Annotated in this window: 101 protein-coding genes and 1 pseudogene (1 of these 102 cut by a window edge); 46 read left to right on the top strand and 56 right to left on the bottom strand. The window is 44.2% G+C overall.

Going from position 1 to position 115,343, the window contains the following annotated elements; genetic code table 11:
- The 4 genes from C1S74_RS22785 to C1S74_RS22770 form a co-directional block, all read left to right on the top strand.
- Positions 1–324: the 3' portion of an efflux RND transporter periplasmic adaptor subunit gene (locus tag C1S74_RS22785; protein ID WP_042602810.1), read on the top strand. 750 nt of this gene lie to the left of the window's left edge; only the last 324 of its 1,074 coding nucleotides appear in the window; its start codon lies beyond the left edge, outside the window; its stop codon occupies positions 322–324.
- The gene (locus tag C1S74_RS22780; RefSeq protein WP_045401949.1) at positions 324–1,385 is read left to right on the top strand and encodes an efflux RND transporter periplasmic adaptor subunit; all 1,062 of its coding nucleotides are present in this window, start codon (positions 324–326) and stop codon (positions 1,383–1,385) included. Before C1S74_RS22785 ends, C1S74_RS22780 begins: the two co-directional genes overlap by 1 nt.
- Complete coding sequence (locus C1S74_RS22775) at positions 1,385–4,444, top strand: efflux RND transporter permease subunit (RefSeq protein ID WP_045401948.1); 3,060 nt, start codon at positions 1,385–1,387, stop codon at positions 4,442–4,444. Before C1S74_RS22780 ends, C1S74_RS22775 begins: the two co-directional genes overlap by 1 nt.
- A 275-nt stretch (positions 4,445–4,719) precedes the next feature.
- Positions 4,720–5,433, top strand: a complete 714-nt coding sequence (locus tag C1S74_RS22770; RefSeq protein ID WP_045401947.1) for a hypothetical protein — start codon at positions 4,720–4,722, stop codon at positions 5,431–5,433.
- 85 nt (positions 5,434–5,518) lie between these two features.
- On the opposite strand, the gene C1S74_RS22765 is transcribed toward C1S74_RS22770, so the two are convergent.
- Positions 5,519–6,082 carry a porin family protein gene (locus C1S74_RS22765; protein ID WP_039976789.1) on the bottom strand — a complete coding sequence of 188 codons (564 nt, stop codon included), beginning with the start codon at positions 6,080–6,082 and terminating at the stop codon, positions 5,519–5,521.
- 306 nt (positions 6,083–6,388) lie between these two features.
- On the opposite strand from C1S74_RS22765, the gene C1S74_RS22760 reads away from it, so the two are divergent.
- Together C1S74_RS22760 and C1S74_RS22755 are read left to right on the top strand one after the other, a co-directional pair.
- Positions 6,389–7,222, top strand: a complete 834-nt coding sequence (locus C1S74_RS22760; protein WP_045401946.1) for a transcriptional regulator — start codon at positions 6,389–6,391, stop codon at positions 7,220–7,222.
- Entirely contained in the window at positions 7,213–7,707 is a 495-nt protein-coding gene (locus C1S74_RS22755) for a hypothetical protein (RefSeq protein WP_045401945.1), read from the top strand. Before C1S74_RS22760 ends, C1S74_RS22755 begins: the two co-directional genes overlap by 10 nt.
- 125 nt (positions 7,708–7,832) lie before the next feature.
- Here the strand turns inward: C1S74_RS22755 and fruA are convergent, their stop codons facing one another.
- Genes fruA through fruB form a run of 3 tightly spaced genes read right to left on the bottom strand, consistent with a single transcriptional unit; the run spans position 7,833 to position 11,717 of the window.
- Positions 7,833–9,578: a PTS fructose transporter subunit IIBC gene (gene fruA / locus C1S74_RS22750; protein ID WP_045401944.1), complete on the bottom strand. Its 1,746-nt coding sequence runs from the start codon at positions 9,576–9,578 to the stop codon at positions 7,833–7,835.
- A gap of 19 nt (positions 9,579–9,597) precedes the next feature.
- Positions 9,598–10,572, bottom strand: coding sequence for a 1-phosphofructokinase (gene pfkB / locus C1S74_RS22745; RefSeq protein WP_045401943.1), 975 nt, complete (start codon positions 10,570–10,572; stop codon positions 9,598–9,600).
- 11 nt (positions 10,573–10,583) lie between these two features.
- Complete coding sequence (gene fruB / locus C1S74_RS22740; protein WP_042602795.1) at positions 10,584–11,717, bottom strand: fused PTS fructose transporter subunit IIA/HPr protein; 1,134 nt, start codon at positions 11,715–11,717, stop codon at positions 10,584–10,586.
- Positions 11,718–12,142: 425 nt separating this feature from the next.
- Here fruB and cra point away from each other — a divergent pair, with 425 nt between their 5' ends.
- On the top strand, positions 12,143–13,138 hold the full coding sequence (gene cra / locus C1S74_RS22735; protein WP_045401941.1) for a catabolite repressor/activator: 996 nt from the start codon (positions 12,143–12,145) through the stop codon (positions 13,136–13,138).
- Here cra and C1S74_RS22730 read toward each other — a convergent pair.
- The gene (locus C1S74_RS22730; protein WP_045401938.1) at positions 13,128–14,081 is read right to left on the bottom strand and encodes an endonuclease/exonuclease/phosphatase family protein; all 954 of its coding nucleotides are present in this window, start codon (positions 14,079–14,081) and stop codon (positions 13,128–13,130) included. The two genes, cra and C1S74_RS22730, sit on opposite strands and share 11 nt — an antisense overlap.
- Positions 14,082–14,207: 126 nt before the next feature.
- On the opposite strand from C1S74_RS22730, the gene C1S74_RS22725 reads away from it, so the two are divergent.
- A complete protein-coding gene (locus tag C1S74_RS22725; RefSeq protein WP_045401935.1) occupies positions 14,208–14,747 on the top strand; it encodes an RNA-binding S4 domain-containing protein in 540 nt (179 codons plus the stop codon).
- A gap of 107 nt (positions 14,748–14,854) precedes the next feature.
- On the opposite strand, the gene C1S74_RS22720 is transcribed toward C1S74_RS22725, so the two are convergent.
- The 7 genes from C1S74_RS22720 to C1S74_RS22690 form a co-directional block, all read right to left on the bottom strand.
- Complete coding sequence (locus tag C1S74_RS22720; RefSeq protein WP_038870838.1) at positions 14,855–15,673, bottom strand: EAL domain-containing protein; 819 nt, start codon at positions 15,671–15,673, stop codon at positions 14,855–14,857.
- Between the two features lie 93 nt (positions 15,674–15,766).
- Positions 15,767–16,687 (bottom strand): amino acid ABC transporter permease, encoded by a 921-nt coding sequence (locus tag C1S74_RS22715; protein ID WP_045401933.1) that lies wholly within the window; start codon positions 16,685–16,687, stop codon positions 15,767–15,769.
- 77 nt (positions 16,688–16,764) lie between these two features.
- Positions 16,765–17,583 (bottom strand): transporter substrate-binding domain-containing protein, encoded by an 819-nt coding sequence (locus C1S74_RS22710; RefSeq protein WP_038870832.1) that lies wholly within the window; start codon positions 17,581–17,583, stop codon positions 16,765–16,767.
- Positions 17,584–17,592: 9 nt separating this feature from the next.
- Complete coding sequence (locus C1S74_RS22705) at positions 17,593–18,390, bottom strand: amino acid ABC transporter permease (RefSeq protein ID WP_038877954.1); 798 nt, start codon at positions 18,388–18,390, stop codon at positions 17,593–17,595.
- 4 nt (positions 18,391–18,394) lie between these two features.
- Complete coding sequence (locus tag C1S74_RS22700) at positions 18,395–19,129, bottom strand: amino acid ABC transporter ATP-binding protein (RefSeq protein WP_038870914.1); 735 nt, start codon at positions 19,127–19,129, stop codon at positions 18,395–18,397.
- A gap of 135 nt (positions 19,130–19,264) precedes the next feature.
- Positions 19,265–19,903: a lysoplasmalogenase gene (locus C1S74_RS22695; RefSeq protein ID WP_045401927.1), complete on the bottom strand. Its 639-nt coding sequence runs from the start codon at positions 19,901–19,903 to the stop codon at positions 19,265–19,267.
- Positions 19,904–20,168: 265 nt separating this feature from the next.
- Positions 20,169–21,317 carry an iron-containing alcohol dehydrogenase gene (locus C1S74_RS22690; protein WP_045401924.1) on the bottom strand — a complete coding sequence of 383 codons (1,149 nt, stop codon included), beginning with the start codon at positions 21,315–21,317 and terminating at the stop codon, positions 20,169–20,171.
- Positions 21,318–21,498: 181 nt separating this feature from the next.
- Between C1S74_RS22690 and C1S74_RS22685 the strand changes: the two genes are divergently transcribed.
- Together C1S74_RS22685 and C1S74_RS22680 are read left to right on the top strand one after the other, a co-directional pair.
- A complete protein-coding gene (locus tag C1S74_RS22685; protein WP_045401922.1) occupies positions 21,499–22,380 on the top strand; it encodes an AraC family transcriptional regulator in 882 nt (293 codons plus the stop codon).
- 278 nt (positions 22,381–22,658) lie between these two features.
- Positions 22,659–25,817, top strand: a complete 3,159-nt coding sequence (locus C1S74_RS22680; protein ID WP_045401920.1) for a chitinase C-terminal domain-containing protein — start codon at positions 22,659–22,661, stop codon at positions 25,815–25,817.
- 89 nt (positions 25,818–25,906) lie between these two features.
- On the opposite strand, the gene glgC is transcribed toward C1S74_RS22680, so the two are convergent.
- The 4 genes from glgC to C1S74_RS22660 form a co-directional block, all read right to left on the bottom strand.
- Complete coding sequence (gene glgC, locus C1S74_RS22675; RefSeq protein ID WP_103415373.1) at positions 25,907–27,163, bottom strand: glucose-1-phosphate adenylyltransferase; 1,257 nt, start codon at positions 27,161–27,163, stop codon at positions 25,907–25,909.
- 313 nt (positions 27,164–27,476) lie between these two features.
- Entirely contained in the window at positions 27,477–29,225 is a 1,749-nt protein-coding gene (locus tag C1S74_RS22670; RefSeq protein WP_045401913.1) for a formate--tetrahydrofolate ligase, read from the bottom strand.
- Between the two features lie 237 nt (positions 29,226–29,462).
- Positions 29,463–30,767: an inosine/guanosine kinase gene (locus C1S74_RS22665; protein WP_038870810.1), complete on the bottom strand. Its 1,305-nt coding sequence runs from the start codon at positions 30,765–30,767 to the stop codon at positions 29,463–29,465.
- 130 nt (positions 30,768–30,897) lie between these two features.
- Positions 30,898–31,371, bottom strand: a complete 474-nt coding sequence (locus C1S74_RS22660) for a CreA family protein (protein WP_038870808.1) — start codon at positions 31,369–31,371, stop codon at positions 30,898–30,900.
- A 211-nt stretch (positions 31,372–31,582) separates the two neighbouring features.
- On the opposite strand from C1S74_RS22660, the gene C1S74_RS22655 reads away from it, so the two are divergent.
- The 3 genes from C1S74_RS22655 (at position 31,583) to C1S74_RS22645 (ending at position 35,120) form a co-directional block, all read left to right on the top strand.
- The gene (locus tag C1S74_RS22655; protein ID WP_045401910.1) at positions 31,583–32,092 is read left to right on the top strand and encodes a hypothetical protein; all 510 of its coding nucleotides are present in this window, start codon (positions 31,583–31,585) and stop codon (positions 32,090–32,092) included.
- Positions 32,093–32,163: 71 nt separating this feature from the next.
- Positions 32,164–33,918 carry an HD domain-containing phosphohydrolase gene (locus C1S74_RS22650; RefSeq protein WP_045401907.1) on the top strand — a complete coding sequence of 585 codons (1,755 nt, stop codon included), beginning with the start codon at positions 32,164–32,166 and terminating at the stop codon, positions 33,916–33,918.
- Between the two features lie 533 nt (positions 33,919–34,451).
- Positions 34,452–35,120 (top strand): HAD-IA family hydrolase, encoded by a 669-nt coding sequence (locus tag C1S74_RS22645; RefSeq protein WP_039976773.1) that lies wholly within the window; start codon positions 34,452–34,454, stop codon positions 35,118–35,120.
- 482 nt (positions 35,121–35,602) lie between these two features.
- Here C1S74_RS22645 and C1S74_RS22635 read toward each other — a convergent pair whose 3' ends face one another.
- Positions 35,603–37,033 carry a methyl-accepting chemotaxis protein gene (locus C1S74_RS22635; protein ID WP_045401904.1) on the bottom strand — a complete coding sequence of 477 codons (1,431 nt, stop codon included), beginning with the start codon at positions 37,031–37,033 and terminating at the stop codon, positions 35,603–35,605.
- Positions 37,034–37,638: 605 nt separating this feature from the next.
- Between C1S74_RS22635 and C1S74_RS22625 the strand changes: the two genes are divergently transcribed.
- Both C1S74_RS22625 and C1S74_RS22620 read left to right on the top strand, forming a co-directional pair.
- Positions 37,639–38,235, top strand: a complete 597-nt coding sequence (locus C1S74_RS22625) for an acyl carrier protein phosphodiesterase (protein ID WP_045401901.1) — start codon at positions 37,639–37,641, stop codon at positions 38,233–38,235.
- A gap of 75 nt (positions 38,236–38,310) precedes the next feature.
- Positions 38,311–39,567 (top strand): DEAD/DEAH box helicase, encoded by a 1,257-nt coding sequence (locus C1S74_RS22620; protein ID WP_045401898.1) that lies wholly within the window; start codon positions 38,311–38,313, stop codon positions 39,565–39,567.
- A gap of 31 nt (positions 39,568–39,598) precedes the next feature.
- Here the strand turns inward: C1S74_RS22620 and C1S74_RS22615 are convergent, their stop codons facing one another.
- Together C1S74_RS22615 and C1S74_RS22610 are read right to left on the bottom strand one after the other, a co-directional pair.
- Positions 39,599–40,387: an EAL domain-containing protein gene (locus C1S74_RS22615; RefSeq protein ID WP_045401895.1), complete on the bottom strand. Its 789-nt coding sequence runs from the start codon at positions 40,385–40,387 to the stop codon at positions 39,599–39,601.
- Between the two features lie 194 nt (positions 40,388–40,581).
- Positions 40,582–41,214: a hypothetical protein gene (locus C1S74_RS22610; protein WP_045401892.1), complete on the bottom strand. Its 633-nt coding sequence runs from the start codon at positions 41,212–41,214 to the stop codon at positions 40,582–40,584.
- Between the two features lie 130 nt (positions 41,215–41,344).
- Here C1S74_RS22610 and C1S74_RS22605 point away from each other — a divergent pair, with 130 nt between their 5' ends.
- The 3 genes from C1S74_RS22605 (at position 41,345) to C1S74_RS22595 (ending at position 42,866) form a co-directional block, all read left to right on the top strand.
- Complete coding sequence (locus tag C1S74_RS22605) at positions 41,345–41,587, top strand: DUF2164 domain-containing protein (RefSeq protein WP_038870792.1); 243 nt, start codon at positions 41,345–41,347, stop codon at positions 41,585–41,587.
- Positions 41,588–41,760: 173 nt separating this feature from the next.
- The gene (locus tag C1S74_RS22600; RefSeq protein WP_038870791.1) at positions 41,761–42,300 is read left to right on the top strand and encodes a cytochrome b; all 540 of its coding nucleotides are present in this window, start codon (positions 41,761–41,763) and stop codon (positions 42,298–42,300) included.
- Positions 42,297–42,866, top strand: a complete 570-nt coding sequence (locus C1S74_RS22595) for a YceI family protein (RefSeq protein WP_038870789.1) — start codon at positions 42,297–42,299, stop codon at positions 42,864–42,866. Before C1S74_RS22600 ends, C1S74_RS22595 begins: the two co-directional genes overlap by 4 nt.
- Positions 42,867–42,965: 99 nt before the next feature.
- Here C1S74_RS22595 and focA read toward each other — a convergent pair whose 3' ends face one another.
- A complete protein-coding gene (focA, locus tag C1S74_RS22590; RefSeq protein WP_045401889.1) occupies positions 42,966–44,417 on the bottom strand; it encodes a formate transporter FocA in 1,452 nt (483 codons plus the stop codon).
- A gap of 287 nt (positions 44,418–44,704) precedes the next feature.
- On the opposite strand from focA, the gene C1S74_RS22580 reads away from it, so the two are divergent.
- Together C1S74_RS22580 and C1S74_RS22575 are read left to right on the top strand one after the other, a co-directional pair.
- Positions 44,705–45,610: a LysR substrate-binding domain-containing protein gene (locus tag C1S74_RS22580; RefSeq protein WP_045401886.1), complete on the top strand. Its 906-nt coding sequence runs from the start codon at positions 44,705–44,707 to the stop codon at positions 45,608–45,610.
- 286 nt (positions 45,611–45,896) lie between these two features.
- The gene (locus tag C1S74_RS22575) at positions 45,897–46,376 is read left to right on the top strand and encodes a DUF1097 domain-containing protein (protein WP_045401884.1); all 480 of its coding nucleotides are present in this window, start codon (positions 45,897–45,899) and stop codon (positions 46,374–46,376) included.
- 162 nt (positions 46,377–46,538) lie between these two features.
- On the opposite strand, the gene C1S74_RS22570 is transcribed toward C1S74_RS22575, so the two are convergent.
- A complete protein-coding gene (locus C1S74_RS22570) occupies positions 46,539–48,170 on the bottom strand; it encodes an ATP-dependent endonuclease (protein WP_045401881.1) in 1,632 nt (543 codons plus the stop codon).
- Positions 48,171–48,443: 273 nt separating this feature from the next.
- On the opposite strand from C1S74_RS22570, the gene C1S74_RS22565 reads away from it, so the two are divergent.
- From C1S74_RS22565 to C1S74_RS22550, 4 genes are all read left to right on the top strand, one after another.
- Positions 48,444–50,186, top strand: coding sequence for a bifunctional metallophosphatase/5'-nucleotidase (locus C1S74_RS22565; protein WP_045401879.1), 1,743 nt, complete (start codon positions 48,444–48,446; stop codon positions 50,184–50,186).
- A gap of 526 nt (positions 50,187–50,712) precedes the next feature.
- A complete protein-coding gene (locus C1S74_RS22560) occupies positions 50,713–51,732 on the top strand; it encodes a TerC family protein (protein ID WP_042604192.1) in 1,020 nt (339 codons plus the stop codon).
- 279 nt (positions 51,733–52,011) lie between these two features.
- Positions 52,012–52,203, top strand: a complete 192-nt coding sequence (locus C1S74_RS22555; RefSeq protein ID WP_005424996.1) for a hypothetical protein — start codon at positions 52,012–52,014, stop codon at positions 52,201–52,203.
- 138 nt (positions 52,204–52,341) lie between these two features.
- Positions 52,342–53,040, top strand: coding sequence for a DUF1223 domain-containing protein (locus tag C1S74_RS22550; RefSeq protein WP_045401876.1), 699 nt, complete (start codon positions 52,342–52,344; stop codon positions 53,038–53,040).
- A gap of 5 nt (positions 53,041–53,045) precedes the next feature.
- Here C1S74_RS22550 and C1S74_RS22545 read toward each other — a convergent pair whose 3' ends face one another.
- From C1S74_RS22545 to C1S74_RS22515, 8 genes and pseudogenes are all read right to left on the bottom strand, one after another.
- The gene (locus C1S74_RS22545; protein WP_230677755.1) at positions 53,046–53,948 is read right to left on the bottom strand and encodes a homocysteine S-methyltransferase family protein; all 903 of its coding nucleotides are present in this window, start codon (positions 53,946–53,948) and stop codon (positions 53,046–53,048) included.
- A gap of 167 nt (positions 53,949–54,115) precedes the next feature.
- Complete coding sequence (locus C1S74_RS22540) at positions 54,116–54,673, bottom strand: PhnA domain-containing protein (RefSeq protein ID WP_038870769.1); 558 nt, start codon at positions 54,671–54,673, stop codon at positions 54,116–54,118.
- 280 nt (positions 54,674–54,953) lie between these two features.
- Positions 54,954–55,163 carry a YgdI/YgdR family lipoprotein gene (locus C1S74_RS22535; RefSeq protein WP_005435119.1) on the bottom strand — a complete coding sequence of 70 codons (210 nt, stop codon included), beginning with the start codon at positions 55,161–55,163 and terminating at the stop codon, positions 54,954–54,956.
- A gap of 140 nt (positions 55,164–55,303) precedes the next feature.
- Positions 55,304–56,134, bottom strand: coding sequence for an IS3 family transposase (locus tag C1S74_RS22530; protein WP_231578923.1), 831 nt, complete (start codon positions 56,132–56,134; stop codon positions 55,304–55,306).
- Positions 56,037–56,306, bottom strand: coding sequence for a hypothetical protein (locus tag C1S74_RS26940; RefSeq protein WP_231578925.1), 270 nt, complete (start codon positions 56,304–56,306; stop codon positions 56,037–56,039). The genes C1S74_RS22530 and C1S74_RS26940 overlap by 98 nt, the downstream gene beginning before the upstream one ends.
- Positions 56,307–56,369: 63 nt before the next feature.
- Positions 56,370–56,447, bottom strand: a pseudogene (locus C1S74_RS26935) (helix-turn-helix domain-containing protein); the annotation flags it as partial.
- 281 nt (positions 56,448–56,728) lie between these two features.
- Positions 56,729–59,137, bottom strand: coding sequence for a VolA/Pla-1 family phospholipase (locus C1S74_RS22520; protein WP_045401869.1), 2,409 nt, complete (start codon positions 59,135–59,137; stop codon positions 56,729–56,731).
- Positions 59,138–59,159: 22 nt separating this feature from the next.
- Positions 59,160–60,401, bottom strand: a complete 1,242-nt coding sequence (locus tag C1S74_RS22515) for an outer membrane protein transport protein (RefSeq protein ID WP_038870765.1) — start codon at positions 60,399–60,401, stop codon at positions 59,160–59,162.
- A 411-nt stretch (positions 60,402–60,812) separates the two neighbouring features.
- Between C1S74_RS22515 and C1S74_RS22510 the strand changes: the two genes are divergently transcribed.
- Positions 60,813–61,841: a site-2 protease family protein gene (locus tag C1S74_RS22510; RefSeq protein WP_042604196.1), complete on the top strand. Its 1,029-nt coding sequence runs from the start codon at positions 60,813–60,815 to the stop codon at positions 61,839–61,841.
- 156 nt (positions 61,842–61,997) lie between these two features.
- On the opposite strand, the gene C1S74_RS22505 is transcribed toward C1S74_RS22510, so the two are convergent.
- Entirely contained in the window at positions 61,998–62,783 is a 786-nt protein-coding gene (locus C1S74_RS22505) for a M48 family metallopeptidase (RefSeq protein ID WP_045401865.1), read from the bottom strand.
- 457 nt (positions 62,784–63,240) lie between these two features.
- On the opposite strand from C1S74_RS22505, the gene C1S74_RS22500 reads away from it, so the two are divergent.
- The 5 genes from C1S74_RS22500 to cutA all read left to right on the top strand — a co-directional run bounded on the left by C1S74_RS22500 (position 63,241) and on the right by cutA (position 66,289).
- Positions 63,241–63,675 (top strand): hotdog fold thioesterase, encoded by a 435-nt coding sequence (locus C1S74_RS22500; protein WP_038870760.1) that lies wholly within the window; start codon positions 63,241–63,243, stop codon positions 63,673–63,675.
- 17 nt (positions 63,676–63,692) lie between these two features.
- The gene (locus C1S74_RS22495; RefSeq protein ID WP_045401863.1) at positions 63,693–63,926 is read left to right on the top strand and encodes a DUF3389 domain-containing protein; all 234 of its coding nucleotides are present in this window, start codon (positions 63,693–63,695) and stop codon (positions 63,924–63,926) included.
- A gap of 79 nt (positions 63,927–64,005) precedes the next feature.
- Complete coding sequence (locus tag C1S74_RS22490; protein WP_038870755.1) at positions 64,006–65,712, top strand: SgrR family transcriptional regulator; 1,707 nt, start codon at positions 64,006–64,008, stop codon at positions 65,710–65,712.
- On the top strand, positions 65,696–65,947 hold the full coding sequence (locus C1S74_RS22485; RefSeq protein WP_038870753.1) for a hypothetical protein: 252 nt from the start codon (positions 65,696–65,698) through the stop codon (positions 65,945–65,947). Before C1S74_RS22490 ends, C1S74_RS22485 begins: the two co-directional genes overlap by 17 nt.
- Positions 65,948–65,956: 9 nt before the next feature.
- Positions 65,957–66,289 (top strand): divalent-cation tolerance protein CutA, encoded by a 333-nt coding sequence (gene cutA / locus C1S74_RS22480; RefSeq protein ID WP_038877912.1) that lies wholly within the window; start codon positions 65,957–65,959, stop codon positions 66,287–66,289.
- On the opposite strand, the gene C1S74_RS22475 is transcribed toward cutA, so the two are convergent.
- Positions 66,251–66,847, bottom strand: a complete 597-nt coding sequence (locus C1S74_RS22475; protein ID WP_038870750.1) for a DUF2238 domain-containing protein — start codon at positions 66,845–66,847, stop codon at positions 66,251–66,253. The two genes, cutA and C1S74_RS22475, sit on opposite strands and share 39 nt — an antisense overlap.
- A gap of 222 nt (positions 66,848–67,069) precedes the next feature.
- On the opposite strand from C1S74_RS22475, the gene C1S74_RS22470 reads away from it, so the two are divergent.
- Positions 67,070–67,909 carry an isopenicillin N synthase family dioxygenase gene (locus tag C1S74_RS22470; protein WP_038870749.1) on the top strand — a complete coding sequence of 280 codons (840 nt, stop codon included), beginning with the start codon at positions 67,070–67,072 and terminating at the stop codon, positions 67,907–67,909.
- A 112-nt stretch (positions 67,910–68,021) separates the two neighbouring features.
- Positions 68,022–68,642 (top strand): DNA-J related domain-containing protein, encoded by a 621-nt coding sequence (locus C1S74_RS22465; RefSeq protein WP_045401861.1) that lies wholly within the window; start codon positions 68,022–68,024, stop codon positions 68,640–68,642.
- An 84-nt stretch (positions 68,643–68,726) separates the two neighbouring features.
- Here C1S74_RS22465 and C1S74_RS22460 read toward each other — a convergent pair whose 3' ends face one another.
- The 4 genes from C1S74_RS22460 to tesA form a co-directional block, all read right to left on the bottom strand.
- Positions 68,727–70,382 (bottom strand): ABC-ATPase domain-containing protein, encoded by a 1,656-nt coding sequence (locus C1S74_RS22460; RefSeq protein WP_045401858.1) that lies wholly within the window; start codon positions 70,380–70,382, stop codon positions 68,727–68,729.
- Between the two features lie 72 nt (positions 70,383–70,454).
- Positions 70,455–72,365 (bottom strand): bifunctional diguanylate cyclase/phosphodiesterase, encoded by a 1,911-nt coding sequence (locus C1S74_RS22455; RefSeq protein WP_045401855.1) that lies wholly within the window; start codon positions 72,363–72,365, stop codon positions 70,455–70,457.
- A 191-nt stretch (positions 72,366–72,556) separates the two neighbouring features.
- Complete coding sequence (fabV, locus tag C1S74_RS22450; protein ID WP_045401853.1) at positions 72,557–73,756, bottom strand: enoyl-ACP reductase FabV; 1,200 nt, start codon at positions 73,754–73,756, stop codon at positions 72,557–72,559.
- An 83-nt stretch (positions 73,757–73,839) separates the two neighbouring features.
- Positions 73,840–74,442, bottom strand: a complete 603-nt coding sequence (gene tesA / locus C1S74_RS22445; RefSeq protein WP_038877902.1) for a multifunctional acyl-CoA thioesterase I/protease I/lysophospholipase L1 — start codon at positions 74,440–74,442, stop codon at positions 73,840–73,842.
- Between tesA and C1S74_RS22440 the strand changes: the two genes are divergently transcribed.
- From C1S74_RS22440 to C1S74_RS22430, 3 genes are all read left to right on the top strand, one after another.
- Positions 74,441–75,142: an ABC transporter ATP-binding protein gene (locus tag C1S74_RS22440; RefSeq protein ID WP_038870743.1), complete on the top strand. Its 702-nt coding sequence runs from the start codon at positions 74,441–74,443 to the stop codon at positions 75,140–75,142. The two genes, tesA and C1S74_RS22440, sit on opposite strands and share 2 nt — an antisense overlap.
- Positions 75,133–77,589: an ABC transporter permease gene (locus C1S74_RS22435; RefSeq protein ID WP_045401850.1), complete on the top strand. Its 2,457-nt coding sequence runs from the start codon at positions 75,133–75,135 to the stop codon at positions 77,587–77,589. Before C1S74_RS22440 ends, C1S74_RS22435 begins: the two co-directional genes overlap by 10 nt.
- A gap of 354 nt (positions 77,590–77,943) precedes the next feature.
- On the top strand, positions 77,944–79,377 hold the full coding sequence (locus tag C1S74_RS22430) for an FAD-dependent oxidoreductase (RefSeq protein ID WP_045401847.1): 1,434 nt from the start codon (positions 77,944–77,946) through the stop codon (positions 79,375–79,377).
- A 52-nt stretch (positions 79,378–79,429) separates the two neighbouring features.
- Here the strand turns inward: C1S74_RS22430 and C1S74_RS22425 are convergent, their stop codons facing one another.
- From C1S74_RS22425 to C1S74_RS22415, 3 genes are read right to left on the bottom strand one after another with little or no spacing between them, the layout of a single operon-like run.
- Positions 79,430–80,365: a 5-oxoprolinase subunit C family protein gene (locus C1S74_RS22425; RefSeq protein ID WP_045401845.1), complete on the bottom strand. Its 936-nt coding sequence runs from the start codon at positions 80,363–80,365 to the stop codon at positions 79,430–79,432.
- On the bottom strand, positions 80,362–81,045 hold the full coding sequence (locus C1S74_RS22420; protein ID WP_045401842.1) for a 5-oxoprolinase subunit B family protein: 684 nt from the start codon (positions 81,043–81,045) through the stop codon (positions 80,362–80,364). The genes C1S74_RS22425 and C1S74_RS22420 overlap by 4 nt, the downstream gene beginning before the upstream one ends.
- Complete coding sequence (locus C1S74_RS22415; protein ID WP_045401840.1) at positions 81,045–81,800, bottom strand: 5-oxoprolinase subunit PxpA; 756 nt, start codon at positions 81,798–81,800, stop codon at positions 81,045–81,047. The genes C1S74_RS22420 and C1S74_RS22415 overlap by 1 nt, the downstream gene beginning before the upstream one ends.
- Before the next feature lie 291 nt (positions 81,801–82,091).
- On the opposite strand from C1S74_RS22415, the gene C1S74_RS22410 reads away from it, so the two are divergent.
- Positions 82,092–84,050 carry a diguanylate cyclase domain-containing protein gene (locus tag C1S74_RS22410; protein WP_045401837.1) on the top strand — a complete coding sequence of 653 codons (1,959 nt, stop codon included), beginning with the start codon at positions 82,092–82,094 and terminating at the stop codon, positions 84,048–84,050.
- 54 nt (positions 84,051–84,104) lie between these two features.
- Positions 84,105–85,121, top strand: a complete 1,017-nt coding sequence (gene galE / locus C1S74_RS22405; protein WP_038870736.1) for a UDP-glucose 4-epimerase GalE — start codon at positions 84,105–84,107, stop codon at positions 85,119–85,121.
- Between the two features lie 474 nt (positions 85,122–85,595).
- On the opposite strand, the gene C1S74_RS22395 is transcribed toward galE, so the two are convergent.
- Positions 85,596–87,767, bottom strand: a complete 2,172-nt coding sequence (locus tag C1S74_RS22395) for a TonB-dependent hemoglobin/transferrin/lactoferrin family receptor (protein WP_045401835.1) — start codon at positions 87,765–87,767, stop codon at positions 85,596–85,598.
- Between the two features lie 235 nt (positions 87,768–88,002).
- On the opposite strand from C1S74_RS22395, the gene C1S74_RS22390 reads away from it, so the two are divergent.
- Positions 88,003–88,890: a LysR substrate-binding domain-containing protein gene (locus C1S74_RS22390; protein ID WP_045401832.1), complete on the top strand. Its 888-nt coding sequence runs from the start codon at positions 88,003–88,005 to the stop codon at positions 88,888–88,890.
- Positions 88,891–89,046: 156 nt separating this feature from the next.
- Here C1S74_RS22390 and C1S74_RS22385 read toward each other — a convergent pair whose 3' ends face one another.
- On the bottom strand, positions 89,047–91,680 hold the full coding sequence (locus C1S74_RS22385) for a bifunctional acetate--CoA ligase family protein/GNAT family N-acetyltransferase (protein ID WP_045401829.1): 2,634 nt from the start codon (positions 91,678–91,680) through the stop codon (positions 89,047–89,049).
- 236 nt (positions 91,681–91,916) lie between these two features.
- Here C1S74_RS22385 and C1S74_RS22380 point away from each other — a divergent pair, with 236 nt between their 5' ends.
- The 4 genes from C1S74_RS22380 to yciH all read left to right on the top strand — a co-directional run bounded on the left by C1S74_RS22380 (position 91,917) and on the right by yciH (position 94,455).
- Positions 91,917–92,486 carry an SPOR domain-containing protein gene (locus tag C1S74_RS22380; protein WP_045401827.1) on the top strand — a complete coding sequence of 190 codons (570 nt, stop codon included), beginning with the start codon at positions 91,917–91,919 and terminating at the stop codon, positions 92,484–92,486.
- Positions 92,487–92,637: 151 nt separating this feature from the next.
- On the top strand, positions 92,638–93,627 hold the full coding sequence (locus C1S74_RS22375; protein WP_045401824.1) for a D-alanine--D-alanine ligase: 990 nt from the start codon (positions 92,638–92,640) through the stop codon (positions 93,625–93,627).
- 128 nt (positions 93,628–93,755) lie between these two features.
- Positions 93,756–94,139, top strand: a complete 384-nt coding sequence (locus tag C1S74_RS22370) for a DUF3319 domain-containing protein (RefSeq protein ID WP_045401822.1) — start codon at positions 93,756–93,758, stop codon at positions 94,137–94,139.
- A 4-nt stretch (positions 94,140–94,143) separates the two neighbouring features.
- On the top strand, positions 94,144–94,455 hold the full coding sequence (gene yciH, locus C1S74_RS22365; protein WP_045401820.1) for a stress response translation initiation inhibitor YciH: 312 nt from the start codon (positions 94,144–94,146) through the stop codon (positions 94,453–94,455).
- Between the two features lie 1,531 nt (positions 94,456–95,986).
- Here the strand turns inward: yciH and C1S74_RS22360 are convergent.
- From C1S74_RS22360 to C1S74_RS22320, 9 genes are all read right to left on the bottom strand, one after another.
- The gene (locus tag C1S74_RS22360) at positions 95,987–96,142 is read right to left on the bottom strand and encodes a YoaH family protein (RefSeq protein ID WP_080774323.1); all 156 of its coding nucleotides are present in this window, start codon (positions 96,140–96,142) and stop codon (positions 95,987–95,989) included.
- 42 nt (positions 96,143–96,184) lie between these two features.
- Positions 96,185–97,306 carry a conjugal transfer protein TraF gene (locus C1S74_RS22355; RefSeq protein ID WP_045401817.1) on the bottom strand — a complete coding sequence of 374 codons (1,122 nt, stop codon included), beginning with the start codon at positions 97,304–97,306 and terminating at the stop codon, positions 96,185–96,187.
- A gap of 59 nt (positions 97,307–97,365) precedes the next feature.
- Positions 97,366–98,247, bottom strand: a complete 882-nt coding sequence (locus C1S74_RS22350; protein ID WP_038870714.1) for a DUF2861 family protein — start codon at positions 98,245–98,247, stop codon at positions 97,366–97,368.
- Between the two features lie 9 nt (positions 98,248–98,256).
- Positions 98,257–98,919 carry a response regulator transcription factor VxrB gene (vxrB, locus tag C1S74_RS22345; protein WP_038870712.1) on the bottom strand — a complete coding sequence of 221 codons (663 nt, stop codon included), beginning with the start codon at positions 98,917–98,919 and terminating at the stop codon, positions 98,257–98,259.
- Positions 98,894–100,315 carry a sensor histidine kinase VxrA gene (vxrA, locus tag C1S74_RS22340; protein WP_161625078.1) on the bottom strand — a complete coding sequence of 474 codons (1,422 nt, stop codon included), beginning with the start codon at positions 100,313–100,315 and terminating at the stop codon, positions 98,894–98,896. The genes vxrB and vxrA overlap by 26 nt, the downstream gene beginning before the upstream one ends.
- A 220-nt stretch (positions 100,316–100,535) precedes the next feature.
- Complete coding sequence (gene pntB / locus C1S74_RS22335) at positions 100,536–101,930, bottom strand: Re/Si-specific NAD(P)(+) transhydrogenase subunit beta (RefSeq protein ID WP_038877385.1); 1,395 nt, start codon at positions 101,928–101,930, stop codon at positions 100,536–100,538.
- Positions 101,931–101,942: 12 nt separating this feature from the next.
- Complete coding sequence (locus tag C1S74_RS22330; protein WP_045401814.1) at positions 101,943–103,499, bottom strand: Re/Si-specific NAD(P)(+) transhydrogenase subunit alpha; 1,557 nt, start codon at positions 103,497–103,499, stop codon at positions 101,943–101,945.
- Between the two features lie 435 nt (positions 103,500–103,934).
- Positions 103,935–104,216 (bottom strand): HlyU family transcriptional regulator, encoded by a 282-nt coding sequence (locus tag C1S74_RS22325; RefSeq protein ID WP_045401812.1) that lies wholly within the window; start codon positions 104,214–104,216, stop codon positions 103,935–103,937.
- Between the two features lie 50 nt (positions 104,217–104,266).
- Entirely contained in the window at positions 104,267–104,635 is a 369-nt protein-coding gene (locus C1S74_RS22320; RefSeq protein ID WP_038870703.1) for a late competence development ComFB family protein, read from the bottom strand.
- Positions 104,636–104,890: 255 nt separating this feature from the next.
- Here C1S74_RS22320 and C1S74_RS22315 point away from each other — a divergent pair, with 255 nt between their 5' ends.
- Positions 104,891–106,135, top strand: a complete 1,245-nt coding sequence (locus C1S74_RS22315) for a GGDEF domain-containing protein (RefSeq protein ID WP_045401809.1) — start codon at positions 104,891–104,893, stop codon at positions 106,133–106,135.
- 45 nt (positions 106,136–106,180) lie between these two features.
- Here C1S74_RS22315 and C1S74_RS22310 read toward each other — a convergent pair whose 3' ends face one another.
- The 3 genes from C1S74_RS22310 to C1S74_RS22300 form a co-directional block, all read right to left on the bottom strand.
- Complete coding sequence (locus C1S74_RS22310; RefSeq protein ID WP_052437314.1) at positions 106,181–107,155, bottom strand: Solitary outer membrane autotransporter beta-barrel domain; 975 nt, start codon at positions 107,153–107,155, stop codon at positions 106,181–106,183.
- A 129-nt stretch (positions 107,156–107,284) separates the two neighbouring features.
- On the bottom strand, positions 107,285–108,253 hold the full coding sequence (locus tag C1S74_RS22305) for a Solitary outer membrane autotransporter beta-barrel domain (RefSeq protein ID WP_052437316.1): 969 nt from the start codon (positions 108,251–108,253) through the stop codon (positions 107,285–107,287).
- Between the two features lie 17 nt (positions 108,254–108,270).
- Positions 108,271–109,230, bottom strand: coding sequence for a diguanylate cyclase (locus C1S74_RS22300; RefSeq protein WP_045401804.1), 960 nt, complete (start codon positions 109,228–109,230; stop codon positions 108,271–108,273).
- 184 nt (positions 109,231–109,414) lie between these two features.
- Between C1S74_RS22300 and C1S74_RS22295 the strand changes: the two genes are divergently transcribed.
- Positions 109,415–109,852, top strand: a complete 438-nt coding sequence (locus C1S74_RS22295) for a DUF3069 domain-containing protein (protein WP_045401801.1) — start codon at positions 109,415–109,417, stop codon at positions 109,850–109,852.
- Positions 109,853–109,922: 70 nt separating this feature from the next.
- On the opposite strand, the gene modC is transcribed toward C1S74_RS22295, so the two are convergent.
- The 4 genes from modC to C1S74_RS22275 form a co-directional block, all read right to left on the bottom strand.
- Positions 109,923–111,029: a molybdenum ABC transporter ATP-binding protein ModC gene (modC, locus tag C1S74_RS22290; protein ID WP_045401799.1), complete on the bottom strand. Its 1,107-nt coding sequence runs from the start codon at positions 111,027–111,029 to the stop codon at positions 109,923–109,925.
- On the bottom strand, positions 111,026–111,715 hold the full coding sequence (gene modB, locus C1S74_RS22285) for a molybdate ABC transporter permease subunit (protein WP_082039080.1): 690 nt from the start codon (positions 111,713–111,715) through the stop codon (positions 111,026–111,028). The genes modC and modB overlap by 4 nt, the downstream gene beginning before the upstream one ends.
- Positions 111,716–111,727: 12 nt before the next feature.
- A complete protein-coding gene (gene modA / locus C1S74_RS22280) occupies positions 111,728–112,480 on the bottom strand; it encodes a molybdate ABC transporter substrate-binding protein (protein WP_045401796.1) in 753 nt (250 codons plus the stop codon).
- A 90-nt stretch (positions 112,481–112,570) separates the two neighbouring features.
- On the bottom strand, positions 112,571–114,022 hold the full coding sequence (locus tag C1S74_RS22275) for a cobyric acid synthase (RefSeq protein ID WP_045401793.1): 1,452 nt from the start codon (positions 114,020–114,022) through the stop codon (positions 112,571–112,573).
- A gap of 163 nt (positions 114,023–114,185) precedes the next feature.
- On the opposite strand from C1S74_RS22275, the gene C1S74_RS22270 reads away from it, so the two are divergent.
- Positions 114,186–114,557 (top strand): YgiW/YdeI family stress tolerance OB fold protein, encoded by a 372-nt coding sequence (locus tag C1S74_RS22270; protein ID WP_045401790.1) that lies wholly within the window; start codon positions 114,186–114,188, stop codon positions 114,555–114,557.
- 166 nt (positions 114,558–114,723) lie between these two features.
- On the top strand, positions 114,724–115,254 hold the full coding sequence (locus C1S74_RS22265; RefSeq protein ID WP_045401787.1) for a hypothetical protein: 531 nt from the start codon (positions 114,724–114,726) through the stop codon (positions 115,252–115,254).
- Positions 115,255–115,343: the final 89 nt, after the last annotated feature.

Below are 115,343 nucleotides of genomic sequence, written 5' to 3'. Positions count from 1 at the left end.
TACGAAGCGATCGTGACGATTATTCGTCCTTCTGATCGTAACTTGCTAACGGGCATGACAGGCCAAGTACATATTGCGAAGCAAAACGTATCGAACGCGATGATGCTGCCAAATGCGGCTTGGGTGTCGAAAGATGCCGCTCATGGTGAGGTTTGGGTAATGGACAGCGATACACAGCAAGTGAACAAAGTGACCTTGTCACTAAGTGCGAACGGTGCTGTGGAGTCGGGTCTGGACAAGAATGATTACGTTGTTATTGCAGGTGTTGAACGCCTAGTAGAAGGCCAAGTGGTGAAAGCTTGGGTTCGTGAGGAAGGTATCTAATGAAACGTTCATTATTCACAGTATCGGCTATCGCATTGGCCGTACTAACCGGTTGTAACAGCACAGACGAAGTCACCGCAGAGCAGCCTTTGTATGTTTCTACGGTTGCTGTTGATGTTCCAGTAAAAAGCCAATACCGCACATTCAAAGGCCAAGTCGTGCCTGCGGAACAAACGCCAATTGCATTCCGTCGCGCAGGCGAAGTTCAGCATGTGCTCGTTAAAGCGGGTGACACGGTTAAAGAAGGCCAGATGATCGCTAAGTTAGACGACAGCAAAGAAAAGCAAGCGGTAAACGATGCAGAAGCACAATACACACTCGCGATTCGTCAACTGAAACGTGGTGAAGAACTGCATCGCCGCCAAATGATTTCTAAAGCGGAGTTGGATGAGCTAACGGCAAATAAAGAGCTGGCGGAAGCAAACTTCTACAACGCGACAAACCAACTGAACTACACACGTTTATTTGCCCCGTTTGCGGGCAAGGTTTCGGATGTATTCAAAGAGCGTTTTGAGCGTGTTGCGATTGGTGAGCCGGTTCTAAACCTTTATCAAAGCGACAAAGTGTACGTTCGCATCGAGCTGTCAGACAACGTGCTTGCGATGGTAAACCCAAATACACAAAGCATGAGCTACCAACCTCAAGCAACGTTCTCGGGTGACGCGAAATCTTATGCGTTGGATTACTTGGAGCACACCAGTGAGCCAAACGCGCAGACACAAACATACCAAATGTATTTAACCATGCCACAACCTGATGAAGAGATTTTGCCGGGTACTAGTGTAAGCGTTGCAGTAGACATGGTGGCAGCAGGTATAACGTCAATTGATGGCTACAACATTCCAATGACTGCGCTTCAAGCGGGTAACAAGGATGGTGAGTTCTTTGTGTGGAAATTAAACAGTGACGCGGTCACAAAGGTGGCGGTGACGATTGATCAAATTAACGGTGAAGGCGCGATTGTGTCATCAGGCGTTACACAAGGCGATGTATTAGTGAATTCCAGCTTACGTAAGTTACGCGAAGGTAAGTCAGTGGATGTGGTGGAGAAACAACAATAATGAGCATTGCTGAATACTCAATTAAGAACAAAGTCATCAGCTGGCTGTTCATCGTTATTCTCGCGGTTGGCGGGGTAATGTCATTCCTAGAGTTGGGCCGATTGGAAGATCCGGCATTTACTATCAAAGATGCGATGGTGGTGGCGACTTATCCCGGCGCGACTTCTAAAGAAGTAGAAGAAGAGCTGACGTATCCGCTTGAGAAAGAGATTCGTAAGCTGCCTTATATCGATAAGATTACGTCGACGTCCTCAAGTGGTATGTCACAGATTATGGTGAGCATGAAGATGGACTACGGTCCGGATGAATTGCCGCAAATCTGGGATGAAATGCGCCGTAAAATCAACGATCTGCAACCAACTTTGCCGCAAGGCGTTCAATCTCTGCAAATCATTGATGATTTTGGTGACGTGTACGGCGTAATGCTGATGTTAACGGGTGACGACTACGATTACGTAGAACTGAAACGTTACGCAGACCAGCTCACGCGTGAACTCGAACTGATCGATGGCGTGGGTAAAGTCGACATTGCAGGCGACCAACAAGAAATGCTGTTTGTTGAGATTTCATTGGATCGCTTAGCGGCTCTGAACCTCGACATGAACGTGATTTCTGGCTTGCTGAACCAACAGAACAATGTGGTTTCTGCGGGCGAGGTGATGGTAAACGGCGAGAGCCTTATTATTCGCCCAAGCGGTACATTAAACACCGTAGAAGCACTAGAAAACCTGATCATTCACGGTCGTGACACCGGTAACCTGATTCGCTTGAAAGACGTTGCAACCATCAGCCGTGGCATTCAAGAAAAGCCGGGCAATGTGCTGCTGTATAACGGTAAGAAAGCAATCAACATTGGTATTTCGTTTGCGTCTGGCGTAAACGTAGTAGAAGTCGGTCAACGTATTGAAGCTGAACTGGAGAATCTTGAGACCATCAAGCCCGCTGGTTTGGATATGAACTACTTCTACAACCAATCGCAAGAAGTAGACGATTCAGTTAAAGCGTTTGTTATTAGCTTGGCAGAAGCCGTGGCTATCGTAATCATCGTACTGCTGTTCACTATGGGCTTACGCAGTGGCGTGATCATCGGTTTGGTTCTGTTGTTGACGGTATTCGGTACCTTCATTTTGATGAACTACAACAATATCGAACTGCACCGTATCTCGCTTGGTGCGTTGATCATTGCGCTCGGTATGCTGGTGGATAATGCCATCGTGGTGGTCGAGGGGATATTGGTTGGCCTTAAGAAGGGGCGAACCAAAGTTCAAGCTGCAACAGATATCGTAAAACAAACTCAGTGGCCGCTGCTTGGTGCGACAGTCATTGCTATTACCGCGTTTGCGCCTATCGGTCTGTCTCAAGATGCGACTGGTGAGTTCATGGGCTCTCTGTTCTGGGTACTGTGTTTCTCGCTATTTCTAAGCTGGGTAACTGCGATTACGTTAACGCCATTCCTTGCAGACCTTCTACTAAAAGAAGAAGACAAAAATACACAAGCAGAAGACGAAGATCCGTACAAAGGTTGGTTGTTCGTCACGTTTGGTGCGTCTCTTAAATTTGCGTTGCGTTTCCGTTGGTTAACGGTAGCAGGCATGGTGGCATTGCTCGTTGGTGCTGTGGTTGCGTTTGGTAGTGTGAAGCAACAGTTCTTCCCGCCATCAAACACGCCGATGTTCTACGTTGATATGTGGATGCCAGAAGGCACAGACATTCGCGAGACCATCAAGAAAGCGGAAGAAGTAGAAAGCTACATTCGTTCACAAGATGATGTCGATTTTGTTTCAGCTTCGATTGGTCAAGGCTTGCAGCGTTTCGCTCTGACTTACCAACCAGAGAAAAGCTACGAAGCTTACGCGCAGTTCCAAGTTCGTACGACAGATCGTGAGAACATGTTTGAACTGCTGCATAAGTTGGATGACAACCTAGCGAAGACGTTTGATAAACCCACGTTCCAGTTCAAGTTGATGGAATTCGGCCCGTCGCCGGCGTCTAAGATTGAAGCGCGTATTACTGGCCCAGATCCACAAGTGCTTCGTGATCTCGCGGTGCAAGTAGAAGACATTCTTCATACTGACCCGGGTGCTCGTAACATTCGTCATGACTGGCGTGAGCGAACGAAAGAGCTAGTGCCTGTATTTAACGAATCAAAAGCGCGTCGTTTGGGTATCTCGAAAGAAGATCTTTCAAGCACGTTACAAATGGCGTTTGGGGGTAGCACGCTTGGTTTCCTTCGTGATGGTACAGATACACTACCTATCATGACGCGTTTACCAGAAGAAGAGCGTGTAGATTTCGAATCACTGCAAAACGTGAATATTTGGAGTCCATCGTTACAATCTTATATCCCAGTTGATCAAGTGATCGATGGTGTGAAGCTGGCTTGGGATGAGCCGTTGATTCAACGTCGTGACCGTAAACGTACGCTAACGGTATTAGCTGACCACGATGTGCTTAGTGACGATACTCCCGCAAGTTTATTCTCTCGCATTGAGCCTAAAGTGATGGCTTTGCACCTTCCTGAAGGCTATGAAATCACGTGGGGCGGCGAATACGAATCATCGAAAGATGCACAAGAAGGTCTGTTTGGCTCATTGCCAATGGGTTATTTGTTGATGTTCATCATTACGATGCTTCTGTTTAACTCACTGAAGAAGCCGTTGGTTATTTGGTTCACGGTACCGCTGTCTATCATTGGTGTGGCATTTGGTCTTCTGACGACAAACATGCCTTTTAGCTTTACTGCGTTCCTAGGCTTATTGAGCTTGAGCGGTATGATTCTGAAAAACGGTATCGTACTTCTTGACCAGATTAACCTAGAGCTAGCATCAGGTAAGGATCCTTACTTAGCGATTGTCGACAGTGCGATCAGCCGTGTTCGTCCAGTGAGTATGGCGGCATTGACGACGATTCTGGGAATGATTCCTCTGGTATCAGATGCGTTCTTCGGCTCAATGGCGATTACGATTATGGCAGGCCTTGGTTTCGCTACAGTTTTGACTCTGATTGTTGTACCAGTCATGTTTGCAATTCTGTTTAAGATCAAACCAACCACTGCATAAGGGACTTCCTGGCTTTTATTATTGTCAGATTCCTGCCTAGCCCTGGGGACTTTCCTCAGGGCTTTTTTGATCGGGGAGAGTCAAGATACGAGAGGGAAAAGAGAATAGAAGTGAGAAGCAAAAGAGAGAAGAAGAGAGGCTGGAGAAAAAGATAAGGGCGAAAAGGAAGGCTGGTGGTTTGGTGTACACCTTACTGATTTTTATGATTTTCTTACAAGCGATTGATAAATCTTGCGTATACTAAGGAAACATCATCAATAAAAGAGCGAACGCAAATGAACAATCGCGGATTACATGGACTCTTCCTTTTAGGTTCACTAACGCTAATTGGCTGTTCTTCCACAGACGGCATTTCTACTGATAATACAGATTCTCAAGTCCCTGTAGAGATAAAAAGTGCAGATGCAGCGACCATCGCAACGTGGATTGACCAAAGTATTCTGATGCCACAGGGGCTTTCTTTAGAAACGGACAAAATTCGTTATGTTACAGGATCTGCTGATTTGAACAGTGATGGTACAGCAGAACATTTGGTGTTGTTCCAAGATCGTTACTTCTGCGGCAGTGGTGGCTGTACTGGGTACATATTCGATAACAGCGGCAAAGTGCTTAGCCGCATGTCAGTAACCAGAACACCGATTGCACTAATAGACAGCTACAGCAACGGTTGGCAAGACTTTGTTGTGTGGAGTAATGGTGCTTATCGTCAGATGAGTTACAACGGTGAATCTTATCCAAGTAACCCTTCAGTAGAACCTAAAATCGACCACAACACTCAAGTTCAGACAGCGACAGCGTATGTGATGGCGACAGAGTTATACCAGCAAGATGGTTACGATATTATGCCCGTCGATGACAAAGAGATTTGGACGCCGGCCAACGTGTATCACTTCACCTTTAAACACCATGGTGATCCGCAAAATGTTTACAACGCGACGGTGAACTTGAACAGCGGTGACGTGGATATCGAATCTGAACCGATGCAATAAATCGGCACGTTATACAAAAAAGGGCGAACGCTTATCGTAAGCGTTCGCCCTTTGTACTTTCTATGTGTCCGCGTTTGTTTTTTTATTAAAACTTATAAGTTGCACCCGCATAGAAAGAGCCGACCTGAATGTTGGTGTCCCAGTTTGAACCTTTCGAGCCGACATTGAAGTGGTCCATCTCATACGCTGCTCGGAAAGTGATGTTGTTAAACTGATGCGGCGTGTATTCAAGACCGGCCCCTACGCGAAGTAGCAACTCGTTTTCGTCTTCACCGAGAAATTCAGGAACATCCACCGAAATGTAGCCCAAACCTAGCGTCGCGAATGGTCGTAACCCATTGTCGAATGTGTAGCCAATGTTTGCAGCAACAGACGCACTATTTACGTTGAGATCAAAAGGCGTGTTCTTCACTTTGATATCACCGTAGTCAGTGTATTGAGCTTCTATACCGACGATACGATTGAATTGATAACCGCCAATAATTTTAAAAGTTGTGCCATCAGCATCCAAATGTGTAAACGGACTATCATCACTGTATGTGGTGTTACCCATACCCCCGCCCAGATAAAACCCTGATACATCCTGTGAGCTATTTGCATGAGCCTGAATGCTAACAAGTACGGCGATAAGGGTGGCTGCTTTTTTCATTGTTATTTACCTCTGTATTACTGTCTGTATTGTTGTGTTTAAAACAGTGTTCATTATCTAAATGAGGTGCTGAAAAACTAAACAAAAAGTAAACAAAAACCAAATAATTTCTATTGATTTAGTGACTTAGGCAATTGTGTGTTTTTTGTGCGCTCGGAAGGTATGCAGAGTTAAAAATTGATGTTTGAATCCTTCATTACTAAAAACTGAGTGCTGCATTGTGGTGTGATGAAGATGACTTGGTTTTTAGAATGGTTCTGCAAACCTGACCTATAATTCAAGGAGTTGAGAAAGCAGTGAGCCTGTATGCATAGAATCTATTTCGCCAATTTGGTCCTCGATCCGACGACAAGGACATTGTCCAATTCACACGGTAATGATGTTCCTCTAAGGCCACTTCCATACCAAGTGCTGAACTTGATGCTTGAAAAGCAGGGCGTACATGTAACTCGCGAAGAGTTGTTCGAAACCTGTTGGGATGGTTCAGTCGTGACCGATCAAGCATTGACCAATGTCATTTCCGGTTTAAGAAAGAAACTTGTTCAGTTGAACGCACAAGGCGTACAGATAAAAACGGTAAGTAAAATTGGCTATTTACTGGAAGTTGATGCGGATGTGAAACCCATCAAACAGAAAGTTGAGATACCGGAACTCCAAACGCTCGAAATTGATGATGTTGAGCATCAAGTCAAAGCAGCGCCCAAGCAAGAAGCTGAATCGCGAGACAAGGCATTTAGCTTAACCCCAATACTGATGACGGCTTTCTTGCTTTTTGCGGTTGTCTTTGTGCTTTATTTTCGTCCGTTTGTGCCACATCCTGATTTTCTTGATGATTCGGATTACCAACACTTTTCTGTGTCAGAAACGGACTTCTACTTTTACGATCAAAATCATGACGAGTTAGATCTTTCGGCTTTGGCAAAGAGCCTCAACGATGAGGTATTTCCGGTGTGTCCGGCCATCGTATATTTGCGTGTGTCTGAATCGGCTTATCAAGAAGGAGCGCATATTTTGCGTGCATTTGCTTTCGCCAAAAACAGCAATAAGAACGTCAACTACATTAAGTTTTCTCTCGATATCGACACCTTGAAAGAAACGGTCTTAGAGAGCATGAGCAGGGCGGATGCAATATGCAGATAAACAAACTACTCGTACTCAATATTGCGTTGGCAATTGGCCTAGTGGGCGTGGTCGTTCACCAAAAGTATTTCCAATCCGATGAAATTACTGGTTCGCGCTGGGCGTGTGCAACGTTTGAAGAAGACTTTATTACCAGAGGTTACCGACGTTATGAAAACATCAGTGATCGTTCTGTCGTGGTGTTTAACTCGGATAGAGACATGTACATTTTCCAGAAAGGCTCCTTGCTAACGAAAAAGGGCGAAAGCAAAGAATATGAACTGGTTTACAACGGCAAGTATCAAGTGGATGGACATGCGCTGACAGTGGATTATCAGAAAGTCAGTTGGAATGAACAGCCAACGGAGAGTGAGGTCTTCGTAAGAGACATGAACTCATACGTGGGCACAAAAACGGACTTCATTTACAAAGTGGAGGACGAGCAACTGTTCTTTTTCAATCAGAGCGAAACAGAAGAGAGTAACTTTATCTGCTATCGGATTTAGCGCCCGTTAGACTCCGATTATCGCTCAATAAAAAACACCTCCCAATGCCGAGGCTAGAGGGAGGTGTCGAATGCCAAATCGAGGGAGGCATTGTAATTAGATACGCATACGCGTTTCAGCCATGATTAAGCGGCTGCTTGTTGTTTCGCTTCTGCTTTGTTCTTTAGGAACGCGTAAGTGAAACCTGTTACCGCTGTACCTGCTGCGATTGCTACCAAGTACATTAGCACTGGTGAGATTGCGTTAGGGATAAGCAGTACGAACAAACCACCGTGTGGTGCCATCAGTTTTGCACCGAACAGCATAGATAGAGCACCAGTTAGTGCGCCACCCGCCATACATGATGGGATAACACGCATTGGATCTTTCGCTGCGAATGGGATTGCACCTTCAGAGATAAAGCACAGACCAAGCACGAATGAGGCTTTACCTGCTTCACGCTCGCTTTGCTCGAACTTGTTCTTAGCAATGAACGTCGCAAGGCCCATACCTAGTGCAGGAACCATACCCGCGGCCATGATTGCAGCCATTGGTGCGTAAGTTTGCGAAGCCAATAGACCTACACCGAATGCATAAGCAGCTTTGTTTACCGGACCACCTAAGTCGAAACACATCATTGCGCCAAGGATAATACCCAGTAGAACTGCACTGTCTGAACCCATGTTGTTTAGGAAATCAGTTAGGCCGTTCATGATGCCAGATACTGGACCGCCCACGATGTAAATCATCACTAGACCCGTGAACAGTGTCGCCACGAACGGGATGATAAGGATCGGTTTAAGCGCTTCCATTGATTGTGGCAGTCTTACTTTGTCGGCAAGGAACTTAGCAGCGTAACCTGCGATGAAACCTGCTGCGATACCACCAAGGAAACCTGCACCTGTTGAACTAGCAAGCATACCGCCAACTAGACCTGGAGCCAGACCCGGACGGTCAGCAATAGAGAAGGCGATGTAACCAGCAAGAACTGGGATCATCAAGGCGAATGCAGAGCCACCACCAATGTTCATTAGCGCTGCTGCTAGCGTACCTTCTTCTTTAAACGCTTCGATACCAAATACGAAGGATAGGGCGATGATCAAACCACCGGCTACCACAACTGGCAGCATGTGTGATACACCTGTCATTAAGTGTTTGTACGCGCCTTTCTTCTCTTCTGTCGCTGATGATGCGCTAGAAGAACCAGAGTGTTGGTATACGCTTGCTTGTTCAAACGCTTTGTCCATTTCTTCCGCTGTTTTCTTCAGAGCTGGACCTGTTTTAGTGCGGTACATCTTTTTGCCGTTAAAGCGGTCAAGAGGTACTTCGATGTCTGCTGCGATGATGACCAAATCTGCGTCTGCGATTTCTTGGTCAGTCAGTTGGTTTTTCGCACCTACTGAGCCACGCGTTTCCACTTTAATTTGGTGACCACGACGTTTGCCTTCCTCTTCTAGCGCTTCTGCTGCCATGAAGGTGTGTGCCACGCCGGTTGGACATGCTGTGATAGCAACAATCTTCTTAGTTGCAGATGCGCTTTCTGCTGGTGCTGCTACTTGTGCCGCAACTGTAGTTACTTGCTCTAGTGTCACTGCACCTTCAACAGCCGTTTGTAGGAAAGCGGATGCGTCTTTCGCTACAGTGCTGATATCTGCTTGGTAGACTTTTTTACCTACGAAACGAGAAGTATCAACTGGAGTGTTAGCCGCAATTACGATCGCTTCTGCTTGTTCAATGTCAGCGTCTGTCAGCAGTGTTGGTTCAACCACGCTTGATTGGCATTCAATCTTTGCGTTCCAACCCAGCTTCGCCGCTGCTTGTTCTAGTAGACCTGCCGCAATGATGCTGTTCGCAACACCACTTGGACAAGCTGTAATAATGGCAATATTCATACTGATAACCTTCTGTTCCTTAGTTTTTGTCTAAGTTCGTATTAGGGTAAAGCTCGGTTACTTGCGTTTGGAGCTTGATGTTCTCCAGTTCTTCCTGACTGGTTAGGCCAACGCCAACTTGGCTTACTGCTAGGGCAGAAAGCGCGGTAGCGAAGCGCAGTAAATCGTTTTTCGGCATCGCTTGCATGTGACCCCAGCACAAGCCAGCAACAAGCGTATCGCCAGCGCCAACAGTGCTTACTACATTCATTCTTGGTGGTTGAGCACGTAACCATTCGCCTTGGTTAAGCCACATCACGCCGTCTGCTCCCATAGAAACTACGATGTTCTCAATGCCTTTATCGCTTACCGTTTGCGCTGCTTCTTGGCATTGTTCTGGCGTTGAAAGGTGCTCGCCGACAAAGTCACTTAGCTCTTCATCGTTTGGTTTGATCAACCAAGGGTGAGCGTCGATGCCTGCACGTAGTGCCGCTTTGCTGCTATCGAACAAGACTTTCTTGCCTTTCTGATGCAGCTTCTCAATCCATGCCGCGCATTGCTCTGCAGTAACACCGCCCGGTAGGCTGCCTGCCAATACAAAGTAATCGTGTGTTTCTGCAAGGCGGAATAGGGTTTCTTCAAAGCGCGCGATTTCTTCTGCCGTAACTTGAACGCCAGGGAAGTTGATGTCGCTCACTTGGCCATCTGCTTCAACCAATTTCACGTTGATGCGAGTTGCGCCTTCGACTTCGACGAACTCGTTTTTAACCTTGATATCGCTAAATAGCTGGTGGAAGAGCTCTGGGTTGTCTTTGCCAAGAAAGCCCGTCACGGTTACGTCTGCACCTAGGTCACTAAGCACTTTCGCTACGTTTACGCCTTTACCGGCCGCGTGTAGGTTGCTCTTTTCAACTAGGCTGACAGAACCCACTTTAATTGAGTCCAGCGAACCTGTTAGGTCAAGGGCAGGGTTAAGCGTGATGGTAACGACTTTGTTTGTTTTCAATCCTGTCATTCTCTCGCCCCTTAACCTTCGCCAAGACCAGATGCGATTGCTTTGCCGATTGACTCAAGTGCTTGTGCAGCATCTGGACCTTCAGCAGAGAATTGAAGCTGGTGACCGTGTTTCACACCCAGCGCGATAACTTTCATTAGGCTCTTCGCGTTCACTGCTTTGCCGTCGCCATCTAGGTTTGCCACACGAATGGTAGATTCGAACTTCTTCGCTTCTGCTACTAGCATTGCGCCTGGACGAGCGTGTAGGCCGTGGGCGTTTTTGATTTTGAAGATTGCCGTGTTGCCATCTTCAGCCGCTTCAGTTGCCATTTCTTCGCCTTTGAACAGTGCAAGGATCTGTTCAGCAGAAGCATCAAGTAACTTGTTGTGTTCGTTGTTAAACACAAGCTTTGAAATCGTGCTTAGGATAGATTGGTGAGCGTTGTTGCAAGCTGCAAATGCAACTAGAGCACGCACTTTCTCACCTTCGAATTCACAATCATTTGCTGTTGATACAAAAGAAACACCAGTGCGAGTTACTTGTTTATCACTACCAACAAGCCATAGACCTTGACCAAGGTGCGTTGGTGTTTTTGTTACTAGGTCTGCAACGAACTCTGTACCTGCACAACCTGTGTTTTTAAGTAGGCCGCCAGCAACCGCGCTCATTTGAATCATGTCGCTTGCTGGGAATAGCAGTTGAATGAGAGAAGCATCGAAATCCGCTTCTAGCTGAACGTCGCCATGAAGCAGGGCAATAATGTCGTCTTCGTTTTTCGCATCACGCAGACGCTCTTCAACGCCATCCGCACCCAGTACTTTTGTTAGCTGCTTAAGAATGCCCAAGTGCTCGTCTGATTTCGCAGCAATACCAATAGCAACGTAAACTGTGTTGCCATCACCCCATTCAACGCCTTCTGGGAAGTGGTGAACAGCAACGCCGGTGGTTTTCACCATTGAGCGCGTGTCAGTCGTGCCGTGTGGAATCGCGATACCGTTACCTAGAAACGTAGAGTTCTGGTTTTCACGGTTTAGCATGCCTTCTACATAGCCTTGTTCAACCAGACCTTTGTCTGTCAGGCTTTTCGCGATGCTTTTGATCGCTTCAAACTTATCTGTAGCGGATTGAGATAGGGTAATGTCGTTCTTACTTAGCTTAAGCATGGTGCTTCTCCAGCCTTAAGGTATCTATTTCTAATTCATCTTGGCTACGCAGTACTTTGTTTGCGTAACGCCGTTTATCTATGGTTGCTGAACGTGTCTTTGTTCGTCATTTCTCTATGTGAGACGGTTTTGCTTAACAACAATTTACTGAACAAAAGAAACTGAATCGATTCAGCTTTTGGTCAAATTTTTTAAAACACTCAGCGAAACTGTTTCTAAAATCGAAACTTAACCACTCATGGCTTTATGCTTTTAAAGCCTAGCAAAGGGAGCCTGTATTGCGTGATTTTGGTGACTCTCGTCAATTTTTGAGTTTTGCTGAATCCTTTCAGCTTTTATACTGAATCGGTTCAGCATATAATTCAACTTATCGAAGGATCGTTGATGTATTAATATGATCCCGCGCACAGAACAGGGCTTAGAATATGACACTGGATGAAATAGCAAAATTAGCTGGGGTTTCGAAGACCACAGCAAGCTATGTGATTAACGGAAAAGCGCAGAAATACCGCATCAGCGAAAAGACTCAAAAGAAAGTCATGGCGGTGGTTGAGCAGTACAATTACAAACCGGATCACGCAGCATCTTCTTTAAGAGCGGGCAACTCACGTTCGTTTGGTTTGATCATTCCAGATTTAGAGAACACCAGTTACGCACGTTTAGCAAAACTGATTGAGCAGAACTCGCGTAAAGCGGGCTATCAAATTTTGATTGGTTGTTCTGATGATGATCCGCAAACGGAGCAAAAGGTTGCAGAGGCGCTCGTGAGTCGTCGTATTGATGCGCTATTCGTCGCGAGCAGTATGCCAGCAGCGAGCGAGTATTACCTCAAACTACAAAACTCCGGTACGCCAGTTATTGCGCTTGACCGCCCTATGGATGATGAGCACTTCTGTTGTGTGATCAGTGAAGATTTCGATGCGGCGTTTGAGCTAACCGAATCGGTCTTGTCTTCAGAGATTGATTCGATTGGTTTGATTGGTGCGTTAGAAGAACTGCAAGTCTCTAAAGAGCGTGAACTTGGTTTCCGTTCGGCTTGTCAGCAAGGTAGCACTGGTGTTTTGGTTGGCTATGGTCAGCACTTCTCCCGTGAAGAAGGCAAGAAGGTGCTCGAAGGTTGGATCGAAAAGGGCAAGCTGCCAGATGCGGTGGTGACCATGTCTTACACCTTATTAGAAGGCGTGTTGGATGTGATGTTAGAAAAGCCAGAGTTGATGGGCAAAGTACGTTTGGCCACCTTCGGTGATAACCGCTTGCTCGACTTTCTTGCAATCAAAATCAACTCACTTCCACAGCAGTTTGAGCTGATTGCCGACAGCGCAATGGAGTTGGCGCTTAATGCCTCAGCTAAACGCTATAAAGCAGGTGTAGAGTTGATTCCGCGTAAGATTGTAAAGCGCCACACCGACGCTAAAGCTTAATTTCAACCGTCAGCGCCACAAATGCGTGGTCGCTGGCGTTTTTATCTCTCTCAAAAGACGGATTGATTAAGTGCGCATCCAGCACTTGGTAGTTCGTGACTTCTGCTATTGATATATCGGCGTGCGCATCAAACTCTTGCGACAACAAGATGTAATCCAACACGTTTCCTTTCGCAAAGTGGTAGTGCGTTGCTGGCCGTGAATCTAGTGAGGGCGTTACGTGCAATTCCCATCCGTCATTGAGCTGTAAATCAGTGACGCTATCACCATATTGTTCAACCAACGCCTTGTTCACACTGGCATCAGTGATGGGTTGGTTCATGTCGCCCATTAATACCGTTGGCATCGGGCTACTCGCATAGTGCTTTTGCATGGCATCACGCAACATTGCCGCTTCCCAGCCACGTTGTTGAGTTGAGAGCCAACGGGCTATTGGTCTGCTTGCCTGTTCGGGGGCTTCTGTGTCCGCAGGGCGTTGAGATTTTAAATGCGTCACATAAACCGTAATGTGGCCGATAACGGGATGCACAATGCTCGCTCTAACCGGTTTTCGACTGAAAGGGGGCGCGGTGAGGTCGCCAAAGGCAGCGAGTGTTTCTTTGTCGAACGTAACTGCTTCATAATGTTCAATCGGAAAACGCGAAGCGACGGCGACAACAGGACGCGAGTAGATATAATCGCCTTCGACATGTGGCGTATCGACACAGGCAAAGTGTTCGTAACCGATCTCAGCAAAGAAGTTTTTGGTTTCTTCAATGCTGAACACTTCTTGCAAGCCGATGATGTCAGGATTGAGCTGTTCGATTTGTGATTTTGTCCAAGCGAGCTTGTCTTGCCATTGTTCTGTCGAGTAGATGTTCTCGAAATCATAATAGGCATTGGGTGGGGCGATAAAGTTAAATAGATTCGCGGTTGCGAAGGTGATTTGGCTCGTTTTAGACAAAATGACGCTCGTTCAAGGAGTTATTGGGTGAGTATATACCCAAATAGCAGAGATGAGTGAAGATCACGTTTCTATTTGTACGCATTCCGTTTAAACTCCGTTCATCAAGATTAATGAGTACCGAACATGACCCAAGATTACGAAAACGAAGAGTATTTAGAAGGCGAAGAAATTGAAATCGAAGCGATTGGCATCGACGTCGACGCGCACCCAATTGAACTGTATAAGCTTTTTAAAATCGCAAACTTGGTGAGTGGCGGTGGTGAAGCAAAACACATCATCGAAGAAGGTTACGTTGCGGTAAATGGTGAATTAGAAACGCGCAAGCGTCGCAAAATGTACGATGGTGATTTTTTCGAGTTCAACCAAGAATATTATGTTGTTGTCTGTGACGCGCCAGTAACTGAACCTGAATCTGCTGAAGAAAAAGCAGAGAAAAAGGCGAAGAAAGAAGCACAAGCGGCTCGCAAAGAAAAGTCTCGTGCGAAAAAGAACGACAAAGCGAACGTTAAAGGGCCGAAATCAACAGGCCGTAAAGCCGCGCACAAAGAGCGTAAAGCACAGAAAGAAGCCTTATCTCAATCGGCTAAGAAAGGCAAAAAAGAAGATAAGCCTAAAGCGACTCGCGATCCGAACAGCGGCCGTAACTCAATCGACTTCTTTTAATTGATGTTGGTTTGATTCGATAGATTCGAATAACTAAAAAGCGCCGACTTAGTGTGACTAAGTCGGCGCTTTTTATTTGTAGAGTGGGCGAGGATGCTCGTATGAGCTCAATGCAGAAGCTTATTACTATTAACCTGATTCGTCCAATGGTGGATTGCGTTAGGCTTGCCGAGGTAAAAACCTTGGTAATAATCTAAGTCTAATCGTTGCATGGCGGAAAGCTGAATGTTTTCCTCTACACCTTCTATCACGACTTTCGCATTCATCTCTTCAGCCAGTTCTACTGCGTTTGCAATCGCCAGCGTATCACCTGAACAATAATCGAGAAGGTAAGAACGGTCTATCTTGATGATGTCGGGGCAAAGATGTTTAACGCGAGACATGTTTGAATGGTGAGAGCCAAAGTCGTCAATAGCGAACAAGAAGCCATTCGCCCTCATCAATTGGACGGCTTCTATCAAAAGCTCAGTGTCACCACAAGATTCTTCAACTACTTCAAATACGACGTCAGAGGGGTGCATTCCAAGCTCTTCTAAGCGTTTGTACAGAAGGCCGTTATCTTTGAAACCCATATCTTTAGTTAGGGTAAGCAGCGTTTGAGGCATGACATTAAGAAATAACTTAATTGTTGAACCTGCGAAGTGCTTGGCAAAGTTACGAATATGAATAGCACGAGATAAAAACTCGATACATAGACGAAAGTAGGTATCAATACTTGCATCAGCAAAGAACAGGTCTGGCCGAATGTTAGCGCCGTCTACACCACGAATGCGGAGTAGGGCTTCCATACCTATTATGTTTCTATGCTTATCGAAGATAGGTTGATAAACACTGTAAAACGTATATTGGTTGAGCACGACATAGTATTCACCAAGACTGTCCTGTCTTATGTACTGCTCGTAGTCGGACTGCTGCTTTAACTCCATGAAAAACGCCAAAAAACTAGCATGGCAATGACTGTAACAGGATGGAGTTCCGATTTGAAGGCTTACAAAGTCTTAAATATGAGGGCTTTTAAGTTAATTTGAAATAGATTCCGATTTTTTCTCTATGTATCTAAAAATCATTGATAGACCGAAACAAATCAGAAAGTAAACGAAGCCGACGATTAACCAAATTTCGAAAATGTAGCCTGATGAATTGGCCATCTCTGTGCCGACAAAGGTCATTTCTTGAATCGAGATCAGCGAAACGATAGAAGTGTCTTTAACCAGTGAAATGGTTTGTCCGGCGAGGGCAGGTGTAATTGCTTTGAGTACTTGTGGGGCAATTACAAAACGGTATTTGACCCAGCGAGATAAGCCGAGTGAATCTGCAGCTTCCCACTGGCCTTTATCCACGCTTTGCAAACCAGCGCGAACCACTTCAGCAATATAAGCCGAAGACAGTAAGCCGACACAAAGCACACCAGAGGCCAAGTTTTCCCATAGGTTTGGTGGACCAAATAAGAAGTTCTGCAGTGCATTTATATCTCCGCGATAGTTGCGCAGAAGATCTTCTAACCCAAGTAATGGGATCAACTGGTTCGAGATGAAAAAATAGAAGATGAATACGAATACCAAAGGTGGAATGTTTCGTACCAATTGAATAAAAGCGTTGGCAGGTGTGCGCAACCAAGCTGAGCCTGAGAAACGAGCTAAACCAAGTAGCGTGCCCAATACGAGAGCAAAGGTGATGCCCCAAAGGCTTAAGCGCAGCGTTGAGATTAGGCCTTGGAAGAAATACGGCAAGCCGCCGTCTGCTCTTGGGGTGAATAAGAGGTCAATGGCTTCTTTCCAATGCCAGATGTAGTTTACGCCAACGGTAGAACGATGATAGAGCCAAACCCCAGCCAACGCGCAGATGGCAAGCAGTACCCAATCGAGTAGGTTAAAACGACTTAAGAAAAAGCCTGATTTTGCTTTGGTTGGTGCAACGCGAGTGGTGGTTTGTCCGCTCAAAGTTTGACTCCCGATAGTAGAGAAGAACACCGACTCGCAGTACGAGTCGGTGTTGTTAATTCGTGCGATGATTAAGGTTATTGACCTTGTGCCACCTGGTCTTGCCAATCTAGCGTTGAGAACCAGTATTCGTAGCGCTCATCTAACCAACCATCTTGTGTGCGAGCTTCAATCCACTTGTTAAAGAAGGCTTTTTTGTCTTCTTCTCCTAGGCGAACCGCAAAGGCTTCGTTACCTTTTGATAAGCGCTCAGTAAATGGAATAAACAGCTTATCTGCGTGTTTGATCGCTTCATGCTCCGGTTTCGGGCTTGATGCAATGACTGCGTGTGCGTTGCCGTTTAGTACTTCTTGGAATGCTTGAGCATCGTCATCAAACTGAAGGATCTTCGCTTTAGGGAACGTCTCACGCGCTACTTGCACTGTGAACGCGCCACGACGAGCGGCAATTTTTATACGGCGAGAGTCAAAGTCTGAAAACTCACTAAAGCCAGCAGCTAGCTCTTTGTTTGCTGCTACTTGAACGCCTGAGTGAGAATACGGTTCTGTGAACAATACGCTCTTTGAACGTTCTGGCGTAATCGACATGCCACCAATGATTACATCAAACTTCTTAGCAAGAAGAGCTGGGATGATGCCGTCCCACGCTGTCGGTACGAATTCAACTTGTAAGCCTGAATCTGCGGCTAGGCGTTTCGCTACATCGATTTCAAAACCAATTAACTCACCTTGTTTGTTACGCATTGCCCAAGGCACAAATGTTGACATACCAACGCGAAGCGTGCCGCGGTCTTTGATTTGATCAACATTTGGGGTCGCGGCTTCTTCTTTTGCAAGCGAAGGCAAAGCAATCGCAAGCCCCAATAATGCAGTAATGGTCGCTTTGAATAACTTCATGTTATCTCCTTATAATTTGCGCCAACTGGCTCCTAGTTTGTGTTCTAGCCAAGCGGATAGGCCAGAAAGTGATAGTGTAAGAGCAAGGTAGATTGCTGCTACGCTAAACCAGATTTCAAACGGCATGGCCGTTTCCGATACGATGTTTCTCGCTTCGGTCGTTAAGTCAAAGATTGCCATGACGCTGACAATTGAAGAGTTTTTAATAAGAGAAACCACTTCATTCGTCAAAGGTGGCAAGGTGCGTTGCAACACTTGCGGAAGTATGACGTCTTTGTAGGCGAAGAAAGGCGATAAACCTAATGTCTTCGCAGCTTCAAACTGACCTTTTGGAATGCTGTTTAAGCCAGCACGGAAGATCTCGGCGGTATAGGCTCCTTGGAATAAAGACAATGCGAGGACTGCGGTGCTGAATCTATCCAAGCCAATGACAGGACCAAAGACGAAGTAGAGTAGATAAATCTGTACCAGTAGCGGCGTATTACGAATAAGTTCGACATACGTCGTTCCAATCGCATTACCAACTTTGGAATCGCTAAGCCTTAAAAGCGCAGTCACCAATCCAATCACTAAAGTGAAGAATAGACTAATCGCAGAAATCTTTAGCGTGACGATAAGTCCTTCGATTAATTCTGCCGGCCACCACTCACCATCTTCGTAGAAGGCGATATAGTCAGGTACACGTTCCCACTGCCATTGATACCCCATTGCTTGAGCACCAGAATCTAATACCCATGCGATAGCGATGAGAAGGACAGTGATTTGTAGTAACGCTTGAAGGACAGGTTTGAAGATTCTATAGACCATGTATTTAGTAGCTCAGAATCTGATTTAAGAATGCCTGCGTCCGAGGGTGCTGCGGTGTCTCAAAAAGTGCCACAGGGGAGTTCATCTCGATGATTTCACCTTCATCCATAAAGACCACTCGATTGGCGACCTTTTTGGCGAATCCCATTTCGTGCGTTACACAAATCATGGTCATGCCACTTTGTGCTAACTCCACCATCACGTCCAACACTTCGTTGATCATTTCAGGATCGAGCGCCGAAGTCGGCTCGTCAAATAGCAGTAAATCTGGTTCCATACAGAGCGAGCGTGCGATAGCCACACGCTGCTGCTGACCACCAGACAGTTGAATTGGGTATTTGTTGGCTTGTTCTTCGATGTTAACGCGCTTGAGATAATGAATTGCACGTTTTTCCGCTTCTTGTTTAGAAAGCTTTAGCGTGCGGATAGGGGCAAGAGTGAGGTTTTCTAACACCGTGAGATGTGGAAACAGGTGAAAGTGCTGAAATACCATGCCGACTTTACCCGGTTTTTGTGCTTTAGAATTGGCAGGGTGTTCGAAGACGCTGAGCTCACCTTCTTGGATGGATTCTAAGTGGTTGATGCAACGGATTAGCGTGGATTTTCCTGAGCCAGAAGGGCCGCAAACAACAACGATTTCACCGGTATGTACTGAAAAATTAATGTCTTTGAGGGCGTGATATTCACCATACCACTTGTTTACGCCGCTGAACTCAACAACGATATTTTTCTCTTTCAAGGCTGCCAACTTTTAGAATAAATTTCTTTCTACAATAACAAGTTATTAACCGTATTGCACCTGTTAATCAAGCATAAACTGTCCAACTGGTGAGCAAATAACTCGTGATAAAACTAATCAATAATATAGTCAGTTTTAGAGAAAACGGATCACAATTGCGAAGACAGACATAGTGATAAGAAACTGTGCAGAGTAGTAGGTTGTCATCACCACTTGGCGCGAAAATACCGATGTACTGCCAAATCGTTCGAAGGCAAGGACAACTCCGGACATAGTGAAGATGAAACTGCCGAGAACCGCGAAGGCCGATGATTGGGTCTTTCCACTGGCGTAGTACTCCATCGCCATCCATAGCATTGTCATCAAAACAAAGATATAGCTAGCTACCGACCACTTTTCTTTCCCCAAATCGGGTTTAAAGAAGAAATAGGCACAGACGCCTACGCCAAATACGGCAAATGGCAACCAAGGTGTGAAGTGCCATGCTGCCATATTGATGAAGCCCAAAGCGTAACTAATTTGGGCAAGACAAAACAGTTTAATGCCCGCAACAAATTTGTCTTTTGGGTGCATTAAGATTAGGTCACCCATGAGTGACAATGAGAGACCGCCAATGATCCAGTGGGTGTAGGGGAGGTGGCTTGCCGGAGACAGCATTAGCATCCCAATCATTGCTGTGATGGGTAACGGTTTGGTCAAAAAGAATAACCACTTAGGGCCAGTCTTGATACTGATGATATGCATGAGCGCGCAAGCTACGACAATCAGCCACATACGATTAACTCTTGAATAGACGACTAAACGCTCATTTTTATGAGCAAGCAAAAAATGGACACATCGACTAGTAAGCACTTGGTTTGTTTTTGGTCATCGGCTTACATAACAACATCGAACTATCGCCTATTTGTTATTTTTTTAGCAGAAAAGTTCAATTTATATCGATTTGTCAGTGTGCGGCTAAATTACCATAAAAAAACGGTATTGTGTCTGCGCGGACACAATACCGTTAAAAAAGGCAGAAATTTGATAGATCAGGTCGTTATGCTACGGCGAGATCTAGGATCTTACGACTGTTTTCTAGGTCAATCGCTTGGTTCTCGCCAAGAACGGTCATGCCGTGCTTTGATAGCTGTGCAATTACTGAGTCAATAGCGGCTTCACGATCATCACCGTAACCTTCAAGTTGAGTTGCTACGTCTAGCTGATGATAGAAAGCTTCGATGGCTTGAATCGTGCGTTCTGCCAAATCTTCACTTTCTGATAAGCCAAATACGTTACGACCCATTTGCTCAAGCTTAGGGCGTTTGAACTGCATTTGGTTACGAAGTAGCGATGGTTGGATGATCGCTAGTGAGCGTGCGTGGTCTACGTGCCAAAGCGCAGTTAGTTCGTGACCAATCATGTGAGTCGCCCAGTCTTGTGGAACGCCACTACCAATAAGGCCGTTCAATGCTTGGTTTGCTGTCCACATTAGGTTCGCACGCCATTGGTCGTTATCACGTTCTGCGAACTGATCGCCGAGTACTTTTAGGTTTTTAAGTAGCGCTTCTGCATAGCCGTCTTGAACCATTGCGCCTGTTGGTAATGTTAGGTATTGCTCACAAACGTGAACCCATGCATCCACAAGACCGTTGATAAGCTGACGCTCTGGCAGGGTCTTCATTACGTCTGGGTCAAGAACTGCAAACTTCGGTTGAACTACAGGTGCTAAGAACGCCAATTTATCTTGCGTTTCTTTCTTCGTGATTACCGCGCCCATATTTGACTCGGAACCTGTTGCAGGCAGTGTCAAAATAGCTGCGAGTGGTGTTGCTTCTGTTACTTGGTGTTTACCTACCATGATGTCCCAGCCATCACCATCGTACTTAGCCGCAGCTGCAACGTATTTAGAACCATCAATTACTGAGCCACCACCAACAGCAAGAATAAAATCAACATTCTGCTCTTTAACGGTCGCTACCGCTTTATCCAAGGTTTCTTTCGTTGGGTTTGGCTCTACGCCTGAGAATTCAAGCCACTCGCGACCTTCAAGTGCTTGTGCAACTTGGTCATACACGCCGTTCTTTTTAATAGAACCGCCACCGTAGATCACCAGTACTTTTTGGTCTGCAGGGATTGCATCTTTGATTGCGGCAATTTGGCCTTGGCCAAAGAAGATTTGAGTAGGGTTGACGTATGAAAAGTTCATTATTAGACCTCTTGCTTCCAATGTGAGGATGGTTAATACATGCATATTAGTATGCGTTAACGGCGCTGAGTAGACCGATTTCTGCAAATTTATTGCCTATTTCTACAAATATACCGTTCTTGTGCTGGAACTGTAATCGGAACTCCAAGTATAGTGCGTGCATAACTATTGGAGTGACAAGATGAAGACACTTGCTGAGATCATGCAGCAGTACGCGACTAAATATGGTTTAGATGATTTAGAAGGCATTAAAGAAACCGCCATTGATGGTGTGTGGTTTTATCGCAGTAGCAAAGGCAATAATCGTCAACCTTTTGTTTATCAATCAGGGATTATTGTTTTAGGGCAAGGTTACAAGAATATTCATATTGGCCAAACGCCAGTACGTTATGGCCCTGACGATTATTTGGTTGTAGGCGTGCCTATGCCACTTGAGTGCGAAGCAATTTCTGTTAACGACGAGCCTTTGTTGGGTATTTCCATTGATATTTCTCCCGCCATGCTTCAAAAGTTGGTCAAAAAACTGGAGTCGCAACACTTCAGTAATACTTGTGAGGACACTGCTCGTTGTGGGTTGAAATCGGTTCGTATGAACGATCAGATGCTGGATGCGTGCAAACGCCTAATGAAGGCATTGTGTAACGATCTTGAAGTCGCGATGCTTGGCGACATGCTTCTAGAAGAGATCGTCTACCGTACTTTGGTGAGTGAATCCGGCCATGTTCTTTTTGAGCTCGCACATCAAGAGGGGTCGTATGCGAGGGTTGCAAAAGCATTAAACCGCGTTCATCAGGAATACCACGAACAACTCAATGTACAAACCTTGGCGGAAGAAGCGAACATGAGTGTCTCTGCATTCCACCAAGCGTTTAGAAGTGTGACTCTAGAATCGCCTTTGCAATACATCAAAAAGGTGCGTTTAAACAAAGCTCGTGAATTGATTCAGCTTGAAGGAAGAAGAGTGAATGACGCCGCGAGACAAGTGGGCTATAGCAGTCCTTCTCAGTTTAGTCGTGAGTACAAGCGGCACTTTAACGAAACGCCAAGATCAACAAAGGCTTAGTGATCTTTATTTCAAAATTAGGACTTTTTTTGTGTTTTTTAATTATTTGCGATCGATATATTTATTTGAGTAATAAAATTAGTTATCGGTGCAAAATAAGATGTCATTCGTTGCAAAGTTTTAGTGGATTCTTGAGAGGTGTTGCTGAAAATCTATAAATTCTTAGTGTGAAACTCTGTACTTGTACTTAAGTTATTTTACGTCGAAACAAAAGTAATGATGCGCAGTATTTAAAGCGTATTTTGTATTGTACTAACAATAACTTAAGGAAGAGCAATATGCACCTTAGAAACGGGAAAGCAGTAAAGAGTGTATTTACACTCAGTACGTTAACTGCATCTTGTCTAATGGCCTTCAACAGCTATGCAGCCGTTGATTGTACGCCGTTAGCGGCTTGGGATTCGTCAAAGGTTTACAATGGCGGTGACCAAGTTCAACACGAAAACAGCGCATACAAAGCGCGCTACTGGACGCAAAACAACAACCCTGCACAGTCCGGTCAATGGGGGGAGTGGGAAAACCTTGGCGCTTGTGATGGTGGCCCAATTGACCCACCAGTGAATGAAGTTCCGACAGTTTCATTAACTTCACCTTCTGCGTCGGCTTCAATTACAGCAGGTGATGTTGTTACTCTTGCTGCGGATGCGGCAGATACGGATGGAACCATCAGTAAAGTTGAATTCTTTGTTGATGGCGCTCTAGTGGGTACGTCAACTGCAGCACCTTTCACAGCATCATGGACGGCGACTGAAGGCGCGCATGAATTCTCAACGAAAGCTTACGATGATAAAAACGCAGTGAGTGCGGCAAGTGCTGTAACCCTTACTGTTAACGCCGGTCAGCCTGGTAATGAAGCACCAACCGTTGACGTAGCGCTCTCTGCAACGACTGTGGATCTTGGTGGTACGGTAACGGTGACTGCAAATGCAGCTGATGCTGACGGTGCGGTTGCGAAAGTGGAATTCTTCGCAGCAGGTACGCTGATTGGTACAGCAACTGCTGCTCCTTATTCGGTTGACTTTACTGCAGCAACGGCAGGCAACGTCTCAATTTACGCGAAAGCGACAGACGATGCTGGTGCGACAACAGACTCTTCTCTTGTATCGTTAGTGATTAATGGCGGTGCGGCTACTTCAAACTGTCGTCCAGATGGTCTGTATCAAACGGCAGGTGTCGACGTTCCTTACTGTACTATTTACGATGAAGATGGTCGTGAACTAATGGGTACAGATCACCCGCGTCGTGTTATCGGTTACTTCACAAGCTGGCGTAGTGGGGATGACCCGCAAGCTGCATACTTAGTGAAAGACATTCCTTGGGATCAGCTAACACACATTAATTACGCGTTCGTGAGCATTGGCTCAGACGGTAAAGTGAATGTGGGCGATGTAACAGATCCAACTAACCCAGCAACAGGTAAAACATGGCCAGGTGTTGAAGTTGACCCAGCACTGGGCTTTAAAGGTCACTTCGGCGCACTTGCAACTTATAAGCAAAAACACGATGTTAAGACGCTAATTTCAATTGGTGGTTGGGCTGAAACCGGCGGTCACTTCGGTGCTGATGGTAATCGTGTTGCTGACGGTGGTTTCTACACCATGACGACCAATGCTGATGGCTCTATCAACCATGCTGGTATCGAGAAGTTTGCAACGTCTGCCGTTGAAATGATGCGTACCTACAAGTTTGATGGTCTAGATATCGACTACGAGTACCCAACGTCAATGGCGGGTGCTGGTAACCCTTACGATAAAGACTTCATGGAACCACGTCGTGCTTACTTATGGGCATCTTACCAAGAGCTGATGAAAGTTCTACGTGAGAAATTAGATGCGGCTTCTTCGCAAGACGGCATCCACTACATGCTAACAATCGCGGCGCCTTCTTCTGGTTACTTACTGCGTGGTATGGAAACGTTCGACGTTACTAAGTACCTCGATTACGTAAACATCATGACCTACGACTTGCACGGTGCTTGGAATGATCACGTTGGTCACAACGCTGCCTTGTACGACACTGGTAAAGATTCTGAGTTGGCACAGTGGAACGTATACGGCACGGCGGCATACGGTGGTATCGGCTACTTGAATACTGACTGGGCGTATCACTACTTCCGTGGTTCTATGCCAGCAGGTCGAATTAACATCGGTGTTCCTTACTACACTCGTGGTTGGCAAGGTGTAACAGGTGGTGATAATGGCCTATGGGGCCGAGCAGCACTTCCTAACCAATCTGAATGTGCTCCTGGCACTGGTGAGGGTGAGAAGAACAATTGTGGTCACGGCGCTATCGGTATCGATAACATGTGGCATGACACTGACCCTAAAGGCAACGAAATGGGTGCAGGTTCAAACCCAATGTGGCATGCGAAGAACCTAGAGAAAGGTATTTGGGGTTCTTACGCTCAAGCTTACGGCCTAGACCCTGTGAACGATCCAACGGACAAGTTTGTTGGTTCTTACACTCGTCACTATGATGATGTTGCGGTTGCACCATGGCTATGGAATGCTGAGAAGAGCGTTTTCCTATCGACAGAAGATAAAGCGTCTGTACAAGTGAAAGCGGACTACGTTATCGACAAAGAAATCGGTGGCATTATGTTCTGGGAACTGGCAGGTGACTACAACTGTTATGTACTAGACGCAAATGGCAACCGTACTGCAATCGATGCTACAGAACAGGCTTGTGCGGCGGGCAATGGTGAGTACCACATGGGTAACACTATGACTAAAGCGATTTACGACAAGTTTAAGTCTGCAACGCCTTACGGTAACAAGATCGCGACAGGTGCTCTCCCAACGGAAGCTGTAGATATTGCAGTCAGTGTCGGTGGTTTCAAAGTTGGTGACCAGAACTACCCAATTAACCCTAAGATCACGTTCACAAACAACACTGGTCAAGCTATCCCTGGTGGTACAGAATTCCAGTTCGATATTCCTGTATCTGCACCAGATAATGCGAAAGATCAGTCTGGCGGCGGTCTAAGTGTGATTGCTTCTGGTCATACTCGTGCAAACAACATCGGCGGTTTGGATGGCGTAATGCACCGCGTATCCTTCTCTCTACCAGCATGGAAAGATCTACCAGCGGGCGGCACTTACGAGCTTGATATGGTTTACTACCTACCAATCTCTGGCCCTGCTAATTACACGGTGATTTCTGGCGGTAAAGAGTTCGCGTTTAAGTTCGAGCAACCAGACCTACCAATTGGTGACCTAAACTCTGGCACTGGCGGTGGTGGTACTGAGCCGGGTACTTGTGACACTGCGGGTCTAGTTACTTACCCAGATCTTCCACAAACAGATTGGCAAGGTAACCCAAGCCACGCAAACCAAGGTGATAAAGTGATTCACAATGGTGTGGTGTACCAAGCAAATTGGTGGACAGCATCTGAGCCAGGTAGCGATGGTAGCTGGGCGACAGTATGTAACATCTAATCCGTTTTAATCGGTTATGGGGAAGCGCGCGATGTAAATCGCGCGCTTTTTATTATGGGAGATTAATAGTGTTACCAATGGCGAGTCAGTTAGAATTCATACCCCTCAGGGATAACCACGATGCCTTTTTCCGATACGTGGAATCGCTTTGCATCCTCGATCTTGTTCATACCGATTTGAGTGTGTGGTGGGATGCAAACATGTTTATCGATAATACAGTTCACGAGTTGGCAGCCTTCGCCTACTTCAACATCATCAAAAATAATGCTGTCCACGACCGTTGCGCTGTCTTGAATACGCACGTTAGATGCAATAACAGAATGCTGAACAGAGCCACCAGAGTTTATGACGCCATTAGCAATGATTGAGTTAATGAAAATACCCTCATTGCCAGTAGCAGAAGAAACGGTTCGTGCTGGTGGAAATTGGGCTTCATAGGTTCGAATGGCCCAATTGGGTTGGTACAAGTTCATCGGTGGAACGGGTTCTAACAAATCCATATTTGCTTCATAGAAAGAGTCAATCGTACCCACATCGCGCCAATAGCAGTCTTTGTCAACCCGGCCTTTGCTGCCACAAAATTTGTACGCGTAAACCGACTCGGTATCAATGAGCTTAGGAATGATATCTTTACCAAAATCGTGGCTCGACTCTTCGAGTTGCGAGTCTTGTTCGAGAGCCTCTTGCAATACATCCATATTGAAGATGTAAATTCCCATCGATGCGAGACTCTGTGTCGGATCATCAGGCAGAGTAGGTGGGCTTTCTGGTTTCTCGATGAAAGACTGCACCAAACCACTTTCATTTGTTCCCATCACACCAAAAGCGGTTGCTTCTTCTACAGGAACATCCATACAAGCTACAGTTAGTTTTGCTCCGTTCGATTTATGCTCTTCGAGCATTGCCGCGTAGTCCATTCGATAGATATGGTCGCCGGATAGAACGACGACGTACTTGGCATCATTACGGTCGAGAAGCCACATGTTGTGGTAAATAGCGTCCGCAGTGCCTTCGTACCATGCACCACCTTTGCGCATTTGGGGTGGGACAGCGGTAATGTACTCACCAAGTTCGGGATTAAAAACGGACCACCCATCTCTTAAGTGTTTTTGTAATGAATGGGATTTGTATTGAGTGAGAACTAATATCTTTCTTAAACCTGAATGAAGACAATTAGTTAGCGTAAAGTCGATGATTCGGTATTTTCCTCCAAAGGGGACCGCAGGCTTTGCCCTATCATCGGTCAATGGACTGAGTCGAGACCCCATTCCTCCAGCTAAAATTACGGCGAGTGCATCTTGCATAATATTCCCTTTCCCTTGTTCTTCGTGTCCTGAAGCAGCGATAAGCCTGAGGAGTTAGCCAACTGCTCGCGTGCTTATATTTGACGTTATGTAATGCTACATAACGCATTACAAGATTCGAGCCACAGAATTTTTCTAATAGAATCAATGCGCTTTGAACAAAATGGAAGGTTGGTTGCACTATATTAGGGAGTTAAGGAATATACCGTGCACTATATTGGTGAAAGGGAGGTGTGGAAGTAGTACCTTGGTGTTGGTTTACACTGTAAAGCTATTTAAAAACAGAGGATTAAGAGGAATAAATGGAAAAATAGGAGTGTTGAACACTCCCATTATATTTTTAAATTCGCATACCTTAAGAAAGGCCGATAATATTGCCTTGATCATCAAGGTCCAAATTCATAAATGCTGGTTTATCTGGTAAGCCTGGCATGGTCATAACATTACCTGAAAGCGCGTAAACAAAGCCAGCCCCTGCGCACAAACGCAGTTCTCGAATTGGCACGCTGAAGCCACTTGGTGCCGCTTTAATGGCAGAGTCGGTTGTGATCGACAATGGTGTCTTAGCAATACAGACCGCTAGGTTATCAAAGCCGAGTGCTTCAAAGTGTGCTAATTGTTTCTTGGCTTGCTCGCTCATGTCGATGGTTGACGCCCCATAACCCGCTTCACACACTACCATCAATTTTTCTTTTAGGGGCTGTTCTGGCGTGTAAAGGGGACGGAATGATGAGGGTTGCTCACAGGCTTCAACAACATGTTGCGCCAACTCAATCGTGCCTTCACCCCCTTGGCCAAATGCCGTGCTCACGGCCACTTTTACATCCGGATTGAAACGCTTAACCAATGATTTCAACTCACTAAGTTCTTCTAACGAATCTTGAGGGAATTGGTTAATGGCGACGACCGCAGGAATACCATATTTGTGGACATTGTTAATATGCCATTTTAGGTTTTCAAATCCTGCTTCCAATGCGGCTTGGTCAGGGTTAAAGATTGAATCCGGAATCGCCATGCCTGGGCGAAGATCATAATGACCCGAATTGGCTTTTAAGCCCCGGAGTGTTGCTACGATCACCACACAGTCCGGGGCTCGATTCGCAGCCGAAGCTTTAATATTGCATGCTTTCTCGAAACCCATATCAGAACCAAAACCTGCTTCAGTGACAACGTAACTAGAAAGTTTTAGTGCAATTTGATCGGCAATGATAGAGGAATTGCCATGGGCTATGTTGGCAAAAGGGCCAGCGTGAATTAACGTAGGTACACCTTCCAACGTTTGCATGAGTGTTGGGGCAATGGTGTCTTTTAATGTGACAGCCATAGCTCCTGCGACTTGTAGGTCTTCCGTTGTAATCGGTTTGCCTTCTAAGTTGTAAGCGACAACAATCCGACCTATACGCTGGCGTAAGTCGTTTAAATCTTTTGCAAGCGCGAGTATCGCCATCAGCTCGGAAGCGGCAGAGATATCAAACCCTTCATCACGCTCAAAACCGTTAATGGTTTTACCTTCTTCGTTCAGACCAATTTTCACCATACGCAGTGCGCGATCGTTATGGTCCATAACACGTTTCCACGTGATACGCTCAACGTCGATTTTAAGCGCAGTTAAACCCGTTCGTGCTTCAAATGCCTCATAGCCTTCTCGTTGTTCATGGTAAAGACGTGCATCCAATGCTGCAGAAGCAAGGTTGTGTGCTGCGGTAACAGCATGAATATCGCCTGTGAGATGAAGATTTAGTTCGTCCATAGGGGCGACTTGAGAGTAACCACCGCCAGCTGCACCACCTTTGACTCCAAAGACTGGCCCCATTGAAGGTTGGCGAATGCATGCCATGACCGATTGGTTAATCTTGGAAAGGCCTTGCGATAAACCAATAGTGGTGACTGTTTTACCTTCACCAAGAGGGGTGGGCGTGATTGCTGTAACCAATACCAATTTACCGTCTTGATTTGTATGAAGGCGTTGAAGGCACTGGGGGTGAACTTTGGCTTTATATTTTCCGTGTGTATCAAATTCGTGCGGTAAAAGGCCTGCGTTTGCGGCAACGGTAGCGATGGAAGATAACGGTGTGTTTCGGCAAATTTCAATATCAGACTGCATGGATACTCCAAAAAAATGGCTAACACGTAGCGAGCAACATTAGCCATCTGAGCTGCGGCCTTGTTGTTGCGCAAACGTTTGCGCGAGAATAATACTGGTAAAAAATAAGGTGTAAAGCAGTTCGTGCGCCTTAGCGTGCTACATCATAACAAAAACCACTAATTACTGCGCTAGATCAAAACAAAAAGGCCACCAAATGGTGACCTTCGCATATTTATTGCTCTAAGTACTTGGTTCTTATCGATCCCAGTAGGTCTCTTCTAGACTATCTTCGCGCTCTGGTAGCGCACGTGATAGACGAGGTGAGTGCTGTGTCAGTACTTCGTAGCTTACGCGGTTTGCGTATTTACAAATTTGCGATAGAGAAGAGTAGGTTAGGCAACGTACTTCGTGTTTCTCTGAGTTTGGCACTTCTTTATTGTGAAATGAGTTAGCTGCCATGTCGTGCAACAGTGCAGAGAGCGCAGCGTCGCCAGCACCATTCGTGTTTTTAATCTCAAGTGGGCCGCCAAGGTATGGACCAATATGAGAGTACACTTTCATTGGATTTTGGCAGTCGTCTTTACGCATTGCACGGCTAAACTCAAACTTGTTGAAGTCTTCAATTGAGCCTTCAAGAATATCGTGAGTGGTTTCACGCTTCACTTTTTCATCCGTGTAGCCAGCCATGTAAAGGCCATCTGGACCAGCAGTGCAAAGAACAAGGTCCACCCATTCCAGAGCTTTGTTTGCAGCAGCAAGCGGATCATTCTCACCTGTTAACGCTGCTCCTTCTTCCTCATTCATTGCGACAACTGATACGTTCTCGCGAATGTACTCTTGCCACCATTTAGCGTTACCTTCGATAACGTATTTAGTGCCTAAAGTCAGTACCACAGGGACTTCGTGTTTCTTTGCAAACTCGATAGCGCGTTGAACGGCTTGCGGCATCTGGTCTTCTTCTTTACCCCGCATTAGGTAAGAAGAAACCACAAGAGCAGAAGCTTTGGTAAATACTTCTTCCGGGATGCTCTCTGGAGAGAGCTTGTTCATATGACCTTCATTGATTGCGAACGTACGTTCACCATCTTGAGTGATCAGTGTGTAACAGCGACCAATCGGACCATCTACGGTTTGTAGGTGGTTCAAGTTCATACGAGAAGAGGTGCGGCATAAGTAGCGGTATGCGAATGAACCTACTTGGATGTTTTTAGACATCACACCAAGAAGTACGGATTTACTGTCTGCAAGTACCGAGTAGTTGTGAAGCGTGTTGCCGATTGTGTCACCAGGGTATTGGTGCGTAATCAGGCCTTGTTCAACGAGCTCTTCGTACAGTGCATCAGCTTTACTCTCTTCAAGAACGAGAGAGTGACCTTTACTTAGGTTGTATTTTTCTAAAAACGCATCATCTACACGCGCTTCGATATCTACGATGGTTTGACCAACACCGACAACCGTTGGGCGGTACAATTTAGGTGCTTGTCGAATTTGGTTTACTAATGGATCTCGAGCGTGAGTTGGGAAGTAGTGTTTAGATTTTCGCTGACCAGGAAACTTCATGCTTGTTCTTGAGTGAGAAAAAAAGAGGCGGGATTGTATCACAAAATTTTGAAAATCGTTCCGTTTTATTGCAAAGAAATTTGCCCGCTGAAAAATTCAACGGGCTGCTGTTTTTACAAACAATTTAGACTTAATTTGTTGGATTTACCGTCGGTTCTACGTACGCTTTTGTTCCATAAAGAGGGACAGTAGACAGGCTGTGTTTGAAGCTGCCTTCCGTTTCTTTGGTCGTGTAAGACAAGTAAAGCAATGTTTGGTTTTCTGGATCGTAGATACGACGTACTTTCATGGTTTTGAAGAAGATACTTTTTGACTTCTTAAAGACCACCTCGCCCGATTTACTCTTGTCAATTTTTGCGATCATCTCTGGTGTGATATCACCCGTTTGACGACATGAGATGGAGCTGTCACTTGGATCAGACAAGCTTAGGTTTGCTTCAATAGAGGCAATATGACAAGTCACACCGGTAACGACCTCATCTTGAAGATGACCGATTTTGATGTCTTTCATTGTGAACATACCCAGTGAAACATCCCCAACTTCGTTATCGCTACATCCAGCTAATACCGTCACCAAACCCAAAGCAAGCAAGCTTTTTTTCATTTTTCATCCCTTAAATAGGCAAATTGATCGAATCAATTTATCAGACGTACGCAGTTAAAACAAAATTTGGCGTTCCCTCAGGAGTTTAGCTAGGTTTGTAAGAGGCTTCATGCTAATGTACCGCTCCATAACGGGTGACGCCTATATTTCTAATCAAAGTCCCGTCTTTACTCGCTGCCAATGAATAGCGTGTAGCTCTGAAGGTAATAAAATGAACGAACAACAGTTAGAAAGTATTCAACGTAAAAATGCATGGCTACATGACTTGGTGGAGGTCGAGTTTCCAACTAAGGAAAGCTTAGAAGGACGAGCGACTTACTTTCGTGGTCTTGAGACGCAAGAATACCAAGTTATGGGCAAATCAGGGTTACTCGATAGTTACAACGCGTTAGGCAAAGACGATATTTTCCTTGTTGATTTTCATCGCCTTACTGTGATGTTTTCTATCCTTCAGTCACAGCGTTGGGCGGATAAGCACGACCAAGAAATGATCATTGAGTACCTGACTCAAATCATTTTGACCCCAGACTTTGAGTTATATGTTGGCTTTAAAGAAGGGGAAGCGGTTGGTGCTGCCATTGTTAGCCTGCACCAAGAAAACACGCTGATCTCTGATGTCGCCGTTTCTCAAAGTTTGGATAAATCGCAGTTTGTTGCTGATTTAGCAAAAAAATTGAACGACGATCAAAAATTATGTGAAACAATAGTCTTAGAAATTTGATCAATGTCGGACCCTTCGAGGGATTCGACATTTAATATGTGCAACAACATTTTTTCTCGGCTGGGTAACACATGGTTAAGCGTTTGACGCGTTTATTGGCTCTATTTTTGTGCCTAGGGACGGCCGCAGTCAATGCTGACGAATCTGATTGGGAAATCAAACGAGTACTGGTTCTGCATTCGTATGAACCTTCATATCAATGGACCAATGATATTCAAAATGGTATCGAAGAAGGTTTCGAACAAGCCAACAGTGAAGTTAAGCTGTCTATAGAATATCTCGATGCCAAGCGTGTTCATTCTGATGGCTATTTTCAAAGGATGGCCAACTACTTGCAGCTCAAATACCAAGACTACAGGTTTGATGGCGTTATCATCTCCGATGACGCAGCACTTCAATTTGCAAAGCGTTATTTACCCAATGGCGAGCGTTCCACACCTTTAGTTGCGGTTGGCATCAACAACACGCGAGCAACGTTAGATACCTTAAGCACTTTCGGTAGCATCTTATTCGAACAAGATAAAGTTATCGAAAACATCAGACTCATCATTAAATTACGACCGCAGATAAAGAATTTGTATTATCTAGCGGACAGAAGCATGACGTCTGAATTGGTACATACTCGCGTTGTTGAGGAGATGAGTAAGTTTCCGCAAATCAATCTAGTCGAACTTCGCGATGAGACATTGGCAGACGCCGCACAACAACTCGCACATGTTAGCCCAAATGATGCAGTACTTCTCACGCACTTCAATACGGAAGCCGCTCAGGGGCACTATCACTCTTATCAAGAAGTGGCACATGTTATTGGCGCTAAAAGTGTTGCGCCTGTATTTGTCTTGTGGGAAATGTACCTAGAAGAACCGGGTATCTTGGGTGGTTTCTTAAATCGCTCGAAGCAATATGGTCACGAAGCCGCAGAGCTAATGGCTGCAAAGTTGGGTCTATCGATGACCAAAACCGAGAACGAATTGATTTCAGAAGCCGTATTAGATTTCGTGGCCATTCAAAAATATGGTATCAGTCGTTATGATATTCCCAAATCCGCACATATCATCAATGCGCCAGCACCTGCAGTAAAGGTGAATATCAAGCTGTTGCTGTTTGCGTGCGCATTGATTGTGTTGCTTTCTTTAGTTATCGTCAGCCAGTTTATGACTATACGCCAACGGAAAGAGATTGACCGTAAGAACCGCAAGATAGTGACCTTACAAAAGCGTACCTTAAGCGTTCAAAAAGAAATGATTCACGTGCTTGGTGAAGCGATTGAATCCCGCTCGGGTGAGACAGGGCAGCACGTAAAGCGCGTCGCGAGACTGTCAGCGACACTGGCTGAGTTCTGCGGTTTGAGCCATCGTGAAGTCGAGATGATTGAAATTATAAGCCCAATGCACGATGTGGGTAAGATTGCGGTGCCTGAATCCATTTTAGATAAACAGGGCAAATTATCCCCCCAAGAATGGGAGGTGATGAAGCGACATACTGTGAAAGGTTATGAGCTGCTAAATAACCGCGAAGGTGAACTGACTAAACTTGCCGCCATCATCGCCTATGAGCACCATGAACGGTGGGATGGCACTGGCTACCCAAATGGATTGAAAGGTGAGGACATCCATCTATTTGCACGTATCGTTACTATCGCAGATGTGTTCGATGCATTGCTGAGTGAACGTTGTTACAAGCGCGCTTGGACAATCGATGAGGTGGTAGAGTTATTTAAACGTGAGCAAGGTAAGCACTTTGACCCTGCGTTGTGTCAGTTAGTTCTCGATAATCTTGACGACTTTATAGAGGTTCGTTACTTATTCCCAGATAACGAGGTGTAAGTCATATATACCCAAGTGACTTCAAGTTGCCGGATTCAGAGCATTGTCACTGATTCCCTGTTTACCGAAAGCAAGCAAGGAAAACAACGAAGCGGAATAGCTAGCTCTTTCCAAGTTGTTTGACGTAGCTATTTAGTTAGCAAAGAACGTGCTTCAGTGACATGCTCCCGGAGGGCGAGTTGCCTTGGTTCGCATGCTTCGTTAACAATTTTTGATTTAGAACCACTAGATCTTCAAATCGTTGCCTCGCCTTCAAACCAAGTCATTCTCGCTGAACCAAGCATCTCGAGGTTACTTGGGTATAAACCTATCGAGTGAAGTTTCATATTTCTTCAATTTGGAGCTTCATTCGGTGATCTTGCTTAGAAAATCGCTAATTCCTCTTTCTCATTTCCACGAAATGCCAACTCAGTCGTTTAAACATTTTTAAACTTATCTATCATGAAGAAACATATTTAGTACCAATAAATAAGTCAATAAGATCAAATAAATTGGTTATTAGTGTTTTTTATTATTTAGCGTCGGGGGAAGTCATGGCTATTAACAATATTAAGTGTGTCATTTTTGATTGCGATGGCACGCTCGTGGACAGTGAGCGTCTGTGTTGCCAAGCCTTGGTTAATGTTTTTAGCCAGTATGGGGCAGAGATGACTTTTGACGAGTGTGTTGAACATTTTAAGGGCGGTAAACTGGCCGATATTCTACGCGATGCTAAGGTTTTGATGAATATTAACGTGTCGATTGATGTGTTAGAGCCACAATATCGTGCTGAGTTGCAAAAACTGTTTGTTCGTCACCTACAACCAATGGATGGCGCTAAAAAACTGATTCAGTTTCTCGATGAGCACAATATTGAGTATTGCGTTGCTTCAAATGGCCCGAAAGATAAGATTGAGTACGCCTTAGAGCTCACAGGGTTGTTGGGGGCATTTAAGGGGAAAGTCTTCTCCGCTTTTGATGCAAACAGTTGGAAGCCAGAACCTGATTTGATCATGTACAGCGCAATGAGCATGGGATTTTTACCAAGTGATTGTTTGTACATCGACGACACACCAAAAGGCGTTGAAGCCGGATTGAATGCGGGTATCAAGACCGTTCAGTTGTACAACGGTGCTGCTGTAAATCTCGTCGATGATGAGCGAGTCATTCGTATTCAGCACCTTGATGAACTAAAAGAGCAGCTCTTAGGCTGCTCCGTTTAGTGACATACGTTACTCAAACTGTGGATATGCTTGAATTTAGTTTGTAATAGTGGTGTTTGATGTAAGCATTGGATGGAAGAGAAGTTTTTAGTGTGAAACCCGCAAGAAGCACATGTGAATTTCTCACCATCTGATGAAATCATATATTCATCGCATTGGCAGAGCGGACACTGAAGATCTTCAGCGTTGTGAGCTTTGTTGTAATTATTCATATTATTCACCAGCAGCAAAATTGATTGGCAAGATCTAGAATAGCTGAACGCCTATCCTTTGAACATTCTTTCATCAAATACAGAAGATTATTTCGATTCACTTCAAACTAAATTATATCGGTGCTTTCTTTAAACTCAATTTAATTAAGTTCTCCCACTTTTGATACGAAAAAGAAATGACGAAACTTAGTGGTAATAATGAATAGATAACGTAAAAAACAAGAAAAAGGGCTTCCAATTGGAAGCCCTTGCCGTAGGAAGCGGTTTGCTCTAAGCGGTACGATAACGCTTTAGTATTTCACCTAAAGAGTTTGATGCTTTGGTCAGATTGGTGACTCCCGATGTTGATTGCTCGGCGACTTCTCTGATGGTGTTTGATTGGGAGCGGATATCGGCCAGCTCGGAGGCAATGTCATTCGCGACAGCACTTTGCTCTTCCGCTGAAGTCGATATTTGAATACTCATGTCCATTAATGAGCGGGCCGAACTCGCAATCGAAGCTACATCGCCACCTATCTCATCAATCAAATGACTGCTTGTTTGTGCTTGTTGAACGGTACGGTTGGTGATCGAGGCAATGTTTTGGCTTTCCGTTTGTAGTTTTTCAATCATCGATTGAATCTCAACGGTGGCTTGTTGTGTTCGACTGGCAAGCGTACGTACTTCATCGGCTACCACTGCAAAACCACGGCCTTGTTCACCAGCACGAGCAGCTTCAATTGCAGCGTTTAAAGCGAGTAGGTTGGTTTGTTCAGAAATGGCATTGATTGTGGTAATCACTTCGTTAATTTGAGTGGTGTTTTCATTGAGGCTTCCAACTGAAGCAGACGCCTGCTCAATATAGTTCGATAATGTCTCAATTTCAGATATGACACTCTGAACACGGATACGGCTCGTCTCAATTTGATGTGTATCTTGATCGGACTGCATCATCGCTTGTTGAGAGATATTCGATACTTCTTTTGCGGATGCTGTCATTTCTTCCATTGCAGTCGCAACAGAATCAAGCGTTTGATATTGGTGCGTAATTTGTGTCTCACTCCGACGCATGTCCTTTTCGAAGGCCGTTGAAGTCTCGCTCAATGTGTGTGCGTTGTTTTTTACGTTGTTGACTAGGTCAGTCAACGTATCCATCGATTTATCAAGTGCGCAGCCGATTGTGCCAAACTCGTCTCGGCCAGGATGAAAACCAAGACGTGAAGTTAGGTCGCCATCGCCGATTTTCTCAGTCGTGGTATACAGTACCCACAGTGCGCCGCCGATAAAGGTTGCGACCCAATACGAAAACAAACCAAATGGGACAACCCATAACATGCTAAGAAGGAAAGTAGTTAAAGCGTCTGTTTTAGCTTGTTTATATTGGTTAGATAAGTTTTGCGTTAACTGAATCGCTTGTCCGGATTCGAGTTGAGAGTATACCGTTACCGTACCATTATTGAATTTTGGGTTGTTTTGAGCGCTGACGTTTACCAACCCGTCTATATTACGCAAATTTTCGGGTTGGGCTTGCACCACACCAGAAATTGTCGCTTGTGCAGAAGCAATCGAGCCTTGCTCAAATGCCTGTATGTCATTGAAATAACGGCTTCCTGCCACTGAAGTTAGAGCTCCCAGAAATAGGAGGAAAATGGCCCACATTTTGTCGTTGATAGACATTTTAATGAATAGCTTATCTATCGTTCTAAACTCTACTTCTCTCATTTGTTACTCCATTTGAGATGAAAAGGATGGTGTACAAGTTATGCGACTATCGAAACAAAATATGAGATAGGAATCAGCAAAATATGTAACAGTTAGTTGATGTATTTCAAAATATGAGATCTAAATTCACAATAAACGGTTTGTCGTATCTTTTAATGACAGAAATATTGATTAACCATGACAATAAATTGTTGTGTTTGTGGTGCTAGTTGAGCGGAGGGGTTTATAGAAGAGGAGAGCCGATGCAAACGTTTACTTATGATTCCTGTCATAGCTTTCTAAATCTTTACTTCTCGCTGTCATGAATGTGTCATATAAAGTGTATAAAAAGGAGTTGCTGTCATCGATGAAGAAAAGAAATGACAGTGAAGATTGAAGCGGGTTGCTTCAGGAGATGTAAAACAAAGGAGGTCACAATGAGCGACCAATACCAAAACGACGAATGCCTAGAGTTGCTAGATGCACTTGAAATCGGTATTAACTTGTCGGAATACGTAGGCTCAGAAGACGAAGCCGAATAAGTACAATTAGTACTCTCACCGCGTCACAACAGACGTTATAATAGGTTCATGTAAGACGAGCCAAAAGGCCACTCACAGCGTCTAATGAACTTTCTAGCCCACCTGCATATTGCACAACATTGTAATAGCCATTTAATGGGAAACTTGCTTGGAGATTTCGTAAAGGGAGATCCAAGCAAGCAGTATCAAACTGACATTTCCAATGGCATCAAACTCCATCGCTTTGTTGACCGCATCACAGATCATCACCCTATAGTAGAAGAATGTAAGCCGCACTTTACTGGTGTCGCCCGTCGTTTTGCGCCTATTGCGCTTGATATGTTTTGGGATCATTGTTTGACCAAACATTGGGACAGTTTTTCTTCTGAATCGTTAGATTCGTTTGTCCACAAAGCTTTCAAACAAGTCGATAACCAAATCACAGATTCATTGCCATCAAGGTTTTTACTGATACATAACCGAATGTGGAGTGTTGGGTGGTTACAATCTTATCGCCAATTGGAAAACATAGAGTTTGCGTTACACCGCATGTCTCAACGTACGCCTCGTATGGCGGATCTCACCACAACGTTTGAAGTATTGGATAAAGAGTATTCAACGTTAGAAGCAAAGTTTCCTGCGCTTTATCAAGATGTTCTGAGTGAATCACGAGAATTCTACCAACAACTGATCAATTCATAGATTGGCAGAGTCTAAAGGTAGTCGGACTATCAAGGCTCTGGTAAACTCTGCGCTCCAAAAATTATGAGGTTTATCATGTCCGTTAATTTCGCTGATCTTGGCATTGAACAACATTTGGTGGAGACGTTAACTGGTTTAAATATCGTTACTCCAACACCTGTGCAGGAAAAATCTATCCCGCATGTCTTGGCCGGAAAAGATCTACTTGCTGCAGCTCAAACAGGCACAGGTAAAACCGCCGCATTTGGTTTGCCAATTATCCAAGCCGTGCAGCAAAAGAAACTGAACGGAACACCTCAAGCTCTGATTTTGGTGCCGACGCGTGAACTTGCGCAACAGGTTTTCGATAATCTAACGCAATACGCTACCAACACTGAGCTTCGCATCGTTTGTGTCTATGGTGGCACAAGCATTGGCGTACAAAAGAATAAGCTTGAAGAAGGAGCTGATATTCTTATCGCGACTCCTGGACGCTTACTTGACCACTTGTTTAACGGCAATGTAAACATTTCAAAAACGGGAATACTTGTCCTTGATGAAGCCGATCGCATGCTAGACATGGGCTTCTGGCCAGATCTGCAACGTATTCTTCGTCGCTTATCTGAGAGCAAACAGTTCATGCTATTCTCTGCGACATTTGAAAAACGCATTAAAACCATTGCTTATAAATTGATGGATGAACCTGTTGAAGTCGAAGTGTCTCCACCAAATACGACAGCCGAAACGGTAAAGCAAATGGTGTATCCAGTTGATAAGAAGCGCAAGCGTGAACTATTGGCGTATTTGATTGGATCTCGTAACTGGCAACAAGTGTTGGTATTCACTAAAACCAAACAAGGTAGTGACGAACTGGCGAAAGAGCTTAAGTTGGATGGTATCAAAGCTGTGTCGATTAATGGTGACAAGTCGCAAGGTGCTCGTCAGCGTGCACTTGATGAGTTTAAATCGGGTAAAGTTCGCGCTTTGATTGCAACTGACGTCGCCGCGCGTGGCTTGGATATCCAGCAACTAGAACAAGTAGTGAACTTTGATATGCCTTTCAAAGCTGAAGATTATGTTCACCGAATTGGTCGTACTGGCCGAGCTGGTAAATCTGGTTTAGCTGTGTCTTTGATGAGCCGAGATGAAGAGTATTTGTTGCACGCTATTGAGAATTTGCTCGATCAACGTTTACCACAAGAATGGTTAGAAGGTTTCGAGCCGAGTCTAGTTGAAGAAGTGGAACCTGAAAACAATAATGGTGGTGGCCGACGTAAGAGCCGTTCATCAGAAAAACGTAAACTAAAAGCGAAATTAGCGATTCATAAAAATCGTGGTAAAAACCGCCGATAGAAAAGGTGATGGCGTCTATCAGTAACTCTGATTACGCCGTCTTAGCTTCTTGGTAGGCTTCAAGGGGTTGAGGCATCGCCAATAAGTAACCTTGATACATATCGAAACCGAGTTTTTTCATTAAGTTAAGTTGATGCTCGGTTTCAATTCCTTCAATAACGGTTTTTGAACGAATATCTTTTGCGAGATTGAGTGCTTCCATCAAGCAAGAAAAATCCCCATTTTCATATCTGAGTAAAAGTGACCGGTCAATTTTAATAATATTCGGTTTTACGCATCGAACTCGCTCAATGGTTGAAGCGTCAATTCCGTAATCATCAATCGCCAGAAGATAACCATTGTTGCTCAACTCCTTCGTGGCTTTATATAAGAAAGCTTCATCACTGGCGTCTAATTCCACCAATTCCATGACGATCTGCTCCCGCCTTAAATCAGCTTCAATAATCGCTTGTTTGAGTAGATTGCTGTACGAAACATCTTTTGCCAACATTTCCGCGGCTTTAGGCAGAACATTCAAAAACAGCTTCTTATTACTAAACTTTGATTGACCAAAGTTACTGATGTGAATGAGACGGCTGAGACGTTCAACATTGATTTGGTCTTGGACGGGGATAGTGTTTGAATGGAAGAACTGATCAGGTCTGATCATTAAGCCTTCTTGGTTACTAATTCTAACCAACGCTTCGAGGCCGATGATGGAAAGATCTTGTTTATAGATAGGCTGAAACACACTACGCAACGTGAGTTGATTATATTGTGCTATGTACTGCCCATCGGGTTGCTTCGATATGCAGCCAAGCAGCTGCGAAATACTCATCATTATTGTAGTAACCTAGACCAATGCTCTTTACTGATGCTTAACTGATTGTTGTGCATCTAGTTTTACTTCAGTAGTTTGAATCTAAGCGGGGCCTTGCTCCAAGGCAAGAGAGTTAGCACTCGATAAACAGAAATATCGACCAGCATCAAACAAATGGATGAACAGGCTGATAATCTACCCGTTGCAATTTGATACTACCACTGTAATACCGCATAAAGTTGGAGGTATTTTCTGACCAATTGTTGTTTGTTTGAACGACGCAAAGGGTGGCCAAATTTAATGTAGCAAGGGCTAATCCCAAACCTACCATCCAAAGAATTGCTCAACTGCGATTCACTCGTAAAGAGCGTGATTCCTTGCTCGGTATATTCATTAATAGGCTCAGGAAGTCCACCCATCCACCAGTGTAAAAGTTCTCGACTGGTTTTACTGCGGCTAATCCAATGGTCACTGACCAAAAACAACAAATCATTGGGTTGTAGCGCATACCCATATTCACTTTGCCATTCGGTAATAGAGGAGAGCAGGTTCTCTCGGCAAGAATTTCCTGCGCTCACCATATGGTGGCTTAGTACCCAAACCGTACCCATTTCAGAAGAAATACGATAATGATGAGGTAAATCTGGTGCATCGAGCACTTCGATTGGTTTAATGACACTGCTATAGCCAAAATGGCGGAAGGTGTGTTCCATACGTCTTGCAAACGCGAGTCCAAGGTGATGTTCACTCATGCCTTGGTTATGCACCGCAGGATAATGCTTCTCACAGAGTTTGAGACAATCGTCCTGAAAATCATTGACACTTTGGATGACTAAGTCGAGTAGCAAAGAATATCCCTTAACGGTTAACAAAATGAACGGCGAAAGGTTAGCATAGTCCTTTTAGGATAGACTAATTTGGATAGGCAACTTCTTGATCTAAACATCAATTTTGAGAATGGAACAGTATAGGTAGAACATGATTAAACTAGAAAGAGCACAAAAAGAAGCGTTAGCTCGCGCAATTCAAGATTATATGCAGGATGAATTGAGTGTGGAAATCGGCCAATTCGACAGTGAGTTTTTAATCGACTTCGTAACAGAAAAGCTTGCTCCGATTTATTACAACAAAGGAATTGAGGATGCGAAGTCAGTGATTGAAAGACGCATGCTAGAAATGACCGATGAGTTGTATGAAATTGAGCAAGAAGTTGATATCTAAGTGTCAGTTTTTTAAATGATTTGAAGTTCCTTCTAATTTTTCGAACAACTTGTTTAAAAAGGTGTTATTGGTTAGATGTAAAGGATGGTAAATAATCTGTTGCATACAAGGTAAATAAGTTAATGTTGTGTTTCTTGCTCAACATCAACTTAGGAATATATCTAGGACGTGAGATGGATACACTGGTAAAGAATTACAACCTAACTGCACGATTTATGCATTGGCTATCTGCGCTTTGCATAATCGGTTTATTTGCTGTGGGTTTGTGGATGGTCGACCTTAGCTACTACAGCGAATGGTATCGCACTGCACCACATTATCACCGCTCTGTGGGCATTTTATTAGCAACCCTCACTTTGGTACGCATCGTATGGAAGCATGTGACGGCGTCACCAAAAGTGGAAGGGAAACCTTATGAAGTAGTTGCAGCGAAAGCCGCACACGGTGTGATGTATCTATTGCTCATCACCATCTTTATTTCAGGTTACCTCATCTCAACATCTGATGGTCGCGGTATCGAAGTATTTAATTGGTTTACGGTGCCAGGGGCGGGGGAATTGTTTCCCGGTCAGTCGGATATTGCAGGTGAAATTCACTTCTATGCAGCTTGGGCAGTAATCCTTATGGCAGGTTTACACGCAGCAGCTGCACTCAAACATCACTTTATCGATAAAGACAACACATTAAGAAAAATGTTAGGAGCTTCAAAATGAAAAAGTCACTTTTCGCTACAGGATTAGCAATCGCTATGGCACTACCTTTTGGTGCTAACGCTGCAGATTACGTTATCGATACGAAAGGTGCTCACGCATCAGTTAACTTTAAAGTTAGCCACTTAGGTTACAGTTTCATCAAAGGTCGTTTTAATACATTTTCTGGTGACTTTTCTTTTGATGAAAACAACATCGCAGATTCGAAAGTAAATGTAGTGGTTGATACAACAAGCCTTGATTCAAACCATGCAGAGCGCGACAAACACATCCGTAGCGGTGATTTTATTGATGCCGGTAAGTTTGGCGAAGCCACATTTAAGAGCACCAAAGTTGTCGACAAAGGCGACGGTAAGTTAGATGTAATAGGTGACCTAACGCTACATGGTGTTACTAAACCAATTACGATTACTGCTGAATTTGTTGGTGCAGGGAACGACCCATGGGGTGGTGAGCGTGCGGGCTTTATTGGTCAAACTCGTCTAGAACTTGCTGACTTCGAAATCCCAGTAATGGGGTCTTCTAGCTACGTGGATATGGAACTGCACGTAGAAGGTATCAAAAAGTAACCTTCTTGCAGTACAACAGAGTTTCCAAATGATGAAAGCGCTCTTAATTAGAGCGCTTTTTTATTGGTGCCAACCGTATATTGTCAGTATTTATATTGTTTATGCGGTTTCTAGAACGTTATCTTCAACAAGGTTTAAGCGTTCGCCGTAAACTGGGCGCAGAGCTTTAAGCACTTCATTACGTGTTACTACGCCAACCATCAAGCCATTTTCTAGAACAGGAAGTACCTGAGGTTTGCTTACTTTAATGCTTTTCGCTCGCTCTTCTAGAGAAAGAGACGTTAAGCGTGTAGCCATCCCCATACTTGTTGTCGGGTACAGTTGTTCTTTATCAATGCAAAGGAATTCAACGACATCAACTAGGCGGTCATTGGCATCAATTGCCACGACATTACGACTCATCAAATCTACGACTTTCTGCTCGTTAGCAGGAATGTAGTCTTGGCACCACAATTCAACCATCACATCATGAGCAGAAAGGAAGCCAACAAGACGGTTTTGAACATCAACAACAGGTGCACTGATTAGATTGTTATCCAATAGGGTATCAAGTGCAGTTGCTACTGGCATTTCTACGCTTAGCGTAACTGGCGTTGGGTTCATGATTTCTTTAACGATAGATGCATTTTTCATAGTGCTTTCCTTAACTGACGTGAGTGTTGTAGTGTTTGTAATTGATGCAACTTTTGCTGCTTTTAATTCTGGGCGACGGTAAATACACCAGTTAGCCAAGCCAACTAAGACGGCACCACCGACGATGTTGCCAAGTGTCACTGGAATTAAGTTTGCAGTAATAAAGTGACCGACATTTAAATCTGCGTATTGAGAAGCCGGTACGCCGACCGCAGTCCAGAACGATTCCGGTGCGAAGTTTGCGATAACGATACCCAGCGGTACCATGAACATGTTTGCAACACAGTGTTCAAAACCACTGCTGACGAACATGGCAACTGGCATGATGGTCATTGCGGCTTTAGTCATTGCATTTGCAGAGCTGAATGTCAGCCAAATAGCTAAACAAACAAGTAAGTTACAAAGAATGCCCAGTGCGAATGCTTGTACTAAGGTGTGGTGCAATTTATGTTGTGCGATGTTCAGTGCATTTAAGCCCCACTGACCCGCGTCCATTGTGTACAAGCCTGCCGCACTAACGAGAGCCAGTAAGAACATGGCACCAATAAAGTTACCAACGTAAACTTTGCCCCAAATCGAAAGCATTTTGCCGAATGAAATTTGTCTGTTTGCCCAAGAGATGCTCGAAAGCACAGAACTGGTAAACAACTCACCGCCGCAAATCACGATGAGAATTAAGCCCATACTGAACGCTAAACCACCAGCAAGACGACTAAGACCCCAACCCGCGTCAGCACTGCCTGTTGTTACTGTGATGTAGAACAGGAAAGCCAATCCGATAAATGCGCCTGCCATGATGGCCAAACCCAGTGTCATACCGCTGGTTTTATTTGCCTTACTTAGCGCAAACTTCTCAGCTTCAGCCATCATTTCTTTTGGAGAAAAGTATTGATGATTTTCAGAGTTGCTCACCGCCATGTTGACTCCTTAGTTTGTGGTTCCATAGAAACTCCTTAGTTAATGAAATCGAGGTATTTAATGCGCTCGAAAATGAAGGTGTTAATTGTGTTTTGTTGCGGTGTTCCCGAACCGCATATCCAGATTAAGCACTCAGGACGTACAGGTAAAATTGATAATATTTAGAATCCTCATCAAATTATTTGATAAGTTTTGTAGGGTAGGTAAAATGAACCTCATTGCGTATTTACGCATGGATTTTGGGGTCGCGAGAGTATGAGGAATACTCGCCAATTAGGGAGACAACTTTGCGCTACTCACTTAAGCAATTAGCGGTTTTTGACGCAGTTGCAGACACCGGCAGTGTAAGCCAGGCCGCAGATAAACTGGCTTTAACACAATCAGCGACAAGTATGTCGCTTGCGCAATTAGAAAAAATGCTTGGCAGGCCTTTGTTTGAAAGGCAAGGCAAGCAAATGGCACTAACGCATTGGGGGATGTGGTTAAGGCCAAAAGCGAAGCGTTTATTACAAGACGCGCTGCAAATAGAAATGGGATTTTATGAGCAGCATTTGCTGAGTGGGCACATTCGATTAGGTGCCAGTCAAACGCCGGCAGAACACTTGGTTCCTGACCTTATCAGTATCATTGATAACGACTTTCCAGAGATGCGAATCTCACTTGGTGTACAAAGTACGCAAGCCGTTATTGATGGAGTGTTGGATTACAAATACGATTTGGGCGTGATTGAAGGCCGTTGTGACGATAACCGTTTGCACCAAGAAATTTGGTGTCGTGATCATCTTACTGTAGTCGCAGCGTCTCACCATCCGTTTGCTCGTAACGATTCGGTTAGTCTTGCTCAGTTGGAACATGCAAAATGGGTTTTACGTGAGCATGGTTCTGGTACTCGCAAGATTTTTGATAGCTCCATTCACCATCTCATTGAAGATCTCGATGTTTGGCGTGAATATGAACACGTCCCAGTGCTACGCAGCTTAGTAGCGAACGGTCAATATCTTACTTGTTTACCTTACCTTGATGTAGAACGATACATGGAAGCGGGTGAACTGGTGGCACTAAACGTACCTGAACTAAAAATGGATCGAACGTTGTCGTTTATCTGGCGTGCGGATATGGCGGAAAACCCATTGGTTGATTGCATCAAGCGTGAAGGTCTACGCATGATGAAAGGCAAACCTTCGGTGCTTTAAGCGATATCTGATATAAATTGACCGAATTTTTCAAAAGGCTCTGCATTAGACAGGGCCTTTTTTGTTATTTTTGATCAATTCATTGTGATTTTGTTATTTTCGAAATCTGTTGATTTATCGGTTGCGTCAAATTTAATGTGTAAAAAATGAAACGAAATGAAGTTTAATGTGATCACAATCACCGAAGTGTTCGTGCTATATGCCTAGTATTGACTGCCTGATTTCAATGTATGAAGGCAGTTCTCTAACCAATTCGGTACGAGACTAGCAAGCGGGTAAGAATACCATGACAACACTTTTAGCAATCTCTATTACTACTGGCATTCTCTCTGGCGTGTGGGGCTGGATCGCGATCTCCCTAGGCCTATTATCTTGGGCTGGCTTTCTTGGCTGTACAAGTTACTTTGCATCCCCGACAAGTGGCTTAAAAGGCTTAGGAATTAGCTTAATTACCAACTTGAGTGGTGTTTTTTGGGCAATGGTGATCATCTACGGTTCTAGTTATGCAGGGCTAGAGATTCTTGGCTACGTAATTACTGCTGTTGTTGCGTTTTTCATGTGTATTCAAGCCAAGCAAGCTTGGTTAGCGTACATTCCTGGTACTTTCATTGGCTCATGCGCGACCTTCGCTGCTGATGGTAACTGGCAACTTGTCGTTCCATCACTGATCTTAGGTGGTGTGTTTGGCTACCTGATGAAAGCGACGGGACTTTGGTTACATGCGAAATCAGCCGCTACTTCTTCGCTTGCTGAGCAAGTACAGTAGTGAACCCCCGATCTTATTTGTATCCGCTGTGTATTGAGACTTATCCCGCTCAATACAGTTAATCAAAATTATTGATTCTTGATACAAGCACACCAAATTGGTGTGCTTTTTTTATGTTTGTATTTCCGTTCCGCTTATCTGCAACACAAGTCATGGGTACGATCAGGTGTTGCCGTTCGCCATCGTTACTACTCGTTTTAGGGTCCAACGAAGCAAGACAGGGATGCATTCGACACCTCGTTCTTCGCAATGGGCAACGATAGCAAGGGCTAAATCTGGCTTTGCTTGTTTCTTCAAAACACGATTAACAACTTTTTTCGCAGGGATCGGGTGGTCATGAGGGATCTTAACAATGTCTTTAAAGAACAATTCGAACCCGTTGTTATACAAGAAGTGTTCAATGTCTCGATCTGGCAATTCGGTTAAGCGATGGCGTTCCTGATCATTATCTAAGTGCGCTCGAACCGTATGTGCGTATTTTTTTCCCGCAGGGTCTCCATCGGTAACAACGTGCCAATCAATTCCAAACTCTTTGGCCACTTTGATGAGTGACTTCAAACCAGACTGTGCAAACTCGACAATTTGAACACCCTCCGCCGCTAAATCGTATCCGCATTGGCGGGCGAGTTCGTTAAATAGCCATACTTCAGTTTCTCCCTCAACCAATAACCAACAGCGAGCAAAGAGTGCACCTGCACGGTGGAAGCGAATATGGAAGCCAATCCGTCTCAATTGATCGACACTAAAGCGGTTAGTATTGAGTGACTTTGCAACGGTCTTGTCTGATAAACGAACTAAACGTCGGATAGAGGCCAATGGAACAGAACCGAGCAAACGGGCACTGTTGGTGGTCAGAATCTTCTGCATTGGTAATAGCTGCAACAAACTCCAAGCACGCGATAAGTGGGTAGGGTGTAAACGACCTTCTGGATCTTCAATGATCAAAATAGGGCGAGCGCAGCGCCTCAAGTCGGTTGGACCTTTTGCTTGCAAATACGCGTTTAGTAAGCCCATTAAAAGCAATCGACTTTGTTTGTTGTTGGTTTCTTTAAGAAACTGCGCAAGGCCTTTTTCAGAGGAGGGGCTCGCATAGAACAATCCGTCGCGTGGCTTTCTTGGGTTGCCTTTTTTAACACTTCGGAAAGCAAAGTAGTGTTCAACCAAAGTTTGCATGGAGCCTAGACTACTTCGTACCTCACCTTTGTTGACGTGGCCGGGCATGGCAACTAAACGACGACAAGTGTTGTTAATCCGTTTTTCAATACGTGCATTTTTGCTGTCTCCATTGGTGGGAGGAGCAGGGAAACGACGTGAGTCGCGTAAACGAATCACTGGATGTAGCGTCATGAGTTCAACCGCGAGCTTTTCTGAATGGTGCAGCTGTTTTGGTTCGCCGTCACAATCTAGAAAGGCGTACTTTGTCGTTGTGTTATGGCCGTCTCGCGTGGCACTTATACGGTAATAAATGACGTGTTCATCGTCTGCATTGATACACCATGTCGGCTTTATACGACGATACCGACCAGCATTCACTTCTTGTTTATCTTGTGCCTTAAAACACAGGATAATTTGTAAATGCTGCGATTGCGGATGGGCGATGGCGTAGTCAACGTGGAAATCAGTCATCTCAAACTGATAAAGAGAACCGTCAGCAGGAAGGGCAAGCGAAAGCGCATCAAGTAATGATGATTTGCCCCAAGTATTTTCACCAATCAAGGTGGTGAGTTCGTCAAAAGAGAGTGAAAGGCGTTTGATGCCTCTAAACCCAGAGATTTCGATGCGTTCTAGTCTCATCTCACTCCTCCTTGCAATTATTTGAATTATAGAGAGTTCTTTTGCTTCTCCTAAGCATATATGAAATTGGTCTAATCGAGTTAAGCTCAGTTCACAAAATTAAGAGCATTCACCCTAGGAATGCAGACCGTTTAGGCGTAAAGTCGCTTTCATAATTGTACGCAAGATGAATCTTGATCACGTTAAAATGAAATGACGATTTCTCTGTTTCATAAAATTCATGATTCTGTCATGATTCAATTCTAATAATTAAAAGGAATGAAAAGAGAGAAGATGACAATGAATAAAAATCATAAGCCAGTCAGAATCAAACTGGCGCACATCAATGACACACATTCCTACTTTGAACCAACGTCATTACAGCTAAAACTCAATATCGATAACGAACGTACACTGGAGCCTTACGTGAGCGCTGGTGGTTTTTCGCGTATTGCAACGCGCGTAGAACAGCTTCGCGATGATGCTCAACGCCAAGGTCAGGGCATGTTGTTCCTTCATGCTGGTGATTGTTTTCAAGGCACGTTGTATTTTTCCCTATTTAAAGGCAAAGCAAACGCTGATCTGTTAAATGCTCTAAACATCGATGCCATGGCTTTAGGCAATCATGAATTGGATATGGGGAATGAGCCAGTCGCGTTGTTTTGTCAACGTACTCACTTTCCACTGCTTGCGGGCAATTGGGATTTGTCGAATGAGTTATCGAGCAAAGATCACCGTATGAGTGATTGTGACAATGTACTAAGCTTCGATACTGCAACTCAAAGCGCGCAATATTTGATCAAAGAATTTGATGGCGAGAGAGTTGCCATTTTCGGTTTGTCTATTGATAAGATGAGCGACATTGCAAACCCAGATGCGGATACACCATTCATATCTGCAATTGAAACCGCAAAGCATACGGTTGAACAGATTCACCAAGCGGGTATCAAAAATATCATTCTTTTAAGCCACTTAGGTTACGAAGGCGATCTTGAATTAGCATCCAAAGTAGAAGGTGTTGGCATTATTGTCGGCGGTCACAGTCATAGGTTACAGGGTGACTTTACCGCTATTGGTCTAGGTCAAGACGACCCTTATGGCATTAAAGTTAATGACACTTACGTTGTGCAAGCTGGTTATCATGCGTTGACGATGGGGCATTGTGTGCTTGAGTTTGATGAAAGCGGCAAAGCGACCATGCTAAATGGCCAAAATGAGTTGTTACTTGGACGTCGAATCTTTTGGGACTCAACGTTAAACGAGCAGCTCGATCAAGGTGTGTTTGAAGAAGCGTGTGACTTTATTCATGGTCAGCCAAATGTGGTTGTGTGTAAGAAGCACCCTGAAACACAGGCAATTTTGAGTGATAAATACATTCCGCGAGTGCGCAAGTTGCAAGCACAAGTCATTGCAAACGTAGTGCAGAAAAAGCGTCATGTTCGAGTGCCCGATGAATTCGGTGGTAGCGAGCTTGCGCCATCCGTTGCGCACTCCTTTCTTTATAGTTTGAACAAACGTGGTCATCAGGTTCAATTTGCAATTCATAATGCGGGTGGGGTGCGCACTTCTCTCAATCCGGGAAAGATCACCGTGGCAGATGTTGCCGGACGATTGTTGCCATTTGCCGTGCCAATCGGCTGTTATGATGTGCAAGGTAAAGCGATTCGTCTAGCATTGGAAGGCGCAATCAATAATGCACTCAACAATGGCGTTGAAGGCACTGGTTCTGGTAGCTACCCATATACGCATAACTTGAGCTTTGAATACGATGCGGATGCAGCCAAAGGACAACGCATTAAAAATTTAGAAATTTTTGATGGGGATCGTTGGTCACCGATTCAAGAAGAAGAGTGGTATCGCGGGGCATCTTCGGCCTACACAATGAAAGGTAAAGAAGGCTATGAAGCCTTGTTAAACATGAAAGGTGAAGGGTTTGTGAGTAACCTTTCTATGGCCGATTGTTTCATTGAATTACTGACCGATGAACCAAACTGTTTGAACGAAAATCACAAAGTTTATTCCCAAAAGAGCCAGTAAAGCTTATTGGTATCCTTTTTGCTCTCTTTCTATTGCACATGCGATTAAGAGGGAAGAGAGTATGTGGAAAAAAGATTGGGCTGATGCAGCGGTCGTCGTTGCGTGGGTCGCGGTTTGGTCAACACTGGTTTATTTTGTACCATTAACTGGTTTGTAAACCGATAAGTCATCAAAAAGGAGCACAGCAGTGCTCCTTTTTTGTATTTATCGTCCAGTAGATAGGTGCTGCTGATAACTGTTCTTCACAAAATACTTTGTTTTTATCGATAAGTAATTTTTGTTGGAGATCGCAGCAGGCAGGGGTATGATGGCGGCGTTTGGGGAGTAGTTAGCGCAAGTTTATTTATCGTCATCTCGTTAAGCATCAGCTTATCCGGTAAATAAAGGTGATACTTGATTCATCAAGTCGTCACTTCAACGAGACCAACGCATTCATTGATTAGCAGACACATGGGTAATGTGACTGCTGGTTTGTATTGTTTGCGGAAGGTCAGCCCGAATAATGTCCTTCCGCACGGGAGGAAGCATGTCTCTTATCGAAAATACCACCCAATTATCCCAGTCTGTTCCACTGCAAGAATCACTGACAATGTACGGTGTATTCGGCCTATTTACTTTGGTTTTAGTCGCTCTCGATATCTATCAGACTCGTGGCGGCGTGATTACCATGAAAAAAGCGATTGGTTGGAGCGTATTCTGGTTCTTATTAGCGTTTGTCTTCGCAGGTTCTATCTATTTCTTTTGGGATTATTACGCGCCTCATAGCGTTTATACTCACGAAAAGGCGACCATATCATTCTTAACGGGTTACTTGCTTGAGAAATCGTTAAGTGTCGACAACTTGTTTGTTTTTGCGATTATCTTTGCGCAATACAAGGTGCCAGAACATTTACGTCCTCGTGCTTTACTGTGGGGTGTCATTGGTGCGTTAGTGCTACGTGCAATCATGATTGCTGTTGGTGCACAGTTGTTGGCTCAATACCACTGGGTGCTTTACCTATTCGCGGCATTCCTAATTTGGACTGGTATCAAGCTAGCGCGAGATAAAGGCGAAGAAGAAGAGGTGAACCCTTATCCTGAGCAATTCATACGCAAGTTCTTACCAGTGACAGACGAGTATCAAGGCAACCACTTGATCTTAAAACAAGCAGGTAAGTGGGTTGCAACGCCAATGTTGATCGTTGTTGGTGTGATTGCGGTGATGGACGTTATGTTCGCTTTGGATTCTATCCCTGCGATCTTCGCTGTCACACGCGAACCGTTCCTAGTTTTAGCGGCAAACGTATTTGCTCTACTTGGCTTACGTTCATTGTACTTTGTACTTCAAGCGATGTTGGATAAGTTTGTTTACCTAAAACCAGCGTTGTCAGTCATCATGATCTTTATCGGTATCAAGATGCTACTAGTCGGAACTCAATATGAAATTCCGACGGTTTGGTCATTAACGTTCTTGGTTACGGTCATGACGGCGGCGGTTATTGCATCTATTTATAAGAACAAATCTAACGATAATTCTAGCGTTAATATTACTAATCAGAACTCTTGATGATTTTGTAAATTCAAAAACACTGGAAAACGATTTTAGTTAAAAAAATGTTGCACTTAAACTTGGATTTACCTACGTAAATCCAAGTTATTCAACTAAAGATTTCAATTTATGAATAACTATTCATTTTGGTGGCTTTTGTATTCTGGGTGTTTGTAAATACCTTGTTTCATTAGAAAAACTAATTTGAATGAGCAAATTTTGTCATTTTTTGCTCAATGAAAAAATGACTAATATACAACCAACGAAACAAATTACTGCTTTTAAAGAGAGGCAATCATGGCACAAGCAATGCAAATGACAAATGTAGCTTTACCAACCTCTATGGATAAGAAAACCTACTCGGTTAACTTCAAAGGATTGATTGCTCACCTACTAGACATTCTTTTTGTAGACAATTCTGCACCTCGCAGCTACTACGCAGAAGATTTGTCAGCACATATTCAGAAAGATATCGGTATGTATCGTTAATCTGAATATAAAGCGAATTCGAAATGCCGGCTTAATTTGCCGGCATTTTTGTATCTGAAATCTACACTTCTAAAACAGTATTGAAAGCTATCTTTAGGTAGCACGGTCATAGTCAGTAGTTACAAGAAGGAACTGTCTATGATTGCTATATCAACTTTGTCTATTCTAGCGAGCCTTTCTGCTTCTCAAATATGGTCTCATGAGGGGCGGCCTGCCCAAGTCATCGAACTGTTTACTTCAGAAGGTTGCTCTAGTTGTCCACCTGCAGACAAATACCTTTCCACGTTCGAATCCAACCCTGGTTTGTGGGGAAAGTACATTCCCGTTGCCTACCACGTTGACTATTGGGACTATCTTGGCTGGAAAGACAAATTTGCAAAGCCTGAATTCTCTCAGCTGCAACGTTTGTATCGTGCTTATGGCGCGGTAGGGAGTGTTTATACTCCGGCATTTGTCGTTGATGGTAAAGAATGGCGCGGCTTCTTCAACTGGCGTGAGCGTGTGTTACCAAGCAACCACAACGATAAAGCCCAATCTTTGGTTCTAGAGCGATCTGGCAACCAATTCACCCTGCGATTTGAAGAGGTGGGTATGTATGATGCGACGATTGTGTTTCTCTCAAATAATGAAACCACACCAGTGAAAAGGGGGGAGAATAGAGGTAAAGTCCTTGAGCATGATTTTGTGGTATTAGAGAAACAACAAAGTCGTTCAGAGAATGGACAGTGGACGTTTAAGCTCAGTCAACCGTTAGATAATATTGATGCTGTTGCGGCGTGGGTGACTGAGCCTGGTACCTTTAACCGTGTACAGACGGTTGCAGGAGACATTGATTAGAATGTTTACACTGCGTTTTTCCAATCCACCAACGCTTTGATGTGTTCTGGGCCGATACCGCAGCATCCACCAATGACGGTTGCTCCTTTTGCATACCATTCTTTCGCAAATTCGACGTATTCTTTTGGAGTAAGTTCGCGCATGGATTGAAGTGCGCTATTTGCTTCATGATCAGATTTAATTGCAGTAAAGTTATTTGCATAAACGCCAATATCAATATTGCTCTTGTGTTTGTTTAAGATAGCGTTGGTGTCGCTGACCGCTTTTGCCATTACCTCTGGTACCGAACAGTTGAAGTATATACCACGTGTATTAACCGAAGCATTGGCCACCACTTGTTCAATGGCTTGCGTTACGGTTTCCCCGGAACGAAGGAGTGCGGTGCTTGACACGTCGTCGTTGAGAGAAAAGGCATAAACGACCGGTTTATTGCTGCTATTAAAGACGTTTTGCAAACAAGTGAGCTCCTCTAGGCTGCAGATCGTTTCCGCAATCCAGATCGCGACATAGTCATCTTGTGCTTTCAGTAACGTTTCGAAGATCTGTTCGCCTTGCTCTTTTTCAAATAGGTCAGGGCGATAGCTACCAAATGCGGGGGGAATACAGCCTGCGACGATAATGTCGTTTGGTGATTGATTTGCGCATTCTTGTGCAATCTGAGCCGCTTGACGAGCAAGCTCACTACCACGTTGTTCGTAGAGTGTTTCACCAAGATGAAACGGTACACAAGCATAACTATTGGCGATAATGATCTCCGCCCCAGCATTGATAAAGCTTTGATGCGCCTGATAGACGTACTCGGGAGATTCAATCAGAGCTTGAGCGCTCCATTGTGGCTGCGAGAAAGGTGCCCCAATGCGTTTGAGTTCACGGCCCATACCACCATCAAGAATGGTTAACTTCTTCATACAACAATCCATCTTAATTTGTTCCTTCTCGAACCATAATCGAAAATGCTTGAGAGCGAAAGCGAGGAATGACAGCGATAAAATAGATAAGTAGAAGAAAGCGGAAGTTAGAAACGAAAACGGGGTCCCAATTGGAACCCCGTTAAACTTCGAAAGTAATATCGAGATTACTTCTTACGGCAGTACTCAGCGATCACGTACATTGACTGACCGCCGTTTGCCTTACCTGAAACAAGTTTAGGATCATCACCAAGGCTGATACCACGAATAACAGTACCTTGTTTGATTACTTGGTTTGTACCTTTAACTGGTAGGTCTTTGATTACGGTTACGTCGTCACCTTTTTTAAGTTCAGTGCCGTTGCAGTCAACCGTTTTGTCGTCAGCAGACATACCTTTCATTGCCCAGTTCATTTGCTCTTCTTCCATGTACATCATGTCAAGAGCATCTTGAGCCCAGCTTTCAGAGTTTAGGCGAGTAAGTTGGCGCCATGCAGTGACTTGTACCGCAGGTACTTGGCTCCACATGCTGTCGTTTAGGCAGCGCCAGTGGTTAATGTCTTTAGGATCTTCGATCTCACCATGACACTTATCACAAACCATGATAGCAGTATCAACAGTCACGTTACCGTGTGGTGGAACAGCAAATGCTGTTAGTTGAGATTCAGAAGAACACAGTTCACATTTTGACTCGCAGCGAGCAAGCAAAGTAGCTTCGATAGACATAAGGACTCACCTTAGTAATGTTTTTTTGGTGGCGGTATTATCCACTTTATCCTGAGAAATAAAAGGGTGTTAGAGAATTAAAGGCGAGATTTTACAATATTCCAACCTGAAAGGAGTGAAGATGTAAAATATTCGCTAACCAAATAATAGTGAGAATATAAATAAGGGTGTTGATTGTTTTGAATGATGAATTAGTTGCATTGATAAAGGCTATTAGTTTCAAGTTGAGTTATTCAGAGTGAATGAGAAGTGCCCTCTGTTTTCCAGAGGGCACGGTGTTTTATCGTTCAATGATCTGTACAACTTGGTCTTTAGAAATGCTCATTTCTTTTCCATCTACGTCCTCATATTCGTACATACCAGTATCTTCATTGAGATCAGGCTTGCCGTAAGAGGTAATGATTTTCCCTTCATTCGTTGACATAAGATATTGGCTGCTACCGCAAGCGGCAAGAAGTAGTGCAGTGGCAATCACGGTCAATACGCGCATAGAGTTTTCCTTTTTAAACAAGTGAGTTAGACAAAGACATCGACTTAACTATAGCAGAGGAAATATGAGTGGGTTTGAATAGCACTGAAACGAAAAAGCCCAGTCGAAATGAAGTGACCCCATAGAGTTGGACATTTCTGTTAAGCGGCTTGTAAGGCCTGATTTCGATATTCAATCGGAGTCAGGCCTTTTAGTTTTGCCTTGATCCGTTTGGTGTTGTAATACTCGATGTATTCTTCAATTTGCTCTATAAGATCATTCGCGTCTTTGAAGGACTGATTATGGTACATCTCTGTCTTCAGCAGTGCGAAGAAGTTCTCAGCAACGGCATTGTCTAAACAGTTACCTTTTCTCGACATACTTTGCGTTAATCCACTGTCGACGACTTTTTTCTGATATGACCAATGACGATACTGCCAACCTTGATCACTATGTATAACCGGTTTTGAACCCCTATCTAGCTTCGAGAGCGCTTCCGTCAGCATATCAGTAACAAGAGGTAAGCGTGCATTCTTCGCCACTTTATAAGCGACTACTTCTTGAGTAAACAAATCAATGACTGGTGACAGGTAGACTTTCTGCTCTTTGACTTTGAACTCCGTGACATCGGTTACCCACTTCTCATCTGGCTTGGTCGCACTGAAATCTCTTTTCAAGACATTAGGCGCGACTTTTCCAGATTCACCTCGGTAAGAACGGTATTTCTTAGGTCTAACTGTCGACTTCAGGCCGAGTTGTATCATCAGCCGCTGAACGGTCTTGTGGTTTAGTATGACACCTTGGTTTTTCAACGCTAAGTGAATACGACGATAACCATACCGCCCCTTGTGCTCATGATAAATGGATTTTATTAACTCCCGCTCAGTCGCATAGTTATCGGAGCGCTTGCTCGCTTGCGCTTGATAATAAAACGCACTCCTCGCAAGTTGGAGTGCTTGGAGTAAGTGCTTTAAAGGGTATGTATTTCTCAGAGTTAGAGCTATTACCGTTTTTCTTTGTTTGACGGCGTTTCTTTTCCTGCGCTAACTCTTCCAACTTTTTTAGGACAGCATTCTCTGCTCTCAAGTAGGCGAGCTCTTCTTTCAGCTCCTCAAGAGTCTTTTCATCATCCGATTTTAGGGGATGTTGAGGTTGCTGTTTCATGGGAGGCCTTCCTATTGCTTGGCGCTCAAGCCCTTGAATACCTCGCTCTCTATATCTTTTGAGCCAGACGGAAAGTACCCCAGGAGTTGAGAGATTTAAGATGGCACTAGTGTGCGTGAGAGACCAGCTATTCGTCCACATTAAATTGAGTGCTTGTAGTTTAGTGTGAGCAGTCGAAGCGTAAGCCATCGATGTAAATGAATCAGTACCGTGAATGGCAAAGACTTGCGCCCAGTACCTGATTTGCCTCGAGGAAATGGAATATTGTTTGGCTAAAAGACGAGATGACACACCACCTAAGCACTGCTTGGCTAAGATGCACTTCAACTCACGACTATATTTGGACATGAAAGACCCCCAATAATTGGTGTCCAACTATTGGGGGGCAGTTCAAAACTGGGCTTTGGTATTGCTAAAGATACTTACTTAAGTACAGAGGTATTGGTGACACCTGTTAACATATCATCCATTAGGAAGTCAGCATTTTCCATCTGCATTTCTACATGATGGTCTAAGTCAGCCAGTGTTCCCCCTGGGGATGCAAACGTACTGTGTGTCGCTGTCGCATTAAATTGAACAAAGCTAGCAGAAGGAGATACCGCAGTATTTGCACTGTTCACAGTTGTTAGCCCAAGTTTAGCCGCAAGAGGTTCAGTACCCGCGAATGGTGCGTTTGCAACATTGTTTGGTACGGTATCGTCACCATCGACTTCTGTCATAAAGAATGGTGTTGATAGCGAACCTGAAGCCATTAGGTCACTCGCGTTAGTAAATGGATCAACCGTATCTAACGTCGTTTGTGCCGCATAGATAAAGCTAGAGAAGCCAGCGTTTAATTTAGCTAAGTCTTCAGCACTCGCGTTTGCTTCAAAAAACTCGTAACACTCTTTGTCTGGCTTTCCGGTACAAGATGCATCAGCGTAATCAGCGTAGTCTGCTGATGCTGCATAAGCTAAGTTGTGTTTGATCTGCGGGCCAAAGTTAGACGAACCAAGCAGTAGGTTACCAATTTGGCCACCTGCGTTTTGAATTGATGCGCCGCTGAATGTGTACAACGCGTCTGCCGTTGGGCTACCCAATGTGTTGTTCGCCGCTGCTACTGCAGAAGTACCGACGATACCACCAAGCGAATGGCCAAGCATTTTAACTTTTGAACCAGCCATTGGGTTGAAGCCGCTAAGTGGGCTGTTTGCTAATAAACCAGCTTGCGCAGAAACGACCAAGCTTGCTCGTAAACCCAGCACATCGAGCACGCTTTGGCGAAGGTTATCACGCGCCACTGCTAGGTTAGAAAGGTTCAGGTAAGCCAGTACATCTGCGTTGGCAGAGCGTTGGTCATCTAGACTACGAGTACCATGGATTGGTAGATCGATTGCAATAACAGCAACACCTGCTTTAACCATATTAAACGCAAAAGAGTACGCATTTTCTTTAGCTGATGTAATACCGTGTTGGTAAATCACGACATCTGTAGGTGTGCCAGTTTGCGGTGTAAACAACAAGAACTCGACGTCTTCGAGTGATTTAACCACTGGTACAGGTGAATAACGAGTGATAATACGGTCGCTATCCAGTTGTGTTCCGTCCGTTAGATACAGAGTCGAACCAACAAGCTTTAACTGCTCTGTCGGGTCCGTAGCTAACTTAGTGACATCTACAGGATCATCGGCAAATACACCAGTAGAAAGCTGTTGAACCATATTCGCCTGTTCGCCTTCATCCGCTAGTGCAGCACTGACTTTAGCAAGGCTAGGCATTGCAGAAACCATTGGTTGCATGTTCCAGTCAGCGCCTTTCTCTAGATAATGAGGCAGTTTTGCAACACCTTGCGTTACATTGACCGCCACGTTAGCGCCAGCATATAAGCCTTTGATTGCTGTTTTAGCTGCATCCAGATCACTAACGTACTTGTTAAAGTCTTCATCAGCGTCAAGTGCTGTAATAAAGTCTTGTGTCGTCCCCATTGTCAGAGTGTATGCGGTAGAAAGGTCAATGGCACCTTCATTTGCGTCGTTTTTGTACACAGTATTTAACGTATTAGCACCAGTAGCAAAACCGGTTGCCGTGACGCCTTTCACTGCAGCAAGCGTATCGCCTACAGATTGTGTGCTAAACCATGATGAGTAAACAATATCAGCAGGGTTGACACTTGCGAGCCCGAAAATACCCTCTACTGCTGTTGTGGCTGCCTGTACTGAAGCTAAGTCACCAGTCTCATAAACGATCTCTTTCGTTTTACCTGTCGCGTAGCTTCCTGATGTACCAATTGGATTTCCGTTTACGTCTTGAATCGCTTGAGTTACCGCGAAGATGTATTCGCCAGATTCGTCCAAAGAGTTCATAAACTGAATGTAGAGAGAATTGCCGCTCGCTTGTACAATGTAGTCAGTACCCAGCGTAAGTACTTTTTCGATTGGGTTTGAAGCGCCATCCCAATCGGTAAGACGTTGGTTTATTTTAATAACGCTGATACCAGAAGTAACAAGGCCGTCAGCAAAACCATCGCCATTGAAGTTAAGAACGATTGGCATAGACGTTGACCAACCATCCATTGTGTTCATGGCAGCTAGGGGATTGGTTAATGCATCGTCCCCGCCTGTTGGAAGGCCAAGCGTTCCGTCTGTGCTATCCATCAATAAGTAAGATGGCGCAGGAACGTCTGCATCTGCACCTTGCAATGTAAAGCTAATCGATGTGTTGCGGTCAAGTAGCGCTTGTACTTCGGGCTCAAACGTCGGTGTATCTGATGTACCAGAGCTCGATGTATTGTCACCACAACCTGCAAGTAGGATTGCAGAACAAAGCAGTGATAGTTTAAACGTATGTTTCATTGGTTTACTCCGTTAATCCTAATTACTTGAACGTGTAGTTCATTTGTACAGCACTGATGTAGGCCGTACCTTCTGAATCAAATGTGATCTCTTGATCCGCGGCGTTGGTTTCAGTAAACGAGCCAGACTTACTCTTGACGAAAGCAAAACCTGCATCGAAGGTTAGGTTTTCTTTCATTGCATAAGTCACGCCTGCGCTGTACCAAAAACGGTCGCTATCAGGGATACTCAATGTGGCTTCACCGGCTTGCTCGTCATAGGCGATACCCGCGCGAAGTGTCCATTGGTTGTTCAGAGTGTATGTACCACCGAAGGAGTAACGGTTGTTGTCTTCGTATTTTTCAGGTTTGAAGAAGCACACTCCACCAGCACAATCTTTACTGGTTGCTTTTAATTCTTTAAATGTGCTCCAGTCCGTTTGTTGCCAGCCGTAGTGGATCGCCCACGTTTCGTTTAACTGATGGAATGCTGAAAGTTCGATAATAGACGGAAGAGAAATCTGCAGACGGCCATCTACTTTTGCAGCGTTGGCGACACCAGAGTCATAGCTGCTGAATTCACCTTCATCAAAGTCAAGGTCCACTTTAGAACGGTAACCAAAGCCAAAGCGGTTGTTTTCATTCAGCTCGTATAAAGCGCCAATGTTCCAACCCCAAGCAAACGTGTCGCCTTCCATACCAATGAGGTTGTCTGACTTCTTGCTGTCAGGGCCAAATAGCGGAGCAAGTGCACCTTTGTGGCGAGTTAACTCTGCGTGTGCGTATACCAAGTTAATACCACCACCCACGCTGAATTGCTCGTTAATGCGATAAGCGATATTAGGGTTTAGGTTGACGGAAAGTAGGGAGGTATCGCCCGCCATATCACCGGCAGAGATATCATCTGGGTAATCAGTCGCAACACCATAGGTAGTGAACATACCAATACCCCAAGCCCATTGATCATTGATTGGGCTGATGTAGTAACCCGCTGGAACGATTTGTAGCGGTGCCACGTCGTCAGCGTGCTCTTTATGGTAAGTGTCGTAGACGTTAACTTCAGGGTCGACAATAGACAGCGCACCTGAAAATTGAGCTTCTTTAAAAAGTGTCATCGCAGCTGGGTTACGCGCTAATACGCTTGCATTATCCGCAACCGCGCCTTCACCTGAAAATGCTCTACCAAGACCAGATGCCGAGTGCTCAGCAACCTGAAAGCCCGCCGATTGGGCATTACACGCAAACAATATTGAAATTGTAAGCAGAGAGCAGTGCTTCTTGTTCATCCTTGACCCTCCTAGGGTGTCATTATGTTAGACCGAAGTCTTTGTAATTGTTGTGTAGCGATTACACCAGCTGTTGTCGGTTCGAATTACAACTGCGATGTAACGATAATGTTAATTGTATGTTTATTAACTTGTCAAAGATCATACCTATATTACGTTTTAAATTTGATGCATAGGTCAAATGGCATTTAGTAAGGCCATGTATTATGGTGATATTTTTATAACAAATGGTACGACCAGAGTTTTTTTGTAAATCTGATGGTTAAATGATAGTCAAACACTAGTTGTTAACATGCTTTTCGTTCGATTCCTTTACAGGCATAATCCGCACTTCGTGTTTATCGCATTGGGAATAGCGTGGAATTACTACACATTGAATTTCTTGGGAGACCATTGAGATTAGAAGGGTCAATGGCTGGATGGCAGCAGTTGTTTTGGGATAACACTTTGGTATCGCAAATTGATGCCAGTGAGGATGATTCAGGCAAAACCTCACATCAATTTAAGCTTTCTTCAGCGGAAGAGATCTTATCTTGCCAACTCGACTGTGAGCTAAATTGGCAACCGTTTGATTTCAAATATCAAGCGTTTGTCGACGATGTTTTGGTTACCGAAGGGACAAGAAACGAAAAAGACATTGAGCGTCAGATACCGGTTGAAGCGCCGCCAACCGAAAAGCGTTTTAGTTTAATCGGTATGGTGTCACTGGGGATGAAAGCACTGAAGAGTGCGAAAGTCATCAAGGTCGCGCTTGCGTCGGCAAGTCTAGCAGCGTACTCCTGGTTATTTTCCATTGAGTTTGCTTTGGCATTGTTGGCGTGTCTTGTTTTTCACGAGTACGGGCACATTAAGGCGATGAAGTACTTCGGCATGAAGACCAAAGGAATTTATCTCATCCCGTTTCTTGGTGGTTTAGCGCTGAGTGATGAAAAGATAAATACTCGATGGCAAGACGTGGTTATTTCCATAATGGGGCCGTTCTTTGGCTTGGTGCTTAGTATCATTTTCACCGTTCTTTACTGGATGACTGGAGAAATGATCTTCGCAGGGTTGGCGGTGTTTAATGCACTGTTAAACCTTTTCAACCTATTGCCGATTCTACCTTTAGATGGTGGTCACGTCTTAAAAAGCATTACCTTTTCAATGAACACTTGGGTCGGGCTTGTCGGTAGTATTCTTGCAGCATTGTTTGGAATCTATATCAGTTACACGTTTGGTTTAACGTTATTAGGGTTTCTATTAATGATGGGCATGCTAGAAGTGGTAATGGAATGGCGAACGCGACATCATAGCCACTTATTGCCGTTAACTCGTTATGGCCAACTGTTCTCGTTTGCATGGTACTTAGTATCCGTCGGTGGCTTTGTGGCGATCATTTGGTACTTTGCTGGGTTAGGAGATAGCTTACTCAGTTTGCCATTGCAAATTCTGGGCACCTAATTTTCGCTCTCGAGCTGACCAATCTCGTCTGAAGCAGGGGCCATAAAGACAAGAACTAAAAAGAAAGCTCCGGTAGGTTTTAGCCTAACGGAGCTTTCGTGTTTTTGGTGTTAGATTAATTATGTATTTTTACGTAATACAACCTAAAACATTAAATTACCCGCACTTCGGAGCTTTCACGGTAGAAGCTGGCAAGGTTTTAATGGTGGCCTGCAAATCTCTGATACGAGTGTTATGCGATGGGTGAGTTGAGAAGAACTCAGGTGGTTGCGCGCCACCGGCTTTGCCCATATTTTGCCAAAGATCGACGCTCTGATTCGGGTCGAATCCCGCCTTTGTCATAAAGCCAAGGCCAACAATATCCGCTTCCGACTCTTGAGTTCTACCATAAGGAAGAATCACACCATACTGAACACCAACACCTAATGCCGCCATGGTCATTTGTTGGTATTGCTTGTATTCAGAGGCGCCGATTGCAACATTAGCAAGGGACAACCCTGCGTTGGCGAGTTGGCTTTGAGAGAGGCGTTCGTTACTGTGATCCGCTAGGACGTGAGCAACCTCGTGGCCAATAACGGTTGCTAGTTGGTCTTGGTTTTTAGCGACTTTCAACAGTCCTGTGTATACGCCAATTTTGCCGCCGGGTAACGCAAAGGCGTTCACTTGGTCACTATCAAAGACAACCACTTCCCAATCTTTAAACCCAGCTTGTGGCGGAATGGTATCAGTGATTTGTTTGGCAACACATTGAACGTATGCATTGGTTTTCTTGTCTTTGCTGATCGGGATCTCTTTCTTCATTTGATCAAACGATTTTGCACCAAGTGAAGACATTTCTTGATCAGAAAACATTAAAATCTGATTGCGGCCAGTAGGGGAAGAACTGCACGCTGTTAAGCCAGCTATAGTGAAAAGCACTGATGCTTTAATCCATGTTCTCATAGTGGGGTCCATATAAATATTTTTTGTTTTGTACCAATAGTATAACGCTTAGTAAAGAAACTTTAAGCCATTATACCCAAGTGACTTCAAGATGTAGGATTCAGAGCGTTGTCATTGAGTCGAGTTCAAGGAAAACAACGCAGCGTAATAGCCAGCTCTTTCCAAGTTGTTTGACGCAGCAATCGGGTCAATGACAAGCTCCCGAAGGGCGAGTTGCCTTGGCTTGCATACTTTGTTGCCGATTCTTGATTTAGACCCACTAGACCTTTAAATCGGCGCCGCGTCTACAAACCAAGTCATTCTCGCTGAACCTAGCATCTCGACGTTACTTGGGTATATGTTGATCACGTTGAACGATGTGTTTCGTCTTGAAGTGATGTTACGATCGGGACTATCCTAGAGGCACTTCAAATCGAGATTGCCAGTGGTTGTAACTGGTTAGAATAAGAGCGAAAACATGAGTATTTGGAAAAAGCCAATGAGCTTGGAGGTTCTTAACGCTACGTCTAAGAACACCATGATGGAACATCTGCAAATCGTCTATACCGACTTCACTGACGACTCGCTTACCGCGACCATGCCTGTGTGCAGCTTTACTCATCAGCCATTAGGGATGCTTCATGGTGGTGCATCGGTTGTGTTAGCAGAAACGTTAGGCTCACTTGCCGCTAATTTCTGTGTGGGCGAAGGCAGTTACTGCGTTGGCTTAGACATTAATGCCAACCATGTGCGTGCGATGAGAAGCGGTTACGTTATTGGGACGGCCACACCAGTGCATTTAGGCGTATCTACACAAGTTTGGCAGATCAATATTACCGACGAACGAGAACGTTTGGTTTGCACCAGTCGTTTGACCATTGCAGTCAAACATCAAAAAGAAAAGACAGCGTAATTCTACGAAGGTAAGGCATGGTTATCGAATTTTCTCTGGGTAAGATCATCGCAACCCAACGTGAAATTGTCATCAAGTTAACCGGTTCGGGTATGGTGACAATGCAAGCCCAAATTGATGCAATTCAATTGCTTGGTCGTGGCGCGAATGTGGTGTTAGCACATGGCGCAGAAACAAAATGGTCGATCAAACTCGACGATGAAGATCAATTACGCCAAGTAGCGCAAGAAATTGGTATCGACATTCAATAATTTCACTTACGAGGTTTGCACTTTTTGCAAAAAATGAGGAAACTTAGTTTATCGCAATGAAAACTAAAATTTCCTCTTTATGAGCAGTCCTCGTTTACGTGTTCAATTCGAAACACTGTTTGAAAAATTTTCTGGTAATGACACGGAAGTTCAACTCGAAGACATTACCGAAGCGCTCTTTTGTACTCGACGTAATGCCCGAATCGTTCTCAATAAATTAGAGGAAGAAGGGTGGATTGAGTGGCATCCTGCCGCTGGTCGAGGAAAACTCTCTAAACTTGTCTTTAAACGTAATCGCAGTGACGTGAGTGAAAACTTGGCTCGTCGTTATCTTGATGAAGGAAAAATCGGGCAAGCTTTAGAAGCGTTAGACAATGATGCCGCCAAACTGACTCAAGTAATCCAAGGCTACCTTGGTTTGCAGCACCGTCAGGGTGAGCAAGTCGTCCGTTTGCCTTACTATCGGCCATTAGCCATGTTGAATCCTCAGAAACCGATGCGTCGGTCTGAGCAACATATTGCCCGACAAGTATTCAGCGGTTTGACTAAGCTCGACGACAACGAACAACTGCAGCCGGATTTGGCGCACTATTGGGAAGCGCTATCCGATACCCATTGGCGTTTTTATTTGCGCCGAGGTGTTCGTTTCCATAATGGAGAGTTGCTCACGACGGACTGTGTCATTGAAAGCATTTCTGCATTGAGTGGCTTGAATCTGTTTTCTCATATAGAAAAAGTGATTTCACCAGAACCGTGGACGGTGGACATCCATCTTGTACGTCCTGATAAGTATTTGCCCCTCGCGTTGAGTGAGTCTCAGGCGAAAGTCCTGCTTCCCAAGACGCTTCGCTCAGAAGAGTTTGATCGAAAACCCGTTGGTACAGGTCCATTTCAAGTCAAAGTAAACGATGACAAACGACTGATATTAACAGCGTTTGACGGTTATTTTGGACTACGTCCGCTACTTGACCAAGTCGAAGTCTGGGTGATTGATGAAGCGTACTCTTCGATGGTTTACCCAAGCTTGTCAAAACCACAAATGGACAAACAAGCCTCCACCGATGAAGTCGAACTGGACCCGGGCTGTACCTTTTTACTACTCAATAAAAACAAAGGGATAGCGAAAGACCCACGTTGGGCAGAGTTCCTAAGTCAGGTATTGAACAGTTATCAAATTTACTCTCTTGTGCCACAAGATAAGGTCATCGAACTCGGAGTGCTTCAAGCATTTGGATTAAAACCTGGTTGGATAGATCTTAAGCCCACAATGGGAGGTGATGCGCCTCAAAAAGAGAAAACGATTTGTGTTGCTTATCAGAAAAAACACCCAATGTTTCCGGTCATCGGGAAGGCCATTAAAACACTGTTAAAGCCGCATGGTATCGATGTAGATTTCATTCGCTATGATACTCAGCCGCCTTCCCCAGAAGAAGTGGATATTTGGATTAAAGCCATGGGTATTGCCACTAATCGCAATGACGCACTAGCAGGTTGGCTACTAGACTACAGTGATATCGATAAATTTAGCGCAGGGTACGACTTTTCTGGATGGGCAACGCTGGTGGATCAGTGGCGAGCAGGGCAACACAATGATTTTCCTGCACGAGAGCTTGGTCGACAATTAGTGAAAAGTTGCCAAGTCATCCCGATGTTCCACTGTTGGCTTGGCGTAAACAAAGACCACAGTGGCGCATTACAAAACGCCAAATGCAACGCACTAGGCTGGTTCGACTTTAGCAATGTATGGGTAAAACCAGAAATAGAGAAAAATGGCGAAACCGAATAAAAAACAACCGACAAAAACCGTCGAAATATACTGCGCAAAATGCAAAGCTCAGCTGTTTAAATACCGTAAAGGAGGAAAGGGTGCTTTGGTCAAATGTTTTAAAGAACGTATTGTAGAAGACTTCACTAAAGTGCCTTGTGTTTGTCCGGGTTGCGAGCAAGAGTTTGCACGAGATACGTTGGTAAGAGGAACGCCGGCCTTCAAGATGATTGGCGGCAAGGTCACGATGAAATAAGAGTCAGTTATGAGCGAACAACATGATTACTGCATGGTACTGAGTACAGCGGGTACACAACAAAACCGAGATGAAATTATCAAAGGTCTACTAGAGGCTAAACTCGCGGCGTGCATTCAAACTATGCCAATAGAAAGTCATTATGTGTGGAAAGGGGAAATTTGCAGCGATAACGAATGGCTCATGGTGATTAAGACGCGGCGTGATTTGTATGCATTAGTGGAAGACAAAATAAAAGACCTGCACGAATATGAAGTTGCTCAAATCGTACAGGTCCCAATTGTCGAAGGGTTTAATCCGTATTTAGAATGGCTTCGCCAATCGACGTTGAGTTGTCAGTAATAACAAAGAAACTATCGCACCCATGGTGTCGCACAACATGTCTTTCTGGGCGTCCCAAATATCGCCCTGTGATCCCAGAAAGGCAATGCCTTCATCTCCACCCGCAATCGCGGCGTACCACCATTCAATGATCTCGTAGCCAGCCGCTAACGACATGATTGCAAACAGAGCAAACCAAGAAGCGAAGCTTGCGCTGATTTTCTTTTTATTAATCAGATATTCAGCGATTGGGTATGCGTATAAGCCAATAGAAAAGTGCGCGACTCGGTCGAAGTTGTTGCGCTCAGACCCAATCAAATTGTTAAACCAGTCAAAGGGGACTTCTGCGAACGTGTATTTTGCGCCAATGGTGTGTAAGCAAAGCCAAATGAACATCAATACGTAAGCGGTGTTACTGAATTGGTAACGAATAGACAGTGCCCAAATCGCGATGAGAATACCAATGGCTGGTACGATTTCGGCGAACCACACCGCTCGAGAGCTCGGCTCTAACGCTGAAAACAGAAATACGACGGCATAGAAAATGGTTAAACCCAATAAGGTAGAAGTATTCTTCATAGAGAAATTGATCCTTCAATTAAATACTGACGTTATGATTACACTTAATTGAACGCTGTGCAATTGTTTGTTTTATCAAAATAATGATTACTGTTTTTGTTGATATATTGGCAAACTGCTCAACAATAAAACGTTTGCGCGGAAACATTTCATTAAAGTTTGATTTACAACATGCCCATCCATAGAATTCACGACTCAGTCTAATAAAAAAGAACTAAAGTCATGAAACTGGAAACTGTCGATTATCTTGCTGACGATGCTGCTCAACAGTTCGTCACCTCACTACGTGAAACTGGGTTCGGTGTATTAAAAAACCACCCAATCCCACAAGAGCTGGTCGAGTCAATTTACAAAAACTGGTACGAGTTTTTCAGCTCAGCGCAAAAAAACGATTTCCAATTTAATGTTGAAACACAAGACGGTTATTTTCCACCTTCCGTTTCTGAAGTTGCGAAAGGCCACAGCGTAAAAGACATCAAAGAGTACTTCCATGTATACCCATGGGGTCAGATCCCTGTGCAGCTAGAAAAAGAAATCTTAGAGTATTACGAACGTGCGAACGCATTTGCTCAAGAATTACTTGGCTGGGTAGAAGAGTACGCACCGAAAGAGGTTCAAGAGAAGTTTTCTATTGCGCTGTCTGAAATGATCAACAATAGCGACAAAACATTGCTACGCGTTTTGCATTACCCACCAATGACGGGTGAAGAAGAACCGGGAGCAATTCGCGCTGCGGCTCATGAAGACATCAACTTACTCACGGTGCTGCCTGCGGCAAATGAGCCGGGCTTGCAAGTTAAGAGCAAAGAAGGTGATTGGTTAGATGTGCCTTGTGACTTTGGTAATATGATCATCAACATTGGTGACATGCTACAAGAAGCATCAGGGGGTTACTTCCCATCAACGACGCACCGAGTCATCAACCCAACGGGGGGGCGTCAAGAGAACTCCCGCATTTCTTTGCCGTTATTCCTCCATCCAAAGCCTGATACAGTGCTTTCGGAACGTTACACAGCACATAGTTACCTGATGGAACGACTACGAGAACTCGGCGTTATTTAAATCAATGAGATCTTCGTTCAAAAGGCCGACCGTTTCTTACTGTCGGCCTTTTTGTGTTTATGGTACAAATTGACTAGCTTTAGAGAATACACCGTGAAAACAAAGAGGATGCATGGACGAACAACATGACGTTTGCCAACGTGGTCATCATGATATGGAAAACCCATTGTTATGGCCGATTCTCGAAATCCTCAAAAAGAAACCTTCAGGCTGGAAAGTGCATACTCTAGCTCATGAATTGAGTGAGCATGGTTACATTGCCCAATTAGACTCATCTCCAGATAAAGATCTCTTCAAACGTAACTTCTTGTTGATGAATGCGCTCTTTCAATTACAAGAAACGTTATATCCAGAAGGTTGGCTGCAAGTTGAAGCCATGGACATGGTGTTAATGTCCTCATTAGAAGCTACGCGCCATACTATCGATACGACGAATCCGTTACGAGAATACTACCTCGACTGGAGTAATTATGAAGCCAACGAAGGAGAGGTACGCCGATTGCTGAATGACTTTTGGAATCGCTATCAACACTTCATTGGTGGCTCATCCAGTTCTTGTATTGATAGGTCCAAAGCGTTGAGTCTGTTTGAGTTAGGGCGCGACGCGACAAGAGTGGAGATCCGTAAGCAATGGCGAAAATTAGCGTTGCGTTGGCATCCAGATAGAGAAAACGGCAGCGCAGAACGCTTTCGTGTGCTGTGTGATGCGTGGAACGTATTAAGAAACGGATAGTTAACTAGAAAACAGTTGAACATAAAAAGGCAGCGATGAAACGCTGCCTTATTTAATTCTTCTTTAGGTTCTTGAACGATAGAATCAGTTGGTTGGCTTAAACTGAGATTTACGCATGCGGTTTAACGCTGCCATTACGTCAAGTGTACGTGGCTTAGCTAGATCGCCTTGCTTAGGTAAGTTTGCGTGCCATTCGCCAACTAGCATGTCATCAATCTCTTTCGCAGGGTTGTTACACCAACCTGGAAGTTGCGCTAACTGGAACCACAGCCAGCCAATGGTGTTCACTTCATCCGCGGATTCTAGTTGCTCCAAAGCACTTAAATCAGCGAACTCTTTACCGAAGCGAAGTGAATCTTTGCCTTTTGCATTTACGCGGAATTTGCCATCCATCAAAATGTTCATTAACGCGACACGATTAAGTGCACGCGGACGGAACGTTTGCAGAGGCTCTTCAGATTCGTTATGACGCTGAGTAGGGTGCTGAGCTATCACTTGTTTGGCTTTTTCTGTCACGTTAACCGCTTGGTAATCGTGCATTTGAATGACGGTGTCTGCAACGTCTAAGTAATCACCAGACCCCCCCATAACAATAATGGTTGATATCTGCAGCTCATTACGTAATTGGCCAATGCGATCCACAAGGGGAGTAATTGGCTCATCACCTTTTGCAACCAATGCCTGCATACGCTCATCACGGATCATAAAGTTAGTCGCTGACGTATCTTCATCAATAAGCAGTGAGCTTGCACCGGCTTCAATTGACTCTTGCAACCAAGCGGCTTGAGAGGTTGAGCCAGATGCATCTTGAGTAGAAAAGTCGGCGGTATCTTTGCTCCTTGGTAAGTGGTTGATGTAGTTCGACAAGTTCAAGTGATGAACACAACGGCCGTCTTCTGCACGAATCTTCATCGCGTTTGCATCGGTAACAATGTACTCACGGCCATCACCTGGAATGTGGTCGTAAATAGAACGCTCAATTGCATTCAATAACGTTGATTTACCATGGAAGCCACCACCAACGATCAATGTAATTCCTTTTGGAATACCTAGGCCTGTTACGTAGCCTTTGTTAGGGGCGTGGAGTGTAACTTGAAGGTCTTCAGGGGCTTTGAATTCGACCGCTTCTTTCATTGGTAGATCGCAGTTACCTGCGATACGAGGAAGAATGCTTCCATTCGCAACGAAAGCTACGAGATTGTTCACTTCCAACTGTTCACGCAGCGCCGCTTGATCTTCCACCACTTGGCAGTGCTCTAACAAGGCTTCTTTGTCTAGCTCACGTTCCAGCGTTGCACGGCGGATGAATTTTGGTAGATGGAAAGTCAGAATGTTATTGGCTTTTTTACCAAGCACTTGACGTCCTTCCGCAGGAAGGTTCACGCGGAAACGTAATTCAATACCTTCTTCAGTAAAAAGGACTGCCGTGTTGTCTAGCACGGTCTGGCCGCTTAGCGAGATAGTTACCGTATTCTCTTGTTTCGCAAATTGCTCAAAGCTTCGTGCAATGAAATCACGCGCTGCACGTTGGAAAGCTGGAGATTCATCTTTTAGCCATTCAAGGCCAGTGAGTGACCAAGCACGAGTTGCACGCAAGCGAGAAGCAGAAGCGTATGGGTCGCCTTGTACATGATCAATGTACAGATTGAAATCATCGAAGTCGTATTGACCTTTGATTTGCTGGTAAGCGCGGTAGTTCTGCTTTTCGATTTTTTTTAGCGTGGCAGTCAACTGATCCATGAAGATATTGGCCTTTTTATTGGAAGCGGGCGGCGATTATAGAAACCACCGCAAGCAGAGTAAAGCAAATGCTTAGGAAGAATAGGTGTATTGACCACCCAAGAGGTTTTGATTAAACAAACTTTGCTCAAATTCGTTACAAGGCATAGGCTTGCCATAAAGAAACCCTTGCCCAATGTCGCAGCCTTCGCCAATTAAAAATTGTTCTTGCTGGGCGGACTCAATGCCTTCTATGACGACTTGTAACTCCAACTTTTTAGCGATGTGTATGATAGAACAAATAATGGCACGGTCATCATCGGACTTATCCATTTGCTGAACAAAGCTTTTATCGATTTTAATCGCATCAAACGGGTATTTCTTTAGGTAACTGAACGACGCGTATCCTGTTCCAAAATCATCAAGTGACAATGTCACGCCTAAGTTGTGGAGTTTATTCAATGTATTACGAGCAACAACCTCATCAGCAATGAGAGCGCTTTCGGTGACTTCAAGTTCTAGAAAGTGAGCGGGCAGATGGAAGGTTTCAAGTAAGTGTTCAATTTGTTCCGCAAAGTTGACGTTCTGCAATTGTATGGGTGATACGTTAACGGCAATCTTAAAGTTATCCACTAACTCAGACCATTGTTTAGCTTTATCGATGGCGGTGCGTAGCACAAACGAACCGACTTCAAATATCAAACCATTTTGTTCTGCCATATGAATGAGAGCCTCATTCGAAACATCGCCTAATACTGGATGACGCCAGCGCAGTAAGGCTTCGGCACCGATCCACTTGTGAGTATGGGGCAGTACTTTGGGTTGAAAATAAAGCATTAAGTCGTCGTTTCTGACTGCTTGGAGTAGGTAGCTTTCTAGTTGGTTATGGTTATTGAGTTCTTGTGTATGGCTTTCGCAGAAGTAACTGTAGGGTTCACCTGACTCTTTACAGAGCAGCATCGCGTAGCAAGCGTTTTGTAGCAGTTGTTTGGAATGGCTGTTTCTGTGCGCTTGAACAACCCCAATGTAAGAGTGTAAATGGACCTCGGTATCTTCGATGTAGAAATTACCAACACTTACATGTGTGATATCTTCTAGCAGTTTCTGGACTTTGTTTTCGACATCTTCTCCCGATACGACAATCACAAGGTCATTGGAACTCGGTCGACCCGTGACAAAATAACTGGTTTCGTTATGGCCTAAGCGAAAGCGAAATTCTTTGAGTACTTCATCAAAACCTTCAAAGCCAAATTTTGTCTGTATGCTACGTGCGTTGCTGAATCCTACGTTAATCACGGCAAGCGCTTCATGTTCATGATTCAATGCTTCTAACGTGCTATCGAGGACTTTCTCTAATGCGGAACGGTTTAAAAAGCCTGTACCTTGGTCGTGTGTTTTTTGGTAACTCACTTGCTTTTCTGCGGCTTTACGACGGTCGATTTCTTTGGTTAAGGAATAGCTGAGTTGGGCTAGGTCGGTGGTGCGAGTTTCGACTCGGTTTTTAAGTTCACTGTTTAGTCTCATCAGCTTGTGTTGTTGAAAAACCACCGCGAGCTGCGCTTCGATGGACTCTTTGAAAGTATTTAGAAGCTTCCGATAAGTTGCGTTGTATTGATTTTCTTTGGAGTCGAGCATGCAGATCGTTCCAAATGTTTCCCCATTTGGCCAGTAAAGGGGCAAGCCGCAGTAGGAAATCATACCAAGCTTAATATCAGGATTATTTTTCCATTCGTCATCGAGCAAAGCGTTGGGCACCATGAGCTCCCTTTTGTGTTCAATGACATGTTCGCAATAGAGGCCGTGTCCAAGTCCTTCTTTATCACCGACTTTGTAAGGGTTATTTTGTGTCTCGCTTGCGGTGTTGACTTCGATATGGTTAGGGTGGATGCGCATGATGAGTGTGGTCGGAACATTAGCAATTTGCGCGAGAAGGTTGACGATGTTTTGCCAACTTTTCTGCATGGACTCTGGGATCTTATAATCTAAAGTTTGCAATGTTCCCATAAGGTATCCTTCCCGAACGTTCACTTCCTGTGAATAGAGGTTTTGTTTTTATTCTTGTGCTGAGGCTGCTATTTAACCACTCGTTAAGATTAAGTATAGGGGTGGGAGATTTCGAAACAAAAAAAAGTCCTGAAAACCGTTCAGGACTTTGAATTACTTGGCACTATCTCACCTATGAGACAAGCTGTTGGCTATGGCTTGAGTGCTTTTAATGTTTTTAAAGAGATGTCTTGTGAGTAATCCACGCCTTCAAAGTTAAACCCGTTCAGCTTCATGAACTCATCTTTGAAGCCTTCATAATCGCCAAGCTCTTTAAAATTGTCTGCATTCATTTGCTCAAGGATGGCAGAGACCTCTTGTTGAACTTGTGGATCTAACTCAAGATCATCAATACGGATCAAGCGTTCACCATCGACGGGTACTTTTTCTTGGTCATACAACTTAGTTGTGAATAAACGTTGCATTTGCTCAATACATCGTTCATGTGTGCCTTTTTCTTTCATCACGCGATAAAGCGCCAGTAGATAAGGGCTCAACGCCGGTATGAATACACTCGCTTTGGTCACTAAAGCTTTACACACCGTCGCGTGAGCACTACCGCCGAAGTTAGCCATTTTCAAATTCAACGAATGGCTGGTTTGGTGTAAGTCTACCTTTGCTCGGCCCAACGTACCGTCAAGGTAGATAGGGTGAGTTACTTCTGGGCCCATGTAAGAGAAAGCAATGGTTTTACAGCCTTCAGCAACCGATTCTGAGTTGATTAAAGCATCAATCCAACTTTCCCAGTCATCACCGCCCATGACTTTGATGGTCGCAGCCGCTTCTTCTTCGGTTGCTGGTTCAAGTGACGATTCAACCCATTGATCGTTCTCTAGCATAATTGAAGCGCCAGTGACTGACTCGCCGATAGGTTTGATAACACTGCGCCAAAACTCTTCTGAATTCGGCATAGGACGAACACCCGTTGCCAAGCTGTAAATAACTAAGTCAACTTCACCTTCAAAGTAGGTTTCAATCGCTTCAATCACTTGATTACGGACCGTATCCGAAAAGGCATCGCCAACGATGTTGATGGCTGTACGGCCATGATGTATTGCTTCTTCTTTAAAGAAGATATTGTTGTACCAACCTGCGCTACCAACCCCTTTGTCTGACGGGCCGCGTTCAAAAGATACGCCAATTGTGTCAGCTTCTGCGCCACCAAAGGTTAGGGCGATACGAGCGGCCAATCCAAAGCCGGAGGAAGCACCAATGATCAAAACCCGCTTTGGGCCTTTTTTGATTTGTGGCGCTTGTTTTACGAAATCAATTTGCTCTTTGATGGAAGCACGGCAACCATATGGATGCGACGAACGAGCTACAACACCTTGAATTAACGGTTCTATTTGCATTTTTATTATGTGACCTTGGTGAATAAGATTCAGATAAGAGTAACGTAAAGTTAGGTAAAACTTATTGAGCTAGACCAGTAAAATTAGAGATGTTTAACCAATTCTTCCGCGACAAAGTCGGCAATAAAAGGCTGTGCCTCTGGTTTAGGGTGTAGGCCGTCGGACATCATCCATTCTGGTTTGATGATTACATGCTCTAGGAAGAAAGGCATCAACTCAACTTGTTGATGTTCTGCGAGCTTAGGGTAGATATCGTAGAACATGTCACTGTAGCGTTTACCATAATTAGGCGGTACACGGATTTGCATCATGATCACATTCGCACCAGAATCTTTGATCATGGTAATCATTTTCGATAGGTTCGACGTAATAAGCTTAGGTGGGAAGCCTCGAAGTCCGTCATTAGCGCCTAGCTCGATGAGTACAACGTCAGGAGAGTGTTGCTTCAATAACTGGGGTAAGCGGGCCAAGCCGTTTCCCGTGGTGTCACCAGAGATACTGCCGTTAACAACTTTTACATCTTGGCCATGTTCTAATAACGCGTCTGGGAGTAAGCTAGGCCAACTCTCCTCAATCGGCATTTGATAGCCAGCGCTCAGACTGTCGCCCAATACAAGAAGCTTTTCGCTCGCCATAGCGGTCGCGGAAAGACTAAGAAAGAGAACTAAGGAAAGTATACGAATCATGCAAACACCTGTACTTAAAGCACCTATTGTTCAAGCGAATTTGGTTTCTAAACAAGTTTCTACTAATCAAGAACAATTAACAATCCTTAAAAATGTAAACGTCGACATTAGAAAGGGAGAAAAAATCGCCATCGTGGGTACGTCGGGAGCGGGTAAATCGACGCTGATGACACTGCTTGCAGGCCTAGATACTCCAACATCGGGTGAAATTACATTGTTAGGGCATGAGCTTTCCAAATTGGACGATGAAGCTCGCGCTAAAATCCGAGCAGATTCGTTGGGGTTCGTATTTCAAAGCTTTCTTCTTATCCCAAGTCTCAGCGCGTTACGTAATGTCACTCTTCCTTGTCTCCTACGTGGTGAGGCTGAGAATGATGCAAGAGCGACTGAATTGTTAACCGCGGTTGGTTTGGAAAAGCGACTTGACCACTTACCGAGCCAACTATCAGGGGGTGAGCAACAACGCGTCGCACTTGCAAGAGCGTTTATGACCCAGCCGGAGTTGTTATTTGCTGACGAACCAACTGGTAACCTAGACCATCAAACCGCAGAGAAAGTCATCGAGCTGTTATTCGACCTCAACGAGCAACATGGAACGACCTTGATTCTTGTCACCCACGACAGTCATTTGGCAAGCCGTTGTGACCGTGTTTATCGAATGGAAGCGGGTGAAATGATAGAGGAGGTGGCATGTCCGTAATTTCTTCAAGCGAACAAGGTTCCGACCAAGGGCACGTTAACCCTAAACAATCACCAAATAAGAGTCTTATCCGCTGGAGTTTAGGTGAAATACGTCAAGGTAACTTATGGCCCATCAGTGTGGCATTGGTATTGGTGATCGCTAGCATTTTCGCATTATCGGCACTGGCGGAGCGAATGGAGCAGGTGATTATTAAACAAGGTAAGGATGCGTTAACTGCTGACGCTGTTTTTGTCTCTGCCAATCCGATTCCAGAACCGCTTCTAGCGAGCACACAAGCGCTTGAACGTTCAACTATGACGCGGTTTGCGACCATGGCTTTTAGTGAGAATGGGATGCAGTTGATTACCGTAAGGGCGGTTGATGAAAACTACCCACTTATGGGGGACCTAGTACTGGATAGTAATGAGTCAGGTCATGTAACGCAGAACCAACTGTGGCTTGATGAACGTATTATGGCCCAGCTAGAAGTAAGTAAAGGTGACATTGTCACGATAGGCGATGCTGATTTTACGGTTTCAGGCGCAGTATTAATGGAACCGGGACTGAGTTTTAATCCTTTCCAACAAATGCCTTCCGCCTACATAAGTTCGTCAGACGTGGCCAAAACGGGCGCAATACAAGTTGGTAGTCGAGTACAATACCGATTGTTTCTGAAAGGTGACGACGCGACTCTTACTAAATTGCAAGACAGCACCGAGCTTTCACCCAGTGACCGTTGGCGAACACAAGACACCGCAAGTCGCAGTAATGAAGTATTCGACCGCACGACTCAATACTTATCTCTTACCGTTGCTATTGTCATCATAATGGCGGCAACTACATTAGTATTAACGTGTCAAAGTTACGTGAACAGCCGCACGCAAACCATAGCGATGTTAAAGAGCTTAGGGGCAAGTCGTCGCTGGATTGAAAAATGGCTTTTAATACAAGTTACGATTCTGTTGGTGAGTGCAAGTGTCGTCGGCATCTTGCTTGGCAGTGGGTTAGAGTACCTATTGCGAATCCCACTGAAAGACTTGCTGCCAAATCCATTACCTAGTTACGGCGTCACACCAATACTTGTGTCTGTCGCCTCTGCCATATTGATTACGGTGCCTGCACTTGGGATTCCACTACTTGGCCTTATCAAAACTCCCGCCTTAGAAGTGCTCCAGCAAGGGACAGCAAAACGTTCATGGAAACGTATGTTGTTAGTTTTGGTCCCAGTGGTTCCTCTATTGGTTATTTATGCTAATAACACGTTGGTGTGGATAGTCTTAGCTGGTATTGCGACATTATTTATTGTGTTGGCGGCGGTGAGCGTTGGACTCACCAAATTATTTGCACGGATATCAACACGCCCTGCAATGAAACTGGCTTTAAGTCGTATCAACAGAACGCCGCTTACGAGTGGACTTCAGTTTGGTGCGTTATCGTTATCTCTAATGTTGCTTTCTATTATCTGGTTGGTGCGTAGCGATATTCTTGCTGACTGGGCGAGGACTCTGCCAGCTGACGCCCCGAATGTATTTGCTTTAAATATTGCGGACTATGAGTTAGATAGCTATCTGGAAACGTTAGATAAAAACCAAGTGACACGGTCACAAGCATTCCCAATTATTCGTGGTAGATTGACCGAAATTAATGGCGAGAACGTTAAGGAAATCGAGTATCAAGGCGAGGGGTCTGATGCGATTCGTCGTGAACTCAACCTGACATGGGGCGATGTGTTACCTGAATACAACGAAGTGCTTTCTGGTGAGTGGACGAATAAGGACAGCGTCTCAGTCGAAGCTAAAGTTGCAGAGGACTTAGGGATAGAGCTGGGTGATACACTTCGCTTTGTGATTAACAGCCAGAATTTCGATGCAACGGTTGATAGTATCCGACATGTAGAATGGCGAGATATGAAGCCCAATTTCTACTTCATTTTTTCTTCGGATGTCATGGCTAGCTTACCTGGCTCCTATTTGATCAGTTATCGTATTAGCGAAGATGATGATGCGTTACTAACTTCAATGTCTCGCGCTCATCCAACGGTTTCGGTTCTCGATATTCGTACGATGGGAGACAAGATACAAGAACTCGTACAACAAATCGTCTCTGCTATTACTATTCTTGCTCTATTGGGTGTTGTTGCTGGTTTATTACTGATCTTTACGCTGTTGAGGCTGAGCCTCTCTCAACGACAGCAAGAAATTCGCTTGTATCGTACCTTGGGAACAAGTAAAAAACGGATCAATACCACGTTGTGGGCGGAGTATGGGATCATGGCCGTTGTTGCGAGTGGTGTAGCCGTCATAGCTGCAGAGCTTTGTGTCGCTGCTGTGATGAAATATGGCTTTGATCTGAACCCACAGATCCACCCAGAATTGTGGATAGCTTTGCCTCTGGGTACGTTTGCTGTTCTAGCCTTAGTGGTGATGAGTTTATTGAAAAGATTGTTAACCCCTGTAAACACTTAATGCAACGTGAGTTAGTCACAGCGGAAGCGCTCTATGACAGTTTTATTTTAGTTATCCACAAAAACAGTGGATAACTTTTTGGATAACTGAAGTGGTCGAAAAGTAGGGTGTTTCCGCAGGCTTTACACCATGGGTGTTGGAGCAAAATTATTATGCACATGCCCCTAAAAATTCGCTTTCTCAACAACCTCGTCAAGCATTTTTTTGCGAAATTTTTTGCTCTTAAAAGTAACTTTTGACGTATATCGTTAACAAATGCAAACCCATGAACTTTTTGTGATTTTAATCATGCTCAAAGGCGAGTAGAATCAACATTAAGTAAAGATTTCTCCTTATAAAAATTTCAGTGAAGCAATGAAGTCTGAGTTTCCAAATCGTAAAGATAAACATATCGCAGTAATCGGTGGTGGCGTTGCAGGGGCAACCGCTGCTATTCATTTTGCAGAGCTAGGTTTTCAGGTATCGGTGATCGAGAAAGGTGTTTCGCTCGTTAATGGTCCACCTATCTGTCATTTACATGCTGGTGGGAACCTATATCGGGAAATTTCTGAGCAACAGTGCCTAGATCTTTTAACGCAGTCTATTGATACAATTCGTTTGTATCCTCACTCATTGAATATTCGACCAACCGTCATTGCAGTGCCTCACTCCGATGGTGGAGACCCTACTACGCTCATCCCTCGTTTAGAGACCATCAAAAGCGCCTATCAGTCTCTTGTTAAGCAAGACGCCCGAAATCAAGTTTTGGGAGATCCAGAAGCGTATTACAAGCTCTATTCAAAAGAAGCGTTATTAGCTTTAGCTGACGGTATTCAACCAGAGAACCCTCAAACGATCGATGAGTGGTGTATTCCATTTGCACAACATGCCGATCTAGACACGTTGAAGTACCCAGTAGTCGCAGTACAAGAGTATGGTTGGAGTGTTTTCCGATTAGCTGCTGTTGCCAACATGACGCTGGCACAGCTTCCGAATGTTCAGGTATATACTCAAGCTGAGCTGAAAGATGCGTCATGGAATGGTGATACATGGTCGTTATGTTTCCAACAAGACGGAATAGATAAGCAATTGTATTGCGACTATCTCATCAATGCTTGCGGCTTCGAAACCGGTGAAGTTGATGATTCCATCGGCGTAAAACGAGATCGGCTTGTTGAATTTAAAGCGGCTTATGTGACTCGTTGGGAAGCGTGTGATCAGCAGTGGCCAGAAGTTATCTTCCATGGCCCTCGGGGGACAGACAAGGGTATGGCGCAACTGACGCCTTACGGTAACGGCTACTTTCAATTGCATGGTATGACGAAAGGCATCACATTGTTTGATGATGGTTTGGTCGAAAGTAGCGCTGAGTCTGCGCAACCGGTGTTACCAACACGCTTGCTTTCTAAGATACGCAACGGTTGGCGGCAAGAGGTTCTTGAAGAGCGCACTGACAATGCGATTCAGCACATGGCGCAATTTATCCCAGATTACAATACCGCGATAAAAGGTGGTAAAGCTTTATTTGGTGCTCAGCAGATACCGGGTACTGATCCTGTGCTTCGTGCTGCTGATGTTACGTTTGAAGATAACAATTATGCACGTGTTGAGGTGGTTAAAGCCTCATCGACCTTACTAGCAGCGCAAAAAATGGCGCAATACTGGTTTGATATCGAGCCAAGTAGCCATGTTGAGAGTCAGCATCCTGATGCGGTTAAGTGGACCGCAGAAGAAGTCGAACAGTTTGCTATCAAGCTCACTCAGCAACGTGGTTACCCACAAGCATTAGCTGAGCGCTACGGCATGTAAATTCGACTTCACTGCAAATATCCTCATGGATAATGTTTAACGAAGTTAGGGCTCAGTACCCGAAAAACTGAGCCCACTGACACCAAACATCCTGCAAGCCTTTTCTATCTCCCTTAACAAAACTCACCGCTTGACCTGGCTTTGCTTGTGCTAAACGCGGTAAATCAATTCTCGCAACGCAGCCAAACTTTGGATACCCCCCAATTGTTTGGTGATCATTCAGCAACACGATGGGATTACCATCATTTGGGATTTGAATTGAGCCTAGTGCAATGCCCTCAGATAAAATACCGTCATATGGCGGCATGATCGTTTTGCCTTCCAATCTATAGCCCATACGATTTGAATTCGTTGAAATCGAAAAACGACTGGAATAGAAATCGTTGACAGATTGTTGGGAGAAATCTTCGTGTTGATAGCCTTCGATCACTCTTAGTTTAATCGGTAGGTTGTAATCAGGTTTGAATCGGAACGTCATCTGCTTAGGTTTAGTATTCGGCAGTGGATGAGGGTGACATTCAACGATATCACCAACTTGAAGCGCTTCACCGTTTCCTTGCAAACCTCCGAGCGCCTCACGAACGACCGTTGAACTGCTACCAAGATGCGTACTGACGCTAAAACCACCTTTGACTGCTAGATAAGCGCGCAGTCCATTTTTTGCCATACCAAATCGAAGTGTTTGACCTTTTTTTAAGGTGAAATCAGACCAATTGGCGATAGGCGAACCTTCAACAGAAGCATTTAAATCCCCACCACAAATTGCTAGATGACAATCCGATAATGCTTTAAAGCTCGCGTTACCGAGAGTAACTTCGATGACTGAGCAATTGACAGGGTTATTGAGTAAATGATTAGACCAACTGTATGCGTAATCATCCACTGGTCCGCCTTGAGTGATTCCGATATGAGCTAAGCCAAAGCGTCCAAAATCTTGAATCAGAGAGAGCGCTCCTGGTTTTTCTACATATAATCCTATTCGACTCATAGAATACCTCCTAAGTTGAGGAATTCTTGTTTTGATATTGCACCAAATGTGACCTTGTCACCTACTTCAAAAGGGATAAAGGGAGGGGTATCCACAAAGAGGGAAATAGGGGTTCTGCCGATGATGTTCCAACCTCCAGGGCTATCAGAAGGATACACCGCTGTTTTAGAGTCAGCGATTGCGACACTTCCAGCAGGAACGTGCGTTCTTGGGGTTTGATGTCTTGGTATTTGAATGCGTTCTGCTACGTCAGAAAGGAATGCAAAGCCCGGGGCAAACCCAATTGCTGACACAGTATAAACCACTTGTGTGTGCTGCTCGATAAGCTCTGTCAGCGTTAACCCTTTAAGTTCAAACCGCTTAAGATCAAGAGCGGTTTCTTCAGAATAGTAGACTGGGATAGAAATGTAATTTGGCTGTTTGTTGTCCATGGACTGAACGTCGAAACGAGAGATGAGATGTTGAAGCTCATTTAAAATCGACGCTTCTTGAATTCGAAAGGGCAAATAATCTATCAAGATGGTGCGGTAAGATGGAACCACGTTCATGACGATCATATTTAACTTGTCAACAATCTGATGTGCGAGTTCGCCAATGTGCTCAACTGTAATAGGTTCTTCGAAGCGAATAAGAATACTGCACTCTGATATCGGTGAGATAGAAAACTGCCCTTGATTCATTAATTTCCTCCGGTGTAGAGACTCTGACGTATTTTTTGTATCAACGTGATCGATTCTTCATTGTCTCCATGTACGCAAATGGTATCGGCCTCTAAGAGAATGTATTGGCCTGAAGCCGTTTTTACTCTGCCTGATTCTGCCAGCATTTTAACTTGCTCAAGAATGGCGTGTTCTGTGTTTAATACCGCGTTAGGGTGGGTTCTAGGAGTGAGTAAACCGTCGTCTTGGTAACGTCGATCTGCAAACGCTTCAAAGAGCAAAGGGACATCGAAATCATCAGCAATCTCAAGGTATTTTTCATTCTCTTGTGAAGCAAGGATCATTAAAGGGACTTTGAACAATGCGGCCGCTTTGACTAAGGCCAAGAAAACACCGTCATTTGCCATCATATCGTTGTATAACGCACCATGAGGTTTGATGTAACCAATGTCGGTGTATTGCGCTTTACACAGTGCCTGCAGCGCGCCAACTTGATAAATCACCATGTTGGTAATGTCATCGTTGTTCATAGCCAAACTACGACGGCCAAATCCCTGAATGTCGGGATAGCCAGGGTGAGCTCCAATTTCTACATCGTGCTGGTTGGCTAGGGTAATCGTATCATGCATGACATTTGGGTCGGAGGCGTGGAATCCGCACGCGATGTTCGCCATATCAATATGTGGCATAACCGTTTCATCTGCGCCCATTTTCCACGCTCCAAAGCTTTCGCCCATGTCGCAGTTAAGTGTAAGTTGCTGTTTATTCAATGTCATACGTTTCTATAAATCCGAACTATGCATGTAAAATGCAGGAAAATACGTTTAAGTTCAGTGACTAACTTCATTTTTCAGGTAGAAGACTAGCAGATGATAATCGATAAAGATCGTTTAGTAATTTGAAATGATCCGAAGTTTCAAGAAAATCATGTTTTATCAGTCTAATATCTGAGAATTACAGGTTCATTTCTCATCGATTGTCGTGTTAGTCTTGACTCTTCTTTTTGTGTGATAGCTTGCATAGCAACCATTGTGTCTTTTGGGTTGCCTTTTGCGACAGGAATATATATGTCAATACGAGCAAAGCTAATATGGCCGATACTCGCTTTCATCACGGTCATCTTTGTTACATCTCAGAGTTACACGTCATACATCACGTATCAGTCCGCCAAACATGAGCTCGTTGAGCAGACGAAAGTTCTTATTAATGATGTCTCTCATTCCATTAAAGATGCGCTCGCTACAAAGAACAAACAAAAAGCACAAACCATTTTGGCTGATTTTTTGATGGAGCCAAACGTATCACTCGTCAAGCTGTATGACAAAAACAATCAGCCGTTTGCCGTTTTTGCGCTTGATGGTTTTTCTGCACCGAGCCCCTCAGTCAAAGAGCGCAGCCGATTGCATGAGTTGGGTTATGCCTTGTCGGCCCATTTCCTCTACGTCCTTGAACCTATTATTCATGAAGGACAGGTTATTGGCTCGATTCGCGTAACGCTCTCACAATTACCAATGATGCAAGTCCGAGATGCGCTTCTGCAAGACGGTCTATTATTCTTAGTCATTCTATTCGCCGGTGGAGTGACTTTTTACTTTGGTGTTGAAAGACGGGTACTTCGTCCATTGATTGAAGTGAACAGAGCATTGAAGGATTTCGCCAACGGTCACCACTTAAGTGGACGTATCAATCATCGAGCAAAAGACGAAGTTGGCGATCTTGTCGCTTCGTTTAACGTGATGGTCGAAAAATCACAAAAGCGCGAGAAACAGCGTAAACACACGCTAGAGATACTTGAGCGCCGTAAGTCGTTCTCAGAGGAAGTGATTGACTCTATTCAATATGCGCTCATTGTAACGGATAACTTAGGAAGGGTTATTCATTGTAATAAGATGACTCACCATATTTTTAAAGAAACGTTCAATAGCTTAGAAACGGCAAACATCTGCGACCTGATAAAAACCAAAATGCCTAATGAGTTGAGTCAGATACTGAGTCGCGGATTAGAGTGTGACGATATTCATCTACAAAGTGATTTGAACGAGCAACAATTGAGCCTTACGAGTCGGCGCCTATCTAAACACGGATATTTGTTGTTTGCGATTCAAGATATAACCGCCATCGAAGAGGCGATGAATCGTCAAAAAGTTGCAGGACGTGTGTTTGAGAGCAGTCAGGATGGTTTGGTGGTTCTTAATCACTTAGGCATTATTACGATGGTAAACCCCGCCGTTACGAAACTGACCGGCCTTGAGATGGAACAGTTGATTGGAAAGCCGTTTATCAAATCGATTCGTTGGCGCAAGTTACAAGCGATGATGCCAAGCATTTTAGAGTCGATCGAAAACTACGGCACGTGGCAGGGGGAAGTCATTGAGAAAAACCACAACGGGCAACTCATTCCTTTGTTTGCAAAAGTAAATCGCATTGTGAAAAGTGAAGATAATAATGCGTATGATATGGTGATCATCTTGACTGATCTTTCGAGCGCAAAGGAAATGGAAAGGCTTGAATACCTTGCTCATCATGACGCACTTACCGGCCTTGCTAATCGTTCCAAATTTCATTTGGAGCTGGAAGAATTGGTACAAAGATCAGGCTATTTACGAGATGAATTTGCGGTACTTTATCTCGACTTGGACGGTTTTAAAGCCATCAACGATACTTACGGGCATGATGCCGGGGATGAAGTGCTTAAGCAAGTTGCTGAGCGTATGACGTCCACCACGCGACACAGTGATCTCATTGCGCGATTGTCTGGTGATGAATTTGTGATGTTAGTGAACCCTGCGAATCAAAAAGCAGTGACACGCATCGCTGAGCACTTACTCGAGAGTATTTGTGCGCCGATTGAATACAGAGGCTCATTACTGAAAGTCGGTGTCAGTATCGGTGTTAAGTTGGTCGGTGTGAATGAACGCGATGCCACAAGAATATTGAAAAGCGCTGATACGGCCATGTACCAAGCAAAGAAAGCGGGTAAAGGCCAAGCGATTTTAATGGGTTGCGAATCCCCAGAGACTGTTTAAAAACGGGCTAGAAACCTTTAAACTAGCCCGATTCGCGTCAGAAGGAATGATAAAATGAAAGTACTTGTTACGGGTGGTATGGGCTACATTGGCAGCCACACTTGTATTCAAATGATTGAAGCTGGTATGACGCCAGTTATTCTCGATAACCTTTACAACAGCAAACCGACAGTACTAGAACGTATAAAGAAAGTTTGCGGTGTGACACCTGTATTTATTGAAGCGGATATTCGTGACAAAGCCTCATTAGTCGATGCGATGAAGACGCACAACATTGAAGCAGTCATTCACTTTGCCGGCCTCAAAGCGGTGGGTGAATCCGTAGAGAAACCATTAGAATACTACGACAACAATGTTAACGGTACGCTCGTATTGGTCGATGCCATGCGTGACGCTGGTGTGAAATCTATCGTGTTTAGTTCATCTGCAACGGTATATGGCGATCCTGCAACAGTGCCAATTACAGAAGATTTCCCAACAAGTGCAACTAACCCTTATGGTCGCAGTAAGCTAATGGTCGAGGAATGTCTAACTGACTTCCAAAAAGCGAACCCTGACTGGAGTATCACGTTGCTGCGTTACTTCAACCCAGTAGGATCGCACCCAACAGGTGAGCTTGGTGAAGATCCACAAGGTATTCCAAATAACTTGATGCCTTTCGTCTCTCAAGTTGCTGTAGGTCGTCGTGAATTTTTGTCTGTATTTGGTAGCGATTACCCAACAAAAGATGGTACGGGTGTTCGTGACTACATCCATGTTATGGACTTGTCTGACGGTCACGTTGCGGCATTAGACAAAGTAGGTAACAAAGCAGGCCTTCATATCTACAACTTAGGTACAGGTAATGGTTATAGCGTACTGGAAATGGTGAAAGCGTTTGAAGCTGCTTCTGGTAAACCGGTTCCATTTAAGCTGGTGGATCGTCGTCCTGGTGATATTGCTGAGTGTTGGGCTGACCCTTCGAAAGCAGCGAATGAGCTGGGTTGGAAGGCAGGGCGAACACTTGAAGAAATGACAGGTGATACGTGGCGTTGGCAGTCAAATAACCCACAAGGTTACCCAGACGCCTAAAAGTGATCATTTTACAAAATAGTAACAAAAAGGTGCGTTATCGCACCTTTTTTGATCTAAATCGGAAAAAATCGTAAATTTGTGGTTAAAAGGTAGCACGTAATTATAGAAGTGCTAAACTATGCCCGACTCTTAATTTAGGTCGTAAATTTTCTTTAAACTATTCGGGGTAGTTCATGGAACTTGGTTTAATCATCGCATTCATCGTTGCAGCAGCAGTTATGGTGAAGAAAGAGATGGCAAAACAATAATCTTTCATTTTTCATTCTTTTCTTAACATTTTAGAAATGAAAGTACTGGTAAAAAGTCAGCATAATGCTGGCTTTTTTGTTTTTGTAGTGCGGAAGAAATGTTTTACTTAGAAAAGTCTAAAGCATCAGAAATGCGTTAAACCTCCAGTCTTTAAGAGTTTACATAGAATAAAAAAGCGCCTGACATTGTCAGGCGCTTTTCATTATATCGCTAAAAAGTAAATTAGAATTGGTAGTCTACAGATACACCCCAGTTACGGCCAGGTTGGCTGTAAAAATCGGTGTTGTCGGTGTTATCAAGGCTGCGAACGTCCTGGTATGTCCAATATTTCTTGTCGAACGCATTGAACAAACCAGCCGATACTGTCAGGTCTTTAACTGGCATGTAGTAAGCGGTAATGTCCATTACACCGTAACCTGATGAATCGATTTGGTCTTCATCAGACCAGTCGTCTTTCTTCGCCGCAAGTTTTAGTGAGGCTAGGGCACCAAAGTTGTGCTCAACATTGTCGTAGCCTAAGCCAATGACTGATGAAAGCGGTGCTACAGAATCAAGAGGTTTACCTGTCGACTTGTCTTCGCTGTCTAGGTAAGTCACAGACAGTTTAGTGTACATACCTTTAGGTGCTGAGAAGCTTTCATCTAGCAGTAGAGTTGAACTAAATTCCACACCAGAAATATCCACCTCGTCACGGTTTACGATAGTGATACGATCTTTGTTTGGATCGATGCTTGGCAGGTCTTCAGCGTCAATAAAGTCTTTGTATTGCGTGATAAAACCGGTCAATTCAAACTGAGCAAAGTCGTTTTGACCTCGGAAACCGATCTCGTATGAAAGGCTCTTTTCCGCTTCTAGATCTGGGTTTGGAACGAATTCAGCACCCGTGTCGTATTCGTAGTAAAGCTGCTCGACAGTTGGCGCTTTAAAGCCTTGGCTGATTTGCGCAAATGTACTTAGCTTATCGTTAATGTGATATACCGCACCAAGTTTACCCGTCCAAGCATCGTTGCTGTTTTTCTTACGTTCAGTTGTGAAGCCTTCATCTGAAGAAGGGTCAGCTTCAAATGAGTCATAACGAATACCAGCGTTAAGAACAAGCGTATCTTCTAGTAAGAATGCGTTGTTTTGAAGGAAAACGCCCCATTCAGTTACTGTTGCGTCTGGGATAGTGGTTGAACCAGGTTTTGTTGTGCCATTGTCATGGAAGATATCAACGTTAGTCAGCTGAAAATCAGTGTGTACAGAGTTCAAACCGTAGGTTAGCTCATGAATAGCATTGTCCGTGGTAATCACTTTATCGAACTGTGCATCAAACTGGAGCGATTTATCTTCAGCTTGGCGCAGGCGAGTTCGGTCACCTTCGTAACCAATGTAGCCTAAATGATCAGTCACGTTAGAGAAGTTAGAGTTTTCGCTTTCTGTAACCTGATAGTTCAAGTCTAGCTTCATTCCGTCGAAGGCTGGGTTAGCTTTCGTTAACTCGTAGTTAATGCCGTAGCGCGTACGTGTCGTCTCATCACTGCTTTTTGCATCAGCATAAGTGACACCAGGCATAGGGCCAAAGTTTAGTGTGTAGTTACCACTGCGATTGTTTTCATCGTACTGGTAATTGTAACGCTCAAAGACGACACCAATTTTGTTCGTATCATTTAGTGTGTAGTAGGCTTTAGCAAGAATGTTGTTTAGGTCTTTGTCTGCAGGGTTTTCTAATCCGCGATCACTACCATCAATATCAGAACCGTCACCGTAAGTTTGTCGCTCGCTCCCGGTAGCGTATGTACCCATTAATAGCGTTTCAAGGTTACCTTGGCGCATTGCCCAAGTTAATGTGTTCTTGAGTTGCTCATCAACAGAGTAGTAGCTTGATTTAATACCAAAACGGTTTTCATCACCGTCTGTTTTCAAAACGTCTGATGGATCTTTCGTTTTTAGAACAACCACGCCACCCATTGCATCTGAACCATAAAGAGTTGAAGATGGGCCTTTGTTGATCTCGATACTTGTGAGTGTATCAAGCTCAATCGCGTTTGGATAAATAGCTTGTACAGCGCCACCACCTGGGTTGAATGGAGTGGTTTGCTGAACACCATCAACAACGATTTTAACTCGGTCGCCTTCCATGCCTCGAATGTTGAAGCCAGAGATGCCAAAGCGACCTGAAGTGGTAGCTTCAACGCCCGGAGTGTATTGAACTGCATCATACAGATCTTTAGAAAGAGAGCGCTCGATATCTTGAGAAGATACCGATTCAACAGAAGCTGAAACATCATTGATGTTTTGCTCTGTACGGGTAGCGGATACAACCACTTCATTAAATGTTGAAGTATCTTCAGCGTAAGCACCTTGAGAAAGGGCAACTAGAATAGAGGCTGACAAAATTGATTTTTTATACATTGGCTTCAATACCTTAAATCCATAATAGGCAATAACAACGTGCGGTATCTTAGTTTATCTAAATGGTAATTACTATCATTACCATTGCTATTTAATGTTGTTTTTGTCAAAAGTAATTTGTGCTACGCTAAAGGTAGTCTTTAATTATCAATCTGTTATATTGTTTAAAGTCATTTTTTAACATGGTATTTCAAATGCCACTACTGTGATTAAAATCACATAAAAGGAAGTTCATGTGCAAAGCCCAATCACTTTAGAAGCACTTCATATCCTCGATGCGATTGATAGAAGGGGGAGTTTTGCTGCCGCTGCGAACGAGCTGGAACGTGCTCCTTCTTCCCTCAGTTACCAGATCCAAAAGCTTGAACAAGACCTTGATATCATCATCTTCGATCGTTCAGGGCATAAAGCACATTTCACAGAAGCCGGGAAACTGATCCTTGAAAGTGGTAGAGCAATTCTTCAAGCAAGTGAAAAGTTAGTAAATGATGCGACCTTGCTGGCTAACGGGTGGGAGTTGGACATTACTGTCGCTTTTGATGGCATCATTCCCATTTCCAATTTTTTCCCGATGGTGGATGCTTTGGCCAATGTGAGTAGTACGAGAGTGCGCTTGCAAGAAGAGATACTTGCGGGTAGTTGGGAATCATTAAATACAGGCAGAGCTGATCTATTAGTGTGCCCAGCACTTGATACACTTCCTCATAATGTGAAAGCGGAAAAGATCGGTAAAATGAGCATGGTTTGGGTTGCCGCGGCTGATCATTACGTACATAAGCGCAATGGCGATTTCGATGATGCGGCGAGAGAAAAGTACCGAGTGATAGCGATCGCCGATACGGCAAGAGAGCAACCAGCGCTGTCTATCAATGTTATGCAAAAGCAGCCAAGACTGACAGTGACCAACTTTCCTGCAAAAGTAGAAGCATTGGCTTCTGGACTGGGTATAGGGACGCTTCCAAGTCAAGTCGCACAGAGTATGATTGAGAGTGGGCTACTAAAACGTATCGAAGGTACTGAAGAGCAGCCCATCGAGATAATCCTTGCTTGGCGCAGAAACGCCATGGGAGAAGCGAAGTCATGGTGCGTTCAGTATTTGAAGAAAAACTGGAAATTAAAGTGACCTTGTCACGCTTGTGGCTAATAAAGCAGACGCTTAGAAATCAATAGGGACGCGCACAACGTCCCTTGTTTTTTCTGTCGGATTCGAGGGTTGCTGTGCACATACTCTATCCGCTGTGACAATTTTGAGCTCTTAAACTACATCTGCATAGCACGGCTAATTTAACGGCAAAACCATATCTGCAGTGCCATCAGCAAACTGAACATCGAGTTCGAAGCCTAAACTTTGTGCTAGAGAAAGCATCCCTCGGTTAGTCGGCATTGTCATTCCAGACATCTGTTTGGTCCCTTTTACTTGGCAATAACTAATGATTTTCTGCATCAGAACTTTACCGAGCCCTTTACCTTTCAAGTCAGACCGAACCAATATTGCAAACTCAGCATCGCTATTGTCAGGTGTAATCAACGCTCTTGCTACACCGATGATAGAAGGCCCATCTTCATCAAAAGCAACAGCAACAAACGCCATTTCACGGTCGTAATCAATCTGAGTTAGATTCGCAAGCGTTTCATGATTAAACTCGCCAACGTCCGAGAAGAAGCGATTGTACAAGTCTTCCTTTGACACACTATTAATAAACTGAGCATGGATGGGTTCATCTTCCGGCAAGATTGGGCGAAGTAAGATTGGTTGCCCATCTCTTAACGTGACGGTTTCCACAAACTCAGCAGGGAAAGGGCGGATAGCCAAACGTTCTTGAGCATCCCCTTGGTACTTCCTGAGCGTTAAGTCGGCATCAATGATGGTAAAATCACTACCTGATGCAAGTACTGGATGAATATCCAGCCTTTCTATTTCAGGTAGCTCAACCGCCATTTGTGAGATTCGAACTAGGAATTTAGACAACTCGGTAATGTCGATGGCATCTTTGTGTTTTTGTAATCGTATTTTGCCAGATTTGAGTGCTATCACGATTAAGTAACGCGCCAAATTCATATTTAGAGGAGGCAAAGCGGCAACAGCATCTTGGGTGATGTTCCAATCTGAACCGCCTTGACCAAGCAGAATTACGGGCCCAAATACGCTATCTACTACAATACTTACCCGCAGTTCTTCCGCACTACCAAGCTTAGCCATGCCTTGTACGAGAAGACCCTGAAGGTTTGCAGATGGATAACTCAGTTTCGCTGTATCAAGGATTGCTTGTGCTGCACTTGATACTTCTTGGCTGTTCCTTAGGTTCAACGCAACGCCATGAACATCAGATTTATGAGGAATGTCGGGAGAACGCAGTTTTACTGCTACTGGATACCCAATATTTTCTGCCATATGAAGCGCTTCTGTTACATCAGAGGCAATCCAAGTCGGTAGCATCTTAAAACCAAACTGTTCGAATAATGGACTTGTCTGGTGCGTATCGAGTACTACTGATGTTTTATCCAGTAGTTGGTCATTTACCCAATCATGGGCAAGGTTGACGCTGCCTGAGTGCAGTGGTTCTGCCGTCGTTGGTGTTTCCATCAGCTGTTTTTGGTTGCGTCTGTACTCGACTAAGTGCATGTATGCGACGACCGCACTCTCAGGTGTACGGTAGGTGGGAATACCGGCTTGGGTAAACGTCAAACGTGCTTCTCTAGAGGTTTGTTCGCCAGACCAATTTGTCAGGATATTGAAATGCTTGTGCCTTGGGTGTGCTTGAATCGCTTCAATAACGGCATTCGCGGTATCCAATGAATCTGATACCGCTGAAGGGCTGTGCATGATCAAGATTGCATCAGTACAATCATTATTCATGATGGCATTGATTGTATCTACATAACGCTTTTTCGTCGCGTCTCCAGCTAAGTCGATAGGGTTGATTCCTCGCCAATTGCTGGGCAAAGCGGCTTGTAATTGGTTGATTGACTCTTCATCAAGAGAGGCGAGTTTTCCCCCTAGTTCTAGTAACGTGTCAACGGCCATCACTGCGGGCCCGCCACCATTCGTCACAATGGCGAGGCGCTCTCCGCGAAGTGGCACCGAATGAGTGAGCGTCTCTACAGCTGCAAACAATTCATGCGTATTGCCAACGCGCAACATACCAGTTCTACGTATCGCAGAATCATAAATGATATCTAACGCATCGATGCTTTCTTCATCTAAAGAGCGAGCTTGTTTAGAGCGGCCAGCTTTTAAAACCAAAATTCTTCGGTTACGTGAGGCAGCACGAGCAGCGGACATGAAACGTCGAGCATCTTTAATTGAATCAACGTAGAGCAAGATGGCCTCGGTTTTCCCATCCATACTTAAATAGTCGAGAAGTTCCGCAAAATCGATGTCTTGACCTTGTCCAATAGAAATGAAAGAAGAAAAACCGATGTTCTTGTCGTTGGCCCAATCAAGAACGGTTGTACATACTGCTGCCGACTGTGAAATAAAAGCTATCTTTCCTGGTCGGGCAGCAACGGGAGAAAAAGAGCAATTGAAGTTATGCCAAGGCAGAATAATGCCAAGGCTATTTGGACCTAAAACACGAATATTCAGCTCTGAAATATCGATGCTTTCAGCGTCGTCAGAAATAACAATAGCGAATGCAGTACCACGAGCATCAAGATCTTTTAAAAGCTGTTTATTACGAGAAACGTTTGTACAGAGGATCGCGATATCAGGTGTATAGGGTAGGGAAGCTACGTTCGGATAAGCAATGACACCAGATACCGACTTGTATTTTGGTGTGACTGGCATTATGGCACCGCCAAAACCACTTTGGAGTAAATTACGCATCACAATTTGCCCAGCTCGCAGCTCTTTTTGTGATGCGCCGACCACTGCAACAGAATTCGGTTTGAAGAGTTTTTGTAGTTTGTTCATTGTTACTCCTTGGCCATAGACGTCGAAAGCGAGTGGTTAGTCCTTATACAATCATAAACGAATAACTTTCTGTTTAAATATGAATAAGCCAGACATTGGTGCAAATCTAAACCATGCTTGTAGAGTTTGTGTCACTCATCACATCAAATTCAAAGATTATTGTGTTTGGTGCTTGATAAAATAGCCTGCTATCGGCATGATTTATCGTAATATTTGTTCAGAGCGTTTGTTACTTCATGAAAAAAATCGCAATCATCGGCTTGTCAGTACTACTTTCTGCTTGTGCCTCGGAAACTTACATCACTGACGTGACATCAGAAAGTTACCAAGAAGACTACCAATCTCAGGCTGTCTCTAAGCCAATTATGTCTTCTGAAAACGCAGTGGTAGAAAAAGACGTAGAGCCTACCGTTGTCAAAATGACTGCGAAGCCAGAAGAGAAGAAGGTGGTTAAATTAACCCCTAAAGATCAAGCGAAGCCAGTTAAGATCATCCCACCAAGTAAAAAGCAAGCGAGCATTCAACGCTTTGGTTACACCATCCAAGTTGTTGCCGTCGGCAGCCAAGCGAAAGTAGACCAATTCGCGAGCAAGCTTCCACAAAACAGCCAACCTATTTGGGAAAACTACAAAGTAGTCAATGGCACTAAGTGGTTCTCGGTGCTTTACGGCGATTACGCAACTAGCGCTGAAGCACAACAAGCAATATCGACGCTTCCTGGGTATTTTCAGCAGTTGAAGCCATTTGTTAAGAGTATCGATGCCATTAAAAACTCGGCATACCCAACACTTAATAAACTCAACTAATAACACAAAAAGAAGGGAGCAAATTGCTCCCTTCTTTCTTTGGTTAAATCCTATTCGAACAGCATTCTTCACAGTAAAATTACTGTACGTTGCTAACCAAAAGTTTATCATACTGAATAGTATCTTTTTAAAATCACGGAAAGATTGATTCATGATTAAAAATATTCTTCTTCTATGCGGTGGTTGTTCATCGGAACACGAGATCTCATTATTGTCTGCAAACTTCGTCGAGCAGCAATTAAATTTGATTGAAAACGTTAAAGTAACGCGCGTAGAAATCAAAAATGAAGGTTGGGTAACAAACCAAAATGAGTTGGTTTACCTAGACTTGAACACAAAACAACTTTGTTCAGATACCTCGAGTTTAGCCGTCGATTTTATCGTTCCTTGTATTCATGGTTTCCCTGGTGAAACTGGCGATATTCAGTCCATGTTTGAAATCGCTGGCATTCCATACCTTGGTTGCGGTCCTGAGGCGAGCAGCAACAGCTTCAATAAGATCACATCTAAGCTTTGGTACGATGCAATTGGTATCCCAAACACTCCATACTTATTTCTGACTCGTAATGATGAATACGCCCACGAGCAAGCGCAACAAGCATTTGATAAATGGGGAAAAGTGTTTGTCAAAGCCGCTCGTCAAGGTTCTTCTGTTGGGTGTTACAGCGTCACCGAAAAGTCAGAATTGCGACAAGCAGTCAACGATGCCTTCGGTTTTTCTGAGCAGGTGTTGATTGAAAAGTCAGTGAAACCACGTGAGCTTGAAGTCGCAGCTTATGAGATGGATGGCCAACTGCACATTACCAAACCCGGTGAGGTAATCGCGCCTGATGGTGCCTTCTATTCTTACGATGAGAAGTACAGCAGTGCGAGTCATTCGCTGACAGAAGTTGAAGCAAAGAACTTAACAGAAGAGCAGGTGGATGCGATTCTTGAAGCTTCACAGACAATCTTTAAGCAAATGAATCTTCGTCATTTATCGCGTATCGATTTCTTCTTAACAGAAGACAACGAAATCTATTTGAATGAGGTAAATACTTTCCCAGGTATGACGCCGATTTCGATGTTCCCTAAAATGCTGCAAAATAATGGCCATCAGTTCCACGAGTTTTTAGCTGATTGTATTAATACTGCAAGCTAACTAACGTTACCGTCATTCGTTTTGTGGTAGAAATAAGAATAACCGAACTTTTGTAAGGCATTAGTGTTTGAATATTGTTCGGTTATAATTATGATTGTATCAAAGCATTAGATAGATGGCTCAGTGGTATGGCAATTTCAAATTATAGAGGTTTTAACCTGCAATCAGGCGGATCTGATGGTAGCGTTTGGAGGGTTAAAATCAAAAACCACGTTTTACAAGGCAGTTTAACGGCGGTAAAAAAGAGCATTGATTGGTGGTGTGATACCGCGTCTATTATCGATCCCAAAGAGTTTTCTTCTTTAGGTCAACGAACGCAAAGCACCGGCAACCCTCAATCTGAAGTATTTAATGGCTACACGATAAAGAACGATACAGGAGAGCCAAATGCTTGGTACTGTATGTTCAATGGCAAGTTGATTAAAGGTGCGAAAGCAGCAATTCAACGTCATATCGAAGCGTATTTAGTTGCAAAGCAAAAAGCGATGCAAGCACAACAGCAAAAGAAATAAGAGTATGTCTCTCGTATATTCAACAGAAACTGGTCGAATCAAACCTGAAGAAGAAAAAGTCGAACGTCCTAAAGGCGACGGTGTTGTTCGTATTCAACGACAAACTAAAGGTCGTAAAGGAAAAGGCGTTTGTATCGTATCAGGTTTAGATTTAGATGACGCGCCACTAAAGCTGCTAGCAGCAGAGCTGAAAAAAGTATGTGGCTGTGGCGGCTCAGTTAAAGATGGCAACATCGAAATACAAGGTGATGCACGTGACAAGATCAAAGCACACCTTGAAAAGAAAGGCATGACAGTTAAATTAGCCGGCGGTTAATTTAAACTAAGCAAAAGATTTTAAAGAGCGTCTCACACAGACGCTCTTTTTGTATCTGTAATTGGTGTACGAGAACGAGCTAATAGCAGAGCGAGCAATCGTAGATTGATAGATCCATATTAGCTATTTTATGGTAAATCATGGTTATGTTTAATGGCACTCACAGGAAGCGTTGTATTTTGAAATCTGAGAGGGATAGGAGACCAAACTAGAGAAGATTTGGCGTACACGGACACTTAATTTAACATAATATACATAATGCGCACTTAAAGTGTAAACCCAAAGCGATAATGTCCTAATATTTCCAAGTGAATCTGTCTTATGACCGCTTCTAGGTTTAAGGAAGATTGATTGCGACGAAAGCACCAAGATGCGATTGGGATTGGAAAAAACTATCGGCATTTGTTCTTTTACTTTAAACATTTAGAGTGTTTGGTGTGGAATCTTTTGTTCATGGTAAGCAACCGTATAAGTGATGACACCAAACTTAATACGCTCAAACTTATCTCAGAATGATTACTCTTCTAAAAAAGCCGAACCCCATCGCCAAGGGTTCGGCTTTTTAGTTGGCTTCTCACTGATCATGGAAACGTATGTAGTAACATTTTCGAAGCCGTCTAGGTCAATAGACATGCCCAAGGTATCGGTTCAGCGAGCGTTGTGTAAATCATCATTAGTGCAGGTCTGAACTAGATCGAAAGGTTTAAGCGCTTATTAGATTCTACTTACATATTGTTTAGACACACTATACATAACTCGTCGCTCCTGCCGCCTTTATCTGGCGCTCAACATTAACGAACTGAGTATCTATGATGCAGAAAAAGGCTTAAGAATTAACTGCAAACTTTACCCATATCTTCGTCATCAATAGTTCACCCCACCATCTCACTTTTAACCTTATAACGTTACAGTGTAATACGTAAGTAAAATTGCGTTTATATATCAATGTAGGCCAGTGATCATTTTTTGAAAAAAGTTGCGCTCATTCCATCTAAATCTCACGTTGAAAAACACCGTTTACTCATTCTCTTTTTCTGTTTTAAGTACGGTTTCAGATTCGGTTCGGTTTTAGTCCGCAAGTACTTACTGTTTTCATAAGTACCATTTTATATGTCTTAATTTTCCGCCAATCAAAGTGACGGTGTCTCTTTTATGTTTTTGCAGAATATTTCACTATCGGATATGGTCATTGAATTCGTTGCTGTAATTAAATTACAAAACGAGATAGGAGAGGCGTGGTGATTGAATGATTATTATACGATAAGTCGTTGTATTTAAAGGGTTTTATTTGAGTTTTTGTACTTTGGTAGTGATTTTGCCTGCATTTTAAAAGTGACAGTTAACTGTCGTTAGTAAAATTTTACCAACTTATTATGGCAGGTATTTCTACTCCACCTTTGACCTATTGGGTGACGTGGTAACGTTGAATTTGTTTAAGGTAGTGTGGTGAGAGGACGGTGAGCTGTTTGTTTTGGCGATATATGTGAGGGGCGTAAAAAAGCAGGGTCTGTGCCCTGCTCTTCGTAATTTCTTAGTCTTGTTTCTTCGCGGCGTATTCTGCTCGAATTTGCTGGGCTACGATCTTAATCGCTTCTGCGGTACTGGTACCCTTCTGCATTAGTTCTTGAATACGTTCTACAGCTTGTTGCTGCTCTTGATGAGACAGAGGTGGTAAATCGTCAAACATAAAAAAGCTCCTCAATATGAGGAGCTGACTATAACGGGTCGCTTAGTAGGTCGCAAGGAAATTAATCGAAGCACCCATTGCGTTTTCATTGGTGTATTGCGCTGCAATATCAAGTTCGATTAAGTTCAACGGCGACAAACCAATACCCGCCGTGATCGTTCCCTCATCATCTGAACGTGCAAGGTTTTTCATGTATCCCCCACGCAGTGCTAGCTGGCGAAGTACGTCAATTTCAAAACCGGCTCGAACCATTTGTGTGTTGTCATCAAATGTTGAGAACTTTTTCTCTTCATTCAAATCGTAGTCAACGCTGAAGCTGAAGTAATCTGCGACATATCCGGCACCTACGGTGTAGACCGGTCGCATGCTGTATTCGTAGGATTGAATGGTATCGCCGTTGTAGGTGAAAGATTTCGTTTTCACGTCGCGACCGATTAAGTTTTTCGCTGAAATACCTAAGCGGTAAGGACCATAGAACCACAATGCACCCGCATCAAGGTTAAACATGGTTTCTGCGGTTTCATTTTCACGCAAATCTTTGGTGTCGAACGCAGCAAAGCTTGTTGCGTAAGAGTAAGTGTATATGCGCTGTAGTTTTGGTGTAATACCAAATGACAAATGTTGATTCATGAAGTTGGTGTATTTAGCGAGGGAGATCCCCGCCTCTGCCACACCAATAGAGACGCCGCGCACGTAGCTATCATTTAACGGGTCACCACTTGCCGTGTCGATAGTTGGTTCAACGAAAGACTCGGTATAAAGTTTTCCGTAAGCCGTTGCAGATAAGAATTTATTTGGAATACCAACGGCGACGACACCACCAAGGTCAAAATCCATCTTTTGTCCGTTAATCGCGTCTAAGGAGTTTACGATTTCCGTTGGATCGGTCAGCTTACCGATGCGTTCGATTTCGTCGATTAAACCGTCTTGGTCGTTATAGTTAACGCCAAAACTTGGCACGATCATACCTGCATCATCATTACGGCGGTAGATTGCCGTTAATGCCGGGTTAAAGAATGGTGCAGTTAGGTAAGAGGCTGATACGGTGCCGACTCCACCCATTGCGTCACTACGAGCTTCGATTGCGTAAGTGCCAGCAAAAGCAGCGCTAGAGCATAACGCTGCTGTGATGGTCGTGGTTAAAATTTTGAATTGTGTCTTCATACTACACTTGTGATTTCGTTCGTCCTGAACTTATATCGGCACAAGTGTAATTTCTTTAGCTATTCTTCGAGAGAAACATCATAAGTTCGGCTAATAGTTTGAGCCTGCTCAACAATAATGTCACCTTGCCAACGTCGACTGTTAATGCTCACAGCTAACACATATCGGTCATTAGGGATTCCATCTAATTCTAGAGAATTTGGGTAATTAGATTCGTATGTCTTTTTCCATACTTGGTCATATTGGCCTTCGACATAGTCATAAAGGCCGACTTCTAGCTGTGGTAGCGGACAATGTGGGTTCCGTAACGCGCTCTTCTCTACCTTCCAGTTCTCTTTTGAAGTCCAACGAACATATTGTGTCGAGTTTGAATCGCCTAAAATCACCCATGTACGGTAAGTACGTTTGTCTTTTGTCGTAACCGATAAGTGATATAAGCCCGCATCCAACTTGCCGGTTAGATTGTAGCGTTTTAAAAAGCTGCGTTCATTTGCCAGTTCTGCGCCTTCCGGTTGCTCTTCAAAATTGAATGAGCTGTCTGCAGAGATCGTACTGTCAACCCAACGGCGGAAAGAGATGTCTTCAATATCCGTTGTTGCACGCAGTTTAACGACAAGTCGATAAGTATCTCTGCCTGGGCTTTGAATGGTTTGTCGAATAACGTTAATGCCGCTTATCCAATCAGGAAGCGTGACACCAGTTAATGATTTGCCGCAGTCTCTAGAAAGTGATTGTGCTAATAAATCATTGAGGTGTGGTGTGAGTTCTTTGTTTGGTTCACTTTGCCATAGTTCGACAAGGGAATTGAACATGCCACCAAGGTCATCTTCGAGCAGATGCTGGTGAGCTTGTGTCAGTGGTGTATTAGTTTGAAACCAGTCCGTAGCTTGGACTGGTTTCACTAATAGCAATGAGAGAACTACAGGAAGTAGTGTTTTCATTCTTTGCCGTTACGCTTTCATCTTGTAACCAACGCCACGTAGCGTTTCGATTTCTAGACCCGGTAGCTTTTGACGTAACTGAAGTACGTGAGTATCTACAGTACGCGTTGTTGGGAAATGGTTGTAACCCCAAACGTGATCTAATAATTCATCACGTGTAAATACGCGACCTAAATTAGATGCCAAGAACAGCAGTAGATCGAACTCGGTACGAGTCAGTGTGATCATTTCACCTTGGAATACGACTTCGCGAGTTGCGCGGTCGATCTCAAGGTCTTTGGTCATCACTTTGTCTGCATTACCCTGTTCCGCTGAATCTGGTGCGCGAAGTTGTGCTCGGATACGCGCAAACAGTTCCGCTTCTGCAAATGGTTTTGTTAAGTAATCGTTTGCACCAGAATCTAGACCCGCAACTTTATCTTTTACAGTAACCAGTGCAGTAAGAAGGATTACAGGGATATCTTTAATTTTTTTCCATTCAGGAAGAGATTGTACTGAGTCGCCGTCTGGTAGTTGGCGGTCCAGAATGACTAAGTCAGCCTTTTTCCATTGTGGCTCAACGTCTGAAATACGCTCCACATGTAAACACTCATATCCTGCTTGTTCCAGGCTTACTAACAGGCCGTCAGCCAAGTTTTTATCGTCCTCAACGAGAAGCAGTGTCTGTTTCACAAGGTATCTCCAATATAAAGGTTGTAGGTGGTCCCATTAGGGACATTTTTCCGCCCATGCGGCCTACCATTGATTCAACTATTGTTAATCCAAGCCCTAGTCCGCTCTTACTTACGAACGGCTTTCTTAGGTTTGCCCAATCTTTTGCAGTTAAACTGCCGGCATCTATGACTTGGATAATGATTTTATCCGCACTGGTTTCTACACATAGTTCGACCGGTGCTTTACCGTACTTCAATGCGTTTCGTAGCAAGTTATCGATACAGGTTCCGAGCCAATACACGTTAACTTTAGCAGCTACATCTTCGTTTATTTTGAAAAGTACAGCGTTATCAAATTCTTCTTCAATCTTATATTCTAGCCATTCTGCAACAGAAGGAACCCAGTCTGTTGCAAGCATTTGGTTATCAGATTGCAAATAATCTTTACTTGCCTCTGCTAACTGGCGTAATCGGCGCGTATCTTCGCATAATCGACGAAATTCGTCGTAAACGGTTTCTGGAAGATGTTCGAACTCACGACGGAAACCTTCAACGGTTAAAGACAAAGACGCAATCGGCGTTCTTAGTTCGTGAGTAAGAATTTGCAGCACCAACATGCGACTGCGCATTTCTTCTCGTTTGCTGTTCCAGCGGTACACTGCCCAGCCGATTACCAATAAGATGTTGGCAATCACAAGAATGATCATGCTGATCCGCAACACTTGCGAATGATCTTCTACATCCCAACAAATGTTACCGCGTTTCACAAAGCAGCTTCGGCTTTCTGATGCGAGTCCGTAAGACAGACCAGCATTCGCAACGTTTTCTTGCCAAACATTTTTAGAGAAAACGAAGTAGTGATCACCGCGGCGTAGCCAAAGCTCCTTCCCTTCAATGAACATGCTCGCACCAGCGATGAGTGCGTTTATTGCATCATCATCCATGCTTTGCAAGCTTTCTAGCAGTTCGTCGCCATCGTCGTTAGTGCGCTCTTTAATGTGCATGTACTGTGCAAGCTTAGGGCGCAGTTCTGGATATTTCTCAGCGTAACGAGCTGCGTAAGTGCCGCCTCCTGGGTGAATCAACCCACTACGAGAAAACCAACGTGGTGTGAGTTGCGTTCCTTTACATAAGGCACGAGTAAACACCAAAGGTTCCGTAATTAAAGGACTTAACGGCAGTTTTCCGCGACATGTGTTCGCCAGGCGATACAGCTGTTGAATGTCTTTTAGCGGATAATCGGCCGTTTGTGGCAACATTGAGTCCGGTGAAAGCAATTTGGTTGGGTAGTTTGATTGCAGTATGCGTATGTCATACGATTTAAGGGCCACTTCATAATTAAATAGCTCTGTAAACGTATCTATTCGTTCTGGTAATGAATCTGCAAATGCGCTTGCCGAGAAAAGTGGCAGCATTAAGGCAGAACGGAGCAAAAACTGTTTAATCAAACTGTTACCGGTACTTGTTACATTAGCCAGAACTATACATCAATCTAAAAACAAATGACATTAGGCAGCTTAAGGATTTGCAGTACTATAACATTGAAAGCCCACAAAAAAAGGCCAGCGAATGCTGGCCTTGATGAGTTTTAAAGCAAATACTTCCATTCGAAGCAGATGCTGATGTCCCCTACGCTTACAGTGCTTTGGAGATTGCTTCTACGCTCTCTTTCGCATCACCGAACAACATCGATGTATTCTCTTTAAAGAACAGTGGGTTTTGAACGCCTGCGTAACCTGTATTCATTGAACGCTTGAATACGATGACATTTTGCGCATTCCAAACTTCTAATACTGGCATACCAGCAATCGGGCTGTTTGGATCTTCTAGTGCCGCTGGGTTTACTGTGTCGTTTGCGCCGATGACCAGAACCGTATCTGTTGCTGGGAAGTCGTCATTGATTTCGTCCATTTCTAGTACGATGTCATACGGTACTTTCGCTTCAGCCAATAGAACGTTCATGTGACCAGGTAGACGGCCAGCTACTGGGTGAATACCAAAGCGAACTTCAATGCCTTGAGCTCGTAGCTTGTCTGTGATCTCATGTACTGGGTATTGAGCTTGTGCCACTGCCATCCCGTATCCTGGGGTGATGATTACGGACTTCGAGTTTTTCAGCATTTCAGCAACTTCTTCAGCTGATGTTTCGCGATGTTCCCCCTGTTCTTCATCACTTGAAATCACTACTTCTTGACCGAAGCCGCCTGCAATTACGCTTACAAACGATCGGTTCATTGCTTTACACATGATGTAAGAAAGGATGGCACCTGAAGAACCAACCAGCGCACCAGTCACGATCAATAGATCGTTTGCTAGCATGAAGCCTGCTGCCGCAGCCGCCCAACCGGAGTATGAGTTCAGCATTGAAACAACAACTGGCATATCTGCACCACCGATTGATGCCACTAAGTGGTAACCGAATGCAAAAGCAATCAGTGTCATCAAGATCAGTGCGAACATGCTGCCGTCTGCTTTTACGAAGTAAATCATAAGCAGTGTTGAAACAACGATCGCAGCGAGGTTCATCTTGTGTTTGTGAGGTAGGTTAAGTGGTGAAGAAGAAATGATCCCACGAAGCTTACCAAACGCTACGATAGAACCAGTAAAGGTTACCGCACCGATGAACACACCAAGGAATACTTCTACAAGGTGGATAACGTGCTCTGCGTGAATACCAGCAAGATCTGTTGATACTGGTGCTGGTGGCTCTAGGTAGCTGTTGTAACCAACAAGTACCGCGGCCATACCCACGAAGCTATGTAGAATCGCAACCAATTCTGGCATTTCTGTCATTTCTACTTTCTTCGCGTAGTGGATACCAATACCACCACCGATCACCATCGCGATGATGACCCATGCAAAGCCTTCGGCACTTGGGCTGAAAATTGTCGCAATAAGCGCAATTGCCATACCAGCAATACCGTAGTAGTTACCATTTCGTGCTGATTCTTGTTTAGAAAGTCCCGCGAGACTTAAGATGAAAAATAGCGCAGCAATAATGTATGCCGCTTGTACTAATCCTGCAGACATTGGTAACTCCTATTATTTGTCTTTGCGGAACATTTCAAGCATACGTTTGGTCACGGTAAAGCCACCAAAGATGTTTATGCTTGCAATGAGAACAGCAATGAATGATAGGAAGGTAACTACACCATTACCTTGACCAATTTGCAGTAGCGCACCCACTACGATGATGCCGGAAATCGCGTTTGTTACCGACATAAGTGGTGTATGCAGTGCGTGAGTCACGTTCCAAACTACGTAGTAACCTACCACACACGCCAATACGAAAACGGTGAAGTGTGATAGGAATGCAGCCGGAGCGACTGATGCAACCCAGCCAAACGCACCCAAACCAATAACCAGTGGTGCGAATTTCTTAACTGGTGAAGTTGGCTCTTCAACTTTCGGCTCTTTTTTGACCGGTTCTTGGGTTTTTGCTTGTGGTTGAGCAGAAACTTGAATCGGTGGTGCTGGCCAAGTGATTTCGCCTTCTTTCACGACGGTCACACCACGTAACACAACGTCTTCAAAGTCGATATCGATGTTGCCATCTTTCTCTTTGCACAACAGTTTTAGAAGGTTTACAAGGTTGGTTGCGTAGAGCTGAGAAGATTGCGTTGGCAGACGGCCTACCATGTCAGTGTAACCAACGATTTTTACGCCATTGGCTGTCGTGATGACTTTGTCTTTTTCTGTATATTCACAGTTACCGCCATTGGCAGCCGCCAGATCAACGATCACGCTGCCCGCTTTCATGCTGTCGACCATTTCTTTGGTGATCAACGTCGGTGCTGGGCGGCCAGGAATTAGCGCCGTAGTGATGATGATATCAACATCTTTCGCTTGCTCAGCGTATAGCTCAGCCGCTTTCTTGTTGAACTCATCAGACATTTCTTTGGCGTAACCGTCACCTGAGCCTGAGTCTTCTTTGAAATCTACCGTCAGGAACTCAGCGCCCATCGATTCGACTTGTTCTTTCACTTCAGGACGAACGTCGAAAGAACGAACGATCGCGCCAAGGCTACCAGCCGCACCGATTGCTGCAAGTCCAGCGACACCTGCACCAGCAACTAACACTTTAGCTGGTGGTACTTTACCAGCGGCAGTAATTTGGCCAGTGAAGAAACGACCGAATTCATGAGCAGCTTCAACCACTGCGCGGTAACCGGCGATGTTAGCCATAGAAGAGAGTGCGTCTAATGCTTGCGCACGTGAGATACGAGGAACGGAGTCCATTGCGAGAACGTTGATGTTCTTGCTTGAGAGCTGTTCCATTAACTCCGCGTTTTGCGCTGGCCAGATAAAGCTAACCAATGTTGCGCCATCTTGTAACAATGCGATCTCATCGATGCCATTTTCTTCATCAACATGAGGCGCATTCACTTTAAGAATTAAGCCTGATTGCCATACTTCGTCGCTAGATACAATTGTCGCCCCTGCTGCTTCATAAGCCGCATTGTCGAAACTGGCTAGCCCCCCCGCTTGTGATTCGATTGCGACATCGAACCCCAACTTAATTAACTGCTCAACCGATTTAGGTGATGCAGCTACTCGCGATTCACCCGCGAGTATTTCTCTAGGTACACCGATTTGCAAAACGCATACTCCTTGTATACATATCAATAATTAGTCCCAAAACAGAGCGTTGCTCTACTCTAATTCTTTTTTATTTCTATCTGTTTACTACGCAAGAAAACGCAAACGAATGATGGTGTTTTGGGTCACCCATTTGCACAGTCAAATCTTGACTAACAGCCCTGTTATTCTTCTGTTTTTAACGAACGTCCATCATGACTTCAAGTAGTTTGTAATAAAAATACTAAATTTCATTACATATAACGCTAAGTAATGAATAATTCTCTACTTCGCGCTGAAAAATAACAACGATTAGCGCCATTAGACAGAGGTCTAACCAGATGAATGTTAAGTGGTTAATTTAACAGGTAATTAAGCCATAAAAAGAAAGAGAGCCATCAGCATATACACTAATGGCTCTCTTGGAGATGATTCGAATCAAGTTGCAGTGAGTTCTTAATTGAAGATTTTTTCACCCATTTGGTCGATGAACATCTGCGCTTTTTTCAGCATCAGCTCATTGGCGTCTTGTACTGATCCTATCAAGTCGGAACGAATAAAGCGGTGGGTTTTCACTTCTCCATCGAACTCTTTCTCAATCCGTCCTGCAATGCGGTACTGACCACCTTCTGAAATACTCTCTTGGTAAATCAAAAAGCCTTTATATTCGACGGGGTCTACGGTTTTAACTGCGGCAGTTTTATCACCACCACCAAACAAGCGCGAAAAGAATCCCACAATTCCTCCTTGGGCATGCCTTATCTATTTGAGACTGATTAAGACACTCATTACTTAATGTTGACGTTGAGAATTGGCTTCTCAAACCAATCCAGTTCTTTGTCTTCATCATAACTGGTATGCGAGAAAATTACAGGTACATCATTGTTACGATTCGTGCGTCGATCTTCTTGCACCATCGCTGCTGCATTTTCTACCGCGATATAGACACTATCTTTAAACTGCGTCAGTTTACGCTCAGGTAGAGCAGACAGAAAATCGATATCATGGCGGATATAAACTGGTTTTAATTGGATCAGCGCCAAGCAAGCGATGTCAGCCAACTGTTCATGATCAAACTGATCGACGTATCGCTCTGAAGAGAGTTCTTGCCCTACGAGGGTCTCCATATAATTGTGTACATCTGAACTGATTTGCATCGATTTTTCTCCTTTGCTCAACACTACGAAATTATAGCAGTCACAACTATCGTGCAACTTGTTGATTGGTCTTAATTTAATCAACCTCTCTCTTTTTGTAATCATCGACTGTAAAACACTTGGAAAATTCGCAAATACACGTATTCTTGTTAGTTTTGAAAGCGTCAGAATATATACTGCCCACACACGGTATTAATTGAATGCTTAATGTAACTCTTTAGATATACTCAACTATTTGCAGGTGATTTGTAGTAGATGGCTTCATCTTTAATGACCTCTCCAGGCTTTCGGTTTCTATTTCCAATTATACTGTTGGGTATGATCAGCTTGGGTATGGATAGCATCATTCAGATGACTCAGTCTAACTGGGGCATTGCTTCGAATTTGCCATATATTTTGTTGGGCTGTGCACTGTTAATGTGTTACTCATTCAAGCAAGGTCGCGAGTCTATGGTTTGCATTGCCATGCTACTTGCCTATTTCGTAATCCAACATCGCCTACAAGTTCCGCTTCAAACGGGAACTGCGCTTTTAGAGCTCACCATTTTAGCGAGTCTTTTACCCGTCTCTTTCCTAGCGGTGTTTCTGTTCAATAAAGAAGGTTTCGATTCCAAAGCCACGTTAGCCTACATTTTTGTGCTGGTTATGTTTGTCTTTTGGTCCTATGTGACGCTGACCTATTACGTAGAAGGTGGATTCGATGAGTGGACCAATGGCATCTTGTTTATTGTTCCCAAGGTTTCCAAACTTCCTCTAGTACTTGTGCTCTATTGCGTTGGTATTGTGTGCTTCCTTGGTATTTTGGTGCTGAAGAAGAATAAGATCATTCACGCGATGACTTATTCTGCGATGGTGTTAGCCTCGGCGACGTTTATCTTCTTCGACGTCCAATATATCTCTAGCACCATGTTTACGCTAACGGGCCTATTGATCATCATTTACTCTACGTCAGCGAGCCATCAACTGGCTTTTACTGATAGCTTGACGCTCATTCCTAGCCGTCGTGCGTTGGATCTGGACCTTAAGCATATGGGACGTAAGTTCACCATTGCGATGCTGGATGTTGATCATTTTAAGAAGTTTAATGACACCTACGGTCACGACACCGGTGATGATGTGTTAAAGATGGTAGCTTCGCGCCTAATGAAGACACAAGGTGGTGCAAAGGTGTATCGTTTTGGTGGTGAAGAGTTCACCATTGTCTTTAAAGGTAAGTACACCGAAGACTGCGAAACACATGTGGAAGAAGTTCGCGAACTGATTGCTGAATATGAAATGATTCTGCGCGATCAAGACAGTCGACCTGATGACAATAAACAAGGCCGTAAAAAGCGCGGAAGTGCTGATTCAAAGAAAAAGACCGTATCTGTCACTGCGAGTTTTGGGGTTGCTGACAGCCGTAGTGCACGAAATCCAGCAGACGTGATTAAACTTGCTGATGACGCCTTGTATAAAGCAAAAAAAGCGGGCCGAAACTGTGTGAAGTTCTGCCACGCTTAATTGTCCTATTTTCTGCTTACAAGAGTCGTTGAAATCTGAAAAGCGTTAAACTTGGTTGAAGAACATGACCAAACTACCACCTTTAAATGCACTGCCATAGTTGAGACTCATCCCTACACCTATGTTCACCACAAATGGGATTTTAATCGGTGGTGTCATAAGCCAACCCATACTCGCTTCATAGTAGTGATCCGTGTTTAACGGTTTCTTTGTGTCGCCACCTATGTCAACTCGGTTGAAGCTGGTATAAAACGACTGAACCATGTTTTGCCATATCGCTAGACGATGAAAGACCTTTACGCCATTAACCCAATACCAGCCTTCGGGATTAATTACGTTGTCACCTTTTCCGAGATTGATACCAACGCCGTTAAAGTAATGTGGTGAAGACCAAAAGTACCATTGACCAAAATGACCATAAGGGCTGTATTTTAGTGTCGCATTGAGCTCGCCGACCATCGCTAACGCGTTGGTATTGACGTAAATGCCATCAATTTGGTCTCGATAATCCTCCAAAGTATCACTACGATAAGCGTAATCATTTTGGTAGTACATGATGTGCGTCCCCGCCGCTGCACTCAATGTGATGTTGCGATTCAGATACGCTTCTTGCTCAACTTCTAAGTAGCCACCCAAAACAAGCTCATCGAGGTCGTCAGGTGTGTCGGCATTTAACGCGGACACTTTTTGTTGAGAAGGAAGCAGATAGCCTCGCCCGTTTACCTTTGTTTGGTATGGGGAATAACGGTAACTGCTCGCCGGAATACTGAATGGCAACGACAATACCGAGATTTTCTTCCGAAGATCGACGGATTCGTTATCACCTAAAGAATCATCATCTAGATTGAGGTATTCGTTAGGGTCAAAGTTTGAGAAGCCAAAGGTGAACACATCACTGTCTGAGAGGACAATGCTGGAGGCGAAGTTATAATCGAACTCTTTTTGCAGCTGCTTTTCAACGGTGCTGGAATAAGATGAAGTAGAGGCGAAACACATCGCCAAACAAGCCAACTTACGCATAACTTTTATAGGTTTGTTATTGTCGTTCCATGACTAGGTTTATGTGCTTATGTTCCTATTAAGCAAAATGGGGCGCGATTTTGGCTCGCCGAGTGAGGAAATGCAATGGTTTTCTTTGCCATTGCGGAATTACTCCTGATTAAAGAACAAAACAAGGCTTCCGCCTTTTAGTGCACTGCCGTAATTGACTGACAGGCCGAGACCTATGTTATCAATCCAATCGCTTTTGAACGGTGGTGTCATTAACCAACCAAAGCTTGCTTCATAGTAGTGTGAGGTATTCATCGGCTTACTCGTATCACCGCCAACATCAACTCGATTGAAACTGGTGTATACAGACTGAACGGTTCTGCCCACTTTGGTGATGTCGTAAAACAATTTGACACCGTTCACCCAATACCAGCCTTCTGGGTTTCCTACATCGCCATGGTTTCCTTCGCCCCAACCCATTCCATAGAAGTAATGTGGCGACGACCAAACGTACCATTTCCCCCAATTTTCATTTTCGAGGTACTTGATCTCCGCGTTGACCTCTCCGACCAACGCCCAAGCATCGGTATTGAGGTAAACACCTTCAATATAAGGCTTGAGGTTATCGAGCGCATCACTACGGTAGGAATACTCGTTTCGGTAATACATTAAGTGGGCACCTGCGGCTCCACTCAGGGATAAATGTTCAGTAAGCTGGTTTTGTCGCTCAATCTCAGTATAAGCCCCAAGTATCAATTCTTTGTTTCTGTCCGGTATTTTGTCCTCATTGACCGCCACGTTTTGGTCAATACCTAACGCATAAAAACGACCTTTAAGGTCATATTTTACCGAAGAGTCTGCGTTCTCAGCGAGAGATAAATGATAAGGGAGTGTCGTAAGCGCTACTTGTTTTCTTAAGTCAACAGAGTCCTGAGTGCCGATATCTTCGTTATCAATATTGAGGTATTTGTTTGGATCGAAGTCGTGAAAACCTAAAGTAAATACATCACTGTCGGACAGCACAATTCCGATTGCAAAGTTGCGTTCAAACTGTTTTTGCAATGTGTGCTGCACCGGGTTTGCGTAACAGATACTAGAAATAAGTGACAATGTCACCATAGACTTCATAACTTTAACTATTTGAATCAACTTGCATTAACCACGGTATAAGTATTTCTTCCTAAGGATTTTGCGGAATAGAGCGCTCTGTCTGCCGTTGCGTATAGCTCTGTAATATTGTCTTTCCCTGTTGGTTGGAAAGCAAACACGCCCTGTGACACTGTCACTCTATTTGCAATGCTTGAATACGCATGCGGGTAATCGAGGAAGTACATGGCTTCTTGAACGCGTTCCGCTTCTCTTTCTGCTGTTTTTGCATCGGTACTGTTCAGTAAAATCACAAACTCTTCACCACCATAACGCCCTACATACTCACCAGAACGACAAAATGTTGCTTTAAGTTGATTCGCAATGGCTTGGAGACAGCGATCCCCTTCTATGTGTCCGTAGTTGTCATTGAAAGGTTTAAAGAAGTCGACGTCAAGAAGAATCAGCGCCATTGGCATATGATGACGGCCGTGCCACGCAATCATGGTTTCCAGCTTTTGATCTATGTAGCGACGGTTGTATAACTTAGTAAGGCCATCTTCATTGGCTTGTTGTTGCAAACGTGAATTCATTTCTTCTAGCTGGGCCGTTGCTTGTTTTAGCTCTCGGCGCATGTGCGCGATACGCTGCATTGCCATTAGCTTAGAATTAAGGACAAGCTTATCGACCGGTTTAATAAGGTAATCATCTCCACCGGCCTCGATGGCTTTCGCGATCATTTCAGGCTCTTCATGGCTACTTAGGAAGATGATTGGGATCCAGTCTGGGAATGTCTCTCTGATATGAAGTGAAACTTCAAAGCCATTCATATCAGGCATGGCGATATCAAGCAACACAAGCTCTGGATCAAAACTTTCGTAAGTATTCAAAGCTTCTAGACCGCTTCCTACTGCTTTAACGATGTGACCTTGCTGCTTTAAACGGATAGCCAACTGCATTCGATCCAGCTGAACGTCATCAACCAGTAGAATGCGCATAGATGTCCCTGTCGGTTGCATAGCGCGTCCCATTCTTTTATAAGTCTTTATTAAACATATATCATACTCACGAGTTTGTTGCATTACGCCACTCATTTAGTGCTATATTTTTTTGTTGAGTGGTCACGGAATCAAATGCTTCTTATGGTAGCTATTTGATGCATTTGGTATTAATATTCCCGCCTTTTGTAACGAGAGACACACCATGTCAGAAGCAACTAACAACGAAAGCAAAAAAATCGATCTAGAAACTATTTCTCCTGAACTGCGTAAAGTTATCGAATTTGACGAAGTTCCTGAGCAAATGTTTGAGATGGTTACCTCTATCCATGAAGTGTCTGAAGAAGCTGTTCGTGCGTCTTGGGACGAAATGCCTGCAAGTGCACAAAACATTCTGGACAACTTCGAGCAGTTCCACGCTCTAGTATCGGTTGGCCAAGCGTTCGCTGGTCTAAACGTAATGGAAGAATTCCCGACTCTAAATCTGCCAGAGAACATGACAGATGAAGACAAAGAAGACTACCGCTCTCAACTTCTTGACAATGTCCTTCACAACTGTGTGAAAGACATGGTTAAGCAACTTAAGAAAGCGCGTCGCGATCCTCTTCTTAAGCGCGAATTTAAAGAAGTATTTGCGAAGTAATTCTTCCCATTTACTCCTATTAAGTTTAAGGCCGCAATCGCGGCCTTTTTTATCATCGCTAGTTGGTCAATTAGTGATGCGCTAATGCAATGTCTCGTTGTGTCACACTGACCCCTTTCACCTGCGCAAACACCGCATCCCCGACTTTTAAATTCAAGTCATCTAATGCCCAAGGCGTGATAGTCGCCCATAAATGGCAGTCAGTATCTAATTTCAGTGATACCGTAATACTTTGTTTGTCTTCGCCAGCATTGAACTCTTCAATTGATGCGACGGTAGCAGGCAGTACATTACGAATGGATGTGGATACAGGTTTCTCTAAGGCGATTGAGACATCATTGGCACGAACTTGAAGACGGATTGACGTACCTGGTTCACCGTCGACTTTTTGTACCCATAAACAAGCATTTGGCGCGAGCTTTACACATGTCAGCGCGTATTTTTCATGGTGGTTCGCAATCTTCCCTTCGAATAAACTACTGTGGTCAGAGAAAGACTGCCAAGGACGCATAGCATGAGATGCCCAAACATCCTCTAGTTTACCCGACGTCATGATTCGACCTTTATCGAGAATCGACAGATGCTGCGCTAAACGAAGAATTTCCTGTAAGCTGTGCGTCACATAAACAATAGGAATGTTTACTTGTTCAGAAAGCTCTTCCAAAAACGGCATGACTTCTCGCTTACGTGGCATATCTAAGGAAGCCAAAGGCTCATCCATCAAAAGCAGATTAGGCTTAGAAAGCAGTGCTCGCGCAATGGCTACACGTTGCTTTTCACCGCCCGACAAAGAGACTGGAAAGCGTTTTAACAGTGGTTTAATAGCAAGTAATTCCGTGACCTTATCGAAATACTCTTCATCTTTTTCCACAACACCATAGAGCAAGTTTCCTTTTACTGAATAATGCGGAAACAAGCGAGAATCTTGAAATACATAACCAATTTTGCGCTTATGCGTCGGTAGATTAATACCCGCATCACTATCGAAAAGGATGTGCTCGCCAATCGCCACTTTGCCTTGCTGTGGTGTGACTAATCCACTAATAACGTTAATTAGGGTAGTTTTTCCGGCGCCGGAGCGACCAAATAGCGCACTTATTCCGTTACGCGGTAATGACAAGTTGATATCAAAGTTGGTTTCACCAAGTGATTGTTTAAATTGAATTTCTATACTCATTGCTTGGCTCCCAGACGCGCTGCGGCTTTACGATTTAACCATTCTGAGATCATTAACGTCGATAGAGCTAAGGCAATAGAAATAATGCACAAGCGTGCGGCTTCCATTTCAGCACCAGGCGTTTCTATAAAGTTGTACATGGCTAGTGGGATGGTTTGCGTTTCCCCTGGTATGTTCGAAACGAAGCTGATAGTGGCACCGAACTCTCCTAAACTGCGTGCAAACGAGAGCATGGTACCAGTAATGATTCCAGGAATAGTTAACGGAAGCGTAATTGTGACAAAGACTTTTAACGGCGACGCTCCGAGGGTTGATGCTGCGTGTTCTAATTTGGGGTCGACGGTATCTAAACTCAATCGGACCGAACGGACCATCAATGGTAAGGCCACGACGATACAGGCGATGACGGCCCCCTTCCAGTTGAAACTGAATATTAAACCAAAGTGTTCATATAGCCACCCACCTAAGTATCCTTGACGACCAAGAGAGATCAGTAGCAAGTAACCAATAACCACAGGGGGTAATACGAGTGGAAGATGAATCAAGCTATCTAATATGGACTTACCGATAAACTCTTTTCTAGACAGTAACCAAGCGAGAGCAACACCTAATGGAATCAACCAAACGACGGCATAGGCGCCGACTTTTAGGCTTAGCATTAAGGCTTGGTATTCAAGTTCTGACACTCTGATCCCTTTTTATTGAAAACCGTAATGAGCAAAGACTTGTTTTGCTTCATCCGACTTCAAGTACTGGAAGAATTGTTTTGATTGTATTGAGTCTTTCACAATCGCGGCTGGGTAAACGATGTCTGCGTGGGTGTCGCTTGCAAATTCTCCAACTATTTTTACCTTAGTTGTCAATTGTGTATCCGTTTTGTAGACCACTCCCAACGGGGCTTCCGCTCGCTCTACTAATGCAAGTGCAAGACGAACGTTCTTTGCTGGAGCAATTTGGCGTTCTAGTACTTTCCACACGCCAAGGTTAGTTAAAGACTCTCTTGCATACATTCCAGCAGGAACGGACACTGGATTGCCTAAAGCAAGGCGATTGCCGTCTAACGCCTTATTCCAAGCATCAGCATCAGAGAAATCAAATGTTGTAATACGGCTATCTTGCGGCGCAATGACAACGAGTGAATTTCGCACTAAATTAGTGACATTGTCACCCCTTACTGCTTTTGATTTTACTAGGTAGTTCATCCATTTAGTGTTTGCAGAGATAAACACATCGGCCGGTGCGCCATTTAGAATTTGGCGAGCGATGGATGATGAACCACCGTATACAGGTGTGACTGATACATCGTATTTTTGCTCGAATTTTTGAGCAATATCATCAATCGCATTAGTCATTGACGACGCTGCATAAATTTTTAAGTCAGTTGCCGCGTTTGCTGCTGATGAAACGCTCAATATTGCCACTAGGCAAGCATGAATTTTCCATGCTTTCATAAAAACACTCCGGTGCTAGACAGGCAGAAGGTGAATAAGTGGAAAGCAATCTCCACTTTTATTTATGCTTCAGACAGTTAAAAACTGGTTTTATTTGAACAGAAAGTCAAGATTCATATGTTGTTCTATCGCATCTGCAATTCGATTAATGCCCTGTTCTTTGAGCTGTTCAAAGTCTTGTTGTTTGATTTGAGTGCCGTTTACCCATTCTGACACAAGGCTCAAGACATCTGCCTCATCGAAGAACCCGTGTAGGTAGGTTCCCATAATTTGGCCACATTCACTAAGCGCGCCTTCTGCTTCGCCAGAATTTAACTGGATAGGTTGAGCACCCTGCACTTCACTTCTTCCCACATGGATTTCATAACCCTTAACATTGGCTTTTTTACCGTTAAGAGAAAGCTCTGCTTGTGTGTTTGTAAGCTGTTTGCTATCGGTTAGAGTTGTGGTGATGTCTAACAAACCAAGGCCTTCACTAATACCAGGCTGGCCCTCTACGCCATTTGGGTCATCAATTAAGTTGCCAAGCATCTGGTAGCCACCACAGATGCCAATGACTTTGCCGCCCAAGCGGATGTGGCGTTGAATGTCTTTGTCCCACCCTTGGCTACGTAGATAATCCAAATCGTCTCGGACTGATTTAGTGCCCGGCAAGATAACGAGATCGGCTTTATCGATCTTCTCACCTTTGCCAACGTAGCGAAGGTTAATGTCTGGATTAAGACGCAATACATCAAAATCAGTATGGTTACTAATGCGCGTTAAAACTGGTACCACGACATTGAGTTTAACTTGTGAAGATAGCTCTTGCTGATCCGTAATAGCATCTTCTGCTTCAAGGTTTAAACCGTGAAGGTACGGCAATACTCCGAGTACAGGCTTGCCAGTTTTTTCTTCTAACCAATCCAGACCAGATTCAAGCAAAGCGATGTCGCCACGGAAGCGATTAATTACGAAACCTTTAACGCGCGCTTGTTCAGATTCGGATAATAACGCTAGTGTCCCGTAAAGATGGGCAAACACGCCACCGCGGTCAATATCCGCAATAATAATGACGGGAACGTCCGCTTCCTCGGCAAATCCCATGTTGGCGATATCATTTTCTCTTAAGTTGATTTCTGCTGGACTGCCAGCGCCTTCAATCATCACTGATTCGAATTCTTCGGTCAGTTTAGAGAAAGAGTCTAATACCGTGCCCATTGCGACTTTTTTGTAATCGTGAAAGCCGACAGCGTCCATATTGGACAATGCTTTACCTTGTAAGATGATTTGAGCGCCCGTATCGCTGTTTGGCTTAATCAACACAGGGTTCATATGAACCGTAGGCTCGACGTTGCAGGCTTGCGCTTGAGCGGCTTGAGCACGTCCAATCTCACCGCCATCTTTCGTTACTGCACTGTTTAAAGCCATGTTCTGTGGCTTGAACGGGGCAACTTTTATCCCTCTACGAGCTAACACACGGCATAAACCTGCCACAAGGACGCTTTTTCCGGCATCTGAAGTTGTGCCTTGAACCATTAATGAAGGGATTGGTGATTTCATGAACGTTTAATAAGAGAAAAAAGAAGGTGAACAATCATAACGTTATCTCAGCATAGGACTCAAGAAAATGAATCGAATATGAATGTTCGAATCAGTAATGGTTCAAATAAGGTTTGTTTTAATAGCACCATCAAAACGAACACCTTAATAGAGAAACCAAATTATGAAAAACACTGTTATCGCTACTATCGCTGCACTTGCTATCGCTCCTACTGTTGCAATGGCTAAAGACCACAACCACGGTCAATCAAACATTCAATTTAATGGCCCTGTCACTGTTGAAAAAGTCGATGCATTGATTAAAGACTCAAGCATGTTCACTGAGAAAGACGTTGTCGTAGAAGGCAACCTACTTCGTCAAACACGTTCAGACCAGTTTATCTTTAGCGATGGCTCTGGCGAGATTATGGTTGAGTTGGACGACGACATCCGTCTAGCGACGCCAATTGACCAGACCACAAAAGTTCGTCTGTTTGGTGAGTTTGAAGGTGGTAGCAAGCCAGAGATCGAAGTTGAACACTTAGTGGTGATGTAAGCACAGCTCTCTTGCCGCTTAATTGGGCGTCATCACCATGATCATAAGCACTCTGTCCTAGTGTTTAAGGTGACGGGAAACACCTGAAATGATATTTTGTAAATATTGGTCTGCATTTTGCAGACCTTTTTTTCGTTCGTATTATTTTTCTTGCCCGGAGACACCCATGCTAGGTAAAGCTCTAAAGGTTGCTGCCTTTGGTTTGTGCGCTGTTTTGCCACTTTCTGCTCACGCAAACAATTTCAACTACAACACAATGGAATTCCGCATGGGTACCAGCCCAGGTACGTTTGGTGGTGAGGTCACAACGTACTTCACTGAAAACACCCATTTTGTTGGTCGTGCTGATAGTGAATTCAGTGGCGATTGGGATCTTGCTGGCGGTATTGGTTTTAATGGCCCTGCTGGTCAGTTTGCAGACATTTATGGTCAGATGCTGGTTCACAACATCAAAAAAGACAATGGCGATGGTGATGAGTGGAAGACGGAAGTCAACATCGGTACGCGCATTTGGTTTATGCAGAACATCGAACTACATGGTCGCATTGGTCAGCTGATTGATAACGATGATTCTAAAACTATCTACAATTTAGGCGCTCGTTTTCACTCGACACAACAACTGTCGCTTGGCGCTGACTTAAAAAACAATGGTACTTACGGTCAACAACTTGTTCTATCTGCGCGCTTTGCCTACTAACCGCCGCCATTTTAGAAAATAATCCATTGATAAAAAAGTAAAAAGCCTCTCGCGTGTGAGAGGCTTTTTGTCGTTAATTTAAACAGAAC

This window comes from Vibrio hyugaensis (assembly GCF_002906655.1).
In the GTDB taxonomy this organism is placed as follows: Bacteria; Pseudomonadota; Gammaproteobacteria; order Enterobacterales; family Vibrionaceae; genus Vibrio; species Vibrio hyugaensis.
Note: the sequence above shows the minus strand (reverse complement) of the source record. Positions and strands in the feature narration are given on the sequence as shown.

Coding starts and splice junctions, on each gene's coding strand:
- C1S74_RS22780 (WP_045401949.1), top strand. CDS start 324: ATGAAACGTTCATTATTCACAGTATCGGCTATCGCATTGGCCGTACTA.
- C1S74_RS22775 (WP_045401948.1), top strand. CDS start 1,385: ATGAGCATTGCTGAATACTCAATTAAGAACAAAGTCATCAGCTGGCTG.
- C1S74_RS22770 (WP_045401947.1), top strand. CDS start 4,720: ATGAACAATCGCGGATTACATGGACTCTTCCTTTTAGGTTCACTAACG.
- C1S74_RS22765 (WP_039976789.1), bottom strand. CDS start 6,082: ATGAAAAAAGCAGCCACCCTTATCGCCGTACTTGTTAGCATTCAGGCT.
- C1S74_RS22760 (WP_045401946.1), top strand. CDS start 6,389: ATGCATAGAATCTATTTCGCCAATTTGGTCCTCGATCCGACGACAAGG.
- C1S74_RS22755 (WP_045401945.1), top strand. CDS start 7,213: ATGCAGATAAACAAACTACTCGTACTCAATATTGCGTTGGCAATTGGC.
- fruA (WP_045401944.1), bottom strand. CDS start 9,578: ATGAATATTGCCATTATTACAGCTTGTCCAAGTGGTGTTGCGAACAGC.
- pfkB (WP_045401943.1), bottom strand. CDS start 10,572: ATGACAGGATTGAAAACAAACAAAGTCGTTACCATCACGCTTAACCCT.
- fruB (WP_042602795.1), bottom strand. CDS start 11,717: ATGCTTAAGCTAAGTAAGAACGACATTACCCTATCTCAATCCGCTACA.
- cra (WP_045401941.1), top strand. CDS start 12,143: ATGACACTGGATGAAATAGCAAAATTAGCTGGGGTTTCGAAGACCACA.
- C1S74_RS22725 (WP_045401935.1), top strand. CDS start 14,208: ATGACCCAAGATTACGAAAACGAAGAGTATTTAGAAGGCGAAGAAATT.
- C1S74_RS22720 (WP_038870838.1), bottom strand. CDS start 15,673: ATGGAGTTAAAGCAGCAGTCCGACTACGAGCAGTACATAAGACAGGAC.
- C1S74_RS22710 (WP_038870832.1), bottom strand. CDS start 17,583: ATGAAGTTATTCAAAGCGACCATTACTGCATTATTGGGGCTTGCGATT.
- C1S74_RS22705 (WP_038877954.1), bottom strand. CDS start 18,390: ATGGTCTATAGAATCTTCAAACCTGTCCTTCAAGCGTTACTACAAATC.
- C1S74_RS22695 (WP_045401927.1), bottom strand. CDS start 19,903: ATGTGGCTGATTGTCGTAGCTTGCGCGCTCATGCATATCATCAGTATC.
- C1S74_RS22690 (WP_045401924.1), bottom strand. CDS start 21,317: ATGAACTTTTCATACGTCAACCCTACTCAAATCTTCTTTGGCCAAGGC.
- C1S74_RS22685 (WP_045401922.1), top strand. CDS start 21,499: ATGAAGACACTTGCTGAGATCATGCAGCAGTACGCGACTAAATATGGT.
- C1S74_RS22680 (WP_045401920.1), top strand. CDS start 22,659: ATGCACCTTAGAAACGGGAAAGCAGTAAAGAGTGTATTTACACTCAGT.
- C1S74_RS22670 (WP_045401913.1), bottom strand. CDS start 29,225: ATGCAGTCTGATATTGAAATTTGCCGAAACACACCGTTATCTTCCATC.
- C1S74_RS22665 (WP_038870810.1), bottom strand. CDS start 30,767: ATGAAGTTTCCTGGTCAGCGAAAATCTAAACACTACTTCCCAACTCAC.
- C1S74_RS22660 (WP_038870808.1), bottom strand. CDS start 31,371: ATGAAAAAAAGCTTGCTTGCTTTGGGTTTGGTGACGGTATTAGCTGGA.
- C1S74_RS22655 (WP_045401910.1), top strand. CDS start 31,583: ATGAACGAACAACAGTTAGAAAGTATTCAACGTAAAAATGCATGGCTA.
- C1S74_RS22650 (WP_045401907.1), top strand. CDS start 32,164: ATGGTTAAGCGTTTGACGCGTTTATTGGCTCTATTTTTGTGCCTAGGG.
- C1S74_RS22645 (WP_039976773.1), top strand. CDS start 34,452: ATGGCTATTAACAATATTAAGTGTGTCATTTTTGATTGCGATGGCACG.
- C1S74_RS22635 (WP_045401904.1), bottom strand. CDS start 37,033: ATGAGAGAAGTAGAGTTTAGAACGATAGATAAGCTATTCATTAAAATG.
- C1S74_RS22625 (WP_045401901.1), top strand. CDS start 37,639: ATGAACTTTCTAGCCCACCTGCATATTGCACAACATTGTAATAGCCAT.
- C1S74_RS22620 (WP_045401898.1), top strand. CDS start 38,311: ATGTCCGTTAATTTCGCTGATCTTGGCATTGAACAACATTTGGTGGAG.
- C1S74_RS22615 (WP_045401895.1), bottom strand. CDS start 40,387: ATGATGAGTATTTCGCAGCTGCTTGGCTGCATATCGAAGCAACCCGAT.
- C1S74_RS22605 (WP_038870792.1), top strand. CDS start 41,345: ATGATTAAACTAGAAAGAGCACAAAAAGAAGCGTTAGCTCGCGCAATT.
- C1S74_RS22600 (WP_038870791.1), top strand. CDS start 41,761: ATGGATACACTGGTAAAGAATTACAACCTAACTGCACGATTTATGCAT.
- C1S74_RS22595 (WP_038870789.1), top strand. CDS start 42,297: ATGAAAAAGTCACTTTTCGCTACAGGATTAGCAATCGCTATGGCACTA.
- focA (WP_045401889.1), bottom strand. CDS start 44,417: ATGGCGGTGAGCAACTCTGAAAATCATCAATACTTTTCTCCAAAAGAA.
- C1S74_RS22575 (WP_045401884.1), top strand. CDS start 45,897: ATGACAACACTTTTAGCAATCTCTATTACTACTGGCATTCTCTCTGGC.
- C1S74_RS22570 (WP_045401881.1), bottom strand. CDS start 48,170: ATGAGACTAGAACGCATCGAAATCTCTGGGTTTAGAGGCATCAAACGC.
- C1S74_RS22565 (WP_045401879.1), top strand. CDS start 48,444: ATGACAATGAATAAAAATCATAAGCCAGTCAGAATCAAACTGGCGCAC.
- C1S74_RS22560 (WP_042604192.1), top strand. CDS start 50,713: ATGTCTCTTATCGAAAATACCACCCAATTATCCCAGTCTGTTCCACTG.
- C1S74_RS22555 (WP_005424996.1), top strand. CDS start 52,012: ATGGCACAAGCAATGCAAATGACAAATGTAGCTTTACCAACCTCTATG.
- C1S74_RS22550 (WP_045401876.1), top strand. CDS start 52,342: ATGATTGCTATATCAACTTTGTCTATTCTAGCGAGCCTTTCTGCTTCT.
- C1S74_RS22545 (WP_230677755.1), bottom strand. CDS start 53,948: ATGAAGAAGTTAACCATTCTTGATGGTGGTATGGGCCGTGAACTCAAA.
- C1S74_RS22540 (WP_038870769.1), bottom strand. CDS start 54,673: ATGTCTATCGAAGCTACTTTGCTTGCTCGCTGCGAGTCAAAATGTGAA.
- C1S74_RS22535 (WP_005435119.1), bottom strand. CDS start 55,163: ATGCGCGTATTGACCGTGATTGCCACTGCACTACTTCTTGCCGCTTGC.
- C1S74_RS26940 (WP_231578925.1), bottom strand. CDS start 56,306: ATGAAACAGCAACCTCAACATCCCCTAAAATCGGATGATGAAAAGACT.
- C1S74_RS22520 (WP_045401869.1), bottom strand. CDS start 59,137: ATGAAACATACGTTTAAACTATCACTGCTTTGTTCTGCAATCCTACTT.
- C1S74_RS22515 (WP_038870765.1), bottom strand. CDS start 60,401: ATGAACAAGAAGCACTGCTCTCTGCTTACAATTTCAATATTGTTTGCG.
- C1S74_RS22510 (WP_042604196.1), top strand. CDS start 60,813: ATGGCTGGATGGCAGCAGTTGTTTTGGGATAACACTTTGGTATCGCAA.
- C1S74_RS22505 (WP_045401865.1), bottom strand. CDS start 62,783: ATGAGAACATGGATTAAAGCATCAGTGCTTTTCACTATAGCTGGCTTA.
- C1S74_RS22500 (WP_038870760.1), top strand. CDS start 63,241: ATGAGTATTTGGAAAAAGCCAATGAGCTTGGAGGTTCTTAACGCTACG.
- C1S74_RS22495 (WP_045401863.1), top strand. CDS start 63,693: ATGGTTATCGAATTTTCTCTGGGTAAGATCATCGCAACCCAACGTGAA.
- C1S74_RS22490 (WP_038870755.1), top strand. CDS start 64,006: ATGAGCAGTCCTCGTTTACGTGTTCAATTCGAAACACTGTTTGAAAAA.
- C1S74_RS22485 (WP_038870753.1), top strand. CDS start 65,696: ATGGCGAAACCGAATAAAAAACAACCGACAAAAACCGTCGAAATATAC.
- cutA (WP_038877912.1), top strand. CDS start 65,957: ATGAGCGAACAACATGATTACTGCATGGTACTGAGTACAGCGGGTACA.
- C1S74_RS22475 (WP_038870750.1), bottom strand. CDS start 66,847: ATGAAGAATACTTCTACCTTATTGGGTTTAACCATTTTCTATGCCGTC.
- C1S74_RS22470 (WP_038870749.1), top strand. CDS start 67,070: ATGAAACTGGAAACTGTCGATTATCTTGCTGACGATGCTGCTCAACAG.
- C1S74_RS22465 (WP_045401861.1), top strand. CDS start 68,022: ATGGACGAACAACATGACGTTTGCCAACGTGGTCATCATGATATGGAA.
- C1S74_RS22460 (WP_045401858.1), bottom strand. CDS start 70,382: ATGGATCAGTTGACTGCCACGCTAAAAAAAATCGAAAAGCAGAACTAC.
- C1S74_RS22455 (WP_045401855.1), bottom strand. CDS start 72,365: ATGGGAACATTGCAAACTTTAGATTATAAGATCCCAGAGTCCATGCAG.
- fabV (WP_045401853.1), bottom strand. CDS start 73,756: ATGCAAATAGAACCGTTAATTCAAGGTGTTGTAGCTCGTTCGTCGCAT.
- C1S74_RS22440 (WP_038870743.1), top strand. CDS start 74,441: ATGCAAACACCTGTACTTAAAGCACCTATTGTTCAAGCGAATTTGGTT.
- tesA (WP_038877902.1), bottom strand. CDS start 74,442: ATGATTCGTATACTTTCCTTAGTTCTCTTTCTTAGTCTTTCCGCGACC.
- C1S74_RS22435 (WP_045401850.1), top strand. CDS start 75,133: ATGTCCGTAATTTCTTCAAGCGAACAAGGTTCCGACCAAGGGCACGTT.
- C1S74_RS22430 (WP_045401847.1), top strand. CDS start 77,944: ATGAAGTCTGAGTTTCCAAATCGTAAAGATAAACATATCGCAGTAATC.
- C1S74_RS22425 (WP_045401845.1), bottom strand. CDS start 80,365: ATGAGTCGAATAGGATTATATGTAGAAAAACCAGGAGCGCTCTCTCTG.
- C1S74_RS22420 (WP_045401842.1), bottom strand. CDS start 81,045: ATGAATCAAGGGCAGTTTTCTATCTCACCGATATCAGAGTGCAGTATT.
- C1S74_RS22415 (WP_045401840.1), bottom strand. CDS start 81,800: ATGACATTGAATAAACAGCAACTTACACTTAACTGCGACATGGGCGAA.
- C1S74_RS22410 (WP_045401837.1), top strand. CDS start 82,092: ATGTCAATACGAGCAAAGCTAATATGGCCGATACTCGCTTTCATCACG.
- galE (WP_038870736.1), top strand. CDS start 84,105: ATGAAAGTACTTGTTACGGGTGGTATGGGCTACATTGGCAGCCACACT.
- C1S74_RS22395 (WP_045401835.1), bottom strand. CDS start 87,767: ATGTATAAAAAATCAATTTTGTCAGCCTCTATTCTAGTTGCCCTTTCT.
- C1S74_RS22385 (WP_045401829.1), bottom strand. CDS start 91,680: ATGAACAAACTACAAAAACTCTTCAAACCGAATTCTGTTGCAGTGGTC.
- C1S74_RS22380 (WP_045401827.1), top strand. CDS start 91,917: ATGAAAAAAATCGCAATCATCGGCTTGTCAGTACTACTTTCTGCTTGT.
- C1S74_RS22375 (WP_045401824.1), top strand. CDS start 92,638: ATGATTAAAAATATTCTTCTTCTATGCGGTGGTTGTTCATCGGAACAC.
- C1S74_RS22370 (WP_045401822.1), top strand. CDS start 93,756: ATGGCAATTTCAAATTATAGAGGTTTTAACCTGCAATCAGGCGGATCT.
- yciH (WP_045401820.1), top strand. CDS start 94,144: ATGTCTCTCGTATATTCAACAGAAACTGGTCGAATCAAACCTGAAGAA.
- C1S74_RS22360 (WP_080774323.1), bottom strand. CDS start 96,142: ATGTTTGACGATTTACCACCTCTGTCTCATCAAGAGCAGCAACAAGCT.
- C1S74_RS22355 (WP_045401817.1), bottom strand. CDS start 97,306: ATGAAGACACAATTCAAAATTTTAACCACGACCATCACAGCAGCGTTA.
- C1S74_RS22350 (WP_038870714.1), bottom strand. CDS start 98,247: ATGAAAACACTACTTCCTGTAGTTCTCTCATTGCTATTAGTGAAACCA.
- vxrA (WP_161625078.1), bottom strand. CDS start 100,315: ATGCTGCCACTTTTCTCGGCAAGCGCATTTGCAGATTCATTACCAGAA.
- pntB (WP_038877385.1), bottom strand. CDS start 101,930: ATGTCTGCAGGATTAGTACAAGCGGCATACATTATTGCTGCGCTATTT.
- C1S74_RS22320 (WP_038870703.1), bottom strand. CDS start 104,635: ATGCAAATCAGTTCAGATGTACACAATTATATGGAGACCCTCGTAGGG.
- C1S74_RS22315 (WP_045401809.1), top strand. CDS start 104,891: ATGGCTTCATCTTTAATGACCTCTCCAGGCTTTCGGTTTCTATTTCCA.
- C1S74_RS22310 (WP_052437314.1), bottom strand. CDS start 107,155: ATGCGTAAGTTGGCTTGTTTGGCGATGTGTTTCGCCTCTACTTCATCT.
- C1S74_RS22305 (WP_052437316.1), bottom strand. CDS start 108,253: ATGAAGTCTATGGTGACATTGTCACTTATTTCTAGTATCTGTTACGCA.
- C1S74_RS22300 (WP_045401804.1), bottom strand. CDS start 109,230: ATGCAACCGACAGGGACATCTATGCGCATTCTACTGGTTGATGACGTT.
- C1S74_RS22295 (WP_045401801.1), top strand. CDS start 109,415: ATGTCAGAAGCAACTAACAACGAAAGCAAAAAAATCGATCTAGAAACT.
- modC (WP_045401799.1), bottom strand. CDS start 111,029: ATGAGTATAGAAATTCAATTTAAACAATCACTTGGTGAAACCAACTTT.
- modA (WP_045401796.1), bottom strand. CDS start 112,480: ATGAAAGCATGGAAAATTCATGCTTGCCTAGTGGCAATATTGAGCGTT.
- C1S74_RS22275 (WP_045401793.1), bottom strand. CDS start 114,022: ATGAAATCACCAATCCCTTCATTAATGGTTCAAGGCACAACTTCAGAT.
- C1S74_RS22270 (WP_045401790.1), top strand. CDS start 114,186: ATGAAAAACACTGTTATCGCTACTATCGCTGCACTTGCTATCGCTCCT.
- C1S74_RS22265 (WP_045401787.1), top strand. CDS start 114,724: ATGCTAGGTAAAGCTCTAAAGGTTGCTGCCTTTGGTTTGTGCGCTGTT.